This window comes from Rhodoferax sp. LS1P39 (genome assembly GCF_056521425.1).
This window is the reverse complement of record NZ_JBWMAV010000002.1, coordinates 56,200-167,947: the sequence shown is the minus strand read 5'-3', so window position 1 is coordinate 167,947 and position 111,748 is coordinate 56,200. Positions and strand designations below refer to the sequence as shown.

General features: G+C 64.8%; 107 protein-coding genes and 2 riboswitches (2 of these 109 running past the window's edge). Of the genes, 65 read left to right on the top strand and 42 right to left on the bottom strand.

The annotated features are described in order from the left end of the window. The 5 genes from AC097O_RS04120 to AC097O_RS04100 all read right to left on the bottom strand — a co-directional run. Window positions 1–51, bottom strand: partial view of a TMEM165/GDT1 family protein gene (locus tag AC097O_RS04120; protein ID WP_479591612.1) — the 5' end (the start) only. Its footprint begins 525 nt before the window's first position; only the first 51 of its 576 coding nucleotides appear in the window; the start codon lies at window positions 49–51; the stop codon falls past the left edge of the window. 11 nt (window positions 52–62) lie between these two features. Continuing rightward, window positions 63–233, bottom strand: a riboswitch (yybP-ykoY riboswitch). Window positions 234–262: 29 nt separating this feature from the next. Beyond that, on the bottom strand, window positions 263–1,045 hold the full coding sequence (locus tag AC097O_RS04115; RefSeq protein WP_479592087.1) for an MBL fold metallo-hydrolase: 783 nt from the start codon (window positions 1,043–1,045) through the stop codon (window positions 263–265). A gap of 5 nt (window positions 1,046–1,050) precedes the next feature. Further along, window positions 1,051–2,091 (bottom strand): outer membrane protein assembly factor BamC, encoded by a 1,041-nt coding sequence (gene bamC / locus AC097O_RS04110; RefSeq protein ID WP_479592086.1) that lies wholly within the window; start codon window positions 2,089–2,091, stop codon window positions 1,051–1,053. A gap of 79 nt (window positions 2,092–2,170) precedes the next feature. Beyond that, window positions 2,171–3,052, bottom strand: coding sequence for a 4-hydroxy-tetrahydrodipicolinate synthase (dapA, locus tag AC097O_RS04105; protein ID WP_479591611.1), 882 nt, complete (start codon window positions 3,050–3,052; stop codon window positions 2,171–2,173). A gap of 258 nt (window positions 3,053–3,310) precedes the next feature. Continuing rightward, window positions 3,311–4,534 (bottom strand): MFS transporter, encoded by a 1,224-nt coding sequence (locus tag AC097O_RS04100; protein ID WP_479591610.1) that lies wholly within the window; start codon window positions 4,532–4,534, stop codon window positions 3,311–3,313. A 76-nt stretch (window positions 4,535–4,610) separates the two neighbouring features. Here AC097O_RS04100 and AC097O_RS04095 point away from each other — a divergent pair, with 76 nt between their 5' ends. The 4 genes from AC097O_RS04095 to AC097O_RS04080 all read left to right on the top strand — a co-directional run bounded on the left by AC097O_RS04095 (window position 4,611) and on the right by AC097O_RS04080 (window position 11,765). Beyond that, complete coding sequence (locus tag AC097O_RS04095; RefSeq protein ID WP_479591609.1) at window positions 4,611–6,596, top strand: DNA topoisomerase IV subunit B; 1,986 nt, start codon at window positions 4,611–4,613, stop codon at window positions 6,594–6,596. Window positions 6,597–6,603: 7 nt separating this feature from the next. Next, window positions 6,604–7,398: a lytic transglycosylase domain-containing protein gene (locus AC097O_RS04090; RefSeq protein ID WP_479591608.1), complete on the top strand. Its 795-nt coding sequence runs from the start codon at window positions 6,604–6,606 to the stop codon at window positions 7,396–7,398. A 66-nt stretch (window positions 7,399–7,464) separates the two neighbouring features. Next, window positions 7,465–9,852 carry a DNA topoisomerase IV subunit A gene (gene parC / locus AC097O_RS04085; RefSeq protein ID WP_479591607.1) on the top strand — a complete coding sequence of 796 codons (2,388 nt, stop codon included), beginning with the start codon at window positions 7,465–7,467 and terminating at the stop codon, window positions 9,850–9,852. 89 nt (window positions 9,853–9,941) lie between these two features. Further along, window positions 9,942–11,765: a methyl-accepting chemotaxis protein gene (locus tag AC097O_RS04080; protein WP_479591606.1), complete on the top strand. Its 1,824-nt coding sequence runs from the start codon at window positions 9,942–9,944 to the stop codon at window positions 11,763–11,765. 28 nt (window positions 11,766–11,793) lie between these two features. Here the strand turns inward: AC097O_RS04080 and AC097O_RS04075 are convergent, their stop codons facing one another. Beyond that, complete coding sequence (locus AC097O_RS04075; protein ID WP_479591605.1) at window positions 11,794–12,861, bottom strand: ABC transporter ATP-binding protein; 1,068 nt, start codon at window positions 12,859–12,861, stop codon at window positions 11,794–11,796. Window positions 12,862–12,939: 78 nt separating this feature from the next. Here AC097O_RS04075 and AC097O_RS04070 point away from each other — a divergent pair, with 78 nt between their 5' ends. Continuing rightward, window positions 12,940–14,568 carry an ABC transporter permease gene (locus AC097O_RS04070; RefSeq protein WP_479591604.1) on the top strand — a complete coding sequence of 543 codons (1,629 nt, stop codon included), beginning with the start codon at window positions 12,940–12,942 and terminating at the stop codon, window positions 14,566–14,568. Window positions 14,569–14,680: 112 nt separating this feature from the next. Here AC097O_RS04070 and AC097O_RS04065 read toward each other — a convergent pair whose 3' ends face one another. The 5 genes from AC097O_RS04065 to AC097O_RS04045 all read right to left on the bottom strand — a co-directional run bounded on the left by AC097O_RS04065 (window position 14,681) and on the right by AC097O_RS04045 (window position 23,760). Beyond that, window positions 14,681–15,736 (bottom strand): extracellular solute-binding protein, encoded by a 1,056-nt coding sequence (locus AC097O_RS04065; RefSeq protein ID WP_479591603.1) that lies wholly within the window; start codon window positions 15,734–15,736, stop codon window positions 14,681–14,683. 128 nt (window positions 15,737–15,864) lie between these two features. Further along, window positions 15,865–16,323: a RidA family protein gene (locus AC097O_RS04060; RefSeq protein ID WP_315229674.1), complete on the bottom strand. Its 459-nt coding sequence runs from the start codon at window positions 16,321–16,323 to the stop codon at window positions 15,865–15,867. A gap of 83 nt (window positions 16,324–16,406) precedes the next feature. Continuing rightward, window positions 16,407–17,399, bottom strand: coding sequence for a transglutaminase family protein (locus AC097O_RS04055; protein ID WP_479591602.1), 993 nt, complete (start codon window positions 17,397–17,399; stop codon window positions 16,407–16,409). A gap of 12 nt (window positions 17,400–17,411) precedes the next feature. Next, window positions 17,412–19,997 carry a circularly permuted type 2 ATP-grasp protein gene (locus AC097O_RS04050; protein ID WP_479591601.1) on the bottom strand — a complete coding sequence of 862 codons (2,586 nt, stop codon included), beginning with the start codon at window positions 19,995–19,997 and terminating at the stop codon, window positions 17,412–17,414. A gap of 172 nt (window positions 19,998–20,169) precedes the next feature. After that, window positions 20,170–23,760, bottom strand: coding sequence for a transglutaminase family protein (locus tag AC097O_RS04045; protein WP_479591600.1), 3,591 nt, complete (start codon window positions 23,758–23,760; stop codon window positions 20,170–20,172). 120 nt (window positions 23,761–23,880) lie between these two features. Between AC097O_RS04045 and AC097O_RS04040 the strand changes: the two genes are divergently transcribed. The 4 genes from AC097O_RS04040 to AC097O_RS04025 all read left to right on the top strand — a co-directional run bounded on the left by AC097O_RS04040 (window position 23,881) and on the right by AC097O_RS04025 (window position 32,300). Then, window positions 23,881–26,352, top strand: coding sequence for a DNA internalization-related competence protein ComEC/Rec2 (locus AC097O_RS04040; protein WP_479591599.1), 2,472 nt, complete (start codon window positions 23,881–23,883; stop codon window positions 26,350–26,352). Window positions 26,353–26,509: 157 nt separating this feature from the next. Next, a complete protein-coding gene (locus tag AC097O_RS04035) occupies window positions 26,510–28,027 on the top strand; it encodes a circularly permuted type 2 ATP-grasp protein (RefSeq protein WP_315185276.1) in 1,518 nt (505 codons plus the stop codon). A 25-nt stretch (window positions 28,028–28,052) separates the two neighbouring features. Further along, the gene (locus AC097O_RS04030; protein ID WP_479591598.1) at window positions 28,053–29,012 is read left to right on the top strand and encodes an alpha-E domain-containing protein; all 960 of its coding nucleotides are present in this window, start codon (window positions 28,053–28,055) and stop codon (window positions 29,010–29,012) included. Between the two features lie 21 nt (window positions 29,013–29,033). Continuing rightward, entirely contained in the window at window positions 29,034–32,300 is a 3,267-nt protein-coding gene (locus tag AC097O_RS04025) for an EAL domain-containing protein (RefSeq protein WP_479591597.1), read from the top strand. On the opposite strand, the gene AC097O_RS04020 is transcribed toward AC097O_RS04025, so the two are convergent. Then, window positions 32,301–32,909, bottom strand: a complete 609-nt coding sequence (locus AC097O_RS04020) for a YqhA family protein (protein WP_479591596.1) — start codon at window positions 32,907–32,909, stop codon at window positions 32,301–32,303. A gap of 142 nt (window positions 32,910–33,051) precedes the next feature. Between AC097O_RS04020 and acs the strand changes: the two genes are divergently transcribed. Then, the gene (acs, locus tag AC097O_RS04015) at window positions 33,052–35,040 is read left to right on the top strand and encodes an acetate--CoA ligase (RefSeq protein ID WP_479591595.1); all 1,989 of its coding nucleotides are present in this window, start codon (window positions 33,052–33,054) and stop codon (window positions 35,038–35,040) included. Window positions 35,041–35,113: 73 nt separating this feature from the next. Here the strand turns inward: acs and AC097O_RS04010 are convergent, their stop codons facing one another. Genes AC097O_RS04010 through AC097O_RS04000 form a run of 3 tightly spaced genes read right to left on the bottom strand, consistent with a single transcriptional unit; the run spans window position 35,114 to window position 36,491 of the window. After that, a complete protein-coding gene (locus tag AC097O_RS04010) occupies window positions 35,114–35,608 on the bottom strand; it encodes a hypothetical protein (protein WP_479591594.1) in 495 nt (164 codons plus the stop codon). A gap of 5 nt (window positions 35,609–35,613) precedes the next feature. Next, window positions 35,614–36,180 carry a histidine phosphatase family protein gene (locus AC097O_RS04005; protein ID WP_479591593.1) on the bottom strand — a complete coding sequence of 189 codons (567 nt, stop codon included), beginning with the start codon at window positions 36,178–36,180 and terminating at the stop codon, window positions 35,614–35,616. A 5-nt stretch (window positions 36,181–36,185) separates the two neighbouring features. Next, a complete protein-coding gene (locus AC097O_RS04000; protein ID WP_479591592.1) occupies window positions 36,186–36,491 on the bottom strand; it encodes a c-type cytochrome in 306 nt (101 codons plus the stop codon). A 90-nt stretch (window positions 36,492–36,581) separates the two neighbouring features. On the opposite strand from AC097O_RS04000, the gene AC097O_RS03995 reads away from it, so the two are divergent. Next, window positions 36,582–36,824 (top strand): TIGR04438 family Trp-rich protein, encoded by a 243-nt coding sequence (locus tag AC097O_RS03995; RefSeq protein WP_479591591.1) that lies wholly within the window; start codon window positions 36,582–36,584, stop codon window positions 36,822–36,824. Between the two features lie 64 nt (window positions 36,825–36,888). Here the strand turns inward: AC097O_RS03995 and ilvD are convergent, their stop codons facing one another. Continuing rightward, a complete protein-coding gene (ilvD, locus tag AC097O_RS03990; RefSeq protein WP_479591590.1) occupies window positions 36,889–38,583 on the bottom strand; it encodes a dihydroxy-acid dehydratase in 1,695 nt (564 codons plus the stop codon). Window positions 38,584–38,691: 108 nt separating this feature from the next. Between ilvD and AC097O_RS03985 the strand changes: the two genes are divergently transcribed. Beyond that, window positions 38,692–39,603 carry a LysR substrate-binding domain-containing protein gene (locus AC097O_RS03985; protein ID WP_479591589.1) on the top strand — a complete coding sequence of 304 codons (912 nt, stop codon included), beginning with the start codon at window positions 38,692–38,694 and terminating at the stop codon, window positions 39,601–39,603. A 55-nt stretch (window positions 39,604–39,658) separates the two neighbouring features. Here the strand turns inward: AC097O_RS03985 and AC097O_RS03980 are convergent, their stop codons facing one another. Continuing rightward, window positions 39,659–40,474, bottom strand: coding sequence for a DUF3750 domain-containing protein (locus AC097O_RS03980; protein WP_479591588.1), 816 nt, complete (start codon window positions 40,472–40,474; stop codon window positions 39,659–39,661). 292 nt (window positions 40,475–40,766) lie between these two features. Between AC097O_RS03980 and AC097O_RS03975 the strand changes: the two genes are divergently transcribed. The 5 genes from AC097O_RS03975 (at window position 40,767) to AC097O_RS03955 (ending at window position 43,768) form a co-directional block, all read left to right on the top strand. Next, window positions 40,767–41,000, top strand: a complete 234-nt coding sequence (locus AC097O_RS03975; protein ID WP_479591587.1) for a hypothetical protein — start codon at window positions 40,767–40,769, stop codon at window positions 40,998–41,000. Window positions 41,001–41,025: 25 nt separating this feature from the next. After that, window positions 41,026–41,268, top strand: a complete 243-nt coding sequence (locus AC097O_RS03970; RefSeq protein WP_479591586.1) for a hypothetical protein — start codon at window positions 41,026–41,028, stop codon at window positions 41,266–41,268. A 94-nt stretch (window positions 41,269–41,362) separates the two neighbouring features. Next, on the top strand, window positions 41,363–42,013 hold the full coding sequence (locus tag AC097O_RS03965) for a dihydrofolate reductase family protein (protein WP_479591585.1): 651 nt from the start codon (window positions 41,363–41,365) through the stop codon (window positions 42,011–42,013). A 199-nt stretch (window positions 42,014–42,212) separates the two neighbouring features. Continuing rightward, the gene (locus tag AC097O_RS03960) at window positions 42,213–42,545 is read left to right on the top strand and encodes a helix-turn-helix domain-containing protein (RefSeq protein WP_479591584.1); all 333 of its coding nucleotides are present in this window, start codon (window positions 42,213–42,215) and stop codon (window positions 42,543–42,545) included. Beyond that, window positions 42,542–43,768 (top strand): type II toxin-antitoxin system HipA family toxin, encoded by a 1,227-nt coding sequence (locus AC097O_RS03955; protein ID WP_479591583.1) that lies wholly within the window; start codon window positions 42,542–42,544, stop codon window positions 43,766–43,768. Before AC097O_RS03960 ends, AC097O_RS03955 begins: the two co-directional genes overlap by 4 nt. Window positions 43,769–43,835: 67 nt before the next feature. Here the strand turns inward: AC097O_RS03955 and AC097O_RS03950 are convergent, their stop codons facing one another. Then, a complete protein-coding gene (locus tag AC097O_RS03950; RefSeq protein WP_479591582.1) occupies window positions 43,836–44,744 on the bottom strand; it encodes a LysR family transcriptional regulator in 909 nt (302 codons plus the stop codon). 115 nt (window positions 44,745–44,859) lie between these two features. Between AC097O_RS03950 and AC097O_RS03945 the strand changes: the two genes are divergently transcribed. Next, entirely contained in the window at window positions 44,860–45,633 is a 774-nt protein-coding gene (locus AC097O_RS03945) for an SDR family oxidoreductase (RefSeq protein WP_479591581.1), read from the top strand. 86 nt (window positions 45,634–45,719) lie between these two features. Here the strand turns inward: AC097O_RS03945 and AC097O_RS03940 are convergent, their stop codons facing one another. Together AC097O_RS03940 and AC097O_RS03935 are read right to left on the bottom strand one after the other, a co-directional pair. Beyond that, window positions 45,720–46,118: a hypothetical protein gene (locus tag AC097O_RS03940; RefSeq protein WP_479591580.1), complete on the bottom strand. Its 399-nt coding sequence runs from the start codon at window positions 46,116–46,118 to the stop codon at window positions 45,720–45,722. Continuing rightward, entirely contained in the window at window positions 46,115–48,484 is a 2,370-nt protein-coding gene (locus AC097O_RS03935; protein WP_479591579.1) for an AAA family ATPase, read from the bottom strand. The genes AC097O_RS03940 and AC097O_RS03935 overlap by 4 nt, the downstream gene beginning before the upstream one ends. Window positions 48,485–48,529: 45 nt before the next feature. Between AC097O_RS03935 and lgt the strand changes: the two genes are divergently transcribed. Then, window positions 48,530–49,336, top strand: coding sequence for a prolipoprotein diacylglyceryl transferase (gene lgt, locus AC097O_RS03930; protein WP_479591578.1), 807 nt, complete (start codon window positions 48,530–48,532; stop codon window positions 49,334–49,336). A 47-nt stretch (window positions 49,337–49,383) separates the two neighbouring features. On the opposite strand, the gene AC097O_RS03925 is transcribed toward lgt, so the two are convergent. From AC097O_RS03925 to AC097O_RS03890, 8 genes are read right to left on the bottom strand one after another with little or no spacing between them, the layout of a single operon-like run. Then, complete coding sequence (locus AC097O_RS03925; RefSeq protein ID WP_479591577.1) at window positions 49,384–50,289, bottom strand: ACP S-malonyltransferase; 906 nt, start codon at window positions 50,287–50,289, stop codon at window positions 49,384–49,386. Continuing rightward, window positions 50,286–51,137, bottom strand: coding sequence for a triphosphoribosyl-dephospho-CoA synthase MdcB (gene mdcB, locus AC097O_RS03920; RefSeq protein ID WP_479589374.1), 852 nt, complete (start codon window positions 51,135–51,137; stop codon window positions 50,286–50,288). The genes AC097O_RS03925 and mdcB overlap by 4 nt, the downstream gene beginning before the upstream one ends. Further along, window positions 51,125–51,784 carry a malonate decarboxylase holo-[acyl-carrier-protein] synthase gene (mdcG, locus tag AC097O_RS03915; RefSeq protein WP_479591576.1) on the bottom strand — a complete coding sequence of 220 codons (660 nt, stop codon included), beginning with the start codon at window positions 51,782–51,784 and terminating at the stop codon, window positions 51,125–51,127. Before mdcG ends, mdcB begins: the two co-directional genes overlap by 13 nt. Next, window positions 51,765–52,487: a biotin-independent malonate decarboxylase subunit gamma gene (gene mdcE / locus AC097O_RS03910; RefSeq protein ID WP_479591575.1), complete on the bottom strand. Its 723-nt coding sequence runs from the start codon at window positions 52,485–52,487 to the stop codon at window positions 51,765–51,767. Before mdcE ends, mdcG begins: the two co-directional genes overlap by 20 nt. Next, window positions 52,484–53,356 carry a biotin-independent malonate decarboxylase subunit beta gene (locus AC097O_RS03905; RefSeq protein WP_479591574.1) on the bottom strand — a complete coding sequence of 291 codons (873 nt, stop codon included), beginning with the start codon at window positions 53,354–53,356 and terminating at the stop codon, window positions 52,484–52,486. The genes mdcE and AC097O_RS03905 overlap by 4 nt, the downstream gene beginning before the upstream one ends. Further along, window positions 53,353–53,667: a malonate decarboxylase acyl carrier protein gene (mdcC, locus tag AC097O_RS03900; protein WP_479591573.1), complete on the bottom strand. Its 315-nt coding sequence runs from the start codon at window positions 53,665–53,667 to the stop codon at window positions 53,353–53,355. The genes AC097O_RS03905 and mdcC overlap by 4 nt, the downstream gene beginning before the upstream one ends. A gap of 7 nt (window positions 53,668–53,674) precedes the next feature. After that, window positions 53,675–55,345, bottom strand: coding sequence for a malonate decarboxylase subunit alpha (mdcA, locus tag AC097O_RS03895; RefSeq protein WP_479591572.1), 1,671 nt, complete (start codon window positions 55,343–55,345; stop codon window positions 53,675–53,677). A gap of 4 nt (window positions 55,346–55,349) precedes the next feature. Further along, on the bottom strand, window positions 55,350–56,345 hold the full coding sequence (locus tag AC097O_RS03890; RefSeq protein ID WP_479591571.1) for a Bug family tripartite tricarboxylate transporter substrate binding protein: 996 nt from the start codon (window positions 56,343–56,345) through the stop codon (window positions 55,350–55,352). A 140-nt stretch (window positions 56,346–56,485) separates the two neighbouring features. On the opposite strand from AC097O_RS03890, the gene AC097O_RS03885 reads away from it, so the two are divergent. The 4 genes from AC097O_RS03885 (at window position 56,486) to AC097O_RS03870 (ending at window position 62,667) form a co-directional block, all read left to right on the top strand. Then, on the top strand, window positions 56,486–57,133 hold the full coding sequence (locus tag AC097O_RS03885) for a GntR family transcriptional regulator (protein ID WP_479591570.1): 648 nt from the start codon (window positions 56,486–56,488) through the stop codon (window positions 57,131–57,133). A gap of 17 nt (window positions 57,134–57,150) precedes the next feature. Further along, window positions 57,151–58,683, top strand: a complete 1,533-nt coding sequence (locus AC097O_RS03880; RefSeq protein WP_479591569.1) for a malonate--CoA ligase — start codon at window positions 57,151–57,153, stop codon at window positions 58,681–58,683. Window positions 58,684–58,883: 200 nt separating this feature from the next. Beyond that, window positions 58,884–60,200, top strand: a complete 1,317-nt coding sequence (locus AC097O_RS03875; protein ID WP_479591568.1) for an HD-GYP domain-containing protein — start codon at window positions 58,884–58,886, stop codon at window positions 60,198–60,200. A gap of 1 nt (window position 60,201) precedes the next feature. Further along, window positions 60,202–62,667 carry a sensor domain-containing protein gene (locus AC097O_RS03870; RefSeq protein ID WP_479591567.1) on the top strand — a complete coding sequence of 822 codons (2,466 nt, stop codon included), beginning with the start codon at window positions 60,202–60,204 and terminating at the stop codon, window positions 62,665–62,667. A 188-nt stretch (window positions 62,668–62,855) separates the two neighbouring features. On the opposite strand, the gene AC097O_RS03865 is transcribed toward AC097O_RS03870, so the two are convergent. Both AC097O_RS03865 and AC097O_RS03860 read right to left on the bottom strand, forming a co-directional pair. Beyond that, window positions 62,856–63,176, bottom strand: a complete 321-nt coding sequence (locus AC097O_RS03865) for a cell division protein ZapA (protein ID WP_479591566.1) — start codon at window positions 63,174–63,176, stop codon at window positions 62,856–62,858. Then, window positions 63,173–63,418, bottom strand: a complete 246-nt coding sequence (locus AC097O_RS03860) for a DUF904 domain-containing protein (protein ID WP_479591565.1) — start codon at window positions 63,416–63,418, stop codon at window positions 63,173–63,175. The genes AC097O_RS03865 and AC097O_RS03860 overlap by 4 nt, the downstream gene beginning before the upstream one ends. 32 nt (window positions 63,419–63,450) lie before the next feature. Beyond that, window positions 63,451–63,676: riboswitch (cobalamin riboswitch) on the top strand. An 85-nt stretch (window positions 63,677–63,761) separates the two neighbouring features. On the opposite strand from AC097O_RS03860, the gene AC097O_RS03855 reads away from it, so the two are divergent. The 19 genes from AC097O_RS03855 to AC097O_RS03765 all read left to right on the top strand — a co-directional run bounded on the left by AC097O_RS03855 (window position 63,762) and on the right by AC097O_RS03765 (window position 80,744). Next, complete coding sequence (locus AC097O_RS03855) at window positions 63,762–65,705, top strand: TonB-dependent receptor (RefSeq protein ID WP_479591564.1); 1,944 nt, start codon at window positions 63,762–63,764, stop codon at window positions 65,703–65,705. 6 nt (window positions 65,706–65,711) lie between these two features. After that, entirely contained in the window at window positions 65,712–66,278 is a 567-nt protein-coding gene (gene cobU, locus AC097O_RS03850; protein ID WP_479591563.1) for a bifunctional adenosylcobinamide kinase/adenosylcobinamide-phosphate guanylyltransferase, read from the top strand. Beyond that, window positions 66,275–67,120, top strand: a complete 846-nt coding sequence (locus AC097O_RS03845; protein ID WP_479591562.1) for an ABC transporter substrate-binding protein — start codon at window positions 66,275–66,277, stop codon at window positions 67,118–67,120. The genes cobU and AC097O_RS03845 overlap by 4 nt, the downstream gene beginning before the upstream one ends. Beyond that, window positions 67,117–68,109 (top strand): FecCD family ABC transporter permease, encoded by a 993-nt coding sequence (locus AC097O_RS03840; protein WP_479591561.1) that lies wholly within the window; start codon window positions 67,117–67,119, stop codon window positions 68,107–68,109. The genes AC097O_RS03845 and AC097O_RS03840 overlap by 4 nt, the downstream gene beginning before the upstream one ends. Continuing rightward, entirely contained in the window at window positions 68,106–68,876 is a 771-nt protein-coding gene (locus AC097O_RS03835) for an ABC transporter ATP-binding protein (protein WP_479591560.1), read from the top strand. Before AC097O_RS03840 ends, AC097O_RS03835 begins: the two co-directional genes overlap by 4 nt. Window positions 68,877–68,951: 75 nt before the next feature. Beyond that, entirely contained in the window at window positions 68,952–69,203 is a 252-nt protein-coding gene (locus AC097O_RS03830; protein WP_479591559.1) for a type II toxin-antitoxin system Phd/YefM family antitoxin, read from the top strand. Continuing rightward, window positions 69,193–69,621, top strand: coding sequence for a putative toxin-antitoxin system toxin component, PIN family (locus AC097O_RS03825; RefSeq protein ID WP_479591558.1), 429 nt, complete (start codon window positions 69,193–69,195; stop codon window positions 69,619–69,621). The genes AC097O_RS03830 and AC097O_RS03825 overlap by 11 nt, the downstream gene beginning before the upstream one ends. Then, the gene (bluB, locus tag AC097O_RS03820; protein WP_479591557.1) at window positions 69,621–70,283 is read left to right on the top strand and encodes a 5,6-dimethylbenzimidazole synthase; all 663 of its coding nucleotides are present in this window, start codon (window positions 69,621–69,623) and stop codon (window positions 70,281–70,283) included. The genes AC097O_RS03825 and bluB overlap by 1 nt, the downstream gene beginning before the upstream one ends. A 13-nt stretch (window positions 70,284–70,296) precedes the next feature. After that, on the top strand, window positions 70,297–70,668 hold the full coding sequence (locus AC097O_RS03815) for a cupin domain-containing protein (protein ID WP_479591556.1): 372 nt from the start codon (window positions 70,297–70,299) through the stop codon (window positions 70,666–70,668). Between the two features lie 63 nt (window positions 70,669–70,731). Next, complete coding sequence (locus AC097O_RS03810) at window positions 70,732–71,004, top strand: type II toxin-antitoxin system TacA family antitoxin (RefSeq protein ID WP_479591555.1); 273 nt, start codon at window positions 70,732–70,734, stop codon at window positions 71,002–71,004. Beyond that, the gene (locus tag AC097O_RS03805) at window positions 71,005–71,502 is read left to right on the top strand and encodes a GNAT family N-acetyltransferase (protein WP_479591554.1); all 498 of its coding nucleotides are present in this window, start codon (window positions 71,005–71,007) and stop codon (window positions 71,500–71,502) included. Next, window positions 71,502–72,950: a DUF3375 domain-containing protein gene (locus tag AC097O_RS03800; RefSeq protein WP_479591553.1), complete on the top strand. Its 1,449-nt coding sequence runs from the start codon at window positions 71,502–71,504 to the stop codon at window positions 72,948–72,950. The genes AC097O_RS03805 and AC097O_RS03800 overlap by 1 nt, the downstream gene beginning before the upstream one ends. A gap of 3 nt (window positions 72,951–72,953) precedes the next feature. Next, window positions 72,954–73,583 carry a DUF4194 domain-containing protein gene (locus tag AC097O_RS03795; protein ID WP_479591552.1) on the top strand — a complete coding sequence of 210 codons (630 nt, stop codon included), beginning with the start codon at window positions 72,954–72,956 and terminating at the stop codon, window positions 73,581–73,583. Then, entirely contained in the window at window positions 73,576–76,974 is a 3,399-nt protein-coding gene (locus AC097O_RS03790) for an ATP-binding protein (RefSeq protein WP_479591551.1), read from the top strand. Before AC097O_RS03795 ends, AC097O_RS03790 begins: the two co-directional genes overlap by 8 nt. Then, on the top strand, window positions 76,961–78,130 hold the full coding sequence (locus AC097O_RS03785; protein ID WP_479591550.1) for a Wadjet anti-phage system protein JetD domain-containing protein: 1,170 nt from the start codon (window positions 76,961–76,963) through the stop codon (window positions 78,128–78,130). Before AC097O_RS03790 ends, AC097O_RS03785 begins: the two co-directional genes overlap by 14 nt. Window positions 78,131–78,155: 25 nt before the next feature. Further along, window positions 78,156–78,575: a putative toxin-antitoxin system toxin component, PIN family gene (locus tag AC097O_RS03780; protein WP_479591549.1), complete on the top strand. Its 420-nt coding sequence runs from the start codon at window positions 78,156–78,158 to the stop codon at window positions 78,573–78,575. Next, complete coding sequence (locus AC097O_RS03775) at window positions 78,572–78,826, top strand: toxin-antitoxin system HicB family antitoxin (protein WP_479591548.1); 255 nt, start codon at window positions 78,572–78,574, stop codon at window positions 78,824–78,826. The genes AC097O_RS03780 and AC097O_RS03775 overlap by 4 nt, the downstream gene beginning before the upstream one ends. Window positions 78,827–78,831: 5 nt before the next feature. Then, entirely contained in the window at window positions 78,832–79,791 is a 960-nt protein-coding gene (gene cbiB / locus AC097O_RS03770) for an adenosylcobinamide-phosphate synthase CbiB (RefSeq protein ID WP_479591547.1), read from the top strand. Continuing rightward, the gene (locus tag AC097O_RS03765) at window positions 79,788–80,744 is read left to right on the top strand and encodes an aminotransferase class I/II-fold pyridoxal phosphate-dependent enzyme (RefSeq protein ID WP_479591546.1); all 957 of its coding nucleotides are present in this window, start codon (window positions 79,788–79,790) and stop codon (window positions 80,742–80,744) included. The genes cbiB and AC097O_RS03765 overlap by 4 nt, the downstream gene beginning before the upstream one ends. 37 nt (window positions 80,745–80,781) lie before the next feature. Here the strand turns inward: AC097O_RS03765 and AC097O_RS03760 are convergent, their stop codons facing one another. Together AC097O_RS03760 and AC097O_RS03755 are read right to left on the bottom strand one after the other, a co-directional pair. Beyond that, on the bottom strand, window positions 80,782–81,114 hold the full coding sequence (locus AC097O_RS03760) for a hypothetical protein (protein ID WP_479591545.1): 333 nt from the start codon (window positions 81,112–81,114) through the stop codon (window positions 80,782–80,784). A 939-nt stretch (window positions 81,115–82,053) separates the two neighbouring features. Then, window positions 82,054–83,481, bottom strand: a complete 1,428-nt coding sequence (locus AC097O_RS03755; RefSeq protein ID WP_479591544.1) for a cytochrome P450 — start codon at window positions 83,479–83,481, stop codon at window positions 82,054–82,056. Between the two features lie 98 nt (window positions 83,482–83,579). On the opposite strand from AC097O_RS03755, the gene AC097O_RS03750 reads away from it, so the two are divergent. Continuing rightward, on the top strand, window positions 83,580–84,446 hold the full coding sequence (locus AC097O_RS03750; RefSeq protein ID WP_479591543.1) for a helix-turn-helix domain-containing protein: 867 nt from the start codon (window positions 83,580–83,582) through the stop codon (window positions 84,444–84,446). Between the two features lie 23 nt (window positions 84,447–84,469). On the opposite strand, the gene AC097O_RS03745 is transcribed toward AC097O_RS03750, so the two are convergent. The 6 genes from AC097O_RS03745 to AC097O_RS03720 form a co-directional block, all read right to left on the bottom strand. Beyond that, window positions 84,470–85,519 (bottom strand): DUF3616 domain-containing protein, encoded by a 1,050-nt coding sequence (locus tag AC097O_RS03745; RefSeq protein WP_479591542.1) that lies wholly within the window; start codon window positions 85,517–85,519, stop codon window positions 84,470–84,472. Window positions 85,520–85,597: 78 nt separating this feature from the next. Next, complete coding sequence (locus AC097O_RS03740) at window positions 85,598–86,356, bottom strand: hypothetical protein (protein ID WP_479591541.1); 759 nt, start codon at window positions 86,354–86,356, stop codon at window positions 85,598–85,600. Then, window positions 86,353–87,315 carry a homocysteine S-methyltransferase gene (mmuM, locus tag AC097O_RS03735; protein ID WP_479591540.1) on the bottom strand — a complete coding sequence of 321 codons (963 nt, stop codon included), beginning with the start codon at window positions 87,313–87,315 and terminating at the stop codon, window positions 86,353–86,355. The genes AC097O_RS03740 and mmuM overlap by 4 nt, the downstream gene beginning before the upstream one ends. Window positions 87,316–87,331: 16 nt before the next feature. Continuing rightward, a complete protein-coding gene (locus tag AC097O_RS03730) occupies window positions 87,332–88,084 on the bottom strand; it encodes an amino acid ABC transporter permease (protein ID WP_479591539.1) in 753 nt (250 codons plus the stop codon). Between the two features lie 15 nt (window positions 88,085–88,099). Then, window positions 88,100–88,915, bottom strand: a complete 816-nt coding sequence (locus tag AC097O_RS03725) for a basic amino acid ABC transporter substrate-binding protein (protein WP_479591538.1) — start codon at window positions 88,913–88,915, stop codon at window positions 88,100–88,102. Window positions 88,916–89,042: 127 nt separating this feature from the next. Next, window positions 89,043–89,945 carry a LysR substrate-binding domain-containing protein gene (locus tag AC097O_RS03720; RefSeq protein WP_479591537.1) on the bottom strand — a complete coding sequence of 301 codons (903 nt, stop codon included), beginning with the start codon at window positions 89,943–89,945 and terminating at the stop codon, window positions 89,043–89,045. A 114-nt stretch (window positions 89,946–90,059) separates the two neighbouring features. On the opposite strand from AC097O_RS03720, the gene AC097O_RS03715 reads away from it, so the two are divergent. From AC097O_RS03715 to AC097O_RS03675, 9 genes are all read left to right on the top strand, one after another. Beyond that, on the top strand, window positions 90,060–90,749 hold the full coding sequence (locus AC097O_RS03715; protein ID WP_479591536.1) for a substrate-binding domain-containing protein: 690 nt from the start codon (window positions 90,060–90,062) through the stop codon (window positions 90,747–90,749). Between the two features lie 55 nt (window positions 90,750–90,804). Then, window positions 90,805–91,833, top strand: a complete 1,029-nt coding sequence (locus tag AC097O_RS03710) for an amidohydrolase family protein (RefSeq protein ID WP_479592085.1) — start codon at window positions 90,805–90,807, stop codon at window positions 91,831–91,833. 24 nt (window positions 91,834–91,857) lie between these two features. Then, window positions 91,858–92,541, top strand: a complete 684-nt coding sequence (gene ligK / locus AC097O_RS03705) for a 4-carboxy-4-hydroxy-2-oxoadipate aldolase/oxaloacetate decarboxylase (RefSeq protein ID WP_315185336.1) — start codon at window positions 91,858–91,860, stop codon at window positions 92,539–92,541. Between the two features lie 92 nt (window positions 92,542–92,633). After that, window positions 92,634–93,623 (top strand): Bug family tripartite tricarboxylate transporter substrate binding protein, encoded by a 990-nt coding sequence (locus AC097O_RS03700; protein ID WP_479591535.1) that lies wholly within the window; start codon window positions 92,634–92,636, stop codon window positions 93,621–93,623. A 133-nt stretch (window positions 93,624–93,756) separates the two neighbouring features. Continuing rightward, window positions 93,757–94,761: a Bug family tripartite tricarboxylate transporter substrate binding protein gene (locus AC097O_RS03695; RefSeq protein WP_479591534.1), complete on the top strand. Its 1,005-nt coding sequence runs from the start codon at window positions 93,757–93,759 to the stop codon at window positions 94,759–94,761. A gap of 15 nt (window positions 94,762–94,776) precedes the next feature. After that, window positions 94,777–95,691, top strand: coding sequence for an amidohydrolase family protein (locus AC097O_RS03690; protein ID WP_479591533.1), 915 nt, complete (start codon window positions 94,777–94,779; stop codon window positions 95,689–95,691). Further along, entirely contained in the window at window positions 95,691–96,140 is a 450-nt protein-coding gene (ligA, locus tag AC097O_RS03685; protein ID WP_479591532.1) for a protocatechuate 4,5-dioxygenase subunit alpha, read from the top strand. Before AC097O_RS03690 ends, ligA begins: the two co-directional genes overlap by 1 nt. Before the next feature lies 1 nt (window position 96,141). Then, on the top strand, window positions 96,142–96,996 hold the full coding sequence (locus tag AC097O_RS03680) for a class III extradiol dioxygenase subunit beta (RefSeq protein ID WP_479591531.1): 855 nt from the start codon (window positions 96,142–96,144) through the stop codon (window positions 96,994–96,996). Between the two features lies 1 nt (window position 96,997). Next, entirely contained in the window at window positions 96,998–97,960 is a 963-nt protein-coding gene (locus AC097O_RS03675; protein ID WP_479591530.1) for a Gfo/Idh/MocA family oxidoreductase, read from the top strand. Here the strand turns inward: AC097O_RS03675 and AC097O_RS03670 are convergent, their stop codons facing one another. Then, window positions 97,961–98,641: a glutathione S-transferase gene (locus AC097O_RS03670; RefSeq protein WP_479589226.1), complete on the bottom strand. Its 681-nt coding sequence runs from the start codon at window positions 98,639–98,641 to the stop codon at window positions 97,961–97,963. It abuts the gene before it with no gap. Window positions 98,642–98,881: 240 nt separating this feature from the next. Here AC097O_RS03670 and AC097O_RS03665 point away from each other — a divergent pair, with 240 nt between their 5' ends. The 5 genes from AC097O_RS03665 to AC097O_RS03645 all read left to right on the top strand — a co-directional run bounded on the left by AC097O_RS03665 (window position 98,882) and on the right by AC097O_RS03645 (window position 105,410). After that, a complete protein-coding gene (locus AC097O_RS03665; protein ID WP_479591529.1) occupies window positions 98,882–99,346 on the top strand; it encodes a MarR family winged helix-turn-helix transcriptional regulator in 465 nt (154 codons plus the stop codon). Continuing rightward, on the top strand, window positions 99,343–100,542 hold the full coding sequence (locus AC097O_RS03660) for an efflux RND transporter periplasmic adaptor subunit (RefSeq protein WP_479591528.1): 1,200 nt from the start codon (window positions 99,343–99,345) through the stop codon (window positions 100,540–100,542). Before AC097O_RS03665 ends, AC097O_RS03660 begins: the two co-directional genes overlap by 4 nt. After that, a complete protein-coding gene (locus tag AC097O_RS03655; RefSeq protein WP_479591527.1) occupies window positions 100,539–103,622 on the top strand; it encodes an efflux RND transporter permease subunit in 3,084 nt (1,027 codons plus the stop codon). Before AC097O_RS03660 ends, AC097O_RS03655 begins: the two co-directional genes overlap by 4 nt. A 61-nt stretch (window positions 103,623–103,683) precedes the next feature. Further along, window positions 103,684–104,673 (top strand): aldo/keto reductase, encoded by a 990-nt coding sequence (locus AC097O_RS03650; protein WP_479591526.1) that lies wholly within the window; start codon window positions 103,684–103,686, stop codon window positions 104,671–104,673. 77 nt (window positions 104,674–104,750) lie between these two features. Beyond that, window positions 104,751–105,410: a type IV pili methyl-accepting chemotaxis transducer N-terminal domain-containing protein gene (locus AC097O_RS03645; RefSeq protein ID WP_479591525.1), complete on the top strand. Its 660-nt coding sequence runs from the start codon at window positions 104,751–104,753 to the stop codon at window positions 105,408–105,410. 26 nt (window positions 105,411–105,436) lie between these two features. On the opposite strand, the gene AC097O_RS03640 is transcribed toward AC097O_RS03645, so the two are convergent. Then, window positions 105,437–105,781 carry a winged helix-turn-helix transcriptional regulator gene (locus AC097O_RS03640; protein WP_479591524.1) on the bottom strand — a complete coding sequence of 115 codons (345 nt, stop codon included), beginning with the start codon at window positions 105,779–105,781 and terminating at the stop codon, window positions 105,437–105,439. A gap of 92 nt (window positions 105,782–105,873) precedes the next feature. Here AC097O_RS03640 and AC097O_RS03635 point away from each other — a divergent pair, with 92 nt between their 5' ends. After that, window positions 105,874–106,734, top strand: a complete 861-nt coding sequence (locus AC097O_RS03635; protein ID WP_479591523.1) for an SDR family oxidoreductase — start codon at window positions 105,874–105,876, stop codon at window positions 106,732–106,734. Between the two features lie 10 nt (window positions 106,735–106,744). Here AC097O_RS03635 and AC097O_RS03630 read toward each other — a convergent pair whose 3' ends face one another. After that, the gene (locus AC097O_RS03630; protein WP_479591522.1) at window positions 106,745–107,713 is read right to left on the bottom strand and encodes a GlxA family transcriptional regulator; all 969 of its coding nucleotides are present in this window, start codon (window positions 107,711–107,713) and stop codon (window positions 106,745–106,747) included. Window positions 107,714–107,835: 122 nt separating this feature from the next. Between AC097O_RS03630 and AC097O_RS03625 the strand changes: the two genes are divergently transcribed. From AC097O_RS03625 to AC097O_RS03595, 7 genes are all read left to right on the top strand, one after another. Further along, window positions 107,836–108,384, top strand: a complete 549-nt coding sequence (locus tag AC097O_RS03625) for a cysteine hydrolase family protein (RefSeq protein WP_479591521.1) — start codon at window positions 107,836–107,838, stop codon at window positions 108,382–108,384. 67 nt (window positions 108,385–108,451) lie between these two features. Next, a complete protein-coding gene (locus AC097O_RS03620; RefSeq protein WP_479591520.1) occupies window positions 108,452–109,486 on the top strand; it encodes a 3'-5' exonuclease in 1,035 nt (344 codons plus the stop codon). Between the two features lie 265 nt (window positions 109,487–109,751). Beyond that, window positions 109,752–109,985, top strand: a complete 234-nt coding sequence (locus AC097O_RS03615) for a hypothetical protein (protein WP_295954953.1) — start codon at window positions 109,752–109,754, stop codon at window positions 109,983–109,985. Window positions 109,986–110,084: 99 nt separating this feature from the next. Beyond that, window positions 110,085–110,249 carry a hypothetical protein gene (locus AC097O_RS03610; protein ID WP_315185147.1) on the top strand — a complete coding sequence of 55 codons (165 nt, stop codon included), beginning with the start codon at window positions 110,085–110,087 and terminating at the stop codon, window positions 110,247–110,249. An 88-nt stretch (window positions 110,250–110,337) separates the two neighbouring features. Beyond that, window positions 110,338–110,577 carry a hypothetical protein gene (locus AC097O_RS03605; RefSeq protein WP_479591519.1) on the top strand — a complete coding sequence of 80 codons (240 nt, stop codon included), beginning with the start codon at window positions 110,338–110,340 and terminating at the stop codon, window positions 110,575–110,577. Beyond that, entirely contained in the window at window positions 110,574–110,942 is a 369-nt protein-coding gene (locus AC097O_RS03600) for a DOPA 4,5-dioxygenase family protein (protein ID WP_479591518.1), read from the top strand. The genes AC097O_RS03605 and AC097O_RS03600 overlap by 4 nt, the downstream gene beginning before the upstream one ends. Further along, window positions 110,923–111,513, top strand: a complete 591-nt coding sequence (locus AC097O_RS03595) for a DUF2242 domain-containing protein (protein ID WP_479591517.1) — start codon at window positions 110,923–110,925, stop codon at window positions 111,511–111,513. Before AC097O_RS03600 ends, AC097O_RS03595 begins: the two co-directional genes overlap by 20 nt. Here the strand turns inward: AC097O_RS03595 and AC097O_RS03590 are convergent. Beyond that, window positions 111,502–111,748: the 3' portion of a thioredoxin domain-containing protein gene (locus tag AC097O_RS03590; RefSeq protein ID WP_479591516.1), read on the bottom strand. It continues 116 nt past the right edge of the window; only the last 247 of its 363 coding nucleotides appear in the window; its start codon lies beyond the right edge, outside the window — the gene reads right to left on this strand; the stop codon is at window positions 111,502–111,504. The two genes, AC097O_RS03595 and AC097O_RS03590, sit on opposite strands and share 12 nt — an antisense overlap.

Sequence of the window (111,748 nt, the reverse complement as noted above, 5' to 3'; positions counted from 1 at the left end):
GCCGATTTCGGCGAGGGCGACGATGCCTGTGGAAAGGAGAAATGCTTCCATGGGTTTCTTTCTAGGCCAGAGCTGAGACGAATGACCACGCCCCCTCCCGGCCAAACCGAGGTGGCATGGTCAAAGGTCTTGCCAAGAACGAACCGCTTGCACCATAGCCGAACGGCCAAGTATGTTGATGCAAGCCCCACCGCTATTGCAACGGTGGGAGGCTACTCCCCAATGAACCCTGCGATCTTACCCGACTAGCCCGGGTAAACACTTATACGGTGACCCAATCGCAGCCAAAAGCCGCGTGCGCCACGCCCAGTGTGACATTGGCGCAACCTTCGGCCCCGGCGAGGGCCGCTAAGGCGAGTTCGGGGCGGTTGTTTTGTTCGCTCAAATGCGCGGCTACGATGCGGCGCAGCCCGCCCACGGCCAGGGCCTGGGCGATCTCGGCGGCGGCGTGGTTGGCCAGATGGCCGTACAGGCCGCCCACACGCTGCTTCAGGAACGGCGGGTAGCGCGATGCGGCCAGCAGCTCGGGGTCGTGGTTGCATTCCAGCAGCAGGGCCTGGCAGCCCATCAGCTGCGCCAGCACATGCGGCGTGGCATGGCCCAGGTCGGTGAGGATGCCCAGGTGGGCATCGCCCTGGCTGCAGCGTAGTTGCAGGGGTTCGCGGGCATCGTGCGGCACGGTGAAGGGCGTGAGCTGCAGGTTGCCCAGGGCTATGGTTTCGGTGTCGCGGGCGATGCGCAGCAGGCCGTCCAGGTCGGGCAGGTCCGGATGGGCGATGGCCGCATGGGTGCCATGGCTCATCCACACCGGGATGCGGTGGCGCACAGCCCACTGCGGCGCGCAGCCTACGTGGTCGCCGTGCTCGTGGGTGATGAAGATCGCATCGATCTGCCCGGCCTGCAGGCCCGCCAGCGCCAGCCGCTGGTCGAGCTGCTTCTGGCCAAAGCCGCAGTCCACCAGCACGCGGGTAGTGTTGGCTCCGCTGCAGGCTTCGACGATGGTGCCGTTGCCTGCGCTGCCGCTGCCCAGGCTTTTGAAGCGCAGAGTGCTTATTTCAGGTCGTCCGCAATGATCTGGACGATCTTCTTGGCGTTGTCTGACGCTTCGGGTGCACCCGCTGCGTTCAGCACCGACACGGTGGTGGTCGAGCCTTCGGTGACCACGGCGACGCGGTATTGCACCGGCGGCGAGCTGCTGTCGCTGCTGAATAGCTTGGTGAAGAAGCCGGGCTGGACCTTGGTGGCATTCGGGGCCACGTAGCGCACGAAGTAGGTGCCTTTGCTGCGGTCGCGGTCTTCGACGGTGAAGCCGGTGCGGTCCAGCGTCAGGCCCACACGGCGCCAGGCGCGGTCAAAGCCGTCGTCCAGTTGCACCACCGGCTGGTTGTTGACCGTGGCAAGACGGGCGTTGGCCTTGGCGGCTTCGGGCTCCAGGGCGGTTTGCACCTGTGCGTCGTTGGCACCCAGTTTCAGCATCAGGCGGCGCAGAAATTCGACTTCCAGCTCGGGGTCGGTGGGGCGGGGCTGCCAGATGGTCTGGTCCTTGGTCTGGCTGGTGTAGACCTCGACCATGCCGCGGTGGCTGATGTAGATTTCGGTGCCGCCGGTGGCGGTGCGTTCCAGGCGAGTACGGTATTTGTCGCGCTCGCCGGTGGAGTACAGCGATTCAAACACCTTGCCAATGGTGCTGCGGATGATGTCCTGCGGCAGCTTGGCGCGGTTTTCGGCCCAGTCGGTTTCCATGATGCCCAGGCCGGCGTTGTCTTCGGTCAGCAAAAAGCCGTTTTGTTGCCAGAAGTCGCGCACCGGTCCCCACAGCTTGTCTGCAGGGCGGTTGATCACCAGCCAGCGCTGCGTGCCTGCGCGTTCGACGCGGATGTCACCCAGCGAAGTGGCCGCGGTAGGGGCGGCGGCGGCCACCTGGCCCACCTTGTAGTTGCTGGCGGTGACGGCCGCGCCGGGCACCACGTAGCGCGAGTCGCGGCTGAGCTGCGACAGGTCGGGCGGCACGTCCAGCGACGGGCCTACCGTGCCCGCGCTCTTGTAGTCGATCTTCTCGCTTTGCATGATCGAGCAGGCGCCCAGCGCCATGGTCAGTCCCAACACTCCAACTTTCAATCCGGCTTTGGCAATATGGTTCACGTAGCGTTCCTAAAAGGGTTCAGTTCAGTTAAAGCAGACCGCCGCTGCGCAGCGCGTCTTTCACGGTGGTGTGGAAAGAGGCCGACAAGGGTGTCATGGGCAGGCGCAGCGTGGGCCCGCACAGGCCCAGCTCGGCCATGGCCCACTTCACCGGGATGGGGTTGGCTTCGACAAACAGGTTTTTGTGCACCGGCATGAGCAGGCGCTGGATTTCCATGGCGCGGCGGGTGTCACCGGCCATGGCGGCCACGCACAGCTCGTGCATCAAACGCGGGGCCACGTTGGCCGTCACGCTGATGTTGCCCTGGCCGCCGCACAGCATCAGGGCCACGGCGGTCGGGTCGTCGCCCGAGTACACGGCAAAGCCCTTGGGCACGTCACGGATCAGCCACTGGGCGCGTTCGATGTTGCCGGTGGCTTCCTTGATGCCCACAATGCCGGGCACCTGGGCCAGGCGCAGCACGGTGTCGTGCAGCATATCGGCCACCGAGCGGCCGGGCACGTTGTACAGCACCATGGGCAGGTCCACTGCTTCGGCGATGGCCTTGAAGTGCTGGTATTGGCCTTCTTGGGTGGGCTTGTTGTAGTAGGGCACGACCTGCAGATGGCAGTCGGCTCCCACCTTCTTGGCAAAGCGGGTGAGCTCGATGGCCTCGGAGGTGGAATTGGCGCCGCACCCCGCCATGATGGGCACCCGGCCTTTGGCCTGCTCGACCGACACGCGGATGATCTCGCAGTGCTCTTCCACGGTGACGGTGGGCGATTCGCCGGTGGTGCCGACCACGCCAATGCAGTCCGTTCCCTCGGCAATATGCCAGTCGATCAAGGTGCGCAGGGTGGGGTAGTCCACGCTGCCGTCTTCAAGCATCGGGGTCACCAGGGCCACGATGCTGCCAGTAATGGGTGTCATATCCGCAGTCTCAAACGGGAAAATCGCCATTCTAACGAGGGCGTGTAAGGCGAATTTGCCGCCAGAAAAAACGCTTTGCTATTGATTTTGTAGCTGCTTGCGCTACAGCAATAAGCACGAGGTGCCTATTTCATTCAGAAACAGGCCCAGAGCTGGTCGGCCAGGGACACCAGGAACTCGGGCCGGGTGTACAGCGCAAACACCCCGGCCAGCGCCGCCAGGGCTAGGGTCCACCACAGCAGGGGTTTGGCCATGGCCTCAGGCCCCCTGCGGCAGGCTGCCCGCACGGCGGATGGGAGCTTCTTTGACCGGCAAATTCACCAGCCCGGCAAACACGCCCAGGGCGATGGCGATGTACCAGACCATGTCGTAGTTGCCGTTGCGGTCGTACAAGAAGCCGCCCAGCCACACGCCCATGAAGGAGCCGATCTGGTGGCTTAAAAACACAAAGCCGCTGAGCATCGACATGTGCTGGATGCCAAAAATCTGCGCCAGCGCCGCGTTGGTCGGCGGCACGGTCGACAGCCACAGCACGCCCATCACGGCAGCAAAAATGTAGACGCTGGTGGGCGACAGCGGGGCCAGCAAGAAGATGCTGATGGTTACCGCCCGCGCAAAGTAAATGAACGACAAAATGGTCTTCTTCTGCATGTGCTGCCCCAGCGTGCCCGCCGCGTAGGTGCCAAACACGTTGAACAGACCGATCAGCGCCAGCGCGTAGCTGGCCACCTGGGGCGACAAGCCCTTGTCGCGCAGATAGCTGGGCATGTGCACGCCAATGAACACCACCTGGAAGCCGCAGACGAAATAGCCCGCCATCAGCAGCTGGAAGCTGGGGTACTTGAAGGCCTCCTTGAGCGCCTCGCCAATCGTCTGGTCGCGTTTAACCGCCTGGGCACCGCCAAAACCCGGCTCACGCAGGCCCCAGGCCAGCGGCATGATCAGCAAGGCTGCGCCGCCCAGCACCACCAGCGCCTGTTGCCAGCCCAGGTGGCTGATCAGCAGTCCCTCGGTGGGCACCATCAGAAACTGCCCGAACGAGCCCGCTGCCGCGGCGATGCCCATGGCCCAGGAGCGCTTATCCGCCGCCACATTGCGCCCGATCACCCCGTACACCACGGCATAGGTGGTGCCCGCCTGCGCCATGCCCAGCAGCACGCCCGCGCTCAGCGTGAACAGCAGCGGCGTGGGCGCATGCGCCATACCCACCAGGCCCAGCGCGTACAGCAGCGACCCTGCCAGCATCACCTTGAAAGCGCCCAGCTTGTCGGCCAGCATGCCCGCAAACACGCCGCTGACACCCCAGGTCAGGTTCTGGATGGCTATGGCGAAGGCAAAGGTTTCGCGGGTCCAGCCCTGGGCCTGGGTGATGGGCTGCAACCATAGGCCGAAGCCGTGGCGTATGCCCATGGACAGGGTGACGATGGCACCGCCGCAGATCAGGAGTTGGGTAAGTGAAAGAGAGGGTTTCTGTGCGTTCATGGCTTGACTGTATCCAGTTTGGTGCAAACCTTGCGCGTAACTGTGGTTGCATCCAGTGCTCTACAATCCGAAAAATATGGCCACCCAAAATCCCGCATCCCCCGCTACCCCTGCCTATTCCGAAAGCTCGATCCGCGTCCTCAAGGGCCTGGAGCCCGTCAAGCAGCGCCCGGGCATGTACACCCGCACCGACAACCCCCTGCATGTGATCCAGGAAGTGCTGGACAACGCCGCCGACGAGGCGCTGGCAGGCCACGGCAAAAAGATCCGTGTGACGCTGTTTGCCGACGGCTCGATCGGCATCGAAGACGATGGCCGGGGCATTCCGTTCGGCATGCACCCGGAAGAAAACGCCCCGGTGATCGAGCTGGTGTTCACCCGCCTGCACGCGGGCGGCAAGTTCGACAAGGGCAAAGGCGGGGCTTATAGCTTCTCGGGCGGCCTGCACGGCGTGGGGGTCAGCGTGACCAATGCGCTGGCGCTGCGTCTGGAGGCCACCTCGTACCGCGAAGGTTCGGTAGCCAATCTGGTGTTTTCTGCGGGCGACGTGGTCCAGCCCCTGCAAATCCGCAAGGCCGAGGCGGGCGACCGCAAGGCGGGCACCAGCGTGCGCGTCTGGCCCGACCCCAAGTACTTCGAGTCCCCGGTCCTGCCCATGGCCGAGCTGACCCATTTGCTGCGCAGCAAAGCCGTGCTCATGCCCGGTGTCACGGTCACGCTGACCATCGAGAAAACCAAGGACGTGCAGACCTGGGCCTACAAAGGCGGCCTGCGCGACTATCTGACGCAAACCCTGAACGGCGAGCCGGTGATCCCGCTGTTTGAAGGCGAAGGCTTTGCCGACAGCGGCCACGAGACCTTTGCCGAAGGCGAGGGCGCGCAGTGGTGCGTGGCCTTTACCGAAGACGGCGCGCCCATGCGCGAAAGCTACGTCAACCTGATCCCTACCAGCGTAGGCGGCACCCACGAATCCGGCCTGCGCGACGGTCTGTTCACGGCGGTGAAAAGCTTCATCGAGCTGCATTCCCTGCTGCCCAAGGGCGTGAAGCTGCTGCCCGAAGACGTGTTTGCGCGCGCCAGCTTTGTGCTCAGCGCCAAGGTGCTGGACCCGCAGTTCCAGGGCCAGATCAAGGAGCGGCTGAACTCGCGCGACGCGGTGCGCCTGGTGTCCAGCTTTGTGCGGCCCACGCTGGAGCTGTGGCTGAACCAGCACGTGGACTACGGCAAAAAGCTGGCCGAGCTGGCCATCAAGGCCGCCCAGTACCGCCAGAAAGCCGGGCAAAAGGTCGAAAAGCGCAAAGGCTCGGGCGTGGCCGTGCTGCCCGGCAAGCTGACCGATTGCGAAAGCAAGGACTTGGCGCAAAACGAGGTGTTTCTGGTCGAGGGCGACTCCGCCGGTGGCAGCGCCAAGATGGGCCGCGACAAGGAAAGCCAGGCTATCCTGCCCCTGCGCGGCAAGGTGCTCAATACCTGGGAGGTGGAGCGCGACCGGTTGTTTGCCAACACCGAAATCCACGACATCTCGGTAGCCATCGGCGTAGACCCGCACGGCCCCAACGACTCGCCTGATTTAAGCGGCCTGCGCTACGGCAAGATTTGCATCCTCAGCGACGCGGATGTGGACGGCTCGCACATCCAGGTGCTGCTGCTGACCCTGTTCTTCCGCCACTTCCCCAAGCTGATCGAAACCGGCCACGTGTTTGTGGCCCGCCCGCCGCTGTACCGGGTGGATGCGCCTGCCCGTGGCAAAAAACCGGCCAGCAAAGCCTACGCGCTGGACGAAGGCGAGCTGGGGGCCATTTTGGACAAGCTGCGCAAGGAAAACGTGCGCGAAGGGGCCTGGAGCATCAGCCGTTTCAAGGGCCTGGGCGAGATGAATGCCGAGCAGTTATGGGACACCACCCTCAACCCCGACACCCGTCGCCTCTTGCCGGTACAGTTGGGCAGTGTTAACTTCGCCCAGACCGAGAACCTGATCACCAAGCTCATGGGCAAGGGCGAAGCCGCTTCCCGCCGTGAACTCATGGAACTGCACGGCGACACCGTCGAGCTGGACGTGTAACTAACTTATGAACAAAAAAGGCCTCTGCCGCTCACTCTGTATAGGTTTCCTGCTCTCAATAGTGCAGCATATCGCCCTGGCCGACGTATGGGGCTATATCGACCCGCAAGGCATGGCGCACTTTGCCACCGAGCGCACGGACGACCGCTACGAGCTGTTCTACAAGGGCGATGAAAGCTTCGACACCACCCTGGGGTTGAAGGCGGCCAGTACCGACCGGCCGGTGGATGTGCCGACCGCGCCGCCCAAGCTGCTGGCTTTTTTTGATATTTCGCCCAGCTATAAGCTCGTCAAACACCATCTGCGCGAGGCCTCCACCAAGCTCAGCGTCGATTACGAGCTGCTGCAGGCCTTGATCGTGGCCGAGTCGGGCTTCAACAGCACCGCGGTGTCGCCCAAGGGCGCTGTCGGCCTGATGCAGATCATGCCGGCAACGGCAGAGCGTTACGGGCTGGTGGGCGATACCAAGCTCAGCATAGAACAAAAGCTGTTTGACCCCAAAACCAATATCCGCATCGGTACGCGCTACCTCAGCGACCTGATCCGCATGTTTCCTGGCCAGTTGGAGCTGGCCGTGGCCTCGTACAACGCAGGCGAGGGTGCAGTGCAAAGGGCGGGCAACCGCATTCCCAATTACAAGGAAACCCAGGCCTACGTGAAAACCGTGCTCCAGCTCTACAACGGCCTCAAGCCGCCTGCCTCCTTGGCCGAGCAGCGTCGCCTGCCGTCGCGCATCCGCATGGAGTTGTCGGGCGGTGCCGCAGGCCGGGGCAATCTGCCACCGGTGGCCGTGCTGCCCTGAGGTTTTTCGTTTTAGCGGCTTTTTTGCGGCGATGTTTGCCGCTGTCTTTCTTTTTCTCTACCTCCCATGACCGACCAACCCGAACTGGACCTGCCAGAAGACCCGCCCGTGCCCGAACCCGTCATTGACGACGACGGCCTGAGCCTGGCCAGCTACGCGCAGCGTGCCTACCTGGAATACGCGCTGAGCGTGGTCAAGGGCCGCGCCATTCCCGACGTGACCGACGGCCAGAAGCCGGTGCAGCGGCGCATTTTGTATTCCATGTCGCGCATGGGCCTGGGCTTTGGCGGGGCCAATGGCGCCACCGGGGCCAAGCCGGTCAAGTGCGCCCGCGTGGTCGGCGACGTGCTGGGCCGCTTCCACCCGCACGGCGATCAGGCCGCCTATGACGCGCTGGTGCGCATGGCGCAGGACTTCAGCCAGCGCTACCCGCTGATTGACGGCCAGGGCAACTTCGGCAGCCGCGACGGCGACGGCGCTGCGGCCATGCGCTACACCGAGGCCCGCCTGGCCCGCATCACCAGCCTGCTGCTGGACGAGATCGACGAAGGCACGGTGGACTTTGTGCCCAACTACGACGGCTCCACCCAGGAGCCGCAGCAACTGCCCGCGCGCCTGCCGTTCAATTTGCTCAACGGTGCCAGCGGCATCGCCGTGGGCCTGGCCACCGAAATCCCCAGCCACAACCTGCGCGAGATTGCCGATGCCTGCGTGGCCCTGGTCAAGAACCCGCAGCTCAGCGAGGAAGAACTTTTCACCCTGGTGCCCGGCCCGGACTACCCCGGCGGCGGCCAGATCATCAGCAGCGCTGCCGACATTGCCGATGCCTACCGCACCGGACGCGGCTCGCTCAAGGTGCGCGCGCGCTGGAAGATCGAAGAGCTGGCACGTGGCCAGTGGCAACTGGTGGTGAACGAGCTGCCGCCGGGCGTGAGCACCCAGCGCGTGCTGGAAGAGATCGAAGAGCTCACCAACCCGCGCATCAAGGCCGGTAAAAAGGCCCTGAGCCTGGAGCAAACGCAGCTCAAAGCTTCGGTACTGTCGGTGCTGGACGTGGTGCGCGACGAATCCAACAAAGATGCCGCCGTGCGCCTGGTGTTCGAGCCCAAGACCAGCCGTATCGAACAGCAGGAGTTGATCACCGCGCTGCTGGCCCACACCAGCCTGGAAACCTCGTCGCCCATCAACCTGACCATGATCGGGCTGGACGGGCGGCCCATGCAGAAGTCGCTGCGCCAGATGCTGCAGGAGTGGATAGCCTTTCGCCAGACCACGCTGCAGCGCCGCAGCCAGTACCGGCTGGACAAGGTGCTGGAGCGCATCCACATCCTGGAGGGGCGGCAGATTGTGCTGCTCAATATCGACGAAGTGATCGCCATCATCCGCCAGGCCGACGAGCCCAAGGCGGCGCTGATTGCGCGCTTCAACTTGAGCGACCGCCAGGCCGAAGACATCCTGGAAATCCGCCTGCGCCAACTGGCCCGGCTGGAAGCCATCAAGATCGAGCAGGAGCTGAAAACCCTGCGCGAAGAGCAGGCCAAGCTGGAAGAGCTGCTGGCCAACCCCACCGTGCTGCGCCGTTTGATGGTCAAGGAGATCGAAGCCGACGCGAAGATTTTTGCCGACCCGCGCCGCACCCTGATCCAGGCCGAAAAGCGCGCCGTGGTCGAAGTCAAGGTGGTCGATGAGCCTGTGACCGTGGTGGTTTCGCAAAAAGGCTGGGTCCGGGCCCAAAAGGGCTGGGCTAAGGAAGGTGGGGCCGAGTACAGCTTCAAATCCGGCGACGCGCTGTACGGCACCTTTGAATGCCGCACGGTCGATACCCTGCTGGTGTTTGGCACGGCCAAGGACAAAAACGGCCGGGTCTACACCGTGCCCGTGGCCTCGTTGCCCGGCGCGCGCGGCGACGGCCAGCCGGTGACCACGCTGATCGAGCTGGAAAGTGGCACCCAGGTGGCGCACTACTTTGCCGGGCCGGGCAGCGCCACGCTGCTGCTGTCCAGCTCGGGCGGCTACGGCTTTTTGGCTACCGTGGACGACATGCAGGCGCGCAACAAGAGCGGCAAGGCCTTCATCACCCTGGGCGAGGGCGAAACGGTGAACCCGCCATCCCACGCCAGCGGCTCCAGTGGCAGCCAGCCGGTGGTGCCCGCCACCCACGTGGCCTGCGCGTCCACCGGCGGGCGGATTCTGACCTTCGAGATCACCGAGCTGAAGCTGCAGCCCAAGGGTGGGCGTGGCCTGATGCTGATTGCGCTGGAAGATGCCGACGCCCTGGCCGGTGCCGCCGCCTACACTCGCAGCATCCGCATCGACGGCATGGGGCGCGGTGCCAAGCCCCGCTCCGAGACGCTGGAAATCCGCAGCTTGAACAACGCGCGGGCGGTGCGCGGGCGCAAGGGCAAGCTGGCCGACCTGGGCTTCAAGCCCAGCAGCGTAGTGCGGGTTGAATAAGCGCTTCTAAGGGTGTTCAGGCTATTTCCTGGGGGGTGAATATGTCACAATTTGTGAGGCAGACAAATCTCGCATAACAAGGAAATACCATGAACTTCAGCAACCTGCGCGTAGCGGCAAAACTCTGGCTGGCCGTGGGAGCCATCGTGGTCGCAATGCTGGTGGTGGCCGGGGTGGCCGGCTACCGTTCCATGGCATTGCAGGCCCAGACCCAGGCCGCCCAGCGTGCCATGGACCAGCGTGTGATCCAGTCCACCCGCTGGGCGGGCCTGACCAGCCTGAACGCGGTGCGCGCAGAGGCCTCCTTGCTGAGCTCGGATCCCGCCGTGGCGGCGGCCTTCAAAGAGCCCACCACCGCCACCAGCGCCCAGATTACCGAGATCCAGAAGAGCATTTCCGCCATGGATTTGAGCCCCTCGGACAAGGCCCAGCTCGACACCATTGCCGCGGCGCGGACCAAGGTGCTCGACAGCCGTGCCCGCGCCCAGCAGCTGAAAAAAGACGGTAAAGCCGAGGAGGCGCTGGCGCTGCTGCAAGGCGAGGTCAGGGCTGCAGTCAACGCCTACCTGGGTGAACAACGCAAGTTTGTCGAAATGCAGGAGGCGGCGCTGCTGCAATCCGAGGCCGATTCGAATGCCGAGCGAGGGCTGCTGTATGAAATTATCGGCGGGTTCCTGGCTGTGCTGGTACTGGGCCTGCTGGCAGGGGCCTTCTGGCTGATCCGCAGCATCCAGCAACCTTTGGGTCTGGCCAACCAGGCAGCCGCCCGCATCGCCGAGGGCGACCTCAGCATGTCACTGGATTCGGCGCGCAAGGACGAGTTCGGCGATTTGCTGCGCTCGTTGAGCGCGATGAGCCTGTCGCTGGGCCGCATGGTCCACCAGGTGCGCCAAAGCACCGACAGCATTGCCACGGCCAGCTCCGAAATCGCCAGCGGCAACAACGACCTGGCGGCCCGCACCGAGCAAACCGCCAGCAACCTGCAGCAAACCGCGGCCTCCATGGACCACCTGACCCAGACCGTGCGCCAGAGCGCCGACAACGCCAACCAGGCCAGCTCGCTGGCGGCCAACGCGTCCAGCGTGGCGCAAAAAGGCGGCGAAGTGGTCAAGCAGGTGGTGGTCACGATGGAAGAGATCAACGCCAGCAGCAAGAAGATTTCCGACATCATTGGCGTGATCGACGGCATTGCCTTCCAGACCAACATCCTGGCGCTGAACGCCGCCGTGGAAGCGGCCCGTGCGGGTGAGCAAGGCCGGGGTTTTGCCGTGGTGGCCAGCGAAGTGCGCAGCCTGGCGCAGCGCAGCGCCCAGGCGGCCAAGGAGATCAAGGGCCTGATCGGCACCTCGGTAGAAAAGGTCGAGTCTGGCGCGCGGCTGGTGGCCGAAGCGGGCAGCACCATGAGCGACATCGTGCAGTCGGTGAAGCGCGTGACCGATATCGTCGGCGAGATCACCGCTGCGGCCACCGAGCAAAGCACCGGCATCAACGAGATCAACCGCGCGGTGGTGAACCTGGACCAGATGACCCAGCAGAACTCGGCCCTGGTCGAGGAAAGCGCCGCTGCTGCCACCAGCATGCGCGAGCAGGCCGACCAGCTGGCCACAGCGGTGGCGGTGTTCAAGGTGAACCAGTCGCTGCATGGCGGCGTGTCTCCCAGAGCGGCACCTGCTGCGGCCTACAAGGCAAGTCCGGCACCGGCGCGGCAGACCCCTGCGCCCAAGCTGGCGGCCCGGCCCACGGCCGCGAAACTTCCAACCCCGGCGGTGACCAAGCCCCGTGCCGTGGCCGCACCGGCACGCCCTGTCGCCCGTGCCGCCACGCCAACGCAGGCACCCCGCAGTCTGGCCGCGCCCAAGGCCAAGCCTGCCGCCCCCGCTGCCGGTGGCGAGGGTGATTGGGAAAGCTTCTAAACCAGCTTTATCGCTGCTGCCCGGAGGGCTATCGGAAGACCACCACGTGGTCTACCTCGGCGCGGATGCCAATCCATTCGCCCAGTGCGTGGTCGTGGTGGCTGGGCACGTGGGCCAGCACGGTTTCGCCACTGGCCAGTTGCAGGGTGTACAAAAAGGTATTGCCCCGAAACGCCTTGCGCAGCACCTGCGCCTGCACACTGGCTGCGTCGTCGTGCACGATGTCGTCGGCCCGCAGCAGCACCTCCACCGGGCCTAACGGCAGATCCGCCAGCAGGGAAGGGCGGATGTCGTGCAGCGGCCCCAGCGGCGTGTTGACCTGTTTGTGGCTGCCGGTGGCATCGGTGTACAGGCTGACCTGGGCTTGGGCAAACACGCCGTGGCCAATGAAGTCGGCCACAAAACGCGTGGCAGGCCGGTGGTACAGGGTGTAGGCATCGGCCCATTGGTGTAGCCGCCCGTCCTGGACCACGCCGATGTGGTCACCGATCGCAAAGGCTTCCAGCTGGTCGTGTGTGACCAGCAGGGCCGTAGCGCCTGCCGCCTTCAAAATGCCGCGCACCTCGTGTGCCAGGCGCTCGCGCAGGTCTACGTCCAGGTTGGAAAATGGCTCGTCCAACAGCAGCAACTGCGGCCGGGGGGCCAGCGCCCGCGCCAGGGCCACGCGCTGCTGCTGGCCACCCGACAGCGCATGCGGCATGTGGCGGCGCAAGCCCTCCAGCCCCACCAACTCCAGCACTTCGGCGACCCGCGCCCGCCGCTCGGGCGTGGGCCAGTGGTGGATGCCAAAGGCCACGTTGCGCCCCACGTCCAGGTGCGGAAACAGCGCGTAGTCCTGGAACACCATGCCCATGCGCCGCTGCTCGGGGGGTACGGCCTGGCCGGGTGCGCTGACGGTCTGCCCAGCCAGGGCAATGTGGCCCGCGCTGACGGGCTCCAGCCCGGCCACGGCCCGCAACAGCGTGGTTTTGCCGCAGCCCGATGGGCCGATCAAGACGCCAATGTCCCCAGCAGGCAGGCCGAAGGTGACGCCGTTGACGGCAGGCTGGGGGCGGCCCGGGTAGGTGACGCTGAGGTTTTGGAGGTCGAGGAACATGTTCGGATTCTAGATATTTACAATTCTCATTTGCACTGGCGTAGCGCCTCTCCTCAGGTGCCACTACAACCGATACCCATGCCTTTTTTTCAACGCCTTGTGCAATTCCCCTTACTGCTGCTGGCCGCTCTGGTGCTGCTGCCGGTTTTGGCCGTATGGGCGGCGCTGCTGCAATGGAATGCCGCCAGTGCCCAGATCCTGCAGGAGATGGTGGCCACGGTGCTGCCCGAATACGCCCTGACGTCGGTGCTGCTGTGCGTCTGCGTGGCGCTGGGCGTGGCGCTGGTGGGTTCAGTCACGGCCTGCGCGGTGAGTCTGTTTGATTTTCCGGGTCGGCGCACGCTGGAATGGGCGCTGCTGCTGCCCCTGGCCATGCCGGCCTATGTGGTGGCCTATGCCTATACCGACTTTTTGCAGTACAGCGGCCCGGCCCAGACGGCACTGCGGGCCATTACGGGCTGGCAGGGCCGCATGCTGCCCGAGGTGCGCAGCCTGGGCGGCGCGGTGTTGGTGTTTGTGGTCACGCTCTACCCGTATGTGTACCTGCTGGTGCGGGCGGCGCTGGCCGAGCGGGCTGCGCACTTGATGGAGGCCGCCCGCATGCTGGGTGCGCCGCTGGGCCGCCGCGTGCGCAGCGTGGCTTTGCCGCTGGCGCGTCCGGCAGTGGCGGCCGGGGTGGCGCTGGCGCTGATGGAGACGCTGGCCGACTTTGGCGTGTCCAGCTACTTCGGCATCCAGACCTTCACCGCGGGCATCTACAAGGCTTGGCTGTCCATGGACAACCCGGTGGCGGCGGCGCAACTGGCCTGCGCGCTGTTGACCGTGGTGGCCGTGCTGTTGGCGCTGGAGCGGCGGGCCCAGCAGCGCATGCGATTCAGTGCGGCCAAGGGCAGCCGCGCGGGCAGTGCCGAGGCACGGCGTGTGGTGTTGGTGGGCTGGCAGCGGGTGCAGGCGCAGGCGCTGTGCAGCCTGCCGGTGCTGCTGGGCTTTGTGCTGCCAGTGCTGTTCATGCTGCGCCCGCTCTACCAGGGCTGGCAGTCCGAGGACGCGCCGCTTCCCTGGGCGCGTTTTGGCCATTGGGCCTGGAACAGCCTGCAACTGGGCGGTATGGCCGCTGTGCTGGCCGTGGGGCTGGCGCTGCTGCTGGCGTTTGCGTCGCGCCCGGCCTCGGCCCGGATGGCACGCGGTGTGTTGCAGGTGGCCAGCCTGGGCTATGCGATTCCGGGGGCGGTGGTGGTGGTGGGGCTGCTGCTGCCGGTGGGCTGGCTGCAGGCGGCGCAGCCGGGCTGGGGCGTGGGTTATGTGCTGACGTCTACCGTACTGGGGGTGCTGTGGGCGTACTTGGTGCGGTTTTGCGCGGTGGCCCTGCAAAGCGTGCAAAGCGGCTACAGCCGGATTCCGCTCAGTTTTGACGAATCTGCGCGCATGCTGAATGTGACCGGCTGGGGTCTGCTGCGGCGGGTGCACTGGCCCTTGCTGCGCCGCTCCACCGGGGTGGCGGCCTTGCTGGTGTTTGTGGATGTGATGAAGGAGCTGCCCGCCACTCTGGTGCTGCGGCCATTCAACCATGACACGCTGGCGGTGATGGCCTACCAGTTGGCCCGCGACGAGCGCCTGGGGGAGGCGGCGTTGCCCTGCCTGGCCCTGGTCGCGGTGGGACTGCTGCCGGTGCTGCTGCTGAGCCGCTCCCTGAACCGTTCGGCATAAAAAAACCGCTGGGCTAGCAGCGGTTTTTAAGGGTTTAGGACTTACGCAAGTTCCCCCTGTAAGCCCGAAGGGCGATACAAGGGCGCTGCGTAAGTCCTAGGGTTATAGGTGCTTATTTGTAACCCACGCGGTCCAGCATCTGCTGCACCTTGACCTGGTTCATACCCACCACGCTGATCGGGATGGTTTCGCTCTTGAAGCTGCCGCCGGTCATGGTTTGCAGGGCCGGGTTGTTGACCTGTACACCTTTGGCGGTGGGCCATTCGTTGTTGCCGTTGGCAAAGTAGTTTTGCGCCTCGGCGCTGGCTAGATACTCTAAAAACTTCACGGCGTTGGCCGGGTTTTTGCTGTTTTTGGCCATGCCGCCACCGGCGATATTGACGTGTGTGCCCCAGCTGCTTTGGTTGGGGAACAACACGCCGACTTTGTCCATCACCGCCTTGTCTTCGGCTTTGTCGGAGCGCATCAGGCGGGCCACGTAGTAGCTATTGGTGATGGCTACGCCGCATTCGCCCGAGGCCACGGCCCTGATCTGGTCGGTGTCGCCGCCTTTGGCGGGGCGCGCCATATTGGCCACCATGCCCTTGAGCCAGGCTTCGGCCGCTACCGGGCCGACATGCTCGGTGACGGCACCAAACAGCGACAGGTTGTACGGGTGCGAGCCCGAACGGGTGCAGACCAGGCCCTTGTTCTTGGGCTCACCCAGCTCGGCGTAGGTGTCGACATCGGCCGGTTTCACGCGGGCCTTGTCATACACCACCACGCGGGCGCGGGTGCTGTAGCCAAACCAGGGCGTGCCTTCGGGGCTGGCCTTGCCACGGTACTGGACGGGAATGGCCGCATCGAGCAGCTTGGATTGCACCGGGGCAAACAGGCCATCCACCTCGGCTTTCCACAGGCGGGCGGCATCCACCAGCAAGACCACATCGGCCGGGGAGGCTGCGCCTTCGGCCTTCAGGCGTTGCAGGATGCCTGCGTCGTCGGCATCCACACGGTTGATCTTGATGCCGGTGGCCTTGGTGAAGCCGCTGTAGAGCTGGTCGTCGCCAGGGTAGTGGCGGGCCGAGTAGATGTTGAGGCTCTGCTCCTGGGCCAGGCTGCTGTGCACAGGTGCCAGCGCGGCACAGGCCAGGGTCAGGGTGGAGAGGGCTAAGCGGGGCAAGGTCATGGAGGGCGGTCCCAAGAATAAAAGCCCCAGGGTGGGGCGGGCAGAGTTAGAAAACTGCCGAATGATAGCTATTCTTATTCAACTTCCGCCCAATAACCTTGGCTTTGCGAGGCCCTTCAAGCCTGTTTTTAAGCGATTTCTGCGATCAGCTCGATCTCGACGCAGGCACCCATCGGGATCTGCGCCACACCAAATGCGCTGCGGGCGTGGGCCCCGACCACCGGGCCGAACACCGTGCCCAGCAACTCGCTGGCACCGTTGGTGACCAGGTGCTGCTCGGTGAAGTCGGGGGTGGAGTTGACCAGCGACATCACTTTGACGATGCGGGTGACCTTGTTCAAGTCACCCACCGCCGCATGCAGCGTGCCCAGCAGGTCGATGGCGATGGCGCGCGCGGCATCCTTGCCCTCGGCGGTGGCGATGTTCTTGCCCAGCTGGCCGACCCAGACTGCGCCGTCCTTCTTGGCGATGTGGCCGCTGAGGAACACCAGCTTGCCGGTTTGCACAAACGGCACGTAGGCAGCGGCTGGAATGGCCACGGGGGGCAGGGTAATGTTGAGTTCTTGCAACTTGGCGTAAATGTCCATGGATCTTCCTTTTAAGTATGAAATAGGCCTCTAGCGCTTATTCGATAAGCACGAGCAGCTATGAATGATGTAGCGTGGCCGGTTTACTGCCACTGCTGGGTGTTCGGCTGCCAGATGCTGCTTTGGCTCTGCGACTGGGATTGTGACGCGCCATCGCCGCTTTGCCGCGCGGGAGGCGGTGGCGGCGGGCTCACCGGCTCCAGCGGCATCACCGTGACCGCCACGCTGAGGATGTGGCTGGCACCGCCGTGGATCACGCCGCGCATGGGCGATACGTCGGAGTAGTCGCGGCCCGTAGCCAGGGTGACGTAGTCGTCGCCGGGGGCGCGGTTGTTGGTCGGGTCGAAGTCGCTCCAGCCCAGGTCGCCCGACTGGTCGGGCACGTAGACCGAGGCCCAGGCGTGCGAGGCATCGCTGCCGATCAGCCGGGGCTGGCCGGGGGCCGGGTGGGTCAGCAGGTAGCCGCTGACGTAGCGTGCTGGCAGGCCCATGGCGCGGCAGCAGGCCACCATGATGTGGGCGAAGTCCTGGCACACGCCTTTGCGCAGCGCCAGGGCTTCGACGGCAGGGGTGTTGACCTCGGTGCTCTCCGACGAGTAGGTGAAGTCGTCATAGATGCGCTCCATCAGGTTCTGCGCGGCGGCCAGCAGGGGCACGCCGGGGGCGAAGCTGGGTTTGGCGTAGGCCAGAAAATCCGGATGCCTGGGCACGTAAGGCGAGGCAAAAACAAATTCCGATGCCGCATTGAACTGGGCCCCGGCCCGGTAGCGAAAGCGCTCGCGCACCTGCTCCCAGGTCAGGGCGCTGACGGGCCACACCGGCAGGCTGGTGCGCACCAGGCTGCGGGCCACCACGTTGAGTTCGTCGTGCACCGCCTGCAGCGCAAAGAACGAGCACAGGTTGCCGTACACGTCGGGCGACTGGGTGAGCTGGCTGGGCGTGGGGGTGATGGTCAGGGTGTGGCTCAGCAATTGCTGGTGGGGCGTGCTGGGCGGACGCAAATGCGCCACGTGCTGCGCGGTTTCCACCGCGGGCTGGTAGGCATAGTGGGTTTCGTGGGTGATCTCAAGTTGCATGGCCGTATTCCCTCAAGCTCCCAAACTGGTTTTTGCGTCCCGCGAATGGGTGAAGTAGGTGGCGCTGATCTCGTCCGACACGTCAAAGGCGCACTGGCTGCACTGGGCCAGCAGATCGCTGAGCACGGTGTACTTGCCCTGTGCATCCACACTGCAGAGTTCGGCCAGGTCCCAGGCATCGGGCGACAGCACCTTGTTCGACATGGGGCTGAGCACACCCGCCGGGCTGCCCGCCAGCTTGGCCAGGCGGCCCCGCAGCGTGTGCGCCACCCAGGCCAGTGAGCGCGGGTTGTCGCGGTCCAGCACCAGCAGATCGACCAGTGCGGCCACATCGCGGCTTTGCTGGTACTGCGAATGGAAGGTGATGGTGCTGTCAAACAGCGCCACCATGGCCTCGAAGCCGCCGGTGTTGGCCAGCGAACCGGCTTTGAAACCGCGCGCGAGGGCGGTCGACAAAAAGCCTAGGCGTTCGATGTGGCGGCCAATGCTGAGCAGGCGCCAGCCGTCGTCGCGGGTCATGCGGTCGGTTTGCGCACCGGTCATGGCGGCCAGGTGGGTACTGGTGGCTTCCAGCACGCGCAGGGCTTCCATGGGCGAGAAATCGCCATCCCGGGCGTTTTTGGCGCAACGGCTGAAGAACTTGTCTTCGGCGCGCACGATCACGTTCCAGTGCTCTTGCGACAGGCGTTCGCGCAGCTTGGAGGCCACCTGCTTGATGGCGCGCAGGTTGTAGCCCACGCTGGGCACGGCACCGGGGTCGGCCAGCCCGGCAATCAGCGAGCGCTCAAACACCCGGCGGGCCTGCAGCGGCGACGGCACCGCCGCCAGCACCAGGCCGTGGCGGGTGGCCATGTCGTGCAGCCAGACCAGCAGCGGGGTGGCGGTCTGGTCGTCGCCGCCCAGGCCGTCCAGCGTGACGCGGGCCAGGCGCAGGCTGTTTTCGGTGCGCTCGGCGTAGCGGCCCAGCCAGAACAGGTTCTCCGCGGCGCGGCTGGTCACGCGGTGGCTGCGCCGGGCCACCATGTCCACCGACAGGCTGGCCTGCAGCAGGGTGGTGCGGTCCACTTCGCCGGTGGTCTTGACCCACACGTCGGCACTGCTGCCGCCGCGCTGCATCGAAGCCACGCTGTCGCGCGAATTGACCATGCGGGCCAGGCCACCGGGCAATACACGCCAGGACTGCGGCCCGTCGGACACGGCAAACACGCGTAGCATCATGGAGCGCGGGTCGATACGTGCCGGGTGGTTGGGGTGGGCGTTCCAGGTCGGCATTTGCGACAGCGGCAGGTAGGCTTGCACCGTGTATTCGTCACCCTGTCGGGCGATGCGACCGGCCCATTCGTCGAGCTCGCGGCGCGACAGGGTGCGGCCCAGTACCGCGTCAAAGGCCCGGCGGCTGGCCGCACCCTGGTAGGTGGGCTTGATGACGCTGTTGGCCAGCTCGGGCAGGGCGGCATCGGACGCCGCCCGTTCGCCACACCACCAGGTGGGCAGGGCGGGCAGCAGCAGTTCCTGGCCCAGCAAGTGGCGTGACAGGGCGGGCAAAAAGCCCAGCAGCGCGGGCGACTCCAGAAAGGCCGAACCCGGTGGGTTGGCCATCACCAGGTTACCGGCACGCACCACCTGCATCAGGCCGGGCACGCCCAGGCGCGAATCGGGGCGCAGCTCCAGCGGGTCCAGGAACTGGTCGTCCAGGCGCTTGACCAGGCCATGCACCGGCTCCAGGCCCTTGAGGGTCTTGAGGTAGAGGCGCTGGTCGCGCACCGTCAGGTCGCTGCCTTCCACCAGGGTCAGGCCGAGGTAGCGGGCCAGGTAAGCGTGCTCGAAATAGGTTTCGTTGTACGGGCCGGGGGTCAGCAGGGCGATGTGCGCGTCCTTGCCCGCCGGGCTCATGCGTTTGAGGCCATCGACCAGGCTGCGATAGGTGGCGGCCAGCCGCTGGATGTGCATGGACTCAAACGCCTGCGGGAACAGCCGCGAGATCGACAGGCGGTTTTCCAGCAGATAGCCCAGTCCGCTGGGGGCCTGGGTACGTTGCGACACCACCCACCAGTTGCCGTCGGGGCCACGTGCCAGGTCGAACGCGGTGATGTGCAGGTGCGTGCCCCCCAGGGGTTGCACGCCGTGCATGGGCCGCAGATAGCCCGGGTGGCCCTGCACCAATGCGGGGGGCAGCAGGCCGCGCGCCAGCAGTTGCTGCGGGCCGTAGATGTCGGCCAGCACGCGGTCGAGCACGCGCACGCGCTGCAGTACCCCGGTCTCGATCCGTTTCCAGCTCTCGGGCGAGACGATCATCGGGAACAGATCGAGCGACCAGGGCCGCTGCGGATTGTCGGGATCGGCGTAGACGTTGTAGGTCACGCCGTTGTCGTGGATCTGGTGCCGCAGCTGCTCGGTGCGGTGGTTCAGGTCGGCGAAGCCGCTGGAGCCGAGCTGCTCAAAAAAAGCGCTCCATTCCGTGGTCAATGGTGCGGGTTCTTCGGGGGTCTTGGGGGCCTGTGTGTCGGTGGGACGCGACCTGCCGCGCAGTTCGTCGAAGTGCCCGGACATGGCTGGACGTGCCAGCGCCAACGCCAGTACGCGGGGATCGTCTGACATCGGTATTTGAAAATGGGGGGGGGTCTTGTTTTCCACGTGTCACCCGATTGTCACACCAGAAATGGGACTTACGGGGCGCTGAAGGAAGTCAAAAATGGGGGGAAGTATGTGATAAAGACATAAGCACAGAAGCCGCCCCGTGCGGGGCCGCTTCTGTGCTGCGAGGCCGTGCTTACCGGCGCAAATCGAGTGTGAACGGGAACTCTTTGCTGGCCGGTACGTTGATGGTCGCGGGCGGGACATGCATCACGCCCGGCGTGTGGCCCATGCGGCTGAAACGCGACAGGCGGCGGCTTTCGGCGGTGTAGGCATTCACCGGGAAGGTGTCGTAGCTCAGGCCACCGGGGTGGTTCACGAAGTACTGGCAGCCGCCGATGGAGTGCTTCATCCAGGTGTCCACGATGTCGAAGGTTAACGGGGCGTGGATGCCGATGGTGGGGTGCAGGGCCGACGGCGGGTTCCAGGCGCGGTAGCGCACACCGGCCACAAATTCACCGTTGGTGCCGGTGGACTGCATGGGCATGGCGCGGCCATTGCAGGTGATGACGTAGCGGCTCTGGTTCATGCCGGTCACCTTCACCTCGATGCGCTCCAGCGAGGAATCGACATACCGGGCGGTGCCGGTGGAGCCGTTTTCTTCGCCCAGCACGTGCCAGGGTTCCAGCGCGTTGCGTACCGTCATCTCGATGCCGTGGCTCTTCACGTCACCGACCAGCGGGAAGCGGAACTCCAGGTGCGGCGCGAACCAGCTGCGGTCGAAGGCAAAGCCTGCGGCCACCATTTCGTCGATCACATCGTGGAAGTCCATCTGGATGAAGGTCGGCAGCATGAAGCGGTCGTGCAGCTCGGTACCCCAACGGGTGGCCGGTGCCTTGTACGGGTTGTCCCAGAAACGGGCCACCAGGGCGCGCAGCAGCAACTGTTGCGAGATGCTCATGCGGGCGTGCGGCGGCATTTCAAAGGCACGCAGTTCCAGCAGGCCCAGGCGGCCGGTGGCGCTGTCGGGCGAGTACATCTTGTCGATGGAGAACTCGCTGCGGTGGGTGTTGCCGGTGGCATCGATCAGGATGTTGCGCAGCGTGCGGTCCACAATCCACGGTGGCATGTCGTGGCCGTATTTTTCGCGGTTCATGGCCACCTGTTCGATGGCGATTTCCAGCTCGTAGAGCTGGTCGTTGCGGGCTTCGTCCACGCGGGGCGACTGGCTGGTGGGGCCCACAAACATGCCGCTGAACAAATAGCTCAGTGAGGGATGGTTGTGCCAGTACAGCAGCATGCTGGTCAGCAGCTCGGGTTTGCGCAGGAACGGGCTGTCGGACGGCGTGGCACCGCCCATCACGAAGTGGTTGCCACCGCCGGTGCCGATATGGCGGCCATCGGTCATGAACTTCTCGGCGCTCAGGCGCGATTCGAACGCGGCCTCGTACAGGAACTCGGTGTTGGCCACCAGCTCGCCCCAGGTGGCGACGGGGTGCACGTTGACCTCGATCACGCCCGGGTCGGGGGTGACGGCCAGCAGCTTCAGGCGTGGATCGCGCGGGGGCGGGTAGCCTTCGATGACCAGTTTTACGCCCAGTTGCTCGGCCGTGTTTTCAATCGCGGCCAGCAGCTCCAGGTAGTCTTCCAGCATCTCCAGCGGTGGCATGAAGATGTACAGCACGCCGGACTTTTCGCCCACGGCTTCGGCCTTGGGGCCGCTGGCGCGGCGCGGGTCGCGCACTTCCACGCACAGCGCGGTACGGGTCAGCCAGTGGGCCGATTCGTTCTTGTTGGGCACGCGGGTGCTGAAGCTGCTGGGTTCGGTTTGCAGCGGGCTGTGGGCGCTGGCCAGGGGCGGCACGGCGGTGTAGGCGCTGGCCACCTGGTCTTGGCGCTGGCGGGTGGCTTCCGGCACGGGGTTGACACCGGCCTGGAAGGGCAGGGTGGCGCGTTCGGTCAGCGTGGGGATGCTCGTTGGGGCCACGCCGGGACGGGCGGGTCCGCCCACGGCGGTCATATTGGTAGTGAACACGCCGGGCTTGGTCGCTGCGCGCTGTGCATAGCGGGCGTACATGCTGCTGGATTCGGGCAGCGGCTCGCGCGGGATGGACGGGTCTTGCTCCACCATGTAGGGAAACTCGGCTTCGCTGACCCAGGGCAGCGAGTCCAATGGCAGGCGCAGGCCCATGGGCGAATCGCCGGGCATCAGGTACATGCGTTCGTCGCGCACAAACCAGGGGCCGGTAGTCCAGACCGGACCGGCGACACGGCTGGTATCGGCGGGCTTGACGGGCAGCACGTAGCCAATGACGGCATCCAGCTTTTGCTCGAACACGCGGCGCAGGCGGGCACGTTCCATCTCGTCGCCGAGCTTGGAGTTGAACGGGTCTACGTTCACCGGCAGGCGGCGTTCGCGCCACAGGTAGTACCAGGTGTCTTCATGGGCGGGCACGATGAATTTGGGTGTGATGCCTAAGTTGACGGCTAGCTTTTCAGTGAAGCGGCGGGCATCTTCGCTGGTGTAGCTGGAGGGCACGCGCTCGTCGGCAAACAGGTCGGGGTTGCGCCACACGGGCTGGCCGTCGGTGCGCCAGAAGATGTTGAGTGCCCAGCGCGGCAGTTGCTCGCCGGGGTACCACTTGCCCTGGCCAAAGTGCAGGAAGCCGCCCTGGCCATATTGGTCGCGCAGCTTGTGGGTCAGGCCGGTGGCGAAGGCGCGCTTTGTCGGGCCCAGGGCATCGGTGTTCCATTCGGCGGCGTCGCGGTCGCTCACGGCCACAAAGGTCGGCTCGCCGCCCATGGTCAGGCGCACGTCACCGGCGGCCAGTTTTTCATCGACCTTTTCGCCCAGGGCCAGGATGTCGGCCCATTGTTCGTCGGTGTAGGGCTTGGTGACGCGGGGGGATTCGTACAGGCGGGTGATCACCATGTGGTGGGCGAATTCGACCTCGGCTTCGTCCACGCCGCCTTCGATAGGCGCAGCGCTGGAAGGCTGGGGCGTGCAGGCCAGCGGGATGTGGCCTTCGCCTGCGAACAGGCCCGAGGTGGCATCCAGGCCGACCCAGCCTGCGCCGGGCAGAAACACTTCGCACCAGGCGTGCAGGTCGGTGAAATCCACCGTGGTGCCGCTGGGGCCGTCCAGGGCTTTCACGTCGGGGGTGAGCTGGATCAGGTAGCCCGACACAAAGCGTGCCGCCAGGCCGCAGTGGCGCAGCAGTTGCACCAGCAGCCAGCCGGAGTCGCGGCAGGAACCGCTGGCCTTCTCTAGCGTTTCTTCCGGCGTTTGCACGCCGGGTTCCATGCGGATCAGGTACTTGATGTCGCTCTGGATTTGCTGGTTGATGGCCACCAGAAAATCATTGGTGGGCTGCTTTTTCAGGTCCAGCTTGTCCAGGTAGGCCTGCACCAGCGGGGTGGCGGGCTCGGTGACCAGGTAGGGCGAGAGCTCGTCTTGCAGCGTGGGGCTGTACTTGAACGGGAAGTTCTGCGCCTCAGGCTCCAGAAAATAGTCGAAGGGGTTGTACACCGCCATTTCGACGACCAGGTCGACCGTGACCTTGAACTCTGTGGTTTTGGCGGGGAATACCAGGCGGGCCTGGTAGTTGGCAAACGGGTCCTGCTGCCAATTGATGAAGTGCTCTGCGGGTTCTATCTTGAGCGAGTAAGAGATGACGTTGCTGCGGCAGTGGGGTGCCGGACGCAGCCGAATCACTTGGGGGCCGAGGTTGACCGGGCGGTCGTACTTGTAGTGCGTAACGTGGTTCAGTGCGGCATGGATGGACATGTATGCGTCTCTTGGAGGCTTCAAAATTAGATGGTTTTGGCAACGCCAGAACCTACCCCCATACTAGCAAGTCCTGAGCCATGGATTGGCTTCGGCGCGTTGCGATTGGGGTATGACCTTATGCAAAACCAGTGGCCTTCGGAGATCAAACGCGTGCCGTTGGTGGCCCCGGGTTTGCTCGGCTGGGCGCTGGGCACCGCCCTGCAATTGGGCCAGTCGGCGCTGTGGCCGGGCTGGGCTTATGGGCTGTTTTTGCTGCTGGCGCTTATTCTGATTGCGCTGACAGCTATTAATAAAATAGCATTGCGACTGGCCGGTGGCGCGGGCGTGCTGCGTTGGCTGGTGGCCTTGGTGGGCGGGCTGTTGCTGGCGTTTGGGTTGTGCGGCGCGCGGGCGGTGGCATTTTCTTACACCTCTCTGGACGCGCAATTAGAAGGGCGCGATGTCCAGGTGGTCGGAATTGTGGCGGCCATGCCACAGCGCAGCGAAATGGGTCTACGGTTTCGCCTGCAAGTCGAGTCGGCACGGCTAGATGCGGCTCCCGTGGCGGTGCCGCCGGTGGTCGATCTGGCCTGGTACAGCGGCGTGTTGGCGTTTGGCTCGGGCGGCAGTGCCACCCAGCTGGAGCTGCAACGCCAGCCGGATGACGTGCGCGCCGGGGAGCGCTGGCAGATGACGGTGCGCCTCAAGGCCCCGCACGGTGGGCGCAATCCGCACGGTTTTGACTACGAGCTGTGGCTGTGGGAGCAGGGCGTGCAGGCCACCGGCAGCGTGCGCGCCGGGCCCAAAGACGTGGCCCCGCAGCGCCTGGCCGACACCTGGCGGCACCCGGTAGAGCGCGCCCGGCAAGCGGTGCGTGACAGCATCTATCTGCACGTGGCCGACCGGCATCTGGCCGGGGTCATCGCCGCGCTGGTGGTGGGCGACCAGAACGCCATCGAGCGCGCCGACTGGGACCTGTTCCGGGCCACGGGCGTGGCGCATTTGATGAGCATCTCCGGCCTGCACGTGACCATGTTCGCCTGGCTGGCCGCCGCTGCCGTGGGCTGGCTGTGGCGGCGCAGCGATGTGCTGGGCGGGCGCGCGGGCGAAGCCTGGCCGGTGCCGCAGGTGGCGCTGGTGGGCGGCGTGCTGCTGGCCACGGCTTACGCGGTGTTCAGTGGCTGGGGTGTGCCCTCGCAACGCACCATCTGGATGCTGGCCGCCATGGGCCTGCTGCGGGTGAGCGGGCGGCAATGGCCTTGGCCCTCGGTGTGCCTGCTGGCCTGCGCGGTGGTGCTGGCCATCGACCCCTATGCCTTGCTGCAGGCCGGATTCTGGTTGAGCTTTGTGGCGGTGGCGGTGCTGTTTGCTATAGATTCAGGAGCTTATCGCGCTGATTCCATAAGCGCTAGAGGCCAATTTGGCTTGATGTTGCGACAGCAGTGGAGCATCACCCTGGCCTTGGCCCCGCTGACGCTGCTGCTGTTCCAGCAGGTGTCGGTGGTGGGGCTGCTGGCCAATTTGCTGGCGATCCCGTGGGTCACGCTGGTGGTCACGCCACTGTGCATGCTGGGCGTGCTGCTGCCGCCGCTGTGGCAGGCGGCGGCACTGGCCATTGACGCGCTGGGCTGGCTGCTGCAAATGCTGGTAGATTGGCCATTTGCTACTATTTCCGTAGCTGCTCCTGCCCTATGGATGGGCGCTGGCGGCATATTAGGTGCTGTATTGCTGGTGCTGCGCCTGCCCTGGGCCTGGCGGGCGCTGGGCGTGCCGCTGCTGTTGCCGGTGCTGCTGTGGCAAGCGCCACGCCCACCCTTGGGGCATTTTGGGCTGCTGGCTGCCGACATCGGGCAGGGCAACGCCGTGCTGGTGCGCACTGCCACGCATACCCTGGTGTTTGATACCGGCCCGCGCTTCGGTTTGGACAGCGACGCAGGCCAGCGGGTGCTGGTGCCGCTGCTGCGGGCACTGGGCGAACGGGTGGACACGGTGGTGGTCAGCCACCGCGACAGCGACCACAGCGGTGGCGCGGCCAGCCTGTTGGCGACCCAGCCACAGGCCCGGCTGCTCAGCTCTATGGAACAAGGGCACCCGCTGCAGGCGGTGCGGCCCGCGCAACGCTGTGTGGCGGGCCAAAGCTGGGCCTGGGACGGCGTGCAGTTCGAGGTGCTGCATCCACAGGCCACCGACTACGACAGCGTGCAAAAACCCAACGCTTTGAGCTGCGTGTTGCGCATCTCAAACGGTATTTACACGGCGTTACTTGTGGCCGATATCGAGCAGCCGCAAGAGGCTGCGCTGCTCGCCCGCCACGCCCACCAGACCCGCCTACGGGCCGACGTGTTGCTGGTGCCGCACCACGGCAGCAAGACCTCCAGCAGCCCGGCTTTTCTGGACGCGGTGCAGCCCCGTTTCGCGCTGGTGCAGGCCGGATACCGCAACCGCTTTGGCCACCCCGCGCCGCCGGTGCTGGAGCGCTACCAGCAGCGCGGGATCCCGGTGGTGGAGAGCAGTCGCTGCGGTGCCGCCATCTGGCAATCCACCGCACCCACCCAGATGCATTGCGAGCGCCAGGTCGATCCGCGCTACTGGCAACACCATCCTCCGTAAGACAAGCCCGTAAACAGCGCTACGATGGGTGCCGTGGAGGTGACAAAGAGGCCAGCACAGATGCCAGGACAGGCCCGCACACCCCACCGACCGCTTGTTTTTGCACCAACCTGGCGCGCTACTTGCTATGCTTTGTTATCAGGAGATGGACTTATTTATGCAAAAATTTGACGAGATGTACACAGGGCTGCCCTACGAGTTTTTCTCAGAGGGTAAGCAGATCCGGGACCATTACAAAATCTACGATGCCTGGCTCGCCAAGCAGCCTGGCGACATGATGGCCAAGCGCCGCGAAGAAGCAGAAATGATCTTCCGCCGCGTGGGTATCACCTTCGCGGTGTACGGCGCCAAAGACGAAGACGGCTCGGGCACCGAGCGCCTGATTCCTTTCGACCTGATCCCCCGCATCATCCCTGCCCACGAATGGGGCAGCATGGAAAAAGGCCTAGTGCAACGCGTCACCGCGCTGAACCGTTTCATCCACGACGTGTACCACGACCAGGAGATCCTGAAGGCCGGCATCATCCCGCGCGACCAGGTCATCAACAACGCCCAGTTCCGCCCCGAAATGATGGGCGTGGACGTGCCCAACAACATTTATTCGCACATCTCCGGCGTGGACATCGTGCGCGCCCCCGATGCCCAGGGCAACGGCGAGTACTACGTGCTGGAAGACAACCTGCGCGTGCCCAGCGGCGTGAGCTACATGCTGGAAGACCGCAAGATGATGATGCGGCTCTTCCCCGACCTGTTCAACAGCCACCGCGTGGCCCCCGTGGCCCACTACCCCGATCTGCTGCTGGAAACCCTGCGCGCTTCGGCCCCCGCCGCTACCTCCGACCCGACCGTGGTGGTGCTGACCCCCGGCATGTACAACAGCGCCTACTTTGAACACGCTTTCCTGGCCCAGCAAATGGGTGTGGAACTGGTCGAAGGGCAAGACCTGTTTGTGAAAGACAAGTTCTGCTACATGCGCACCACCCGTGGCCCGAAACGCGTAGACGTTATCTACCGCCGCGTGGACGACGACTTCCTCGACCCGCAGGTGTTCCGCCCCACCTCCACCCTGGGCTGCGACGGCCTGATGGCTGCGTACACCGCAGGTAACGTGACCATCTGCAACGGCGTGGGTACCGGCGTGGCCGACGACAAGTCGATCTACCCCTACGTGCCCAAGATGATCGAGTTCTACCTGGGCGAAAAACCCATCCTGAACAACGTGCCCACCTTCATGTGCCGCAACCCGGACGACCTGAAGTACACCCTGGCCAATCTCAAAGACCTGGTGGTCAAGGAAGTGCACGGCGCAGGCGGCTACGGCATGCTGGTTGGCCCGGCCTCCACCAAGGCCGAGATCGAGGAGTTCCGCGCGGCCCTGCTGGCCAACCCCAGCGGCTACATCGCCCAGCCCACGCTCAGCCTGTCCAGCTGCCCGACCTTTGTGGAGAGCGGCATTGCGCCGCGCCACATCGACCTGCGGCCCTACGTGCTGTCGGCCAAGACCGTGCAAACCGTGCCCGGCGGCCTGACCCGCGTGGCGCTGAAAGAAGGCTCGCTGGTGGTCAACAGTAGCCAAGGCGGCGGCACCAAGGACACCTGGATTCTGGAAGACGATGCCGTGCCCGCCACGGTGCCCGTGATTCCGCCAGAGACCCAAATCCAGTCCCAATCGTAGACAACAGACCACAGGAACAACAAACATGCTGTCACGCACCGCCGACCATCTCTTCTGGATGTCCCGTTACACCGAGCGCGCCGAAAACACCGCCCGGATGTTGGACATCAACTACCAAACCGCGCTCCTGCCCCAGTCGGCCGCCGTCGCCCAGGTGGGCTTGCAGGGCCTGCTGTCCATCAGCGAACTGCTGCAGCCCTACATGGCCAAGCATGGCGAAATCACCTCCAAGGCGGTGATGGAGTTCATGGTGAAGGACGAAGAAAATCCGTCTTCCATCATCTCCTGCCTGCGGGCCGCGCGTGAAAACGCCCGTGCCGTGCGCGGCACCCTGACCACCGAAGTCTGGGAAACCCTCAACACCACCTGGCTGGAAGTCAACCGCATGCTCAAGGCGGGCGATTTCGAGGCCGACCCGGCGCAGTTCTTCGAGTGGGTCAAGTTCCGCTCGCACCTGTCGCGCGGCGTGACGCTGGGCACCATGCTGCAAGACGAGGCCTTCCACTTCACCCGTTTGGGCACCTTTTTGGAGCGGGCTGACAACACGGCGCGGCTGGTAGACGTGAAGTTCCACGCGGTGCAAAGCGACTTTTTTGGTGCCGCCAGCGAGAAGGACCAAGAGTACGACTTCTACCACTGGAGCGCGATTTTGCGCAGCGTCTCGGGCTTCGAGGTGTACCGCAAGGTGTACCGCGACGTGATCAAACCCGAGCGCGTGGCCGAGTTGCTGATTTTGCGGGCCGACATGCCGCGCTCCCTGCACGGCAGCTTGAACGAGGTGCTGAGCAACCTGTCGCTGGTGTCCAACAACCCGAACAGCGAAACCCTGCGCCGCGCTGGCAAGCTGCGCGCCGACCTGCAGTTTGCCCGCATCGACGAAATCCTGGCCACCGGCCTGCACGCCTTCCTGACGCAGTTCCTGGACCGCGTGAACGAGCTGGGCGCCCACATCAGCCGCGAGTTTTTGGTGCCGGTAACCCACTGAGATGCGATGTTGTTGTGAAGCATGTACCGCGCAGCCCCTGGGGCTTGCGCGGTGCCGTTGAGTTTGAAGCCGACCCAGGCCTTCACCCGCTGGCTGGGCCGCCTCAGCGTGGGGCGCAAACTCACGCTGATTTATCTGCTCGACCTGACCGCCGTGATCTATGTGTCGAGCATCCTGATCCACGAGAAATTCCAGTCCATCGATTTCACCCGCAAAGAGATCGTCGGCACGGCCTATAGCGCGGCGGTGCGTGATGTGCTGATGCATCCTTTTCTTCCGCCCCAAAGTGGTGCGCCACCGGCATCCGTAGCCCTGCTGCGGCTGGACCTCTTGCGTGTGAGCCACGACGATACTTTGCAGACCGCCCAGGCCAGCAAAGCCTTTGTGGACAGCTGGCAGCAGCTCAGCGCCGACACCGGTCCGGCCGAGTACCCACGTGCCTTGAAACCCATGCTGCGCCAGGCCCGCGAACTGCTGACCACCGTGGGCAACCAGTCCAACCTGATCCTCGACCCCGATCTGGACAGCTACTACGCCATGTCGCTGGTGGTGTTGCGCTTTCCCGAGCTGCTGGAGGTGCTGAACGACACCGTCCGCATCCTGCCCAAGGCCCCGTCGGCGGTGGCGATTCCGTCGGGCGTGCAAGACCGGCGCACCGAGCTGCTGATCCTGGCCGGGCGGCTGGATGCCGTGGCCTTGGGCATCCGCTCCGACTACACCCAGGCCTTTGCCGCAGGCAGCCCGACCCAGCGCGCCGCGCTGCAGCCCAGCCGCACCGTGCTGGAGGCCCGGCTGGGCGAGTTTTTGGCAGCGGTGCAGCTGCTGGCCGATGGCGATGCCAACCCGCACAACCTGGAACTGCTGCAACAGCATTACGGCGAATCGCTGCTGGCACTCTCCGATGCCTGGGCCCGCACCGCCACCGACCTGGACCGGCTGTTGCATGAGCGGGTGGATGCGCTGTTTAACCGCATGTGGCTGCACCTGGGCACGGCGTTTTTGCTGCTCAGCTGCATTCTGAGCCTGGTCTACGCCGTGGCCCGCCAGATCGCCCGGCCCCTGACGAATCTGGCCGCGGTGGCCGACGCGGTGCGCCAGACCGGCGACCACACGCGCCGGGCCGTGTGGCACAGCCGCGACGAAATTGGCCAGCTGGTCACCGCCTTCAACGGCATGCTGGCCCAGCTGGACCAGCAGCGCCTGGCCGGGCAGGAGGCCGCCGCCCGCAGCCGCGCCGCCCAGGCCCAGCAGGCGCTGGTGGAGGCGATTCCGATTGCACTGCTCGTCACTTCGGTGCCCGACCACGAGGTACTGCACGCCAACGCCCCGGCCCTGCCGTGGCTGGCTGGGCAGACCCGCGACCCCTGGCGTGCCGGGCTGGAGCCGGGCGTGCGTGCGCGGTTTTTCCAGCAGCTGTCGGACCAGGGCAAGGTGGACGAGTTCGAGGTGCGCTGGCTGGGCGGAGCCGAGCCCTCGTGGGCGGTGCTGTCGGCGCGCAGGCTGCAGTTCCAGGGGCGGGACGCGGTGCTCACGGCCTTTACCCCGATCAATGTGCTCAAGGTGATGGAGCGCCGCCTGGAGCTGTGGGCCAAGGTGTTTGAGGCCTCCAGCGAGAGCATCATCATCATGGACGGGCAGCAGAAGATTCTGAGCGTGAACCGGGCGTTTTGCCGCAGCACCTCGTACGACTTCTACGAGGTGATTGGCGAGCCGCTGAGCGTGCTGCTGGACGGCACCCAGGCGGCCACCGTGGAGCAAAGCCTCAACAGCCTGTCGCAAGACCGCGATGCCTGGCAGGGCGAGGTGCATTTCCGCAAGCGCTCGGGCGAAACCTACCCGGCCTGGTTGATGATTTCGGCAGTGCGCGACGGCTCGCGCTTTGGTGCGGTGTCGCAGTACATCGGCATCTCGGTGGACATCACCGACCGCAAGCGCACCGAGGCCCGGGTGCAGTTTCTGGCCCAGCACGATGTGCTGACCGAGCTGCCCAACCGGGCCCTGTGCGTGATCCGGCTGGAGGCTGCGATCGAGGCCGCGCAGCGCAGCGGCGAGCGGGTGGCCGTGCTGTTCATCGACCTGGACCGCTTCAAGAACATCAACGACACCCTGGGCCACCATATCGGCGACGGCGTGCTGCGCTCGGTGGCCAGCCGCCTGAGCCAGGCGGTGCGCAGCATCGACACGGTGAGCCGCCTGGGCGGCGACGAATACGTGGTGATTCTGCGCGGCGTGGCCGGGCCTGAAGAAGTGCAGCAAACGGTGGAGCGCCGCCTGATCCCGCTTATCCGCCAGACCCACCATGTCGACGGCCACGACCTGCAGGTTTCGTGCAGCGTGGGCGTGGCGCTGTACCCCGACGACGGCCTGGACCTGCCCCTGCTGATGCGCCGCGCCGATGCCGCCATGTACGCCGCCAAAAACGCCGGGCGCGACATGGCGCGGTTTTACCAGCCCGAAATCGAGCAACTGGCCCAGCAGCGCCAGGCGCTGGAGCAGCAACTGCGCCAGGCCCTGGAGCGCGGTGAATTCAGTTTGCAGTTCCAGCCCAAGGTCAACGCCGAGACGCTGGAGGTGGTGGGCGTGGAGGCTTTGCTGCGCTGGGACAACCCGGTGCTGGGCTCGGTGTCACCTGGGCGCTTCATCCCGGTGGCCGAAGAAACCGGCCTGATCCGCCCCATCGGTGCCTGGGTGCTGCAGCAGGCCTGCGGGCAACTGGCGCAGTGGCATGCGCAGGGTTTTGCTGCGTTGACGGTGTCGGTGAACCTGTCGGCCCTGCAGTTGGTGGATGCCGATCTGGTGCCGCAGATCCAGCAGTGCCTGCAAGACCACGGCATTGCGCCTGCCGCGCTGGAGCTGGAGATTACCGAATCAGTGCTGATGGACAACACCAGCCTGGCGGTGGAACAACTGGCGGCACTCAAAGCCCTGGGCGTGCTGCTGTCGATCGACGACTTTGGCACCGGCTATTCCAGCCTGGCCTACCTCAAGCGCTTTGCCATCGACAAGCTGAAAATCGACCAGTCTTTTGTGCGCGACATGCTGACCGACCCTACCGACCTGGCCATCATCCGCGCCATCATCGCCCTGGGCCATACGCTGGGCCTGAAGGTGGTGGCCGAAGGGGTGGAGCTGGCCGAGGTGGCGGGCCAGCTCAAGGCCCTGGCCTGCGACGAGCTGCAAGGCTATTACTTTGCCCGCCCCATGCCAGCCGTTGCTTTTGCGCCTTGGCTGCAAGACCGCAAGCAGCGGCCTGAGCGGCGGCGCATCCCGGTGGTGGCTGGCGTGTGATCAGTGCTGCCGACCCGAGTTGTAGGTTGCGGTCAGCAGCTTGTCGGTATAGGCAATGGCCAGGGCGCTGAGCAAGAACACCACATGGATGCCGGTTTGCGCCAGCAGCACCTTGGCATCGTAGTTGGCCGCGTTGATGAAGGTTTTCAGCAGGTGGATGGACGAAATGCCGATGATGGCCATGGCCAGCTTCACCTTCAGGACCGAGGCGTTCACATGGCTCAGCCATTCGGGCTGGTCGGGGTGGCCGTCCAGGTCCATGCGGCTCACAAAGGTCTCGTAGCCGCCCACAATCACCATGATCAGCAGGTTGGAGATCATCACCACATCGATCAGCGCCAGCACCACCAGCATGATGATGGTTTCATTCAGGGCGCTGGGGGCACCCGCATCTTTGTAGCCAATGCTGCTGACCAGGGCCTGCAACGCGGTCTGGTTGCCAAAGGCGGCCTCGACCAGGTGCGTCAGCTCCACCAGAAAATGCATGACATACACCGCCTGCGCCGCGATCAGACCCAGGTACAGCGGCAACTGCAGCCAGCGGCTGGCAAAAATAAAGCGGGGCAGGGGGCGCAGGGGCTGGGTTTTTGGGGGGGTAGATTCGGACATTTTTGGGGTTTGGGGGCGTTAACTGCAAAGTTGGATTGTAGGATCAGGGTTTGTACCGTTTTTCCAAGTCAGCAATACGTAAGAGCCAAGCCCGACATTAACGCCAGCCACAATTAATTCCATCCATCGAGGAGACAAACCCATGAGTTCTGCCATTGAGTCCGTGTTGATTGAAAACCGCGTGTTTCCCCCCAGCGAGGCGATGCAAAAATCGGCCCGTATCAGTGGCATGGATGGCTACAACGCCCTGTGTGCCGAGGCGGCAAGCGACTTCGAAGGCTTCTGGGCCCGTCTGGCCCGCGAAAACGTGCTGTGGAACAAGCCCTTTACCCAGACCCTGGACGAGTCCAACGCACCGTTCTACCAGTGGTTTGCCGACGGCGAGCTCAACGCCTCGGCCAACTGCCTCGACAAGCACATGGGCACGCCCACCGAGAACAAGACGGCGGTGATCTTCGAAGCCGACGACGGCACGGTCAAAAAAACCAGCTACAGAGAGCTGCTCACCCAGGTCAGCCAGTTTGCCAACGCGCTCAAGGCCGCAGGCATCCAGAAGGGCGACCGCGTGCTGGTCTACATGCCCATGACGTTGGAAGGCGTGATCGCCATGCAGGCCTGCGCCCGTATCGGTGCCACCCACAGCGTGGTGTTTGGCGGCTTCTCGTCCAAGGCGTTGAACGAACGCATCATCGATGCCGGTGCCGTGGCCGTCATCACCGCCAACTTCCAGATGCGCGGCGGCAAAGAGCTGCCCCTGAAAGCCATCGTCGACGAAGGCATCGCCCTGGGCGGCTGCGAGTCGATCAAGAACGTATTCGTGTACGAGCGCACCGCCACCGCCTGCGCCATGGTGGCCGGGCGCGACCAGACCTTTGCCCAGGCCGTGGCCGGCCAGAGCAGCGACTGCCCGCCCGTGGCCGTGGGTGCCGAGCATCCGCTGTTCATCCTCTATACCTCCGGCTCCACCGGCAAACCCAAGGGCGTGCAGCACAGCACCGGCGGCTACCTGCTGTGGGCCAAGCTGACGATGGACTGGACTTTTGATTTGAAGCCCGACGATGTGTTCTGGTGCACCGCCGATATCGGCTGGATCACCGGCCACACCTATGTGGCCTACGGCCCGCTGGCGGCAGGTGCCACGCAAATCATTTTTGAAGGCATCCCCACCTACCCGAACGCAGGGCGCTTCTGGCAGATGATCGAGCGCCACAAGTGCACGATTTTCTACACCGCACCCACCGCCATCCGCTCGCTCATCAAGGCCGCCGAGGCGGATGAAAAAGTCCACCCCGACCGCTCCAACCTGGACAGCCTGCGCATCCTGGGCTCGGTGGGCGAGCCCATCAACCCCGAAGCCTGGATGTGGTACTACAAGAACGTGGGCCACGAGCGCTGCCCCATAGTCGACACCTTCTGGCAGACCGAAACCGGTGGCCACATGATGTCGCCCATGCCCGGCGCCACGCCCCTGGTGCCCGGTAGCTGCACGTTGCCGCTGCCCGGCATCATGGCCGCCATCGTCGACGAAGTCGGCAACGACCTGCCCAACGGCACCGGCGGCCTGCTGGTGGTCAAGCGCCCCTGGCCCAGCATGATCCGCACCATCTGGAACGACCCGGACCGCTTCAAGAAGAGCTACTTCCCCGAAGAAATGGGCGGCACTATCTACCTGGCCGGTGACGGCGCGGTGCGCAGTGCCGACCGCGGCTACTTCCGCATCACCGGCCGTATCGACGACGTGCTGAACGTGTCGGGCCACCGCATGGGCACCATGGAAATCGAATCCGCCCTGGTCTCGCACACCGCCCTGGTGGCCGAAGCCGCCGTGGTGGGCCGCCCGGACGACCTGACCGGCGAGGCCATCTGCGCCTTTGTGGTCTTGAAGCGCGGCTGCCCTACCGGCGACGAAGCCAAGCAAATCGCCAACGAGCTGCGCGCCTGGGTGGCCAAGGAAATCGGCCCCATCGCCAAGCCCAAGGACATCCGCTTCGGCGAGAACCTGCCCAAGACCCGCAGCGGCAAGATCATGCGCCGCCTGCTGCGCAACCTGGCCAAGGGCGAGGCGGTGACGCAAGACACCTCCACGCTGGAGAACCCGGCCATCCTGGGCCAGTTGGGCCAGGCCTACTGATTTTTATCAGTCTTTCGGGCTGCTCACGCTTATCGAATAAGCGTGAGTAGCTACTGAAATAATAGCAATCTGTTCAGCGGCTGCCATCCAGCGAAACCACTTGCCGCCAGGGCAGCTGGGGATGGGCCTCGTAATCGGCCACCACCCAGGTGCGGGTGGCGTGGTCGGCCATGGCTTGCAAATGCCCGTTGACCACCCGGATCGAAGCCCCGTCCAGCGCCGCAAAGGGCTGGTCCAGGCAGGTTACCAACGCCCCGCAGGCCAGCAAGCCTGCCAGCGCCGTTTTGCGTCGGCTGCCTGCTGACAACATGTAAAGCTTTTTTTCCTGGTGGGGCTGTAGCAGCAAAGCCTCTACCAACTGCTGGTGCAGCCCGGCATCCCATTGCGGGCTGCGCTGTTGCAGCGCCGCCCAAATCTCTTGCGGCGTCTGGTCGTCCTGGCCGGGCAAAGCCAAATCCAGCCACAGCGCACCGTTTGCTCCAAGATGGCGCAGGTAATGGGTTTTGCCGGAGCCTTCATCGCCCGTCACGGCTATGAGGCCCGGGGGAAGGCTGGGGAGTTCGGTCATGGTGTTCAGGGCTGCACGCGCCCCACCACCTGCAAGCTTGGCCCCACCCTGCGCAGCACCACGCCTTCGCCCGAGCTGGGCACGATGCGGGTGAGGGCGGTGATGTTGACCTGGTGGGTAAACACCACCAGCGCGCCGGGCCCTTGCCATGCCAGCAGTTGCGCCTGGGCGGCAGCAGTTTGCGGGGCGGCGCCGGCCGTGTCGTCGAAGAACGAGTTGAACACCGGTTGGTCCTGCGCCCGACCGGGAAACGCCAGCATGGCCGTGTCGCGGGCCCGGCACCATTCGGAATTCAGCACGCTGCCCACGGCAATCTGGCGCTTTTGAAACTGCTGGCCGATCTGGCGCGCCTGCGCCTGGCCAGTGGCATCCAGGTTACGCTGGGTGCTGCAATCGCCCAGCCTGAAGCCCGGTGGGTCGCCCACGCCAGGTGCATTGGCGTGGCGAAACAGCACGATGCTGCCGTCGCGCAGCGCCTGCCAGGCGGTGGCTTCCGCGTCTTGCGCAGTAACCCCCGTGGTCAGGAGCAGCCCTAACCAGCCGAAGAAAAGTGGGAGTGCGCGGCGTTGCATAGTGTTTATTTCAGCGAAAGCACCCAGGCCGCCAGCTTCTGGGCGTCGGCCTCGTTCACCTGGGCGTTGGCGGGCATGGCCATCGGCCCCCACACGCCCGAGCCGCCCTGGCGGATTTTCAGGGCCAGTTGCGCACTGGCATCCTTGCTGCTGCGGTATTTGGTGGCAATGTCTTTGAACGCCGGGCCCACCACCTTCTTGTCCATGGTGTGGCAGCCCATGCAGTTCTTGGCCTTGGCGAGTTCCGGGCTGGCCAGGGCCGAAGTGGTGCATGCGGCGACCAAGGCCAAAGTAAACAAAGCGCGTCTCATCGATTCCTTGTAGGGTGCAGTACAGTCTGAATTTTATCGGGCGGTGGTTTCCCAGCAGGGTTGCGGGGCATCCGTCCAGAGGAGGCCAACATGCTGTTTTTAGGAATCGGGCTGCTGCTCTTGGTGCTGAAGTACCTGGCCATTGCCCCCGTGGCGGGCTGGAGCTGGACCCTGGTGATGTCACCCTTCATGGTGGCCGTGCTGTGGTGGTGGTGGGCCGACACCAGCGGCTACACCAAGCGCAAAGTGATGCAGCGCGAGGAAGCACGCAAGCGGGCCCGTATCGACAAAAACAAGGAAGCCCTGGGCACCAAGCGCAAGACACCGCGCTGAGCGCAAACACCTACAAAAAAAGCCCAGGGCATCGCTGCCCTGGGCTTTTTTTCTTAGCGACCGATCAATACGCGTCGAGCACCGCGCCCTTGCTGGCGGTGGAGGCGTTGAACGCAAACTTGGCCTGCACACCGCGGGTGTAGCGGGGCGCGGGGGCCTTCCAGGCGGCGCGGCGCTGGGCGATCACTTCGTCGCTCACGTTGAGTTGCAACAGCAGCTGGTGCGCGTCGATGGTGATGGAGTCGCCCTCTTCGATGAAGGCGATGGTGCCACCCACGGCGGCCTCGGGGGCCACGTGGCCCACCACCATGCCCCAGGTGCCGCCGGAGAAGCGACCGTCGGTGATCAGGCCGACCGACTCGCCCAGGCCCTGGCCGACCAGCGCGCCGGTGGGGGCCAGCATTTCGGGCATGCCGGGGCCGCCCTTGGGGCCCAGGTAGCGCAGCACCATCACGTCGCCCGCCACGATCTTGTTGTCCAGAATGGCTTTCAGGGCCGATTGCTCGTCGTCAAACACGCGGGCCGGGCCGGTCATCACGGGCTTTTTCAGGCCGGTGATCTTGGCCACTGCGCCTTCGGGCGACAGGTTGCCCTTGAGGATGGCCAGGTGGCCTTGGGCGTACATGGGGTTGGTGATGGGGCGGATCACGTCCTGGTCGGCACGCGGCACGTCGGGGATGTCGGCCAGCACCTCGGCCACGGTCTGGCCGGTGATGGTGATGCAGTCGCCGTGCAGCAGGCCCGCGGCCAGCAGCGTCTTCATCACCTGGGGAATGCCGCCTGCGCGGTGCAGGTCCACGGCCAGGTACTGGCCGCTGGGCTTCAGGTCGCACAGCACCGGGGTTTTGACGCGCACGCGCTCGAAGTCGTCAATCGTCCATTCCACTTCGGCCGCGTGGGCGATGGCCAAAAAGTGCAGCACGGCGTTGGTCGAGCCGCCGGTGGCCATGATCACGGCCACGGCGTTTTCGATGGACTTGCGGGTCACGATGTCGCGGGGTTTCAGGTCCTTTTTGATGGCTTCGACCAGCACGCGGGCCGACTCTTGCGCCGAGTTCAGCTTCTCGTCGTGCGGGTTCGCCATCGTTGACGAGTAGATCAGGCTGATGCCCAAAGCCTCGAACGCGCTGGACATGGTGTTGGCCGTGTACATGCCGCCGCAGGAGCCCGTGCCGGGGATGGCGCGGCGCTCGATTTGCAGCAGGTCTTCGTCGCTCATGCGGCCAGCGGCGTTTTCGCCCACGGCCTCGAACACGCTGACGATGTTCAGGTCTTTGCCCTTGTAGTGGCCCGGCAGGATGGTGCCACCGTACACATAGATGGCGGGCACGTTGGCGCGCAGCATGCCCATCAGGCCGCCGGGCATGTTCTTGTCGCAGCCACCCACCACCAGCACGCCGTCCATCCACTGGCCTTGCACGCAGGTCTCGATGCAGTCGCTGATGACTTCGCGGCTGACCAGGCTGTACTTCATGCCTTCGGTGCCCATGGCCATGCCGTCGGAAATGGTGGGCGTGCCGAACACCTGGGCGTTGGCACCCGCCGCTTCAATCGCTGCGATGGCCGCGTCGGTGAGCTTTTGCAGGCCGCTGTTGCAGGGCGTGATGGTGCTATGGCCATTGGCCACGCCGACCATGGGCTTCTTGAAATCCGCCTCTTCGTAGCCCATGGCGTAGTACATCGAGCGGTTGGGCGCGCGCGACTTGCCTTCGGTGATGTTCTTGGAGCGGGGGTTCAAAACGATGGGTTTGGTTTCCATGGGGGTCTCTTTGTGTCGTGGGGAGGTGTTTTTTGGCAGCGCTGAGTATGCTACGGGCGAAAACTCGGGTCCAATCTATTTTTAAGTGCTTATTAATATGTGCTGCATATGAATGACATAGAACTTCGCCTGTGGAACCAGTTTGCCGTGTTGGCCGACGAGCTGCACTTTGGCCGCGCCGCCCAGCGCCTGCACATGACCCAGCCGCCGCTGACGCAGGCTATTGCACTATTGGAAAAGCGCCTGGCCGTGCGCCTGTTTGACCGCACCAAGCGCAGCGTGCAGCTCACCGCCACTGGGCGGGCGCTACTGCCCGAGGTGCTGGACCTGCTGGCCCGCGCCCAGGCCCTGCCCGAACACGCCCGGGCCGCAGAGGCGGGCGAGCTGGGCCGCCTGCGCTTGGCCTTTGTGTCCACCGTGGGCTTTGCATTGCTGCCGCAGTGGGTGCGCGGCTTTCGCGCCTTGTACCCGCAGGTGCAGATGGAACTGGTGGAGGCCACGGGCGATGTGCAGTTGCAGGCCTTTGCCCAGGGCACGCTGGACGCGGGCTTCATGCTGCACGCCCCGGGTTTCGCCCCGGTGGGGCTGGAGCGCCACACCGTGCACCAGGAGCCGCTGGTGCTGGCCGTGCCCGAACAGCACGCGCTGGCGGCACTCCCCCGGCTCACGCTGGCCGCCGTGCTGGACGCGCCGCTGGTGATCTTTCCGCGCCGCATCGTGCCTTCGCTGTACGACGCAATTTTTGCCGCCTACCACGCCGCCGGGCACCTGCCCACCGTGGTGCAAGAGGCCATCCAGATGCAGACCATCGTCAACCTGGTGTCCGCCGGGCTGGGCTGCGCCTGGGTGCCGCACAGCGTGACGCAGTTCCAGCGGCCGGGGGTGGTGTACCGCAGTGTGGAGCCGGGCAAAAAGGGCAAAGTGGGGGTGGCGCTGCCGGGGTGCGAAACCAGCCTGGTCTGGTCTGCCGCCCACACCAGCCCGGCCCTGGAGCGCTTTATTGCCTTTGTGGCGCAATAGCTCTGCTTTTAATAGCTGCTTGCGCTGATGGAATAAGCGCTAGGCCCTGATTTGTCTATTGTGAAATGGATGGCACTTTGCCAAAGCCCGGTAGCCGCAGCTGCAGGTCGTTCACATCGATGCCGAAGCCCAGCCCCAGCAGGTTCAGCTCCAGGCCTTCTTCCCGCGCCACCGTCACCCCCGCCAGGCCGAGCAGCGACACTTGCCAACCCGTGCCGCTGGGAGCGTGGCCCACAAAGGTGTTGGGGCCCAGATAGTCCTTGCCGATAGCGGTGGGCGGCAGGTCCAGGTGCAGCGCAGGCACGCGGCGCGCGACCCAGGCGACGAAGGTGTTGCTGTTCGGGCCGGGCCAGAGCCGGTACTCATGCCCCCAGGGGTAGGCCGCCACCGCAGCCTCGATGGCGTCGATCATGGTGTCTGCATCCGCACCGCGGTGGTCCGCCAGCAGCTGCGGATAGGCCCCGTACCAGCGGGCATCGGGATGGCTGCTGCTGCCGGTGACCAGTGCCTCCTCGCCGTTCTGGGCGCGCCAACCCACCACCTGGTAGGTGGTGTAGTGGTTCGCGCCCGCGCGCTTGACTGCGATCCACGGGTGGGTGGCAAACGCGCCGCGCCAGCGCACGGTGCGCGCGCCATAGACCTGCACCACCGCACGCTGCTCCACAGCAGGGTCGGGTGCCTGGCCGCTGCTGTCATTGCGGGCCTGGTTCCACGGGGTCTGCATATCCAGCGTGCCCGACGCCAGCACGCCCATGGGGCCTAGGAGTAATAGAAATACTAGGCCTAACAGGCGCAGGGGCCAGCGCAGCCAGCGGCGGCGGGTGCGGGTGGGGTGGGGGGAAGAAGTGTTGGTGGGTGAACCGGAGGGCATGACGGGAGTATGCCTTTGCGGAGATTCCCCGAAGGTATTGCGGGGATGTTTGTCTCTGTGCTCCTCGGCGCAGATCGAGGGGCCGGTGTGCTTTTGCTGGGCAGTATTCGGGTATCGTTGCGCCTAGTATTTTTCTGGAGTCGTTATGGTTCTTGCTAATGCAGTGTCCACTGGGAGAGCCCAAATTTGGATGTGATTCAGCAGGTATTCTGGGGCAGCAAGTGGGATGTTACGGAGACGCTTCGCTGTCTCTGCAAATTGAATTAAAAATCACTGAACTTAGGGCGTTGATATGGAAACAAAAATTACGTTGAACGATGGTGAAACAATAAAAAAAATAAATCACCGTAGCAAAGGCCCCCTCGAGGAAACCGAAATTTACTCTTATCAAATTGTCAATGCGGTTGGATCGGTAGTGGGCTCAGTTGAATATACCGATCACACCTCTATCAATGGGCTAAAAAGGTCTCAGCATGTAGTGCAAAAGGACAACTCTGGAAATGTCATTGTTGACACGCGTTGGTAAATATTGTTATGCATAAGAGTTAATCATGGCTAAAAAGCGTGTTACGTATGCAGCTAAATATTTTGCAAAGGTCGCAGCTTTAAATAAGCTAATAGACGAAGGGGGCAACGAAGCAAAGGATGCAATGGCCGCCAAAGTGCACTTAGCCAATTCATCTGTTGTCAAGAAAAAAACGGCACAAAAAAATAAGAACAAGGTAAAAAAATCTGACTTGTTAGATTCTCGGGTAATGGTGTCCGGAAGCTTTGAGTCAGGAAAACGTCGGTGATGGAGGGATTTCTAACATTTCAATTTGCCGCTTGTGATAAGTGGTATCAAACGCCACAACCTATATTTTGTAGTCACCTCACACCGAGAGATCCATGTCCAAACTCCGCGTAGAAAGTTTCACCATCGCCCTAGACGGCTTCGGCGCAGGCCCGGACCAGGACCTGAACAACCCCCTCGGCGTGGGCGGCACATCGCTGCATGGCTGGGCCATGTCCACGCGCACCTTCCAGAAACACGTGTTCGGTGGCGAGGGCGGAGCGACGGAGGGCCTGGACGAGGAGTTTGCCGCGCGGGGCTTTCAGAACTTCGGGGCCTGGATTCTGGGCCGCAACATGTTCGGGCCGGTGCGCGGGCCGTGGCCGGATGAGAGCTGGCGCGGTTGGTGGGGCGATAACCCGGTCTACCACGTGCCGGTGTTCGTGCTGACCCACCACGCCCGCGCACCGCTGGTCATGGAAGGCGGCACCACCTTCCACTTCGTGACCGAAGGCATAGCGGTGGCGCTGGAGCGGGCCCGCGCTGCCGCCGGGGGCAAGGATGTGCGTGTGGGTGGCGGCGTGAACACCATCCAGCAGTACCTGCTCCAGCGCCTGATTGACGAAATGCACGTCGCCATTTCCCCAGTGCTGCTCGGCTCTGGCGAGCGGCTCTTTGAAGGCGTGGACCTTCGCGCCCTGGGCTATGCCTGCACCCGGTGCGAGAGTTCGGCGCTGGCAACGCACATGGTGTTGACCCGGCAGTGAGTACACCCAATTTGCTATACAAAAAGTAGCTGCTAGCGCCTATTCCATGGGCGGTAGAGGCCTAAAAAGCCTTCAATGCGCGCGGTAGCCCGCAGCCACAGCCACCTGCCGGACATCCTGGGTTTTGCATCTGCACTTTGTGCTTGAATAGTTCCATTTTAGTGCGCATAATCGTGTGCATTAAACTGGATAAATTGAGATGAAGCACACAATGCTGGACTTTAACCTGGCATCCCCTGCCGAGATATGCGCAGCACTTGGCGAACGGCTGAAGGCGGCTCGGCACGCCAAAGGCCTGCAGCAAGCAGAACTCGCATTGCGTGCGGGCATCTCGCGTAATACCTTGCTGGCGCTGGAATCTCACGGCCAGGGCTCGATGGCGACACTGGTGCGGGTGGCTTCGGCGCTGGGTATCGTGGACCAGTTGCAGTCGCTTTTTGTAATGCAGATCCAGAGCATTGCGCAGCTACAAGCCCGGGTGGCACCCCCGTCGCAGCGTATCCGCAAGCCTGGCAACAAGGCCAAACCATGAAGCGCGTTGACGTGTACTACGAAGGTTGGGGCGAGCGTTGGCTGCTTGGAACCCTGGCGCACGGACGCGGGGAACTCCTGTTTGAGTACAGCCCGCAGGCTTTGGCGCAAAAACTGGAGCTTTCCCCCATCAAGCTGCCTCTGCAGGTGGCGGCTTTTTCCAGGTTTCCCCAGGCGCAGTGGGGCTTGCCTGGCCTAGTTGCAGACAGTCTTCCCGACGGGTGGGGGATGCTGTTGATGGACCGCTACTTCCGCAAGAACGGTGTCGAGGTCTCCACAGTGTCGGCGCTCGACCGCTTGGCGTTCCTGGGGCATCGCACGATGGGGGCTCTGACGTTTGAGCCGGCACAGCCACTGGCCGCCCTCACGGGCGCGGTAGACCTGCTGGCGCTTGCGCAACAGGCCCAGCAGGTCATGGCGGGCAAAGACAGCGCGCTGCTGGCCCAGCTGGTCTTGATGGGTGGCTCGCCGCACGGTGCGCGGCCCAAGGTGCTGGTGGACTACTGTGTGGCCACGGGCGAGATGGGGACGCAAGGTGTCGCCAACGGGCAGCCTTGGCTGGTCAAGTTCCCGTCGCCAGGAGAGCACAAGGAAGTCTGCGCCATTGAAAACTGCTATGCCGCCCTGGCGCGAGACTGCGGATTGGATATGCCTGCGACGCAGTACTTTGATATCGCGCCCAAGCTCGGGGGGTTCGGCATCGCGCGCTTTGACGTGGACCACGGCATGCGGGTGCCGGTCCACACCTTGGCGGGTGCGATGAATGCAGACTTCCGCCTGCCAGGGGTGCTGGACTACCTGAGCTTCTTGCGCGTCACCCGCAACCTCACGCGGGATGCGCGCGAAGTGGAAAAGGCTTTCGCGCGCGCCGTGTTCAATGTGGTGTTCAACAACCGTGATGACCATCCCAAGAACTTTTCTTTCAGGCTCGACAGGGAGCGCCACTGGAAGCTGTCGCCTGCGTACGACCTGACCTATTCTCCGGGCCCGGGCGGGTACCACCAGATGGACGTGATGGGCGAAGCGCAGGCTATTACCCGCAAGAACATGCTGGAACTGGCCAGCAGGGCGGACATCCCCACGGCGAAGGCCTTGGCGCATCTGGACCGGCACTTGGCAGTGGCTGGCGACTTTGCCAAAACACTCCAGGCCGCGAAGGTGCGGCCAGCCACCATCAAACACCTGGGTGCGCAGGTGGCGGCTAACGTCCAGCGGTTGAAATAACTGGCCCGGTCGCTATACAAAATGCAGCTGCTCACGCCCATTCCATAAGCGCAGGCACCGGTTTTCTTCAAGATCCCACCGCGTAATGCGGTGCCAGCAGCGCCTGCAGCCAGTGGGCAAATACCTGCACGCGTGGCGACAGGTGGCGGCGGTGCGGGTAGAGCAGGTGCACCGGCATGGCGGGGGCGCAGGCCTGGGGCAGCACTTGTAACAATTCGCCGCTGTCCAGGTGCTGGCGCACGTCGTAAGCGGGGATTTGCACCAGCCCCAGCCCGGCCAGGGCGCAGGCGATGTAAGTTTCTGCGTTGTTCACCGTGACCTGGTTGTGCAGGTCTAGCTGGCGCAGCGTGTCGCCCTCCATCCATTCCCAGGGGGCCACGCGGCCGGTGGTGGGCAGGGCGTAATTCACCACCTGGTGGCTGGCCAGGTCGGCAGGGCGGGTGGGGGTGCCGTGGCGCGCCAGGTAGGCGGGGCTGGCGCAATTGACCATGGCAAAGGCCCCCAGCGGGCGGGCCACCAGGCTGCTGCTGGGCAGGGGGCCTACGCGCAGGGCGCAGTCCAGGTTTTCTTGCACCAGGTCCACGCTGCGGTCGCTGGCGCCCAGCTCCAGCGCGATGGCGGGGTACTGCGCAAAAAACGTGGGCAGGGCCGGGGCGATCAGGCAGCGGGCCACGCGGCTGGGCACGTCCACCCGCAGCCGCCCGGCCACGGTGGCGCGCACCGGGTGGTACTGCTGCTCCAGCTCTTCCAGGTCGCTGACCAGGCCGCGGGCGCGCTCCAGCAGGGCTTCGCCGTCGGGGGTCAAGGACACGCGCCGGGTGGTACGGTGCAGCAGGCGCACGCCCAGGCGGGCTTCCAGCTGCTGCACGGCCAGCGACACATTGGCCCGCGGCAGGCCGAGCTGCTGGGCGCTGAGGGTGAAGTTGCCGGTTTCGGCCACGCGCACAAAGATGGCGAGCTGTTCGATGCGGTCCATAAGGTCCCGGGTGATTGGGCGGATTTGTTGGCTAGTCTAGCCAGTAAATGGCGATATATCGCGCAATCCCGCGCTAATAGACTGGCTGCTTCTTCCACCCACCTTGAGGATTTCCATGACAGCACCCACACTCGCAGGCCGCGTGGCCGTGATCGCCGGCGGCGGCAAAAACCTGGGCGCGCTGATCGCCCACCAGCTGGTAGACGGCGGTGCCAAAGGCATCATGGTCCACTACAACAGCGATGCCGCCAAAGCCGAAGCCGATGCCACTGTGGCCGCGCTCAAGGCCAAGGGGGCCGATGCCATCAGCTTCCAGGGCGACCTGTCGGTGGTGGACAACTGCGTGCAGTTGTTTGATGCCACCGTGGCCCATTTCGGGCGCGCCGACATCGCCATCAACACCGCGGGCGTGGTCATCAAAAAGCCCATCCTGGAACTCACCGAGGCCGACTACGAAAAGAGCTTTGCCGCCAACTCCAAGGCCGCGTTCTTCTTTATCCAGCAGGCCGGGCGCACCCTGAACGAGCGCGGCAGCATCGTGACCATCGTCAGCTCGCTGCTGGCCGCCTACACCCCTTACTACGGCATTTACCCCAGCAGCAAGGCCCCGGTGGAGCACTTCACCCGCGCCGCGTCCAAGGAGTTTGGCGAGCGCGGCATTTCGGTCAACGCCGTCGGCCCCGGCCCGATGAACACGCCGTTTTTCTACGGCCAGGAAAACGCCGATTCGGTGGCCTACAACAAGGCGGGCGCGGCGCTGGGCAAGTACTCGAAAACAGGCCTCACCGATATCGAAGACATCGCCCCGCTGGTGAAGTTCTTGGTGACCGAAGGCTGGTGGATCACCGGGCAGACGATTTTTGCCAACGGCGGCTACACCACGCGTTGAGCGTTTGAAGGTGTTTTGGGCTGCCTGTGCTTATTCTATAAGCGCAAGCAGCTATCAATTGCATAGTAAAACTGCGGTGCAGCCTATCAACCCACCGAGTTGCCCGAGCCTGCAATCTGCACCGTCTTGTTGTGGTCGCCGGTGACCGTGGCGGTTTGCTGGACTCCTAAAGCAGTGGCCTGCTGGCGGCCCTCTTCCAGCCACTGCTGCAAAAAGTCGGCCAGCGCGGGCTCGGCTTCCACGGCTTTTTTCAGTTGCACGCGCAGTGCCGCCTGGCTGTCGGCATCGGCTGGCTGCTGGGCCACGTCGTCCAGCGCGTCTTGGGCGCGGGTGCCGCTGAGCCGGGATTTCAGGCGCTCCACCAACAGGCCCGCCGTGCCTTTGGCGGCTTCTTCGGCTCCTTTTTCAAAGGCTTTGCCGACCAGGGGGGCGAGCAGGGCCACGGTGGCGCTGGCCAGGGAGGCGAGGGTGGCGGGGTCGATCATGGGGTGTCCTGGGTTGGTATATAGGGAAGCAGGGGGGCGATCAAGGCGGCATCGGGTTCTATGCTGTTGGCTTGGCATAAGACAGCGTAGTCTTGCTGCATTGTTTGCATGAGCTGTTCATGGACTTGAGGCCGATGGAGGTATACATGGCTAATAGTTTCCAAGGCTTCCCGCGCCGGGCCAAGTGCAGCAGCATTGCCTAGACCATGTAGGCGGCACTTCGCCAGCACGGCGAGTGCCTTGGCAAGGGGTTGCATAAACACACTTGGCCGCTGGTCTGCGAGGCGACGGTAAATGTCCACCGCTTTTTGCGCTGAATCCATGGACGGCTCTTGCTGGCCCAGGCCCCGTTGCTTGTTGGCCAGATTGTTCAGCGTAGCGGCTAGAAATTGCAGGTGAATATCGGGTTGCTGCGCTGCCAATCGTCGGTATATCTCTACTACCTCGGTAGCGGTGTCCAGGCCGAGCTGCAACTGAAAGTCGTCGCTGTAAGCGTTGGCCAAGTTGCTGAGTGACATTGCCAGGTCGGGGGTGAATGTGTCGGGATACTGCTCCGCAAGGGCGCGGAACAGTTGAGCCGATTCCAGTGTGGCTTGCAAGGCTGGCTCCACTTGGCCCAGTGCGCTGTATACGATGCCAAGGGTGTTGAGCGACGCAGCCAACGCGGGCTCTAACGCTGCAGGCTGCCCAACCCGCAGAGCGCGGCATATGTCTACCGCATCGCGGGCCGACTGCACTGCGAGCGCATGTTTTTCCAGGGCAATTTGCGTCAGCGCTAGGTTGTGCAGCGCTTGGGCCAAGTCCAGGCTGTAAATCTGCGCGGGTGGCGCGATGTGTTCTCGCAGATAGTTCACTACCTCCTGTGCTGTTTGCAGTGCTGCCTCATACAGCCCCATCTGGCCTTGCGCTGCAATCAATTGGGTTGCGACGCGTGCGGCGGGTGCCGGACTATCCGCCTCTTGGTTGGAATACAGCGCAGAAATTTGCTGGGCCACACGCAGGTTGATGGCACCCAGCGCCAAGCTGTCTAGGGGGAGGCTGGACGCCAGGGCCTCCAGCGCGGGGACGTGGTGCTGGGCATGGTCAACGATGGCATCGAGCCAATCGCTTATGCCCGCCACCCCCGCAAAGTCCTGCACGCAGCGGATCACCGTTTCCGCCACCCGGTGGCCCAGGGCGGCGTAGCAGCGCAGCACGGCTTCCCTACCTTCGTCGCCCGGCAGTAGCCGCACCAGCAGCGCCTCGCCCACCATGTCGGGAATCACCGGGGCGATGCCCTGGGGGCCGGGCAGGGCTTGTTGCAGCAGCTTGAACAGGGCGGCGGGTGCGTCAGGCTGGGTCCAGCCGGTGGCTTGCTGCTCGGTGGCCGCCAGGGGCAGGAAGGTGGCGCGGGTCAGGCCTTGGGCCAGGGTGGCGCAGGCGGCTAGGTGCAGCACCAGGTCGGGGGGCAGGCCGTGGGCCTGGGCTAGTTTGGCGAGGCGGTCGATTTCGCCCTGGGCGACGAGGTCGGCCAGATCGGTGCGGCCCAGCGTCAGCGCGCTGTGGCCCTGGCTGGCCATGGCCATGGCGGCCAGCATCAAAAACAGCGGGTCGCCGCCCCAGCTGGGCTGCATCAGTTGCTGCTGAAAGGCCGGGTCGTCCAGCGGCAGGGCCATGGGCGCATCCGGGTTGGCCAGGGCCAGCATGTCTTGCAGCAAGACCAGTCGGTGGGCGGGCGTGGCGAGTGGGCGGATGGGCACGGGCACCGCCGGGTCCAGCAGGGCCTGTTTGGCCAGGGCTTGCCAGCCGCCGCCAAACACGCTGGCCCACCAGCCGGTGGCCGGGTCGGCACTGCGCTCCAGCAACAGGATGCGCAGCGGGTGAACGGTTGGCGCGGTGCGGTCGGCCAGCTCGTCCAGCCAGCGGCCCAGGGCCTGGGCTTTGGCGGCGGCATCGTCCACCACCACCAGGGTGGGCTTTTGCCAACCCCAGGCGCTGAGGTTCTGGCCTGCAAAAAAACGCTCGGCTTCGGTGCTTGTCACAAAGCCTGCGTCCCAGCCCGCGGCCTGCATCTGGTCGCACAGCGCCAGCGCCAGCCGGGTCTTGCCGCTGCCGCCACCCCCCACCACCAAGCGCACGCTGATGGGTTGGGGGCTGGAGAGAAAGGCGCGCAGGCTGGCCAGTTCGTCGTCGCGGCCCAGCAGCTGGGTGGAACGGGCATAAGGTGACAGGGCGCTCAGCGGATGGCTACTGTGGCGCTGGGCCTCAAACCGCGTGAGCGTGAGAAACGCGCGGCCCAGCACCACCGTGTTGTGGTCGCCTGCGATCTGCACCACGGTGTTGTGGTCGCCAGTAATGTTGGCAGTGTGGTTTGCAGTGTGTGCCATGGGGTTATCCATTATGTGACCCGGCCAGCGGGCACAATACCGCCCATGCTGATCCACCCCCAAATCGACCCCATCGCCCTGCAAATCGGCCCTCTGGCCATCCACTGGTACGGCCTGACCTATCTGGCCGCGTTTGCGCTGTTCATGTTTCTGGGCATGCGCCGCCTGCGGCACCCGCCGTTTGCACGCTTGACCGGCAGCCAGGCCTGGGCCGCCAAGGATGTGGAAGACATCTTGTTCCTGGGCGTGATGGGTGTGGTGCTGGGCGGGCGCATTGGCTACTGCCTGTTCTACAAGCCCGGCTACTACCTCAGCCACCCGCTGGAGGTGTTCTATGTGTGGCAAGGCGGCATGTCGTTCCACGGCGGGCTGCTGGGCGTGATTGCATCCATGTTCTGGTTTGCCTATTCGCGCAAAAAGCCGTTCTGGCAGGTGGCCGACTTTGTGGCCCCTTGCGTGCCCACCGGGCTGGCGGCGGGCCGCGTGGGTAACTTCATCAACGGCGAACTCTGGGGCCGCCTGAGTGCGCCTGACCTGCCCTGGGGCATGGTGTTCCGCGACGGCGGGCCGCTGCCGCGCCACCCGTCGCAGGTCTACCAGTTTCTGATGGAGGGCCTGCTGCTGTTTGTGCTGCTGTGGCTGTATGCGCGCAAAGAGCGTGCGCCGGGCCAGGTGGCGGCGGCGTTCCTGTTTGGCTACGGCGTATTCCGCTTCATTGCCGAGTTTTTCCGCGAGCCGGATGCGTTTTTGGGCCTGCTGTCGATGGGTATGAGCATGGGCCAGTGGCTGTGCGTGCCGATGATTCTGGGTGGAGCCGGGCTGTGGACCTGGTTGGGTTCTCGGCAGAAATAAGTGCTAAATCGGCTTCCAGCGCTTATTCAATAAGCGTGAAAAGCTACTTAATTCATAGCATTGCGGCGTACCCAGGCCACCACGGCCTCGGGGCTGCGGAAGTCTTCCAGCGAACGCACGGCAATGCCGGGGTGGTTTTGCGCCCACAGCTTGGCCAGGGCACGGCCACTACCCAGTTCCAGCACGCAGCGCACGCCGCGCTCTGCCACGGCCTCCATGCAGGCGGCCCATTCCACCGTGTGCGAGATTTGCTGGGCCAGGCTGTGGCGCAGCACGTCCACGCGCCGGGTGGCGCTGCCGTCGAAGTTGGTGGCCACCGGGCACAGCGGCGCGGCCAGGGGCAGGGTGTGCAGCAGGGCGGCCATGTCTACCGTAGCCGAGGCCATCCACGCCGAATGGGATGCCACGCGCACGTCCAGCAGGGTGCACTGCGCACCAGCGGCGGTGAGCAGCGGCTCGGCAGCTTCCAGATCGGCACGCAGGGCGGCAAAGATGTGGTGCGTGGGACCCAGGCGGATGGCGCAGGCCAGCGGTGGTGCGACTTGGTCGATGGCCAGGCCGGATACCGACAGTAAGCCTGTCACTGCGCCCGCACCGGCACGGTCCATCGCCGCCGCCCGCTGGGTTGCCAGCTGCAGGGCGGTGGCGGTGTCGAACACCCCGGCGCAGGCCCACGCGGCCAGCTCGCCCACGCTATAGCCTGCCACGGCGGCGGGTGGGGGCAGGTGAGGCTGTAGAACGGCCCAGGCGGCCAGGGCGGCACCTGTCACCAGCGGTTGGGCCACGGCGTTGGCGTGCAAGAAGTCAGGGTCGTGCAGGCGCGCGCGCCAGTCTGCGCCTATCGATTCCGCCATGGCGGCCAAGGCAGATTGTGCGGCGGGGTGGGTATCCAGCCAGGGCAGCATGTCGGGGTGCTGGCTGCCCTGGCCGGGCACGAGCAGGGCGTAGCTCATGCGGGGCAGGGCTGTGCCTGCGGGGTGAGGACGCAGACGCTGTGCACCCAGCAGGCGCAGGCCAGCAGGTCGGCCGAGCCGCCGGGCGACAGCCGCCGCGCTACAAACTGTGCGTGCAGGGCGCGGGCGTGGTCCAGCCAGTCAGGCCGCGCCGCGCCGCCTGCGGCCAGAAACTGGCGTGCGGCCTGCTGGCCAAAACGCAGGCCTTCCATGCCGCCGCGGTGCACCATGTTGGTATCGTCCAGGCAGGCCAGGGTGGCAAAAAACGCCTGGATGCGCGCCGCCCTGTCCCCCAGGCCTTGGTGGTAGGCGGCTTGCAGGGCGGGCAGGGTGACCCCGAACAGGGTGGGGAAAGCATTAGCGGCCTCGTCGCCCGCGCTGCGCAGCTGGTAACGCTGGGCGGCCCGTTGGCCGTGGGTGGTGGCGGGGCGCTGGCGGGCGCGCTCGGCGCGGCTGCGCAAGGCGGGCCCCCAGTGGGTGGCGAGGGCACTGCGCAGGTCGTTCGCTGTAGCTTCTTTGGACAGGCTCCCGGCGCTGGCGCACAACAGGCCCAGCGCAAAAATGGCCCCCCGGTGGGTGTTGATGCCGCCGGTGGCGTGCAGCATGCGGGCCTCGGCTTGCAGGCCCAAGGCTTCGAGATTGGCAAACGGCTGCTGGGCCGCACCGGCTTGGGCCATATGTGCGAAGTAGTGGCGCAGGGCGAACAGGCTGCGCACAAAGGTCTGCGCCGTCATGTCGTGGTGGCTGCCGTTGTCGCGCATGGATACGAGACCGGGCTTGGGCTCCAGCGCCAGCTCCAGGTACAGGGCGCGCACGGCAAGCGGGCCCAGGGTTTTTAGATGCTGCATACGGCTTCGGTCAGCGCCTGCAGCGTGGGCAGGTCGGCCAGTTGCAGGCTGTGGCGGGTTTTGACCAGCACGCTGCGGGTCTGGCCTTGCAGCAGGCGGGCCCATTCTCGCCAAGCCACGGCGTGGCCACCGGCAAATACCAGCTCGCCGTCGATGCGCATGGGTAAGCGTGCGGCTTCCAGCTGCGCCACCACGGCCTGGGCGGCTTCCATGTGGGGCACCGGCAGGTGCAGGTCTATGTCGGAGGCGGCGTGCACATAGTCCAGGCCCGTCAGGTGCTGCCAGCCGTAGGAGCCGTAGACGTGGGCACGTGTGCCCAGCAGCTCTGTTAAGGCCTGGGCTGCGGGCTGCCACGGGGTGCCGTGGGCTACCTGCTGCAGGCGGGGGAATTCGCCTTGGGTGCGGATGTCTTCAGGTGCCAGGTCCAGCGCCAGTTTGTTGCTTGCCCAACTACGGGGCGCGGCCAAACCCACCGATATGCGAAGGGTGGGCAGGCAGGCGGCTTGGCGGCACACCACCAGCGGCAGGCGGTGTTGTTGCCAGTGTGAGAGGGTGGTCTGTGCCGACGCGTCCCAGGGTCGCTCGGCCAGCGCCTCCCAGGCGTGGTCGTGCAGCCAGACCAGCTGGTTACGCTGCAGCGCCTGCATGGCGTACCTGCGCGCTGACCTGCGCGGAGAGTTTGCGGCCCCCACGGGCGGCACCGTCGGCGGCACGGCGGTCGTGCTGCGCGTCGGGTGTGCGGGCATCTTGCAGCGCCTGGCGCAGATGGGCTTGCAGGTCGCCAGTCCACAGGCTGCGCACGGCCCCCATGGCCACATAGTTGGCCACGCCGGGGGCAAACACCGGGTTGGACTCGGAGAGTTCGGTGAGCCGGGCCTCGTCGATCTTGGTGATGCGGGCCATGGCGGGCAGGCGCATGACGCGGATTTCCGCCTCGGGCAGGGCGTAGCAGGCATCGGCCATGAGCCCGGAGGTGATGAAACCGCCCGACAGCGCCTGGTCGTAAATCAGCCCGATCACCGCGTGGCCCTGGCGGCGCGCCAGCGCAATGCAGCAGCCCAGGTGCGCCATGTAGCGGTTGATGCCGAGCAGCTCGTCGCGGTGGCGCAGGCGCTGGCCCTGGGTGTCGATCAGCAGCAGGATGGGGCGGCCCGGGTGGTGGCGTACCACGTCGAGCACTTCGCGGGCCTGGGCCAGGGCCAGCTCCACGCCGATGGGGGCGTGCTCTGTTGTGCCGATGGCGCGCAGGGTGTGGCCGTCCAGCGTGGCGTCCCCGGCCAGAAAGTCGCCGTGGCGCTGCACCTGGTGCTGGCTGCCAAACAGGGCGGTGAGCAGGGTGTCGATGGTCATACGGCTTCTTTCCAGGCGCGGAGCTCAGCGGCTTCCATATCGGCTACTGTGTCGGGCTGGGGCACGCCCAGGCGCGCCCAGATGGGCAGGGCATCGGCACTGTGGCCGTCCAGCCGCAGGCGTTCGGACAGAAACTGGTGCTCTTCTTCCAGGCTGTCCAATGTCAGCGGGCGGGCGCTATTTAAACTGTCAATGGCGGCCTGGCGGAAGGCGGCCATGCTGTCGTCGGCCAAGGCATCGCAGTCGCCGGTGATGTAGCGGTGCTTGCCGCCGGTGGTGCGCCACACCAGGGCGCGGTCACGGGAGTCGAATTCTTCGGCCCCCTGCGAGGCTTCGATGACCTCGGGGCCGGACATGGCCAGCCGGGCTACGTCGCTCATCACGATGTGATCGGCACAGCGGGCTACCAGCCCCATGCCGCCAAAGCAGCCGTTGGCACCGCCAATCAGCACCACCACCGGGATGCCCGCAGCCCGCACGTCCAGCAGGGCGCGCATCACTTCCGACACGGCGATCAGCCCGGCGTTGGCCTCGTGCAAGCGCACGCCGCCGGATTCGGCCAGCAGCAGCACGGCGGCAGGGCGTATGTCTACCGCGCGCTGGAACAGGCCCACCAGCTTGGCCCCGTGCACCTCGCCCACGCCGCCGCCCATGAAGGCACCTTCTTGTGCAGCAATCAGTACCGGCTGGTCGGCCAACTTGCCACTGCCCACCACCACGCCATCGTCAAACGCGGCGGGCACGTCCAGCAAGGCCAGGTGCGGGCTGGTCACGCGCTGGGCCGGGCCCAGAATTTCGGCAAACGTGCCCGCGTCCAGCAGGCCCAGCACGCGCTTGCGGGCGGTGGATTCGGAAAAACTGGGGTTCATGTGCTGGCTCCTGGCAGTTCGGCCACGGCCTGGTCCAGACGCAGGCTGACCACCGCCGGGGTGGCCCCCATGTCGTTGACCGAGATGCGCACGTCGGCCAGCTGGTGGCGCTGGTGGAAGTCTTGGGCCACGGCCTGCCAGATGGTGCCAAAGCCGCGAGCCGAGGTGTCGATGTGCAGGGCGCACTGGCCGCTGCCGGGGGCAGCCTCGACCAGTACTTCCAGGTTGCCCGAGCCGACCACGCCGACCAGCACAGGTTGGAGGATGGCAGTGCGGTGCTGGCCCGCAAAGCTGTAGTGGAGTTGTTCCATGCTTGGTCTACCAGTTTCTGAAGCGTTCGGGTGGGTTGTACAGGCCGCCGGATGCGCGTACCAGATCGCGCATGCTGCGGGCGGCCAGCAGGTCGCGGGTGGCGTGGCGCTTGTCGATCCCTAAATCTTCGGGGCGCTGGATGATGCCGCGGTCGCGCAGGTTTTCCACCATGCGGCGGTCGCGGCCCAGGCCCACGGGGGTGTAGCCCGCCACGCCCCGGATGGCCTGGGCGCGTTCTTCGTCGGTACGGCACAGCAGCAGGTTGGCAATGCCTTCTTCGGTGAGGATGTGGGTCAAGTCATCGCCGTAAATCATCACCGGCGGAATCTCCATCTTCGCCTGCTCGGCCAGTTGCCAAGCATCCAGGGTTTCCACAAAGGCCGGTTGCATGTGTTCGCGGAAAGTCTCCACGATCTGTACCACCAGCTTTTGCCCGCGCGGCATGGCCGCCACCCCGCCGCGCCCGGACCGGGCCTGGGCCCCGGCTTTGAGCCAGGCCGGGGTGGCGTGGCGGCGGCCCCGGGCATCGGCCCCCATGTTGGGCGCGCCGCCAAACCCGGCAATGCGGCCCTGGGTGGCGGTGGAGCTGTGGCCGTTCAGGTCGATCTGCAGGGTGGAGCCGATGAACATGTCGCAGGCGTAGTGGCCCGCCGCCTGGCTGAAGGCGCGGTTGCTGCGCAGTGCGCCATCGGCCCCGGTAAAGAACACGTCGGGCCGGGCGGCCACGTAGTTTTCCATGCCCAGCTCGGAGCCGAAAGAATGGATGGACTGCACCCAGCCCGCCTCGATGGCCGGGATCAGCGCCGGGTGCGGGTTCAGCGCCCAGTGCTGGCAAATTTTGCCCTTCAGGCCCAGCGATTCGGCATAGGTGGGCAGCAGCAGCTCGATGGCGGCGGTGTCAAAACCGATGCCGTGGTTCAGCCGCTGCACGCCGTATTCGGCATAGATGCCCTTGATCGCCACCATGGCCATCAGCACCTGGATTTCGCTGATCTGCGCCGGGTCGCGGGTGAACAGCGGCTCGATTACATTGGGCGTGGGCGCCAGCACCACAAAGTCCACCCAGTCGCCGGGAATATCGACGCGCGGCACGCGGTCTACCAGCTCGTTTACCTGGGCAATCACGATGCCGCTCTTGAAGGCGGTGGCCTCGACGATGGCCGGGGTGTCTTCTGTGTTGGGGCCGGTGTACAGATTGCCCTGGGCATCGGCCGAGTGCGCGGCGACCAGGGCGATGCGTGGGGTCAGGTCCACAAAGTAGCGGCTGAACAGCTCCAGGTAGGTGTGGATGGCACCGATCTGGATTTGCCCTGCCGCCACCAGCCGCGCCAGCCGGGCGGCCTGCGGGCCGGAGAACGAGAAGTCGAGCTTGCTGGCAATGCCCAGTTCAAACAAGTCCAGGTGCTCGGGCAGGGCCAGCACCGACTGCACCATGTGCAGGTCGTGGATTTGCGCGGGATTGAGCTGGGTCAGGGTTTTGGCCAGAAAGTCGGCCTGCTTCTGGTTGTTGCCCTCCAGGCAGACGCGGTCGCCGCTGGCGATGGTGGCGCTGAGCAGGCGCACGGCATCCGCTGCCTGCACCACCTTGCCCGCCAGGTTGCCGCCCAGCGTTTGCCGGGCCTGTTGCAGGCGCTGGGCACGTTGGGTGGCCTGGGTGTTCCAGTTGCTTGTGGCCATCGGCTTAGTCCAACTTCGCGCCGGATGTCTTCACCACGCTGGACCAGCGCTTGATTTCCGAACTGATGAAAGCCTGGAACTTGTCGGGCGGCATGGTGCCGAACTCGGCTCCGTTGCCGGCCCAGATGGTTTTGATCTCTTCGGACGCGCCGACCTGGCGGATCTGTTCCAACATCTGTTTTTGCACTTCGGGTGGCGTGGCTTTGGGCGCCCACAGGCCGTACCAGGTGTGCATGGTGTAGTCGGGCAGGCCGAGCTCGGCGGCGCAGGGCACGTCGGGAAAAGCCGCATTGCGCTTGTTGCCCGCCACCATCAGCGCCTTGATGCGGCCGCCCTTGATATGCGATGCGCTGGAACCCAAGCCGTCAAACACCATGTCTACATCCCCGGCAATCAGGCCTTGCAGTGCCGGACCCGCACCCCGGTAAGGGATGTGGGTGATGAAGGTTTTGGTCTGGATCTTGAACAGCTCGCCCGCCAGGTGGTGGGCCGAACCCGAACCTGCCGAGCCAAAGTTGAGCTTACCGGGGTTTTTGCGCAGCTGCTCCATGAAGGCCTTGAAGTCGCCGGGGATTTTTTGCGGGTTCACTACCAGCACCTGCGGCACGTTGGCCAGCAAGGCGAGGGCGACGAAGTCTTTCTCCAGGTCGTAGTCCAGCTTGGGGTACATCGACGGGGCGATCACATGGTGCGTGCCTCCCATGAAGTAGGTGTAGCCGTCGGGCGTGGCCTTGGCGGCAATGCTGGCCCCCAGCGTGCCCCCGGCACCGCCCCGGTTGTCGATGATCAGCGGCTTGCCCGACAGCTTGGCAAACTGCGCCGACAGCGGGCGGGCAAAGGTGTCGGTGCCGCCCCCGGCGGGGAAGGGCACGATCAGTGTCACCGGTTTGGCGGGCCAGGCGGACTGGGCGTGGCCAGGCCAGGGCAACAGCCCGGCGGTGGCAGCGGTCAGGGCAGCCAGGGCGGTTCGGCGGGTGGGCTGGAGGGGGGATGAAGTCATGGGGTTGTCTCCTGGGGTGTACCGTGGGCAGGCTTTAATAAATATTTTGGTTTATTTAATGTATTTATTAAATCACTGTGCGTGTATTTAAAACAGTCCGTGCTTACCCTAGGCTGGGCGATCGGTGTAAAAATTCGCCCATGAAAATTTCTGAACAGCTGCGCGAAAAGATCGAAGAGCAAATCGCCACCGGTGAGCTTCCCCCTGGCAGCGCGCTGGACGAAGCCATGCTGGTAGAGCGTTACGGTGTCTCGCGCACACCCATCCGCGAGGCGCTGCTGCTGCTGTCGGCCGAGGGCTTGATCGACATCCGCCCCCGGCGCGGTGCGGTGGTGAAAAGCGCCAGCCCGATCCGCCTGGTCGAGATGTTCGAGGTGATGGGCGAGGTGGAGGCCATGTGTGGCCGCCTGGCCGCACGGCGCATGGACAAGGCCGAGCGGGAGGCGCTGGTGCAGGCCCATGCAGCCTGCGAGGAGGCCCGCGCGGCGGGCGACAGCGATGCCTACTTTTACGGCAACGAGAACTTCCACCGTGCCATCTACAACGGCAGCCACAACGGCTTTTTGCAGGAAGAGGCGATGTCGCTGCACCGGCGTCTGCGCCCTTACCGGCGGCTGCAATTGCGCGTGCGGGGCCGCCTGGATACCTCGTTTTCAGAGCATGCCGCTGTGGTGCAGGCGATTTTGGCGGGCGATGGCGATGCCGCTGCTGCCGCCCTGCGCGAGCATGTGGTGGTGCAGGGCGAGCGCTTTGCCGATCTGGTGGCTTCACTGGAAGCCTTGAAGTAATTTCCTCTCAACAAAACATGACGCAACACAATTTGTTTGCCGCTCTGCGCGCGGCTTTTCCCGATGATTTGGACGCAGTGGCGGTGGAGACCGACAACGGCCTGCGCTACTCCTGGCGCGACCTGGACCGCAGCACCGCCATGCTGGCCAATCTGCTGGCCTCGCTGGGTTTGCCCGCCGGGGCGCGCATCGCCGTGCAGGTGGACAAATCGGTAGAGGCCATGCTGCTGTACCTGGCCACGCTGCGCGCGGGCTATGTGTTTTTGCCGCTCAATACCGCCTACCAGGCCGAGGAAATTCGCTACTTCATTGGCAATGCCGAGCCCGCCGTGGTGGTGTGCAGCGCACCGAACTTTGGCTGGGTCAGCAAGATCGCCTTCATGGCGGGCACCCAATATGTGTTTACCTTGAACAGCGACCGCACCGGCTCTTTGCTGGACCGCGCCGCCCACCACAGCGACCAGCACACGGTGGCCCCCAAAAGCGCCGACGACCTGGCCGCCATTCTGTACACCAGCGGCACCACCGGGCGCAGCAAGGGCGCGATGCTCTCGCACGGCAACCTGCTGAGCAACGCCGCCACGCTGAAAGACTATTGGGGCTGGCAGCCCAGCGACGTGCTCATCCATGCCTTGCCCATCTTCCACGTGCACGGCCTGTTCGTGGCCATCCACGGTGCGTTGCTCAGCGGTTGCAAGATGCTGTGGTGTGCCAAGTTTGACGCGCGCCAGGTCGTGGAATGGCTGCCCCGTGCCACCGTGTTCATGGGTGTGCCCACGCTGTACGTGCGGCTGCTGCAGGAACCGGGGCTTACGCCCGAGGCTGCGCGCCAAATGCGCCTGTTCATCGCTGGGTCGGCCCCGCTGCTGATTGACACTTTCAAGGAGTGGCAAGTCCGCACCGGCCACACCATTCTGGAACGCTATGGCATGAGCGAAACCGCCATGCTCACCTCCAATCCCTACCGCGCAGAGGACGGTGCGCGCCTGGGCGGCACGGTGGGCTTTCCGCTGCCCGGCGTACAGCTGCGCGTGGTGGATGGTGCCAACCAGTCGCTGCCCACGGGCGAGATCGGCGGCATCCAGGTGCGCGGGCCGAATGTGTTCCAGGGCTACTGGCGCATGCCGGAAAAAACAGCCGAAGAGTTCACGCCTGATGGCTTCTTCCAAACCGGCGATGTGGGCCAGATCGACGCGCAGGGCTATGTGCACATCGTGGGCCGCAGCAAAGACCTGATCATCAGCGGCGGCTACAACGTCTACCCCGCCGAGATCGAAGCCGCCATCAACGAACTGCCTGGCGTGGCCGAGAGCGCCGTGGTGGGTGTGCCGCATGCCGACTTTGGCGAGGTGGGTGTGGCGCTGCTGATCGCACAGGCCGGGGCGGTGCTGGACCCGGTGCACATCTTGGTCACCTTGAAGGCCCGAATGGCCAACTTCAAAGTCCCCAAGCACTGCTTTGTGTTGCCTGAGTTGCCGCGCAACGCCATGGGCAAAGTGCAAAAAAATATCCTGCGCGCACAATACACAAAATGTGACGACTTGATTTAAGTTTCCGGTCTTTTGGACGATAACCAAATTACACGAAGTTACAGGTGCTGGTACTTTCCGCCGCCCAACGTGCTGTTTTGTTATTTTTGTGGCCCCAAAGTAAAAGCTTTTAGTGTGAACTATTTCACGTTTAGTAACAAAATGTCACCTGCTGGCGGCATAATCAAAAAATGAAATCCATAGCTGCGCACGCCTGAACCATGGGAGAAACTTCCTCTCGGTGGATAGATGTTGCCCAATTGCGGCGTGGACTTTTCATCCAACTGGACCTGGGCTGGATGGACCACCCTTTTCCCAAAGGCAGCTTCAAGATCACGTCGGCCGACCAGATCAAGACCATCATGTCTTTGGGCGTGAGCCAGGTGCGTTACTTTCCGGACCAGAGTGATCCCCCCGCCGACAGCGAGCCCGCGCCGCTGACCGCGCCAGAAGACCCCGTAAATCGGCCCGTCGCCGCCCATCCGTCGCCCCTCGAAAGCCCGGCCTCTGTGGTCTATAGCGAGGCCGAGATGTTGCGTTTGCAGCGTGCCCAGCGCCTGGCCGCCCAGCGCCGCAGCCTGGCCGTGTGCGAGCGCCGGTTTGGTGAGGCCACCCAGCAGTACCGCCGCGTGGTCGAGCAGGCCAGCAGCCGGGCGGTGCAGATGCGCGAGGAAAGCACGGCCCTGGTGGCGGGCTGTGTGGACGACATCCTGGCCGAGGGCGAGTCGGCCATCCGCCTGCTGTCCGAGGCCATGGGCGAGCGCAGCGCGGTGCATCCGGTGAACGTGATGGTGGTGTCGCTGTTGCTCGGCAAGGCGCTGGGCCTGCCGGCCGCCGCACTGACCGACCTGGGGGTGGCAGCCTTGTTGCACGACCTGGGCAAGGTCCAGATGGCCGAGCGCATGCGCTACCAGGACCCTAATTTTTCGGCCTCCGAACAATTGGTCTACCAGGAACATGTGGAGCACAGCCTGGTGATGGGGCGGCGCATGGGCCTGTCGGAAGACGTGTTGCGCTCCATCGCCCAGCACCACGAGCTGGCCGATGGCAGCGGTTTCCCTTCGGGCCTGATGGGGTCCAACCTGTCGGCCAGCGGCAAGATCCTGGCGCTGGTGAACCGCTACGACAACCTGTGCAATCCGCCCCGGCTGGTCAACGCCATGACCCCGCACGAGGCCTTGTCGGTGATCTTTGCGCAGATGAAGACGCGCTTTGATACCGCCACGCTGGGCGCTTTCATCCGCATGATGGGCGTGTACCCGCCGGGCTCTGTCGTGCAACTGCTGAACGACGGCTATGCCATGGTGGTGTCGGTCAACTCCACCCGGCCTTTGAAGCCCTACGTGGTGGTGTTCGATGCCGGTGTGCCGCGTGACGAGGCGCTGATGGTGGACCTGGAACATGCCCCCGAGCTGGGCATCCGGCGCAGCCTCAAGCCCTCGCAGTTGCCGCGTGCGGTACAGGACTACCTGTCGCCCCGACAGCGGGTGTCGTACTTTTTTGAGCGGGTGGTCGCCTCCGACCGGCCAGGGGCTTAGGGTGGATGCAGGTGTGTTGGGGGCGTTGATCGACAGCCTGCCCGATGCGGTATGGATCGTGGCACCCGGCGATTGCCGTATTGTGATGGCCAATGCCGCCGCCGCCCAACTGTTGGGTCTGTCGCGCGAGGCGATGCAGGGCCAGTCGGTCACCGATCTCTGCCTGGCCCCGGAAGACCTGTATTTCTGGGCCGATGTGGCGGCAGGCCAGGAGCCGCAAGACCCGCGCATCCATTCCGAAACCCTGGTGCTGCATGCCGATGGCCGCAGCCTGCAGGTGGAGCGCCGCGCCACCCCCTTGCGCCTGGGGGACAGTGCGCTGGTGTATGTGGTGGCCCTGCGCGATCTGGGTCCGTTGCGCCGGGCGGAAGACCGCCTGGAGCTGGTATTGGCCGAAATGCAGGCCACGCTGGAGTCCACGGTGGACGGTATTTTGGTGTGCAGCCTGGACGGCGTGGTGACAGTACGCAACCGCCAGTTCGCCGAGCTCTGGGACCTGCCCGAAGCCCTGATGGACCCGCACGTTGACGCCGCCCTGTACACCCACATGGCCCGGATGGTAGTGAATATTGCGGCCTACCAGCGGCGCATGGAGTTCATCGTCAACACGCCGCTGTACCAGGGCACCGACATGCTGCTGCTGCGCAGCGGGCGGATTCTGGAGCGCGTGACGCGGCCCCAGATCAGCCAGGGGCGCTCGATTGGCCGGGTGTATTCGTTTCGCGATATCACCGAGCGCGTCGAGTCCGAGGCGCAGTTGCAGCTGGCGGGCAAGGTGTTCGAGTCCAGCCTGGACGCGGTGTTCATTGCCGACGCGCAGCACCAGATCGTGGCGGTCAACCCCAGTTGCGAGCGCCTGAGCCGTTTCAGCCAGGCGCAGTGCATGGGGCTGATGGCACCCACCCTGTTCCAGGACACCGGCGGCGGTGAGCTGTTCAACCGCGTGCAGCGCGGCTGGCACCGCGAAGGCCACTGGGATGGCGAAGCCCTGCACCAGCGCGGGGATGGCAGCACCTGCGTCGTGCATTTGTCGTGGGTGGCCTTGCGCGATGCCCAGGGCCTGGTGACGCAAAGTATTGGCTTTTTCAAGGACCTGACCGAGAAGAAGGCCAGCTACGAGCGCATCGAGCAACTGGCCTATTCCGATGTGCTGACCGGCCTGCCCAACCGCTTGATGCTGTCGCAGCGGGTGGACTTTGCCCTGCGCCTGGCCGAGCGGGACGCGGGCGAATTCGCCATCCTGTTTCTGGACCTGGACCGCTTCAAGAACATCAACGACTCGCTGGGCCACCTGTTTGGCGACCGGGTTCTGGTCGAGGTGGGCCAGCGCATGCTGAACTGCCTGCGCCATGTGGACACGCTGTGCCGCCTCGGTGGCGATGAATTTGTGATGTACCTGCACCAGGCCGATGCCGAAGGTGCCAAGATGGTGGCGCAGCGGGTGCTGGAGAGCCTGGCCCGGCCCTTCCACATGGACGGCATGGACTTTTCGGTGGGCTGCAGCATCGGCGTGGCCATGTTCCCGGCAGACGGGCAAACGCTGGACGACATGATCAAGTCAGCCGACACGGCGATGAACCGCGTCAAGGAACGGGGCCGGGGCAGCTTTCGCTTCTACCAGCCGCAGATGAACGTGGCCTTGCTGTCGCGCATGAAGATGGAGCACAGCCTGCGCCAGGCCATGGAGGCCGGGCATTTTCGGCTGCACTACCAGCCGCAGGTCAGCCTGTCCACCGGTGCGGTGCTGGGCGTGGAAGCGCTGATCCGCTGGCAGGACCCCGAGCGGGGCTGGGTGTCGCCGGGCCAGTTCATTCCGGTGGCCGAAGAGTCGGGTTTCATTGTGACCATTGGTACCTGGGTGCTGAATGAAGCCGTACGGCAGGCGGCGCAGTGGCAGCGCCAGGGCCATGCCCGTGCCGTGTCGGTCAATGTGTCGGCGTTGCAGTTCCAGCAAAGCGATTTTGTCGACCGCGTGGCCCACGCCTTGGCGGATTCCGGCCTCGACCCGGCGCTGCTCGATCTGGAGCTGACCGAATCCATCCTGGTGCAGGATGCCGACGAGGCGCTGGCCCGGCTGCGGGCGCTGGCAGGGTTGGGGGTGTTTTTGTCGATCGACGACTTTGGCACTGGCTACTCCAGCCTGGCGTATTTGAAGAAGTTTCCCATCCACAAGCTGAAGATCGACCGCTCCTTCATCAGCGGCCTGCCGGATGACGAGAGCGACCAGGCCATCGTCAGCGCCATCATCCAGATGGGCCGCGCGCTCAAGCTCACGGTGATTGCCGAAGGGGTGGAAACTCTGGCCCAGCGCGACCTGCTGCAGCGTTTGCTGTGCGACCAGTACCAGGGGTTTTTATGTGCGCCCGGCGTGCCCAGTGACGACCTGGACCGGGTCATCGCGGAGGCCAGGGACCGACTGGCCGTGGAGCACGAGGAGCGCTTGGAGCCAGTGAGGGTGGGGGAATAAGGTGTCTGCGGAAGCCACCGGACCGGCATCCTGAACCGGGGTTCAGGTGGGCTAGGTCACCCTGAAGTTGGGTTCATCTAACGCGAGATGATCACGCTCCCCAGGGGATATTCCAGGCCCGGGCTCATGGAGCATTGGTTCAAGGAAATATAAAGCCCGGCATGCACCGCAGACGGGCCAATTCTAGGCTAAATAAGGTGCCCGTCGTCGCCTAAAGCCAGATCGAGTTGCTCAATCAAGGTGGTCAGCACCGGGTCGTCGTCGTTGGCGGCCTCGGACTGCACGGGTGCAGGGCGCACCGGCGCGCGGCCCCGGTCGGTCAGGTCGAAGGCCAGGTTCAGCGCGGCCAGCACGGCGATGCGGTCGCGGGCCTTGATCTTGCCGCCGTCGCGGATGGCGCACATGGCGGTGTCCACCATCTTCACGGCCTCCAGCAGGCGCGCTTCACCGCCCTCCGGGCAGCCCAGCAAATAGCTTTGGCCGAGGATTTGCACGTCGAGCTGCTTCATTCTGCGTCCTTGCGGGGGGCGGGGCGTATGGCGGGCGGGTTGCCGATCTGGGGCAGGCGTTCCAGCAGCGCGTCGATGCGGGCGCGGGCAGCGCCCAGGCGGGACTTGAGCGAATCGCGCTCGTGGGCCAGCGTGGCGACCTGTTCGGTCAGCAACTGGTTGGCGCGCTGCAACTCGCGGTAACGTACCAGCAGGCGCTCGGTACGTTCTGCAACTTGTTCAATTTGGGTGGGGGTGACCATAAGCTTGCACATTCTAGTGGTAGCTATGCAGGGCTTAAAATGCCCGTGTTGGTGCTCGCGGCATGGTTCACATGCCGCAGTTCAACGGGAAGCAGGAAGCGGTGCACACCACCACTCAGCCTGCGCTGCCCCCGCAACGGTAAAGCGGATGAATCATCCGATTCCACTCTCACCACACAGTCACTGGGTACTTGCTGCCTGGGAAGACGGTGCGAGCCTTCCGCCAGCCCGGATACCGGCCAACAAGGTGGTGGTGCGTCTGCTGTTGTCAGTAGCGCGCCGCCTTGACGCTGAAGCCCTGGCGGGGACGCCGGGGCAAGCCTATTGCTGATGAATGTCTTTCATGAAAACTGTATTCACTCCTGCGCGCCTGGCCGTGCTGCCCCTGGCCCTGGCCGCTGCATTGCCTTCCACCGCACAGACGCTGCTCAAAGAGGTGGTGGTCACGGCCACCCGGTTCGCTGAGCCTGCCGCCCCGCTGCCGTTTGGCGTGAGCGTCATCACGGCAGAAGAAATCCAGGCCTCGGGTGCCGGTACGGTGAATGAAGCGGTCATGAGGCTGCTGGGCGTGGTGGGCCGCCTGGACATCTCGGGCGGCAACAACTACAGCCTGGACCTGCGCGGTTTTGGTGTTACGGCCGACAGCAACCAGGTGGTGATCGTGGACGGCCTGCGCCTGAACGAGGCTGACATGGCTACCGCCGGGCTGGCCTCCATCCCAATTGAATCGGTCGCCCGCATTGAAATTCTGCGCGGTACCGGTGCGGTGCTGTACGGCGAAGGTGCCACTGGTGGCGTGATCGTGGTGACCACCAAGGCGGCCATGGGTGTGCAGCGGGTGAGCTCGGCAGAGGTGTACGCCGCCGTCGGTAGCCACCAATTGAAAGACCTGCGGGCCAATGCCGTGATCGCCTCCGGCGGGTTCTCGTTGGACGTGTCGGCCGAAGACCGCCGCAGCGACGGCCACCGCGACAATTTCGTCTCCAGCACGCAAGCCCTGGCGGTAACGGGGCAGTGGCGCAACGAATGGCTGCGCCTGGGTGCGCGCGCGGGCCGCAACGACCAGGACAGCGGTTTGCCAGGCGCATTGACAGCAGCGCAGTACGCTGCCAACCCCCGCCAGGCCCAATCCTTAACCGACTTCGGCTCTTTCAAGAAAGACAATGCCGGTGTGTTTGCCGAAGCCACGGTGGGCGACTGGCAACTGGCTGCCGATGCCAACCAGCGGACCAAAAAATACACCAGCGTGGCCTACGGCAGCCCCTACGGTTACGACGTGTATGCGTCCAATGTCAGCCTGCGCGCCCGCAATGCCCGCAAGGTCGGTGCGTCGGACAACGTGTTCTTCATCGGTGCGGACAAGGGCGAGTGGGAGCGCACCACCACCCAGTCCAGCTTCACCCCCGTGGGCACGGTGGCCACCGCCCGCAGCACAGCGCTGTATGCCAAAAATGACTTCACGCTGGCGGCCACGGGCACCCGCTTGGGCATCGGCTGGCGCACGGAAGAAATGAAAAAGGCCGAGGCTGCGTCGGCATCGAACCTGAAAGAACGTCAAAACGCCTGGGACCTGGGGCTGAGCCAGCCGGTGGGGGCCGATGTGACCGTCTACGCCCGCGTGGGCCGCAGCTTCCGCCTGGCGAATGTGGACGAGTTCTCGTTCACCAACCCCAACGTGTCGCTGCAGGCCCAAACCTCGCGCGACATGGAGCTGGGTGCGCGCTGGATGCTGGAGCAAAGCCAGGTGGATGTGCGGGTGTACCGCAGCAAGCTCCAGCACGAAATTGGTTACGACCCGGCGGGCAACGGCCCTTACGGCCCCTTCGGTGCCAACGTCAACCTGGACCCGACCCAACGCCAGGGGCTGGAGCTGGAGTCGCGCCACGCCCTCAGTGCTGCCTGGGATCTGCGCCTGAACGCCGCCCTGCGCAAAGCCACGTTCACTGAAGGTGCCTTTGTCGGCAAGAACCTGGCCCTGGTGCCCCGAAAAACCCTGGGCGTTCGCGCCGACTGGCGGCCCGCGCCCGGCCACTCGCTGGGTGCGGGGGTGAACTGGGTGGCCTCGCAAAATCCCGATTTCGCCAATGCCTGCACCATGCCCAGCACCACCACGGTAGACCTGCGCTATGCCTACCGCTTCGGTGCCGCCGAGCTGGCCCTGGGCGTGGCCAATGCCGCCAACCACAAGTACTACACCCAGGCCTATGCCTGTAGCGCGGGCGTGACCCAGTCCATCTACCCCGAAGCAGGCCGCGCCGTGGCGGCATCGCTGCGCTACAAGTTCTAGGCCGGTATGACCTGCAGCGAGTTCATTCTCGGTGGCCAAAAAAGCGGCAAGTCCCGCCGCGCCGAGCAGTTGGCTGCGGCGTGGCTGGCCGATCCAGGCCACCGCGCGGTGTTCATCGCCACCGCCCAGCCCTGGGACGCGGAGATGGTGGAGCGCATCGCCCGCCACCAGCGCGACCGTGCCGAGCGCGTGCCGGGCATGCTGACGGTGGAAGAGCCGCTGCGGCTGGCCGAGGCGATTGCCCAGCACAGCCGCCCCGACACCCTGGTGGTGGTGGACTGTTTGACGCTTTGGCTCACCAATCTGCTGATGCCTGCAGAATTTAAAGAAAATCAGCCTCCAGCGCCCATCCAACCAGCGCAAGTAGCTACATTTTTGGAAGCAATCAGTGCCGCGCCCGGCCCGCTGGTGCTGGTGGGCAACGAGATCGGCCTGGGCGTGATCCCCATGGGCCGCGAGGTGCGGGCCTTTGTGGACGCGCTGGGCAGCCTGAACCAGCAGGTGGCCCAGCGCTGTGAGCGGGTCACGCTGATGGCCGCCGGTTTGCCGCTGACCTTGAAGGGTGCGGCATGAAGTTTTGGGCGCTGCTGCTGTGCCTGGCTTCTTCGGCCCACGCCCTGCAGGTCACGGACGATCGGGGCAGCACCGTACAGTTCGCCCAGACCCCGCAGCGCATCGTCAGCCTGCTGCCCTCGCTGACCGAGAGCGTCTGTGCGCTGGAGCAGTGCGCGCGCCTGGTGGGGGTGGACCGCTATTCCAACTTTCCCGCCAGCGTGCGCGCCTTGCCCCAGGTGGGCGGTGGGCTGGACCCGAACATCGAGGCCATCGTCGCCCTGCGCCCCGACGTGGTGCTGCTGGCCACCGCCTCCCGCGCCAGCGCCCGGCTGGAGGCGCTGGGCCTGAAAGTGGTGGCACTGGAGCCCAAAACCTATGCCGACGTGCAGCGCGTGCTAGGCACGCTGGGGCAGCTGCTGGCGGTCAATGATGCCGCCCGCATCTGGCGCGGCATCGACGCCGGTGTGGCGGCGGCGGCCCAGTCGCTGCCCGCGCGGGTCAAAACGACGCGGGTGTACTTCGAGGTGAACGTTGCGCCGTACGCCGCAGGCACCACGTCCTTTATCGGCGAGACTTTGACCCGCCTGGGCGTGCAGAACGTGGTTCCCGCCGCGCTGGGTCCGTTTCCCAAGCTGAACCCCGAGTTCGTGGTGCGCGCCAACCCGGATGTGATCATGGTCGGCGACCGCAACAGCATAGGCCTGGCGCAGCGCCCCGGCTGGGCTGGCATCCGCGCCATCCGCGAGCAGCGGGTGTGCAGCTTCAAGCCTGAACAAAGCGACGTGCTGGTGCGCCCCGGCCCGCGCATGGCCGAGGCGGCGCGGGCCATGGCGGCGTGTCTGCTGGAGAAGGCTCCGTGAAGTCCCACCCCGGTGCGCTCGCCATCGTTTTATTGCTGCTGGCGTTCGCCTTGCTGCTGGTCGGCACCAGCATCGGCAGCACCGGCTTCGACAGCGTGCTGGCCGCGCGCCACGACTCTATCGCCCTGCAAATCGTCTGGGACATCCGCCTGCCGCGCACCCTGGGCGCCTGGGTGGCCGGAGCCTTGCTGGGCTTGGCGGGCGCAGTTGCGCAAGGCCTTTTCCGCAACCCACTGGCCGACCCGTACCTGTTGGGCAGCGCTTCGGGCGCGTCGCTGGCGATGGCTTTGGCGCTGGCGGTGCTAGGCGTGTCGCCGTTTGCCACCGCCTGGTTGGTGCGCGTGGGGCTGACCGGTGCAGCCTTTGCCGGGGCCGTGGGCGGCGTGCTGCTGACGCTGGCGCTGGCCCAGGGCGTGCAGCACACCCTGCGGCTGCTGCTGGCGGGCGTGATCGTGGGCGTGGTGCTGGGCGCGGGCAAGGACCTGGTCACGCTGGCCATACCCGACATCCTCAGTGCCATGCAGGGTTTCAACCTGGGCAGTACCGGCTTTGTGGGCTGGACCGCCTGCCTGTTGATGCTGGCGGTGTGGGCCGTGTGCACCACCGTGGCCTGGCTGCTCGGCCCGGTGCTGGACGGCCTGACCCTGGGCGAGGTCACCGCCGCCAGCCTGGGCCTGCCCCTGCCGCGCATGCGCGCCGCGCTGATCCTGGTACTGGCGCTGGCCACCGGCACCGCCGTGGCGCAGACCGGCATGATCGCCTTCGTCGGCCTGGCCGCGCCGCACCTGGCCCGCTCGCTGGTCAAAACCACCCACAGCCGCCTGATGCTGCTGGCCAGCCTGACCGGCGGCGTGTTGCTGCTGGCCGCCGACATCCTGGCCCGCTGGCTCACCGCCCCGCAGGAGCTGCCGGTGGGCGTGCTCACGGCGGTACTGGGGGGCAGCTACCTGCTGTGGCGCATGCACAAGCGCACGGGCGGTGTGCTATGAAGAGTGTAGCTATCCACGCCCATTCCATAAGCGCTAGCCTGTCAAAAGTACCTGTATTGCACAACATCAGTCTGGCGTTGCAGCAAGGTCGCTGGACCAGCATCGTCGGCCCCAATGGCGCGGGCAAATCCACGCTGCTCAAGGTGCTGGCGGGCCTGCTGCCGCACACCGGCACGGTTACGTTGTTGGGCAAGGACATGGCCAGCATGCCCGCCCGCCAGCGCGCCCAAACCTTGGCCTGGCTAGGGCAGGGCGAGGCCAGTGCCGACGATCTCAGCGTCTGGGACGTGGCGCTCTTGGGCCGCATCCCGCACCGCCCCTGGCTGGCCGCGCCCAGCGCCGCCGACCTGGCCGCCGTGGAGCAGGCCCTGCGCGCCACCCAGGCCTGGGACTGGCGTGCCCGCAGCTTGGGCCAGCTCTCGGGCGGCGAACGCCAGCGCGTGCTGCTGGCCCGCGCCCTGGCGGTGCAGGCCCCGGTGCTGCTGATGGACGAGCCCCTGGCCAACCTGGACCCGCCCCACCAGGCCGACTGGCTGCTGCTGGTGCGCGACCTCGTGGCGCGCGGCCACACCGTGGTCAGCGTGCTGCACGAGCTGTCGATCGCACTGCAGGCCGATGACCTGCTGGTGCTGGCCCAGGGCCGCGTCACCCACGCAGGCCCGTGCGCCGACCCGGCCACGCACCGCGCGGTAGAACAGGTTTTTGATGACCGAATCACTATCCACCGCTTATCCCATCAGTGGGTGGCGCTACCAAAATTAGAGTAGTAGGATCCAAGCAGGTTTCCGCACAAATCGAACGATTTGGTTAAAATGAACGAACCGCAACCCCAGGAAATCCCCATGCAAGCCTTCACCGCCAACCAGGCCAAAACCCGTTTTGGCGAGTTTCTGGACTTGGTCCAGCGCGAGCCGGTGCAGGTGATGCGGCACGACCGGGTGGTGGGCGTGATGGTCAGTGCCCAGGACTTTGAGGCCATGCGCAATTTCTACGCCGACCGCTTGCAGCAAACGTTGGTCCAATCTGCCGATGCCGCCGCGCAGGCTGGGTTGACCGCTGAGGCGCTGGACGCTTTGCTGGCCGATGAAAGCTGAACTGCGCGTGGTGGTAGACACCAACGTCTGGATCAGCGCCGCCCTCTCCACATCCGGCAGCCCGGCCCAGGTGGTGCGCCATGTGTTGGCAAACGGTGTTCCCGTGTTCACCCGCAGCACCTTCGACGAGCTGCAAACCCGGCTGTGGAAGCCCAAGTTCGACCGCTACCTGGGCATGGAGCTGCGCAAAAGCATCCTGCACGACCTGAACGCCGCCGCGCTGTGGGCCGAAGTGCCCGCTACGATCGCCGCCGTGTCGTACAGCCGTGACAAGGATGACGACAAATTTATCCACGCCGCGCTGGCCGCCTCTGCCCCCTGGCTGGTCACGGGCGACCAGGACTTGCTGTGTGTGGAGCCGCTGCTTGGCTTGCGCATTCTGTCCCCGGCGGATGCCTTGACCACCTGGAAGCTGTGATGCCCCACGCCTTCAGCGCCCCCGAGCGCGCCGCCGTCTACCGTGCCATCTTCGAGCGCCGCGACATGCGGCATTTCAGCGGCGGCAGCGTGGCCCCCGAGCTGCTGCAACGCCTGTTGCTGGCGGCCCACCATGGCCCCAGCGTGGGCTTCATGCAGCCCTGGCGCTTTATCCGCATCACCCAGCCGGCCCTGCGCCAGCAACTGCACGCCCTGGTGGAGGCCGAGCGCCTGCTGACCGCCCAGGCCCTGGGCGAGCGCGCAGACGACTTCATGCAACTCAAGGTGCAAGGCCTGCTGGATGCCGCCGAGGTGCTGGCCGTGGTGCTGCCGACTGGGCGTGAAAAACACGTTTTTGGCCGCCGCACCCTGCCGCAGATGGACCTGGCCTCCAGCGCCTGCGCCATCCAGAACCTGTGGCTGGCCGCCCGCGCCGAAGGGCTGGGCATGGGCTGGGTGTCGCTGTTCGACCCGTTGGCGCTGGCCGCTACCCTGGGCCTGCCCGAGGGGGCCGAACCCATCGCCTTGCTGTGCCTGGGGCCGGTTGAGAAGTTCTACGACCAGCCCATGCTGCAGCAGCAAAACTGGGCCCGCCGCGAGGCCCTGGCCGGGCTGGTGTTCGACGATGCCTGGGGCCAATCGTCTACCCTTTTTGACCATTGACCCAAGGAACCCCATGTCCCCCATTTCTTCGCCTGCACACATTGCCGCATCGCTGACCGAACACTGGTCGCCCCGCGTGATCGCCGAGCTGGACGACTCGTACATCAAGGTGGCCAAGGTACTGGGCTCCCTGGCCTGGCACAGCCATGACCATGAGGACGAGATGTTCCTGGTGCTCAAAGGCCATTTGCGCATCGAGATGGACACCGGCGTGGCCGAGCTGTCCGAGGGCGAAATGTTCGTCGTGCCCAAAGGCATACGCCACAACCCGGTGGCCGAGGAGGAGTGCCACATCCTGCTGATCGAGCGCAAATCCACTCTGCACACCGGCGACGTGGCTACCGACAAGACGCGTTCGCTGGCGGACCAGCTGCGGCCGGTGTAAGCGGCTTGGCGGCACTCTGTGCGTCAAATTGACGTACAATTTTCCTCTCCAAGGAGAGCTGCCATGACCGTTATCGCCACGCCTTCTACCGAATCTGCACGCATCAACCTGCGCACCAGCCCTGAGGCCAAGGCCTTGATCGAGCGGGCCGCTGCCATCATGGGCTCCACCGTGTCCAGCTTCATGCTGCAAAACGCCTACGAGGCGGCGCGGCGCATCGTGGCGGACAACGACACCATCACGCTGTCACAAGCGGACTTCGAGCGTTTTGTGGCGACCTGCGAAAACCCACCTGAACCTACAGAGGCTTTGCGCAAGCTCATGGCGATACGCTAAATGGTGGTGCGGATTGAGCGCCTGGCGGCGCGCCACCAGCGGGCCGGTTTTGACTGCGGTGAACCCGCTTTAAACGAATTTTTACAGCGCCAGGCCGGGCAATTGGAGCGGCGTGGCTTCGGCAAAACCTATGTGGCACTAGCCGCAGATGGCATCCAGGTCGTGGGCTTTGTCACCCTGAGTGCCGGGCAGGTGGAGAGCCAAAAATTACCCGCCCACTTGAAGCTGCTACGTTATCCAGCGCCCACTTTGCGCATCGGTCGGCTGGCGGTAGACCGGCTGCAGCAAGGGCAGGGCACCGGCCAGCATCTGATGTCGTTTGCATTGCAGTTGGCGCTGGAGTTCTCGCAGCAAGTGGGTTTGTACGCTGTGGTGGTGGATGCCAAGAATGCCAAGGCCAAAGCGTTTTACGAGGCGTTGGGCTTCATCGCGACCGTGGACGATTCACTGTGCCTGTATTTGCCCATGGCAACCTTGGCCAAGCTGACTTCCAGTTGATGGCTGTGCTCGACTACACCACTCTCGAACAACTGCGCCGCCAACACCCCGCTTGGCGCTTGCTGGGTGCAGAACACGCGCCCTTGGTAGCGAGTTTTCTGCACCGCGTGTTCATCACCCCTAATATGCGGGTGATGGCCCAGGCCGATCTGGTGGAGGCGCTGAACGATACGCTGTATGGCCTGCGTGAACGGCTGGGCGACAAGGCGTATCCCAAGCCCGCGCTGGAGTATCTGAACGACTGGGCTGCCAACGACAAGGGCTGGCTGCGCAAGTTCTATCCACCAGGCTCGGACGAGCCGCATTTCGACCTCACCCCCGCTACCGAGCGCGCCCTGGCCTGGCTGGTTAGTTTGTCTGACCGGGCCTTTGTGGGCACCGAGTCGCGCCTGCTGACGCTGTTTGACCTGCTCAAGCAAATGAGCGAGGGCAGCGACACCAACCCCGAGACGCGCATTGCCGAGCTGCACAAGCGCCGTGACGAGATCGATGCAGAAATCGCCCGGGTGGTCAGCGGCAACATGCCCTTGCTGGACGACACCGCGCTCAAAGACCGCTTTCAGCAGTTCACCGGCCTGGCGCGCGACCTGCTGACCGACTTTCGCGAGGTGGAGCACAACTTTCGCACGCTGGACCGCCGGGTGCGCGAGCGCATTGCGCTGTGGAGTGGCTCCAAAGGCGAGCTGCTGCAAGACATTCTGGGTGAACGCGATGCGATCAGCGACTCGGACCAGGGCAAGAGTTTTAGGGCGTTTTGGGATTTTTTGATGTCGCAAAAACGCCAGGAAGAGCTGACCGCGCTGCTGGACCGCGTGCTGTCCCTGCCGCCGGTGGCCGCCTTGTCGCCCGATGCCCGCCTGCGCCGGGTGCACTACGACTGGCTGGAGGCGGGCGAGCACGCACAGCGCACCGTCGCCCAGCTCTCGCAGCAGTTGCGCCGCTTTCTGGACGACCAGGCCTGGCTGGAAAACCGCCGCATCATGGACGTGCTGCACAGCATCGAAGCCCGCGCCCTGGCGCTGCGCGATGCGCCACCCAGCGGCAGCGTGCAATCCATGCCCGCGCTGACCCCCAGCGTGGACCTGCCCCTGGAGCGCCCGCTGTACAGCCCCGCCACCAAGACCGTGCTGCGCACCGCGGCGCTGGAGGCGGGCGACGGGGACCTGGATGCCGGGGTGCTGTTCTCGCAGGTGCGGGTAGACAAGGCCGCCCTGGCCAGCCACATCCGCCAGTCGCTGCAAACCCAAAACCAGATCAGCCTGGGTGAGCTCTTGCAAGCCCGGCCCCTGCAGCAGGGCCTGGGTGAGCTGGTGGCGTATTTGCAATTGGCCAGTGTGGCCGCGCAGTCGGTGGTTGACGAAGACACGCTGGAGACGGTGACCTGGACCACGCTGGAGGGCAGTACCCGCAGCGCCCAATTGCCCCGCGTCATTTTTGTCAGGAACTGAGCCATGGATGCCATTGAGAGCGCCGCCCCACAGTACGACCTCACGGCCATCGTCGTGCCCCTGCTCAAAAGCGTGCTCTACCGCGACGACGACACGGCCCTGTGGTCCGCCTTGCTCAAGCTGCGCCCGCGGGTGAGCGACTACGTGGCGGTGCTGGCGTTGGACCTGGTGCTGGACGAAGCCGAGGGCTATGCGTTTTTGCGCTCCCGCGCCACCGATGACGAGGACAGCCCCAAACTGCCGCGCCTGGTGCGCCGCCAGCCGCTGGGCTTCCAGGTCAGCCTGCTGCTGGCCTTGCTGCGCAAAAAGCTGGCCGAATTCGATGCCAGCGGCGGGGATACGCGGTTGATCCTGTCACGTGAGCAAGTCGTGGAGCTGATCCGGGTGTTCTTGCCTGCAGGCTCCAACGAGTCGCGCCTGATCGACCAGGTGGAGACGCATTTGAACAAGGTCATCGAATTGGGCTTCGTGCGCCGCCTGAAGCCTGCGGGCGTGGGCCAGGAGCCGATGTTCGAGGTCCGCCGCATCCTGAAAGCCTTTGTCGATGCCCAATGGCTGGCCGACTTCGACCAGCGGCTGGCGGCCTACCAGGTGCAACTGGCCGCCCCCGAGACGGATGCTGAAGATGAGTGACCTGTTTGACCCCGAATCACCACTCCTCTTTTCCGTAGCGGACGAGGGTCTTTCGGGCTTCCGCCTCCAGCGCCTGGAAGTCCTCAACTGGGGTACTTTCGACAAACGCGTCTGGACCCTGGCCCTCGATGGCCGCAATGGCCTGCTGACCGGCGACATTGGCTCGGGCAAATCCACGCTGGTCGATGCCATCACCACGCTGTTGGTGCCCGCCCAGCGCATCGCCTACAACAAGGCGGCAGGGGCCGATGCCAAGGAGCGCTCGCTGCGCTCCTATGTGCTGGGCCACTACAAATCGGAGCGTAACGAGGCCAGCGGTAGCGCCAAACCGGTGGCCTTGCGCGACAGCGGCAGCTACTCGGTCATCCTGGGCGTGTTCCACAACGCCGGGTTTGGCCAAACCGTGACGCTGGCGCAGGTGTTCTGGCTGAAAGACACGTTTGGCCAGCCCGAGCGCTTTTATGTTGCCAGCGAAAAGCCGCTGTCCATTACCCAAGACTTTGCCGATTTCGGCCCGGCGGTTACTGCGCTGCGCACGCGGCTGCGCAAGGGTGGGGCCACGCTGTTTGACAGCTTTCCGCCCTACGGCGCGCACTTTCGCCGCCGCTTCGGCATTGAGGGCGAGCAGGCGCTGGAGCTGTTCCACCAAACCGTGTCGATGAAGTCGGTGGGCAACCTGACCGACTTTGTGCGCCACCACATGCTGGAGCCCTTTGACGTGGCACCCCGCATCCAGGGCCTGATTGCCCACTTTGACGACCTCAGCCGGGCCCACGCCGCCGTGCTCAAAGCCAAGGAGCAGGTAGCGTTGTTGACTCCGTTGGTGGCCGATTGCGATAGGCACTCGGAATCGCTGGCCAGCAGTGACAGCCTGCGCGCCTGCCGCGATGCGCTGCGACCGCACTTTGCCGCCGCCAAGTTGGGCCTGCTCGACACGCGTTTGCAAACCCTGGCGGAAACATTTGCCAGCGAAAACGCCAAGGTCGAAAAGCTGGAGACTTCCAGGGCCGAGCAGCAGATCCAGGAACGCGCGTTGCGCCAGGCCATTGCCGAAAGCGGCGGCAACCGCATTGCGCAGATGGGCGACGATATCGCCCGCAAGCAGCTGGAAATCAAGCGCCGCCAAGCCAATGCCGCCCGCTTTGACGCGTTGCGCAAACAACTCGGCCTGCTGCAGGTCGCCAGTGCCGAAGACCTGCTGGCCCAGCAACAAAGCTGTGTGCAACTGCAAGAGGCGGAAAAAGACCGCAGCACCGGTTTGCAAAACGAGTGGATCGAGCACAGTGCCACGTTCAGCCTGGGCAAGCAGGAGCACCAAGCCCTCAGCGCCGACATCTTCAGCTTGAAGAGCCGCCGCAGCAATATCGACACCCAGCAAATCGCTATCCGCGCCGCGCTGTGCCAGGCCCTGGGCTATGCCGAAGAGAGCATGCCTTTCGCTGGCGAACTGATCGAGGTGCGCGACAGCGAGCGCGACTGGGAGGGTGCCATCGAGCGGCTGATGCACAACTTTGGCCTGTCGCTGCTGGTGCCCGAGGCGCAGTACGCCCGCGTCGCCGAATGGGTGGACCAGACCCACCTGCAAGGCCGGCTGGTTTACTTTAGCGTGCGGCCTGCCAAACCCGCCGATCCGCCTGCACTGCACGCCGATGCCCTGCCGCGCAAGATCACCATCAAGCCCGATTCGCCGTTGTATGCCTGGGTCGAACAAGCGGTGTGGCAGCGCTTCAACGTCGTCTGCTGCACCAGCCAGGAGCAGTTTCGCCGCGAGCCCAAGGCCATCACCCGGGCCGGCCAGACCAAGGGCGGCGAGCGGCACGAGAAGGACGACCGCCACCGTATCGACGACCGCAGCCGCTACGTGCTGGGCTGGAGCAACACTGCCAAGCTGGCTGCGTTGCAAAGCAAGGCCCGCGTCTTGGAGGGCACGCTGGGCCGCATCGGCGCGCAAATAGCCGAGCTGCAGCAGGCGCAAAAGGCGTTGCAGGAGCGCTTCAGCGTGCTAGACAAGCTGGTGGAGTTTCGCGACTTCAGCGAGCTGGACTGGCCTAGCCTGGCGCTGGAGGTGGCGCGGCTGCAAGACGAGTTGAAGCGCCTGCAGTCTTCTTCTGACCTGCTGCAAAGCCTGGCCCAGCGCCTGGCGGAGCTGGAAGGTCAGTTGGCCGATACCGAAGAAAAATGGGCTGCGCAACGCGACAAGCGCGCCAAGACCGAGGACCGCAGCAGCACCGCCCAAGAATTGCGCCGCCAGACCGAAGCTTTGGTGGGCGATATCGAACCCACCATTTCGGCCCAGCTAGTGGCCTTGCAAGCCGAGCATATGGCCGCTCAGCCGCTGACGATCGAAACCTGCGATGCCCGTGAACGCGAACTGCGTGATGCGCTGCAAAAGTCTATCGATGCCGAAGCCGCGCGAGCCAGCCGCCTGTTGGAAAAAATCATTGCCGTGATGCGGGCCTTCAATTCCAAATACGAGCTGGAGACGCAAGAGATTGACGTGTCCGTGGCCTCGGCGGGCGAGTACCGTGCGCTGCTCCAGCAACTGGCCGCCGACGACCTGCCGCGCTTCGAGGGCAAGTTCAAGGCCCTGCTGAACGAGAACACCATCAACGAGGTGGCCAATTTCAACTCGCAGCTCAACCGCGAAGAAGCCACCATCCGCGAGCGCATCACCCGCATCAACCAGTCGCTGACCCAGATCGACTACAACCCCGAGCGTTTCATCGTGCTGGAGGCCCAAGCCACCACCGACGCCGAAGTGCGCGACTTCAAATCGGACCTGACCGCCTGTTTGGACCACACCCTGTCGGGCGACGATGCGCAGTACTCGGAAGCCCGGTTCCTCAAAATCAAAGCCCTCATCGAGCGCCTGCGGGGCCGCGAAGGCCAAACCGAGCATGACCGCCGCTGGACCGCCAAGGTCACCGATGTGCGCAACCGCTGCGTGTTTGCTGCCAGCGAGCGCTGGCGGCTGGACGGGCGTGAGCACGAGCATTATTCCGACTCGGGCGGCAAGTCCGGCGGGCAAAAAGAAAAGCTGGCCTACACCATCCTGGCCGCCAGCCTGGCCTACCAGTTTGGCTTGGCCATGGGTGAAACCCGTTCGCGCAGCTTCAGGTTTGTGGTGATCGACGAGGCCTTTGGCCGGGGCTCGGACGAGTCGGCCCAGTACGGGCTGGAGCTGTTCCAAAAGCTGAACCTGCAGTTGCTCATCGTCACCCCGCTGCAAAAAATCCACATCATCGAACCCTTCGTGTCCAGCGTCGGCTTTGTGCAAAACGACGAAGGCCGCGACTCCAAGCTGCGCAACCTCAGCATCCAGGAATACCAGGCTGAAAAAGACCGCTTGGCGATCCTGACCAGCCAGGTACACGTCGATGCCCTGGACTAGCCCCGCCGACCTGCGCGCCCAGGTGCACAAGCTGTGGGACAAGGGCAGCCTGCTGGCGCAGACAGTGCAGCCGCAAGAAGGCTATTTCCCCCTGCGCCTTGCACTCACCGCCCCCAGCTCTACCGACTTGGCCACCCGTTTCCCCGAAGTCCGCCTCTGGGCCGCCGACCTGCGCCAACACGCCGGGCACTACCGGCTCACCGAGCGCACCGTGCGCCACCGCGAAGTCGGCACCCAAAGCGTGCCCGACGCCGCGTGGCTGGACTTGCTGGAGGCCGCCATCGCCTTCATCGGCAAAACCAAAGAGGTACAACGTTTTCAGGCTCTGCTGCGCACCACCAGCGATGTTCAGCCCGTGCTGCTCCCGTGGCTGGCCAAGCGCGCCCTGACCGCCCTGGCCCTGGCCGCAGAGTGGCCACGTCTGCTGGCCGTGGTGGCCTGGCTGCAAGCCCGCCCGCGCCCCGGCATTTACCTGCGCCAGGTGGACATTGCCGGGGTGGACAGTAAATTCATCGAAGCCCACCGCAGCGTACTGGCCGAGCTGCTGGACATGGCCTTGCCGCCCGAGGCCATAGACCCCAGCGCCACCGGTGCCAGCCAGTTCGCCCGCCGCTACGGCTTCCAGGACAAACCCCTGCGCATCCGTTTTCGGTTGCTGGACGGCTCGGCCTTTGGCCAGGACATCAGCATCACCCAGGCCGCGTTCGCACAACTTGCGCCCGCCGTTCGCCACGTCTTCATTACCGAAAACGAGGTCAATTTTTTGGCCTTCCCGCCGCTGCCCGGCAGCATGGTGGTGTTCGGTGCGGGCTACGGCTTCGAGGCGTTGGCGGGGGCGCACTGGCTGCAGCGCTGCGCAGTGCACTACTGGGGCGACATCGACACCCACGGCTTCGCCATCCTCGACCAGCTGCGCGCTACGCTGCCGCACACCCAGTCGTTGCTGATGGACCGCGCCACCCTGCTGGCCCACGCCGACCACTGGGGCGAAGAGCCGCAACCCGTGCTGCGCAATTTGCCCCGGCTGACGGCCGAGGAGGGCGCGCTGTTTGATGATCTGCGCGACAACCGCTTGCAACCGCGTTTGCGGCTGGAGCAGGAGCGGGTGGGGTTTGGCTGGGTGGAGCGGGTGCTAAAGGACATTTTTTCTATTTAGTGGTTACACTGGCGTAACTATGAGAGTGGTTTTAGATACCTCGGTTTTGGTCGCTGCTGCGCGGTCGCGCAACGGTGCAAGTTTTGCACTGCTGGCCTCAATGCCGCATCCGCGCTTTCAGATATGCCTGTCTGTCGCCTTATATACCGAGTGGCAGGCTGTGCTCAGTCGGCCTGAGCACCGGCCTGCGGGTGCGAACGCCCATACTGCGTTGGGTTTTGTGCGGTATCTGGCGAGCCTCGCGCATCTGCAAGACATCCACTATCTGTGGAGGCCATTTTTGCGCGACCCGGACGACGACATGGTATTGGAGTGCGCGGTGGCCGCCGGTTGTCTCTACATCGTGACGCACAACATCAAAGATTTTCGCCGCACCGAACAACTTGGCGTGCGGGCGATCACTCCCGGTCAGTTTTTGCACCTATTGAAGGAGAACCCACCATGACTGCGCTCACCATCCGATTGCCTAATTCGGTCCACGAAAGCATCAAAGCCTTGGCGTTGAAAGACGGCATTTCTGTCAACCAGTTTATTGCCAGCGCCGCCGCTGAAAAAATGGCCTCTTTTCAAACGCTGGACTATTTACGCCGGGAAGCCGCCTTAGGCCAACGGGAAGACTTTGAACAGTTCTTGCGCCTGGTACCGGATGTGCCTGCACAAGCGGGCGATGCTTTGCCCGGCGAGGTCTCCCGCTGACCGTTTTGCTGATCGCCGTGCTGCTGCTGGCGCTGGCCGTGGACATCCGGCTGGGTGAGCCGCCGGTGCGCTGGCACCCGGTGGTGTGGATGGGCAATTACCTGGGCTGGGCCGGGCGGCGTGTGGCACCCACTACGCCCACCGCCAAGCCAGATTACAAGTCTTTTAGCCTTGCAGCGCTTATGTGGTGGGCGGGAGCAGCTACGGTTTGTGTAGCGGCGTGGTTTTTGCAGAAAAGCATCTTGCAGCTACCCGCAGCCCTGGGCGCGTGGCCTGGTGGGCTGCTGGCGGTGCTGCTGCTGGGCCTGCTACTCAAACCCCTGCTGGCCTGGGCGATGTTGCGCAGCGAAGTGCTGGCGGTGGAGGCGGCCCTGGGTGAATCGCTGGAAGCAGGCCGCCAGCGCCTGGCCTGGCTGGTCAGCCGCGACGTGGCCGCACTCTCCGAGGGCCAGGTGCGCGAAAGCGCCATCGAATCGCTGGCCGAAAACCTGAACGACTCTGTGGTCGCGCCCATCTTCTGGTTCGTGCTGCTGGGCCTGCCGGGCGCGGCGCTGTACCGGTTCGCCAACACCGCCGACGCCATGTGGGGTTACCGGGGCATGCGCAACGGGCGCGACTGGGAATGGGCAGGCAAGTGGGCCGCCTGGGCGGACGACGTGCTGAGCTGGCTGCCCGCGCGCATCACCGCCGTGCTGCTGATGGTGCTGGCCGACCGCACCGAGTGGCGCGCGCTGGGGCAGCAGGCGCGCCTCACTCCTTCGCCCAATAGCGGCTGGCCGATGGCGGCCATGGCGCTGTGCCTGGGCGTGCGCCTGGGCAAGCCGGGCGTGTACACCCTGAACGCCGAGGGCCGCGAGCCCGCTTCCTGGGACACGCCCACGGCCATTTTTCATGCACGTAATGCGGTTCTAGCGCTTATTCTGCTGGCGGTGACAGCTATGATTTTGATAGAGAGGTGGCTATGACGGCGGTCCACGGTGGGCCGGACGCGCTGGGCGTGCCGCTGTTTGACTTCTCCACTAACAGCAACGCCTGCGGCCCCTGCCCCCACGCCCTGGCCGCCGTGCAGCAGGCCGATGCCACCCGCTACCCCGACCCGCAGTACACGGCGCTGCGGGCGCAATTGGCCGCGTTCCACGGCGTGGATGCGGCCCGGGTGCTGTTGGCGGCCAGCGCCAGCGAGTTCATCCACCGCACCAGCGCGCTGCACCGGGGCCAGGGCGTGTGCCTGCCGCAGCACCACTACGGCGACTACGCGCAGGCGGCGCGGGCCTGGGGCTTGGTGTCGGCCGATGTCGCCCGAGCGCAGTTGCTGTGGGCCTGTGAGCCGTCCAGCCCGCTGGGGCAGGCGCATCCCGGTCTGGCCGCGCTGGTGGACGGTTTGCAGCCAGGCCAGAGCCTGGTCCTGGACTGCGCCTACGTCCCGCTGCGCCTGGAAGGCACGCCCAGCCTGGATGCCGGGCAGATGGACCGGGTGTGGCAAATGTGGACCCCCAACAAAGCCCTGGGCCTCACCGGCATTCGCGCCGCCTACGCGATTGCCCCGCTGGGTGCCGACCCCGCGCCGCTCCAGGCCCTGTGCCCGTCCTGGCCCGTGGGTGCGCACGGCGTGGCGATGCTGCAGGCCTGGTGTGAGCCTGCCACCCAGGCGTGGTTGGCGCAGAGTCTGGTGACGTTGCGGGCGTGGAAGGAGCGGCAGATCATTCTGTGCCGCACGCTCGGGTGGGAGTGCGTGCCCAGCGTGGCGAACTTCTTTTGCGCCCGGCCGCCGGGGGGGGATTTGGCGCTGCGGTTGCAGCGGCTGCGGGCGCGGGGGGTGAAGTTGCGGGACGCGGAGTCGTTTGGGTTGGCGGGTTATGTGCGGTTGGGGGTGTTGGGGCCGGGGGGGCAGGATGCGTTGGGGCGGGGGGACGTCTGACGTCAACGGTGCCGCCAGCATCCGCTGGAAGGAACTGTTAGTCGTCATTTTCCGGCTCCTTCTGCTCCAACTCCCAAGTCGCGCCGTAGTGCTCACGCCATGCTGACCAACCGCGGGGCATTCGGGCAAGCTCTCCGATTGAACGATCTCGCTGGAACGCGCAACCCAGACAAACTACGAGTGCATCCGCCACATCTGTGGTGGTTCCACACAGCACTTGCCAGTCGCCGTCATAGTCGTGACTGACACGGAGCACTTCGTAGCCTTCTCGAATGATCTGCCGAGTTGAAATAGCGACCGCGTTGACCGGGTCCGAGAACGGCCTATCCTCGTCTGTGAAATCGTGCAAATGCGCTTTAACGGTGCCCATGACGACTAACGTAATGCCTACCGCAAACCCTGAGGATTAAATCGGCTGCTGAGGTTTAAGTTGCTCATCGAAATCTCCTGCCGGTGGCTTGTAGACTGGTTGTTAAGAGGGTCGGTTGGTTTTTATACAGGTATAAAAATTCTGACAAACCCCGCACCCAACAATGGGCAACTATATCTCGGTCACGTCTTACGACTTTTCCCGTATCGGTAGCTTTTCCTCAAAATGTTGAGACCCGAAACGCTCTTCTTTTAGTAGCTTCTCACGCCCTTGGAATAAGCGCTGGAGGCACTTTCCATTAAGATATTTTTGTCTGGGTTTGGGTGACCTGTGGAGTGCTGGATGCCACAGCCGCCGCTGGCTGGGAGTTGCGCCCGGCGGCGCAGTCACTTGTTCTTTTGCGCAAAAGAAAAGTAACCCAAAGAAAGGCGCCCCAACTGTCTGCGCCCTCCGCTGGCGCTGCGGGAACCTGCGGTGCTCGCTTTGGGCGGGGTCTGGCTAAACTCGCTGCGCTCAAACAGACGCCAGCCCTGATCCGCCCAAAGCTGTGCTCCTCGGCGCATACAGATGGGGACCCCGGACGCGGGATCGGGGGCGCGCAGCGCCCCATCGCGCCTAGGGCGCGAGCCCGGCTGCGCTGGGTGTTCGACTTTGGATGTTGGTTGTTTGCTGTCCGATCCCACGCCGTGTGGCGTCGGCGAGTAGCGCAGGGCTGGGCGGATCAGGGCCCGCGATTGTTTGAGGCCGCAGGCCGAGTTTGAGCGGGACCCCGCCCGGACCGAGCAACGCAGCGTACCCGCAGCGCAGCGCAGGGGCGACGACTTCGGCTCGCCTTTCTTTTGGGTACTTTTCTTTGGCGAAGCAAAGAAGAAGTGCCTCGCCTGCCGGGGCGAAACCCGGCCAGCGGCGCCTGTGCCCCGCAGCCCGGCCTGTGAGCGTTCAGCACACAGTGCCGACGGCATATAAATTCTCCTGGCGGAACTTTTTGCGGCTGCGCAGGTGCAAAGGCATGCCTCCGACGGGACGCAAGATCACGTTCAGCCGGGGTTGTACCGGGGCCACGGTGGCTGGGGACAGGCTGAAGCGCTGTAGCACCATGGCGGCCACCAGCACCATCTCGGTCATGGCAAACAGGCTGCCGATGCAGACCCGGGGGCCGGTGCCAAACGGCAGGTAGCTGCCGCGCACCTGGGTCGCCTGGCCCGCCTCGGAAAACCGCTCCGGGTCGAAGCGCTCGGGGTTGGGGAACCAGCGGGCATCGCGGTGCAGCACCCAGGGCGTGACGCGCACCAGGGCCCCTTGGGGCAGCTGCCAGGGACCGATCTGTACCGGCTCCAGTGCGCGGCGGGCAATCAGCGCAGCGGCGGGCGGGTACAGGCGCATGGTTTCCTTCAGCGTTTGCGCCAGGTAGGGCAGGGCGGGCAGGTCCCCGTATTGGGGCGGGCGCTGGCCCAGTACGTGGTCCACTTCGCGTTGCGCGCGCCGGGCGCAGTCGGGGTGTTGGGCCATGGCGTGGCCCCACCAGGTCAGCGCGGCGGAGGTGGTTTCGTGCCCGGCCAGAAAGATGGTCATGCACTGGTCGCGTATTTCGGTATCGCTTAACGCGCCCTGGTCGCCCTGCTCGTCGCGGGCGGCCAGCAGCATGCCCAGCAGGTCCTCCTGCGCGGGGTGGCCTGCCGAAGCCCGGTGGATTGCCTGGCGGCGCTGGTCAACGTGCCTGCGCACCAGCGCATCCAGCCTTTGCTTGGCCTGGCGCACCGGCCATTTGTGCGGCAGCCAGTCGGGCAGGCTGGCGGGCCAGAACATGGCCTGCATGCCGTCGCGGCTGATGGTTTGCACGTCGCGTGCGGCGGCCAGGGCCTCGGCCTGCCCATCGGGCCCCACCGCGTGGCCGTACAGCGTGCGCAGCACCACGTCCATGGTCAGTTGCGTCATCAGTGGCTCGAAATCCAGGCTTTGCGCGGGCACCTTGGGCAGGGCATCCAGCGCCTCGCCAGCGGCGGCCACCATCCACCGGGCATAGGCGGCCATGCGCCGGGGGCCAAAGCCGGGCTGCAGCATGCGGCGCTGGCGCTGCCAGACAGCGCCCTCGGTGACCAGCACGCTGTGGCCGTGCACTTCGGCAAATACGTCCGTGGCGCGTTCCCAACGGATGAAGCTGCGGGCTTTGTCCACCAGTACCTCGCGCACCCACTCGGGGTGGAAGAATTCGAAGCTGTGCCTGGAGACGATGTGCGCATACACGGCATCGCCATGGGCGGCATGCAGGCGCTCTACTGCACCAAGGTAATCTTGCCCCATCTGGCGCAGCAGGCGCAGGCCTGCGAAGCGCCCGACCGGGCCGGGAGGGAGTGGTGAGGCCGTCATAGGGCCTGGCAAAACAGTGTGCATGCAGTCCAGTGTGTGTGTGCAAAACCATGCGGTATTGAACGTTTGCGACACTTTGAAATAGCTACACTGGATGCATGCAAACCCGGTCTGCCCTCCGTTCCACTGCCAGCCTGGTTGCGCCCAGCTGGGGCGTGGCACCGTGCATCCGCGCCTACCTGTTTCGCAGCACCCTGGGGGTGGATTTGTTGCCGAACGAGCGGCTGAACCACTTTCCTTCGTATCCGTTTTGCTGCGTGTGCTGGATGCTGCAGGGCGAGGTCGACATGCTGGCCCGGGGCGATGAAGTGTTTGACCGGCCGCAGCCCATGCACCGGGTGACTTTTCTGGGCCCGCAAACGGCCCCCACGGTGACCCGCCATCCCGGCCCGGCGTTCGCTCTGATGCTGATGCTGTTGCCCGATGCCCTGCACGCCATGACCGGCATCGACATCGCCGCCCATGTGAACCGCCACAGCCCGCTGCACAAGGTGATGGATGCCGATTGGTGCCGCATGGCCCAGGCTGTGCTGGACGCGCCCGACGATCCGGCCCGGCTGCGGGTGATCGAAGCTTTCATGCTGCCGCGCTGGCAGGCGGCGCGGCGCGAGGGCGTGGTGCCCGCGCGCGGTGTCAACGAGTGGGTGCAGGCCCTGGCGGTGCGGGCCCTGGCCTCGGGCGTAGGGCAGAGCCTGCGCCAGGCCGAGCGCCGCATCCGCGCCTGGACCGGCCAGTCGTTGCGCGGCCTGCGCGGCCGGGCGCGGGCCGAGTCGGCTTTCATGCAGGCGCGCGAGGCGATGGACCTGGGCACGCCCAACTGGGCCGCGATCGCCGCCGAATCGGGTTACGCCGACCAGTCCCACCTGTGCCGCGTATCCCGCCAGATCACCGGACTGAGCCCGGATGCGCTGCGCCGCCGCATGCACGAAGACGACAGCTTCTGGGTCTACCGCATCTGGGCTTAGATCGTGAACACGTTCTTAGGAACTTACTTGGGCACCGTGAACGCCAGCGGCCCGCCTTCGCACATGCCGTCGGACAGCACCAGTACCTCGTAGCTGCCGGGCGTTTCTTTCAGCACGGTGAGGGCTTCGGGCTTGATTTCCTTGTCGCAGTCGCCCAGCTTGACCTGGCCCAGGTCCAGCGATGCCAGCACCTTGGGTGTCACCGGGGCAGCGCTGGCCTGGCCGTCCCACCACGCTACCGTCCAGCCCACGCCCTGGTGGGCTTCGGCATCGTTGGGGCCGGCCAGCAGCAAAAAGCCCTGGCCCACCGCTTCCATGTCGCGGATGCCACGGCCGGTGCCCAGCACCAGCGGGGTGACGGTGGCCTTGACGGCCCCTGCGGGCGTGAACAGGGCTTCGGCATCCACTGCGATCACGGCCCCCATGCTGCGCAGGCCAAAGTACAAACGGCCGTCGCGCACGGCCACGCCTTCGATGTTGACACCGGCCTCCTCGCCCAGGGCGGCGTTCTCTTTGGCAAAGGCTTTCAGGGCGGGCTGGGCTTGCATCACCGTCCATAAGCGGCCGGTGTCGGCATAGCCCGCCAGGGACCCGTCGGCGCTGCGCAGTGCACGGCCCGTGGCGGGGTCGCGCTGGAAGCGGATGACGTGGCGGCTGTGCGGATTGCTCTCGCCGCTCTTGCGCTTGGCCGAGTGCGAGCCGGTGACATAGAAGTAGCGGCCATCGGTGGCCGCGCCCTCGGCATCGAGCTCGCCGGTGTCGTCGCGCAGCACCAGCGGGGCGGGTTCGGCCACCATGGCCGCGTCTTTCAGCGTGGCCCAGCGGGCGTGCACGCCTTCGTCAAACGCCAGCAGGCACACCCGCTGCTGCTGCGCGTTGAGGCTGCAGGCGATGCCGCTGACCGACTGGCGGGTTTTTAGCGCCTTCTTCTTGGCCAGGTCGAATGCAAACCCGGCCTGCACCGGCCACACGCCGCCGTGCGGTGGGATGCTGGGGGCTGCCTGGGCCTGGGCGCTGGCGGCGGCCAGCAGCAGGCCAGCGGCGGCGTGGGAGAGCGGTGTGGAAGGCAGCATGGTGGGGGTTTCCAAATAGGTTTGCTACAAAAAAAGAAGCTGCTTGCGCTCATGGAATAAGCGCTGGAGGCCTATTTCTTATAAATCTTTCAGGGCATTGCGGGTGAGTTGTTCCAGCAGGTCCTTGCGGTATTTGCGCCAGCCATCATCCGACAGAAAGCGCGGCGGCGGGGTGGTAGATGGCGGCTCGGCATCGCGGCGCGGGCACAGCCAGCCCATGGCGGGGCGCTCGCCCAGCATTTCTTCCATGGTGATGGCCTCCAGGATGGCGGCGGATTTTTCGGCCAGCGGCATGCGGGCGGCCTTCTGGGCCAGCGGCTGCAGCCCGGGCAAGGCAGCGTACCAGTTTTGCAGGTGCTCGGCCTTGGTGCGGTCGGTGCAGCGCATGCCGTCCAGGGTCAGCGCCAGCTTGGCGTGGAAGTAGAAGATGGTGGCTTCGTCGTCGTAGTTGTCGCTATTGTTGGTACCGCTGCGCATGCGGGCCAGGTCCATGGCGTAGGCAAACGAGTAGCGCGCGTCGGCGTTTTCCGACAGCACGCGCCAGCGCAGCCAGCTGGCGTTGAGCAGCAGGTCGGTGGGGTTGAGCGTGCCGGTGCTCTGGTCGAGCGGGGCCTTGCCCACCTGCGGGTCGGTTTGCGCGTCCAGCGCTTTCCAGGCTGCTGCTGCGGCGGCGGTGGGCGGGGCGGCCCGCAGGTCCCGGGCACGCTGGGTGGCTTCGCGCCAGCGGGGAATGCCCTCGGTGGCCTTGATGCGCTGGATATCTTCAAAGCTGGTGGCCTGGGCGGCACCCAGGCAGGCCCACAAGAGCACGGCGGTGAACCACGGCAGGGGCTTCATGGATGGCTGGGCAGCGAAGCGCTGGCCCACTGGTGCACGGCGGCAATGTCGTCGGGCGAAGTGCGGCAGCAGCCGCCAATCAGCCGGGCCCCGCGCGCGTGCCAGCCACGGGCCTGGTCGGCAAAGTGCGAGGCGCTGGGGTTGCCGTGCCATTGCTTGTGGGTCGCGTCATAGTGCTCGCCCGAGTTGGGGTAGACCAGCAGCGGCTTGCTGGTGCGGGCGTGCATCTGGTCCACCAGCGAGGCAATGTATTCGGGCGCGGTGCAGTTCACGCCCACAGCCACCACCTGTTCAAACCCGTTCAGCGCGGCCACGCAGTCGCCCAGCAGCTCGCCTTCGCTGGTGTGCAGGCCGTCCTTGCACGAGAAGCTGATCCACGCCGCTGCGCCGGGAAACTCGGGCAGCAGGCGGGCGATGGCGCGGGCCTCGGCCAGGCAGGGAATGGTCTCGCAGGCCAGCAGGTCGGCTCCCGAATCCACCAGCACGGCCAGGCGTGGGCGGTGGAAGTCCATCAGCTCTTCTTCGCTCAGGCCGTAGTGGCCGCGGTATTCCGAGCCATTGGCCAGCATCGCGCCATACGGACCTACCGACGCGGCCACCAGCGGCTGGATGCGGCCCACGCGGTGTGCGGGCTCGGCCCAGAAGGTGTCGCGCGCTTCCACCGCCAAGCGCACGGCGTTGCGCATCAGTTGGGCGGCGGTGGTGGCATCGAAGCCGCGCTTGGCAAAGCCCTCGAAGGTGGCCTGGTAGCTGGCGGTGGTGGCCACGTCGGCCCCGGCCTGGAAGTAGTCCAGGTGCACCTGGTAGATCAGCGCGGGCTGCTCGATCAACAGCTTGGCCGACCACAGCGGGTCGTTCAGGTCGGCACCCCGGCGCTCTAGCTCGGTGGCCAGTGCGCCGTCCAGGATCACCAGCGGGCGCTGGGCGAAGAAAGCGGTGAGGGGGGAAGAGAGAGGCATGTTGGAAAGGTAAAAGTTAGCGCCCGCGTGCGTGTTCCGGCACTTCGAGCTTTTTGGCCAGTTGCGACAGGGTCCAGGTCAGCACCAGGTACATGGCCGAGATGGCCAGGTAAGGCTCCCAGTAGCGCGAATAAGCCCCGGCCACGGTGCGGGCGGCCATGGCCAGCTCCAGCAGGCCGATGGCCGAGACCAGCGAGGTGTCTTTGACCAGGGCCACCATTTCATTCACCAGCGCAGGCACCATGCGCCGAAAGGCCTGGGGCAGCACGATGTAGCGCATGCTCAGCCAGGGGCTCATCCCCAGGCTTTGGGCGGCGGCGTTCTGGCCGGAGTGGATGCTTTGGATGCCCGCGCGGAAGATCTCCGAGATGTAAGCCCCGGCGTTGAGCGTGAGCGCCACCGCGCCGGAGAAAAAGGCCCCGTGTTCCTGGCGGAAGCTGCGGGCCAGATCGCCCTGCAGCAGCCAGCCGCCGTCGGGGTGGATCAGCAGCGGCATCAGCGCAAAGTGGACCAGCAAGATCTGCACGAACAGCGGCGTGCCGCGGAAAAACGTGACGTAGGCAGTGGCCAGCGCGCGCAGCAGTTTGAGGCCCCAGGCTACCGGCCAGGGCGGGGAGGGCGGTGCCAGGCTGCGGGTGTTGACCAGCCCCACCGCTGCGCCCAGCAGCATGCCCGCCCCGGTGGCAATCACCGTGAGCTGCACCGTCATCCACAGACCCTGCGCAAACAGGGGGCCGTACCCGGCCAGAATGTCCCAACGCCAGACCATTGCGTGCTCCGAGGCTTACTTCGTGGGCTTGAAGTACTTGTCGGTGATGGCCTGGTAGCTGCCATCGGCCTTGATGTCGGCCAGGCCTTTGTTGATCTGGGCCAGCAGCTCGGTGTTGCCCTTTTTCAAGGCCACGCCGTAGAACTCGGGGGCAAAGCCTGCGTCGCTGATGGATTTGAAGCCCGCGCCGGGGTTGTTGGCCAGGTAGTGGGTGACCACGCCGTTGTCGGCCACCACGGCATCCACGCCGCCTGCGGCCAGCTCGGCCAGGGCCAGCGGGGTGGATTCAAAACGTTTGATGTTGGTGCTGGTTTTACCTTGCAGCTTGACCACCACCTCTTCGCCGGTGGTGCCGGTTTGCACGCCGATTTTTTTGCTCTTCAGGTCGTCGAGCTTGGCAACGGTGGATTTTGCGGGCACGGCGATCAGCTGGCTGGCCTCGAAGTACGGGTCCGAGAAGTCCATGGTCTGCTTGCGCTCATCGGTGATGGTGATGGCCGACACCAGCACGTCGCGGTCGCCCTGGGCCAGCGCGGTGAAAGCACCTTCCCACGGGGTGCTGACAAACTTCACTTCCAGCCCGGCTTTCTGGGCCGCAGCGCTCAGCACGTCCATGTCGAAGCCGACGATCTCGCCTTTTTCGTTCTGGAATTCAAACGGTGCGTAGGTCGGGTCGGTGCCCACGGTGATGACCTTGGCCGCCGGTGCCGCAGGGGCCGATGCAGCGGGTTCGGCGGCCACCGGGGTCGGCGTGGTTTTGCCGCAAGCGCTGAGGAACAGGCCCACGGACAGGGCGGCGACGGACTGGAGGAACTGGCGTTTGAAAGTCATGGAAAGCGCCGCCTGGGGCGGCTGGTGGGTTTTGGACAGGGGAGGATTATGCGGGGCGGAGCGGGGCATTTTGGGTCTATGCATATGCCCCATTCGGGCTAACGGCAGCGGTATGTGCCGGGCTGCCTCACCCCGCCCACGGTGCCACCGTGCTGCGGATCAGCGCCAGCGTGGCCTGTAGCGTCAGCGTGCTGGGGCGCAGCGAACTGGTGGCCAGGGCGACCTTGGTGCGCAGGGCCGGCTGGATGGAGCGGGTGGTGAAGGCCGAGGGGCGGATCGAGCTGGCCACGGCGTGCGGCGACAGCAGGGCGCAGCCCGCACCGTCGGCCACCAGGTCCAGGATGGCGGCCACGCCGTCGATCTCCAGTGCCACCATCGGGCGGCAGCCGATCTTGGCCATTTCGGCTTCGACATGCATGCGGATGGCGTTGGGCCGGCTGGGTATGACCAGCGGCAACTGGGCGATGGCCTTGAGCGTGATGGGCGCGGGCGGCGGCTCTTCCAGCAGGCCGGGCGGGCGGGCCTGTACCAGCAGCAGCTCTTCTTCCATCAGCGGGCTGATATCGGTTTCGGCGGTGCTTTGGCCGTTGTACAGCACGGCAATGTCGAGGCGGCCGCTGATGAGCGACTGCTGCAGGTCTACCGACAGGCCTTCGCGGATGGACAGGGACGCGTCCGGCATTTGCTGGCGAAAGGCGCGCGTCAGCGGCACGGTGAGCAGCCGCGCCAGGCTGCTGGGCAGGCCAATGGCCACCCGGCCCGCCAGCCCGCCACGCACCCGGCCCAGCTCTTCGCGGGCACGGGCCACCTGGTGCAGGATGCCCCGGCCATGCTCCAGCAGCAGCTTGCCCGCCTCGGTGGGCGTGGCCCCGCGGCCATTGCGCACCAGCAGGTTTTGCCGCAGCTCCACCTCCAGCAGGCGCACCTGGCGGCTCAGGGCGGGCTGGGCCATGTCCAGCGCCACGGCGGCCCGGGTAAAGCTGCCCAGCTCGGCTACCCGCACGAAGTATTCGATTTGCTTGAGGTCCATCTCAGTAGTTACCCTAGTTTTGATATACCGTTGGCTCTATTATGCCGAATTGCTATAGCTGATAGTCAGGGTGGGGCCTTGGTTTTGGGGTCTGCGGTGCCCACAATCACGGCCATGACAAGCCCAATCACCGGTATTTCTTCGATGGCCACCCGCCTGCTGCTGGCAGAGCTGCTGGCCGACTTCACCCAGCGCACCGGCCAGCCTGTGGACATGGAGTCCGTAGGCGGCGTGGACGCTGCCAAGCGGGTGCAGGCAGGCGAGGCATTTGACGTAGTGGTGCTGGCATCCGACGCCATCGCCAAGCTGGAAGCTGCAGGCCACTTGCTGGCGGGCTCCAGGGTGGACCTGGTGCGCTCGGGCGTGGCCGTGGCGGTGCGCGCCGGTGCCCAGCAGCCCGATATTTCCAGCGAAGAGGCGGTGCGCGCTGCCGTGCTGGCGGCCCGCAGCATCAGCTACTCGACCGGCCCCAGCGGCGTGGCGTTGGCCAAGCTGTTCGAGCGCTGGGGCATTGCCGACCAGATCCAGAGCCGCATTGTCCAGGCCCCCCCCGGCGTGCCCGTGGGTGCGCTGGTGGCGCGCGGCGAGGTGGAGCTGGGTTTCCAGCAGCTCAGCGAATTGCTGAACCTGGAGGGCATCACCGTGCTGGGCCCGCTGCCACCGGCTATCCAGGTGACCACGATTTTCTCTGCCGGGATCACTACCGCCAGTACCCAGGCTGACGCCGTGCGCGCCTTGCTGGAATACATGAATTCCCCGATGGCGCTAGAGGCCAAACGCCATCAGGGTATGGACCCTGTGTAAGAAGCTGTACGCAGACTAAATTCAATCCAAGGAGACAAACACCATGACCCAACCCCTGATCATCGACTGCCACGGCCACTACACCACCGCCCCCAAATCGCTGGAGAACTGGCGCAACCAGCAGATCGCCGGTATCAAAGACCCGGCCATGATGCCCAAAGTGTCCGACCTGAAGATCAGCGACGACGAGCTGATCGAAACCATCGAATCCAACCAGCTGCGCCTGATGAAAGAGCGCGGCAGCGACCTCACCATCTTCAGCCCGCGCGCCAGCTTCATGGCCCACCACATTGGCGACTTCAATGTGTCCAGCACCTGGGCGGCCATCTGCAACGAGCTCTGCTACCGCGTGGCGCAACTGTTCCCGCAGCATTTCATCGGCGCGGCCATGCTGCCGCAAAGCCCAGGCGTGGACCCCGCCACCTGCATCCCCGAGCTGGAAAAGTGCGTCAAGGAATACGGCAACGTCGGCATCAACCTGAACCCGGACCCGAGCGGTGGCCACTGGAATTCGCCCCCCCTGAGCGACAAGGCCTGGTACCCGATTTACGAAAAAATGGTGGAGTACGACATCCCCGCCATGATCCACGTGAGCACCAGCTGCAACGCCTGCTTCCACACCACCGGCGCGCACTACCTGAACGCCGACACCACCGCCTTCATGCAGTGCCTGACCAGCGATTTGTTCAAGGAATTTCCCACGCTGCGCTTCTTGATTCCGCACGGCGGTGGCGCAGTGCCTTACCACTGGGGGCGTTTCCGGGGCCTGGCGCAAGAGCTAAAGAAGCCGCTGCTGTCCGAGCATCTGATGAACAACATCTATTTCGACACCTGCGTCTACCACCAGCCCGGCATCGACCTGCTCAACACCGTGATCCCGGTGAAGAACGTGCTGTTTGCCAGCGAAATGATCGGCGCGGTGCGCGGCATAGACCCCGAAACCGGCCACTACTACGACGACACCAAGCGCTACATCGAAGCCAGCAAAATTTTGAGCGATGCCGACCGCGCCCAGATCTACGAGGGCAACGCCCGCCGCGTCTTCCCGCGTTTGGACGCAGCCCTCAAGGCCCAAGGCCGCTAAACCATTCAGGAGACAAATATGAGCATGAACAACCTCGGCATCGTCAAACGCAACATCACCCGTGCCGACCCGGCCGCCGTAGAGCGCCTGTCCAAACTGGGCGTGGCCACCATCCACGAGGCGATGGGCCGCGTGGGCCTGATGAAGCCCTACATGCGCCCGGTCTACCAGGGCGCGCGCATCTGCGGCACCGCGGTCACCGTGCTGCTGCAGCCGGGAGACAACTGGATGATGCACGTGGCCGCAGAGCAGTTGCAGCCCGGCGACGTGGCCGTGGCCGCCTGCACCACCGAGAACGAGGACGGCTTCTTCGGCGACCTGCTGGCCACCAGCTTCCAGGCCCGCGGTGCCAAGGGCCTGATCATCGACGGCGGCGTGCGCGACGTGGACGAGCTGCAAAAAATGGGCTTCCCGGTGTTTAGCAAAGCCATCCACGCCAAGGGCACGATCAAGGCCACGCTGGGTTCGGTCAACGTGCAGGTGATTTGCGCCGGTGCCATCGTCAACCCCGGTGACGTGGTGATTGCCGACGTGGACGGCATCGTGGTGGTGCCCGCCGCCATCGCCATGCAGGTAGCAGAGACGGCAGAGCACCGCGAAAGCTTCGAAGGCGAAAAGCGCGCCAAGCTGGCCGCCGGTGTGCTGGGCCTCGATATGTACAAGATGCGCGAACCGCTGGAGAAGGCGGGCCTGAAATACATCGACTGAATTTAAGAGAGATCGGCATCCAGCGCTTATGCCGTCGGCGTAAGTAGCTATATTTTTGATAGTAGTTAAAAAACCCTGTAGGAGACAACACCATGAAGATCACTTTGCGCCGCTTCGGCCTCACCCTTGGAATGGCCGCCCTGGCCGCTGCCGTGCCCCACCTTGCCATGGCCGAAGAATGGCCCACCAAGACCGTGCGCATCCTCAACCCCTACCCGGTGGGCGGCGCACCCGACGCGATTGCCCGAGTGCTGTCCGAAAAGCTGTCCAAAAAATGGGGCCAGCCGGTGGTGATCGAGAACAAGCCCGGCGGCAACGGCTTTATCGCCATCGACGCCTTCAAGCGCGGTGCCAAGGACGGCCACGACCTGCTGCAACTCGACAGCGTGCATTTGGCTGCCTACCCGTTCATGTTCAAGAAGCTGCCCTACGACGTGAATGTCGACTTCGAGCCCATCGCGCCGATGTTCCAGTCTTTCTTGTTCTACGTGGTGCCCACCAACAGCAAGTACAAAAAGATGACGGACATCATTGCCGATGCCAAGGCCAACCCCGGCAAGATCAACTACGGTTCGTGGTCCATCGGCAACCCGGTGCACCTGGGCGTGGAAGAGCTGGAGCAACTGACCGGCACCAAGTTTGAGCACGTGCTGTACAAGGAAACCACCCAGCTCTACACCTCGGTGGCCACCGCCGAACTGGGCTTCTCGATTGGTTCTGCCGGTACCGCAGGCGGCATGTACCGTGCGGGCAAGCTGCGCTTCCTGGCCGTGGCAGGCCCCAAGCGCATGGAAGCCTACCCCGACGTGCCCACGGTGGCCGAGTCTGGCGGCCCCGCTGCGCCCTACGAGGTGAGCGGCTGGAACACCATCGTCGGCCCCAAGGGCTTGTCACCCGCCATCCAGGACAAGATCCGCAAAGACATTGCCGAAGTGATGGCCACCCCCGAAGTGAAAGAAAAGTTCCTGACCTTTGGCTATGTGCCCCTGAATCTGGACAAGCAGCAGTTTGCCGCCTTCATCCAGTCGGAGACCAAGCGCCACGCCAACATCATCAAGAAAGCCAAGATCGAACTGGAATAAGGCCCGCGTTTTTAAATTAGAGGCATTTTTTAGGCATGAAATACGCTGCTACCGCTTAATCACTAGGCGGTAGCAGCTATCAAATTGTTATTTTAATTTGATAGCACTATAACAACCCATCGGAGACATTTCCATGCAGTCCATTTCTCGCCGCAGCAGCCTCGTTGGCACCTTGTCTTTGGCCATTGCCGCTGGCCTGGCCGCGTTGCCCAGCCTGTCGCAGGCCCAGGCCGTGAACTTCCCCACCAAGCCGGTGCGCATCATCACTCCGTTCCCGGTGGGCGGCGGCCCGGACGGCGTGGCCCGCCTGGTGGCCGACAAACTGTCCCGCGCCTGGGGCCAGCCGGTGGTGGTGGAAAACCGGCCCGGCGGCAATGGTTTCATCGCCATCGACGCGTTCAAGCGCGGTGCCAAAGACGGGCACGACCTGATCCAGCTCGACTTTGTGCACGTCACCGCCTACCAAAGCCTGTTCAAAAAGCTGCCCTACGACGCTGAAAAGGACTTCGAGCCGCTGTCGTCGCTGTTCAAAGCCTATTTCTTCATGGCCGTGGGCACCGACAGCCCGTACAAAAAAGTGGGCGACCTGGTGGCCGATGCCAAGGCCCGGCCCGGCAAGCTGAACTACGGATCCTGGGCCATCGGCACGCCGGTGCACCTGGGCAGCGAACTGTTCGACACCATGGCCGGCACGCAGATGCAAAACGTCATCTACAAGGAAACCACCCAGCTCTACACCGCCGTGGCCACCAACGAGCTGTCGTATGCCCTGGGCACCAGCGCCACCGCAGGGCCCCTGCTGCGCGCGGGCAAGCTGCGCTTTCTGGCCGTGGCCGCGCCCAAGCGCCAGCCCGGTTTTCCCGATGTCCCCACGGTGGCCGAAGCCGGTGGCCCGGCCAACTTCGAGGTCAGTGGCTGGAACCTGATTGCCGCCCCCAAAGGCCTGCCGCCTGCCGTGGCCGAGAAGATCAAGCACGACATCGACAAAGCCCTGGCCGAGCCCGACGTGCGCGAGAAATACCAGTCGTTTGGCTACGAACCCTTTGTGCAGACCCGCGAACAACTGGCCGGCTACATCCAGTCCGAGACCAAGCGCTATGCCGAGATCGTCAAAAAAGCCAATATTTCCCTAGATTAACGAGAGGAGCACCGCATGGAATTTACTAAAACCCCGGGCTGGATGGACTGGTACACCGGCCCGGCCAAGCCCCGCTTCCAGCTCCCCGCAGGCGCGGTGGACGCGCACTGCCACGTGTTCGGCCCCGGCGCGGAGTTTCCGTTTGCCCCCGAGCGCAAGTACACCCCCTGCGATGCCTCCAAGGCGCAACTGTTCGCCCTGCGCGACCACCTCGGCTTTGCCAAGAACGTGGTGGTGCAGGCCACCTGCCACGGCTCGGACAACAGCGCCATGGTCGATGCGCTGAAGGCCTCCAACGGCAAGGCGCGCGGCGTGGCCACTGTGAAGCGCAGCGTCAGCGATGCGGAAATCCAGGCCATGCACGATGCCGGTGTGCGCGGCGTGCGCTTCAACTTCGTCAAGCGGCTGGTGGACTTCACCCCCAAGGACGAGCTGCTGGAAATCGCCACCCGCATCCATAAATGGGGCTGGCATGTGGTGATCTACTTTGAAGCGGTCGATCTGCCCGAGCTGTGGGACTTCTTTACCGCGCTGCCCACCACCGTGGTGGTGGACCACATGGGCCGCCCCGACGTGGCGCTGCCGGTCGATGGCCCGCAGTTCGCGCTGTTCGAGAAGTTCATGCGCGAGCACAGCAATGTGTGGAGCAAGGTGACCTGCCCCGAGCGCCTGAGCGTGAGCGGCCCCAAGGCCTTGAACGGCGAGCAAAACGCCTACCTGGACGTGATCCCGTTTGCCAAGCGCATCGTCGAGCAGTTCCCCGATCGTGTGCTCTGGGGCACCGACTGGCCGCACCCCAACCTCAAAGACCACATGCCCGACGACGGCCTGCTGGTGGACTTCATCCCCCACATCGCGCCCACGGTAGAGCTGCAAAAGAAGCTCTTGGTCGATAACCCCAACCGCCTCTACTGGCCCGAGGAGCAGTAATGTCATTAGAAAAACCCTACCTGGACGTGCCCGGCACCACCATCTTCGATGCCGAGCAAAGCCGCATGGGCTACCACCTGAACCAGTTCTGCATGTCGCTGATGAAGGCCGAGAACCGCGAAGCCTTCAAGGCCGACCAGCGCGCCTACCTGGACACCTGGCCCATGACCGAAGGCCAGAAGCAGGCCGTGCTCGACATGGACCTGAACCGTTGCATCGCCCAGGGCGGCAACATCTACTTTTTGGCCAAGATCGGTGCCACCCACGGCATGAGCTTCCAGCAAATGGCGGGCAGCATGACTGGCATGAGCGAAGAGGAATACCGCAACATGATGGTCTCCGGTGGCCGTTCGGTCGAAGGAAACCGGGTGCTGGGCGAGGGCGGCGATGCCCAGCCCCACCGACAGCCGCAAGGCTCAGCAGGAAATCAAGGAAAAGGAGCCCACTAGCATGGCCAAAATTACCGCCAGCGTTTACACCTCGCACGTCCCCGCCATCGGCGCGGCCATCGACCTGGGCAAGACCACCGAACCGTATTGGCAGCCCCTGTTTGCGGGCTACGACTACTCCAAGCAGTGGCTCAAGGACAACAAGCCCGACGTGATCTTCCTGGTCTTCAACGACCACGCGACCGCATTCAGCCTGGACATGATCCCCACCTTCGCCATCGGCACCGCGGCCGAATACCAGCCTGCCGACGAAGGCTGGGGCCCGCGCCCGGTGCCCAAGGTTTTCGGCCACCCCGAGCTGGCCGCGCACATCGCCCAGTCGGTGATCCAGCAGGACTTTGACCTGACCATCGTCAACAAGATGGATGTAGACCACGGCCTGACCGTGCCCCTCTCGCTGATGTGCGGCCAACCCGATGCCTGGCCCTGCCCGGTGATTCCGTTTGCCGTCAACGTGGTGCAGTACCCCGTGCCCTCGGGCCGCCGCTGCTTCGAGCTGGGCAAGGCCATCCGCAAAGCGGTGGAGTCGTTCGACCAGCCGCTGAACGTGCAAATCTGGGGCACCGGCGGCATGAGCCACCAGCTGCAGGGCGCGCGCGCCGGGCTGATCAACAAGGAATGGGACGACGCCTTCCTGGACCGCCTGATCGCCGACCCCGACGGCCTGGCCAGCGTGCCCCACATTGACTACGTGCGCGAAGCTGGTTCCGAAGGCATCGAGCTGGTGATGTGGCTGATCGCCCGGGGTGCCATGGCCGATGTGGCCGGTGGCGCTGCGCCCACGCTCAAGCACCGCTTCTTCCACGTACCCGCGTCGAATACCGCCGTGGGCCACTTAATCATGGAAAACAACTGATATGACCAAAACCATCAAAGTCGCCCTGGCGGGCGCAGGCGCTTTCGGCACCAAACACCTGGACGCGATTGCGCTGATCGACGGCGTGGAAGCCGTGTCGGTGATTGGCCGCGACATGGAAAAAACCCGCGAAGTGGCGGCCAAATACGGCATCCCGCACGTCACCGACGACCTGGCCCACAGCCTGGCCCTGCCCGAGGTGGATGCGGTCATCCTGTGCACGCCCACCCAGATGCATGCTTCGCAAACCCTGCAATGCCTGCAGGCCGGCAAGCACGTGCAGGTCGAGATTCCGCTGGCCGACACCCTGGCCGGGGCCGAGCAGGTCGCCGCGCTGGCGGCCACGTCCGGCCTGGTGGCCATGGTCGGCCATACCCGCCGGTTCAACCCCAGCCACCAGTACGTGCACCAGCAAATTGAAGCGGGCCAGTTCAACATCCAGCAAATGGATGTGCAAACCTACTTCTTCCGCCGCACCAACATCAACGCCCTGGGCGAAGCCCGTAGCTGGACCGACCACCTGCTGTGGCACCACGCAGCCCACACGGTCGATCTGTTCGCCTACCAGTGCGGCAGCCCCATCGTGCAGGCCCACGCCGTGCAAGGCCCGATCCACCCGGCCCTGGGCATTGCCATGGACATGAGCATCCAGCTCAAGGCCGCCAATGGCGCGATTTGCACCCTGAGCTTGAGCTTCAACAACGACGGCCCGCTGGGCACCTTTTTCCGCTACATCGGCGACAGCGCCACCTACCTGGCCCGCTACGACGACCTGTACACCGGCAAGGACGAAAAGATCGACGTGAGCAAGGTGGCGGTATCTATGAACGGCATCGAACTGCAAGACCGCGAGTTCTTCGCCGCCATCCGCGAAGGCCGCGAACCCAACAGCAGCGTCGCCAAAGTGCTGCCCTGCTACCGCGTGCTGCACCAGTTGGAGCAGCAGCTGAACGCGGCGGGCTGATCATCCCAGGGTAAACGGCCCACCCTTGGCCAGCGCCCGCTGGTACGCAGGCCGGGCGTGGATGCGCGCCAGGTAGGCCATCAGCCGGGGGCGGCTGGCATCCAGGCCGCCTCGGGCGGCGGCGGCTTCCAGGGGGAAACTCATCTGGATGTCGGCACCGCTGAATTCCTCACCGGCAAACCACAGGTTTTTGCCCAGCTCGGCCTCCATGAAGTCCAGGTGGGTGGTGATTTGCGGCTGGATAAAACTGCTCTTGACCTTGCTGCTGATGGCTTTGGCGATGGGTTTCACAAAAAAGGGCATGGGCGTGGATTCGACCTTGTCGAACACCAGCTTGAGCAGCAGCGGTGGCATGGCCGAGCCTTCGGCGTAGTGCAGCCAGTAGCGGTAGCGCAGGCGCTCGGGTGTGCCCAGGGCGGGTGCGAGGGCAGGACGTGTGGGGCCCTGGCCGTAGTGTTCGATGACGGTTTCGATGATGGCACCCGATTCGGCCAGCACCAGGTCGCCGTCCGTCACCACCGGCGATTTGCCCAGGGGGTGCACTGCGCGCAGGCTGGGCGGGGCCAGCATGGTTTTGGCATCGCGCTGGTACTTCTGTAGCTGGTAGGGCAGCTCCAGCTCTTCCAGCAGCCACAGCACGCGCTGCGAGCGGGAATTGTTCAGGTGGTGGACAGTGAGCATGGTGAAGGGGTGTAGAGGGGTATTTGCTATTAAAAAAAGAGCTGCTCATGCAGGCGATATAAGCACGGGGTGCCTAAAAGATGCTGAAAATGAAAACGTGACTTTACGTGGGCATTGCAATTCGCTTGCCAGCCATCACAGAACCGTCTTCAGCAGGTTTTATCATTTAACTTAGCTGGGCTAAGCATTTACGTTTATAAACCCGGTGCCCACCCTGTCTATTAACGTTTGCTTACCGCCTTGAACACCTCCCCGACAGCCCAGGATTCCGCCGCCATGGTGATGGACGTTGTGCCTGCCGTGATGGATGCGATCCGCACCTCGATGCGCCACGGTGCCGATGGCAGCTTGTCGGTGCCGCAGTTCCGTTGCCTGAATTTCATCTCGGGCAAACCGGGCTGCGCGATTGGCGACATCGCCGCGTTTCTGGGCGTGACCATGCCCACCGCCTCGGCCATGGCCGACCGCCTGGTGCAGGCCGCTCTGGTACAGCCGCAAACCGCCAGCGGCGACCGCCGCCGCTCCCGGTTGGAAGTGACGCCTGCCGGGCGGGCGCAACTGGCGCAGATACAAGACCGGGCGCACGGTGAACTTAAAGCCGTTCTGGCGGTCTGCACCCCGTTGGAGCAACAGACATTGCAAGCCGGACTGGCCGTACTCCGGCGAATTTTTCGACCTTCCATAGAAACCCCCCTCGCACCATGAAGACTGCCTCCCTCGTTTTGAATACCGTCTGCGGCCTGCTGGCCCTGGGCTTGTGGGGTTGCTCCGGCAAGTCCGACGTGGCGGCTCCCGCTGCGGGTGCCTCGGCGGCTTCAGCGCCCGCCGCTGCTGCATCGGGCGCGGGCGCGCCGGTGAACGTGACCACTACCAAAGCCCAGCAGCGCGACCTGCCCGTGGTGCTCAAGGCCACCGGCACCGTGACCGCGCTGACCAGCGTGGATGTGAAGGCCCAGGTCACCAGCGTGGTGGCCAAGGTGCACATCACCGAGGGCCAGTTCGTCAAAGCCGGGCAGCTGATGTTCACCCTGGACGCGCGCACCGACGAGGCCAACCTGGCCAAGGCCCGTGCCCAGTTGGCCAAGGACACGGCCGCACTGGCCGATGCCAAGCGCCAACTGGCCCGCAGCAAGGACCTGCTGGCGCAGAGCTTTATTTCGCAAGGGGCACTGGACACCGCACAGGCCGGAGTCGACGGCCTGAATGCCACGCTGGCCGCCGACCAGGCCGCCATCGATGCGGCCAAGGTCGCGGTGTCGTTCAACCGCATCAACGCCCCCAACTCCGGGCGCGCGGGGCTGGTGCCGGTGTCGGCGGGCAGCCTGGTGCAGGCCAATGTGACCACGCTGGTGACCATCACCCAGCTTGACCCTATGGGCGTGGCCTTCAACCTGCCGCAGCGCAACCTGGGTGACGCGCTGGCCGCCCTCCAGGGCGGTGGTGCGCCGGTCACGGCCACGCTGGCCGACAACGGTGGCGTGTTCAAGGGGCGGCTGCAGTTTGTGGACAACCTGGTGGATGCCAGCTCGGGCACGCTCAAGGCCAAGGCGGTGTTTGACAACCCGGACGGCAAGCTCTGGCCGGGTGCATTTGTGGAAGTGGCGCAGACCGTCAGCACGCTCAAAGACGTGGTGGTGGTGCCGCAGACGGCGCTGATCCAGGCTGCGCGTGGCACGATGGTCTATACCGTGGAAGACGGCAAGGCCGTGTCCAAGCCGGTGCAGCAGCTTTACGCCCAGGGCCTGGACGCAGCGGTGACCGGTATCCAGGCGGGTGACGTGGTGGTGCTGGACGGCAAGCAAAACCTGCGTCCTGGTTCCCGCGTGGTGGAGCGGGCTGCGGGCGCGCAGAAATCGGCCAGCGCCCCTGGCAGCGCCACCTCGAAGTCGGCTGCACCATGAACTTGTCTGAACTCTTTATCCGCCGTCCGGTGATGACGGTGCTGCTGAACCTGGCCATTGTGCTGGCCGGGGTGCTGGCGTACCGCGAGATTCCGGTGGCAGCGCTGCCCAGCTACGACACGCCGGTGATCAACGTCTCGGCCAGCCTGGCCGGGGCCAGCCCCGAAACCATGGCCACCTCGGTGGCGCTGCCGCTGGAGAAGCAGTTCCAGACCGTGCCGGGTCTCAAAACCATCAGCTCCACCAGCACCCTGGGCAGCACCTCACTGACCCTTGAATTTGACGAGGGCCGCAACATCGACGCGGCCGCGGTGGACGTGCAGGCCGCGCTGCTGCGGGCCCAGCGCGCGCTGCCCGACGACATGAGCAACCCGCCGTCGTACCGCAAGGTGAACCCTGCCGACGCGCCGATTCTGCTGGTGGCCATGACCTCGCCCTCGCTGGCCCCGGCAGACCTGCAAGACTTTGCCGAGCACCTGATCTCGCCCACCTTCTCTACCATTGCCGGTGTGGCCCAGGTCAATGTGTTCGGGGCCAAGCGCTACGCCGTGCGGGTGCGTGTCAATCCGCAGGCCCTGGCGGTGCGCAATATCGGGCTGGACGAACTCAGCGCTGTCCTCAAATCGGCCAACGTCAACACCCCTGTGGGCACGCTGGACGGCCCCAACCAAACCCTGGTGCTGCAAGCCAACCGCCAGCTCAAGGACGCGGCCGACTTTGCCAACCTGATCGTCAGCACCAAGGGAGGCAACCCGGTGCGCCTGCGCGATGTGGCCAGCGTGGAAGACAGCCTGGAAACCCTGAAAAGCTGGGCCACCCTGAACGGCGAACCCTCCATCACCCTGGCCGTGCAGCGCCAGCCCGGTGCCAACACGGTGCAGGTGGTAGATAGGGTGCTGGCCGCCTTGCCCGGCCTGCAGGCGCAGATGCCGCAGTCCATCAAAATGACTCCCGTGAACGACCGCTCCAAGTCGGTGCGCGAGGCGCTGCACGATGTGTCGCTCACTTTGGCGGGCACCGTGGTGCTGGTGGTGTTGGTGATCTTTTTGTTTCTGCGCCGCTTTGTGGCCACGGTGATTCCGGCGCTGTCGCTGCCGGTGTCGCTGGTGGGCGCGGTGGCCCTGCTGTGGGGCATGAACTACAGCCTGGACAACATCTCCCTGCTGGGCCTCACCTTGGCCGTGGGCCTGGTGGTGGACGACGCGATTGTGGTGCTGGAGGAAATCATCCGCCGCATCGAAAACGGCGAGGAACCGTTCCAGGCCGCGCTGCGCGGCTCGCGCTCGGTGGGCTTCACCATCATCTCCATGTCGACCTCGCTGATCGCGGTGTTTATCCCGATCTTTTTCATGCCCGGCGTGATCGGCCTGCTGTTCCATGAGTTTGCGGTGGTGGTGGGCTTGTCCATCGTGGTGTCGGCCTTTGTGTCACTGACCCTGGTGCCCATGCTGGCCAGCCGCTTCCTGAGCGACGAAGGCCACAAAAAGCCGCCAGGCCGCATCGTCCACTCCTTCGAGGTGGGGTTTGACAAGTTTCTGGCCGGCTATACCCGCTGGCTGGATGCCGCGCTGCGCCACCGCAAGCTGGTGCTGTTGCTGGCGCTGGCCACGTTTGTGGCCACTATCTGGCTGGCCATGGCGATCCCCAAGGGCTTTTTCCCCGAAGAAGACATCGGCCAGATCCAGGTCACTACCGAAGCCTCGGAAGACACCTCTTTCCCCGCCATGGTGGCGCTGCAGGAGCGCGCCGCCGCCATCGTGCGGGCCGACCCCGCCGTGCTCACCGTCAGCTCGTTCAACGGCGGCAACAACGCCCAGAACAGCGGCCGCATGTTCATCAACCTGAAACCGCAAAGCGAGCGGCCGAAGATGAAAGAGGTGGTCGAAGGCCTGCGCAAGAAGCTGCGCAGCGTGGCCGGCATCAACGTGTTCATGCGCCCGGTGCAAAACCTGCAGCTCGGTGGCCGCCAGAGCAAGGCGCAGTACCAGTTCATTCTGCAAAGCATCAAGGCCGACGAACTCAATGTGTGGGCCAACCAGTTGCAGGCGCAGTTGCGCGACGACCCACTTTTTCGCGATGTCACCAGCGACGCGCAGCTGCGCGGCCTGATCGCGCAACTGAAGATCGACCGCGATGCCGCCAACACCCTGGGCGTGTCCATCGACACCATCCGCACCGCGCTGTACAGCGCGTTTGGCGAGCGCCAGGTGTCCACCATCTACCTGCCCACCGACAGCTACTCGGTGATCATGGAGGTGGCCCCCGAGGCCAAGCAGGACGAGCAGGCGCTGGGCGGCATTTACGTGCGCTCCAGCAACGGTTCGCTGGTGCCGCTGAGCAGCTTCACCACCGTCACCCGCACGGTCGGGCCTACGGCGATCAACCACGTGGGTCAGTTGCAGGCGGTCACGGTGTCGTTCAACCTGGCCCCCGGCGCGGCGCTGGGCGATGCCACCGCCCGCATCGCCCAGGCCAGCCAGGCCATCAACCTGCCCGGCAGCATCATCACCAGCTACGGCGGCGACGCGGCGGTGTTCCAGAGCTCGCAGGGCAGCCAGATGGTGCTGGTGCTGGCGGCCTTGCTGGTCATTTATGTGCTGCTGGGGGTGCTGTACGAGAGCTACATCCACCCGCTGACCATCCTGGCCGGGCTACCGTCGGCGGCGGTGGGGGCGCTGGCCACCTTGATGCTGTTTGGGCAAGATTTGACGCTGATCGCCACTATCGGCATCGTGCTGCTGATCGGTATCGTCAAAAAGAACGCCATCATGATGATCGACTTTGCGCTGGACGCGCAGCGCCACCAGGGCATGTCTCCCTTGGATGCCATCCGCACCGCCTGCATACTGCGCTTTCGGCCCATCATGATGACCACCCTGGCGGCGCTGATGGGCGCACTGCCCATCGCTTTGGGCATTGGTGCGGGTGCCGAACTGCGCCAGCCGCTGGGCCTGGCGGTGGTGGGCGGCATGGTGTTCTCGCAGGCCATCACGCTGTTCATCACCCCGGTGATCTACCTGACGCTGGAGCGTTACAGCGGCACCGGCCCGGTGCTCACGCCTGAAGAAGCTGTAGCCTGATTTACTACTAAAAATAGAGCTGCTTATGCCCATGGAATAAGCGCTGGAAGGACTTTTGACTATGAAAACACGTGCCCTCGGCCCCTTTAACGTCTCGGCCATCGGCCTGGGCTGCATGAACCTCAGCCACGCCTACGGTGCGCCGGTCACGGCAGAGCAGGGCGAGGCGGTGCTGATGCACGCCCTGGACCGGGGTGTGACCCTGTTCGACACCGCGGCCCTGTACGGCTTTGGTGCCAACGAAGACCTGGTCGGCAAAGTGCTGTCCAAGCACCGCCGCCACTTCACCCTGGCCAGCAAATGCGGCATGGCGGGTGTGGATGGCAAGCGCGTCATCGATGGCCGCCCGGCCACGATCAAACGTACCTGCGAAGAGGCATTGAAACGCCTGCGTACTGACGTGATCGACCTGTACTACCTGCACCGTTGGGACAAAACCGTGCCCATCGAAGACAGCGTGGGCGCGCTGTCGGACCTGGTGCGCCAAGGCAAGATCCAGACCATCGGCCTGTCCGAGGTGTCGGCCAGCACCTTGCGCAAGGCGCACGCCGTGCACCCCATCACCGCGCTGCAAACCGAGTATTCGTTGTGGACGCGCAACCCCGAAATCGCGGTGCTGCAGGCCTGCAAGGAGCTGGGCACGGCCTTTGTGGCCTTCAGCCCGGTGGGGCGCGGCTTTTTGACTGGCACCCTGACCGACGTGGCCACGCTGGATGCCAAAGACATCCGCCGGAGCATGCCCCGTTTTGCGCCTGAGAACTACGCCGCCAACCTGCGCTTGCTGCAAGGCCTGAAGGCCATCGCCACGGATGCCGGTTGCACCCTAGCCCAGTTGGCCATTGCCTGGCTGCTGCAGCAAGGCGAGCACATCATCCCCATCCCCGGTACCACCCGCATCGCCCACCTGGACGAAGACCTGGCCGCCGCCGATGTGCAGCTCTCGCCCCAGGTGCTGGCCCAGTTGGACGCGCTCATGGCCCCCCGCGCCATCACCGCAGGCCGCTACAACGCGCAGTCGCAGTCCGAGGTGGATACCGAAGAGTTCGCGTAAGTTGATGTAACGGTGGCATGGGCTTTGCGTGACAGGTGCGACGGGAATCCTCCTGCCGCTCTTTGCGAAAGTCCTTTATGCACCCCAGCACCCGGTCCTTGGCCACCACCATGCCCGACAACGCGGGTCTGTCTACCGTCAACCTGGCGGCCCGCCAGCGCATGCTGTCGCAGCGCATGGTGCTGCAAACCGTGTTGGCCGCCCAGGGCGACAAAGCCCAGCTGCAGGCGGCCGAGCGCACGCTGAGCCTGTTTTCCGACAGCCAGGCCACGCTGCTGAAAATGCCCAAAAAGCTCGACGAGGCCAGCGCCCGCAAGGTGGAGGCTGTGTACCACGACGTACAGGGCGTGGGCGGCAGCATCCAGACCTTCACCAAACTGGTGCGCACGGCCCTGGACCACATCGCCCAGCGCGACCCGCGCCAGCCCGCTTCGGTGGCCCAGGTGGTGGCGCACACCGACGCGGTGCTGGAGGCCCTGAACAAGGCCACCACCGTGTTCGACGAGATCAGCAAAACCCAGTCCGACCACATGAAGCGCGAGCTCAGCGGCATCGTCAACGACATCCAGAGCGTCGCCCGCGAAGCCAAGGTGGTGAGTTTCAACGCCCTGGTCATCGCCGCCCGCGCCGGCAACTTTGGCCGTGAGTTTGCGGTAGTAGCCAACGTGCTGACCGGCATCACCGGCAAGATCGACGGCCTGTCGCGCGAAGCCATCGTCTTGGCGGGGCGCAGCTAAGGCGACGCAGCTTTCGGGGCAAGCCGCTAGTTAGGGGCGGTTTCTCCCGCGATCGCTTCGTCTGGTACCGCTTCTCCCCACTTTCCCATTGCCTCTAGAACATCCCGCAGCCCCTCGCCAAGAGGGGTTAGTGTGTAAACGACCCGTGGCGGTGTCTCGGCGTACGCGGTACGCGTGACCAGTCCATGGCGCTCGAAGCCTTTCAGCCGGTGTGTCAATGTGTGGGCGCTGATGCCGGGTAGTGCGTCCTTCAGTTGCGTAAACCTTAGGGGTCCGTGCAGCAACTCGCGCACGATCAGTGTGGCCCACGGACCGTCCAGCAGCGTCAGGAACCGCGCGACTCCGCAGCAAGGTATCTTTTTTTGCTCCATGTCTGCAATTTCTCAATTAGTGCATTTGACGTAACCAGTGCAAATATTAGACTATTAACACTCTATCCACTACACCATAGAGAGAAACTCCCATGACTTTTGTGATTCACGGCGCAACAGGCGCACAAGGTGCACCGCTTTTGGCGCGTTTGGTTCGGTCGGGCAAGCATGCGGTGGCCGCAGTCCGCCATCCGTCTGCCGTCAAGGACGTGCCTGCCGTCGCGGTGGACAATGACTCGGTGGATTCATTGGTTGCGGCTTACCAGGGTGCGGAGGGTGTCTTCATCCATTTACCGGTGGTGGCTGAGGAGAATCGCCTCCGGTACGCCCGCAACATCGCCCAGGCCATTGCCCGCGCAAAGCCCCAGCGGGTGGTGATCTCCACCAGCGGATGGGTGGTGGACGAACCGACTTCACCGCTACAGAACCCCCCAGAAAGCGCCATCTCCACGCTGATTCGCGAGGTCCAGCACACCGGCGTTTCATTGGCGGTTGTGGCACCACGCTTGTTTTTTGAGAATTTGCTCCTCCCGGTCGTACTTGTACCGGTGCAGTCCGAGGGAATTTTGCGGTATCCCCTGGGGGCAAACTACCCGGTGTCTTGGTGCTCCCATCTGGACGTGGCCGAGGCTGCCGAGCGCCTGCTGGTGGACGCTTCCGTGAACGGCGTTGTCGGTGTCGGACAGTCGCCCGCAGTGACTGGGATGGATCTTGCTGAGGGCTTCGCGCGTTACTGGGGCCGCCCGGTATCGTTCAGCAGCCTGGAGCCCGGAGCATTTGGCGAGATGATTGCCCCCTTGTTCGGTGCCGCTGCTGCGGCTGGGGTCGTCGCTGGCTACCAGGCGCAAGCACAAGCATCCGCAAATGCGATAGCCGCGGACTCGAGTGCACAGCGCCTGCTCGGGCTGACACCCCGCACGCTGCAACAGTGGTTGGCTGAAATAAAGGCTTGACTGGACGCACTCAGCCCGAAGTGCCACCGGCGCGGAAGGCCCGCCGGTAGGCGGACGGTGAGGTGCGCACCTGGAGCGCAAAGTGCTGTCGCAGTGACAGCGCCGTGCCAAAGCCCACCTCTGCTGCAAGCCGCTCGATCGGCATGTCCGTGGTCTCCAGCAATTGCTGCGCCCGACCGACGCGTTCGGTCGTCAGCCACTTGTTGACGGTGGTGCCCGTGGCCTCACGAAAGCGGCGGGTGAAGGTTCTCCGGCTCATCCGGGCTACATCGGCCAGCGCATCCAGCGTCAGCGGCTCTGAGAGGTGCGCGCGTGCCCACTCCAACACACCGGGCAAACGCTTCTCGCTGGGCAGGGCCGGAACGGGTTGCTCGATGTACTGGGCCTGCCCGCCCTGGCGGTGCGGCGGTGTCACGAGCAGCCGCGCCACGCGATTGGCCACATCGGCTCCGTGGCGCAGGCGCACGATGTGCAGGCAGCAGTCGATGGCGGCCACGGTGCCGGCCGAAGTGATCACGTTGCCATCATCAACATACAGCACGTCCGGATGGAAATCTGTCTTGGGAAAGCGCTGGGCAAAAAGCGCGCGGCAGGCCCAGTGGGTGGTTGCACGCCGCCCGTCCAGCAGACCCGCATCCCCCAACACGAATGCACCCAGGCAGAGGCCGATCACGTAGGCACCGCGCGCATGGGCCTGGCGCAGCGCGTCTGTCAGCGCCACAGGAGCGGCGATTTCAGGGCGGTTCCAGGCTGGTATCACGATGATGTCGGCTGCCTCCATCGCGTCCAGGCCGCCCGGCACCTCGATCTCCACACCCTGGTCACAGCGCACGCGGCCGGGTCTTGGTGCGCAGTACCGCACTTCATAGGGCGGCAGGCCACTGGGCACCGGCTCGATGCCAAACACGATGCCCGGCACCGAAAGATGGAACAGGCTCACGCCATTGAAGGCCAGAACGGCGACACGGACAGGCGGCATGGGGTCTTCGGGTTGCAGCATTTTGGCCCGATTTTATCTAAGATAGTTATTCAGGCCAATGGCGCACTGTTCGGTATGTCTTGAAAATTCAAGCTGTCTACCTTAAAGAAAGAAACCTTCCCATGAGCAAGCGCGCCACCCTCGTCGTTGACCTCCAAAACGAATACCTTCCCACCGGCAAGCTGCCGCTGGTCGGCATCGAGGCCGCCTTGGCCAACGCCGCCCGCACCATCGCGGCGGCACGCGCCAAAGGCGAATTAGTGATCCATGTTCGGCACGAGATGGCGCAGGCTGGTGCACCGGTCTTCGTACCCGGTAGCGATGGCGTGCAAATCATCCCCGCCGTGGCACCTGCCGAAGGCGAGCCGGTGGTCCTCAAGAACTACCCCAACTCGTTCCGCGACACCCACCTCAAGCAGATGCTGGACGAACAAGGCATCCAGGAGCTGGTGGTCATCGGGGCGATGAGCCACATGTGCATTGAGGCGACCAGCCGCGCCGCGGTCGATTTTGGCTATCCCGTGACCGTGGTGCACGATGCCTGTGCGACCATGGACCTGGAGTTTGGTGGAACCCAGGTGCCTGCCGCCCAGGTACATGCCGCCGCAATGGCTGCGCTGGCTTTTGGCTATGCGGCGATTACCACCACCGACGCGCATCTGGCGGGCTAAGTTGCTGGGGCAGGGCAGGGCAGGGTGGAGGCGTACACTCGCGCCCTTTCTGTAAGCCCTGCACCTGATGTCTTCTCCTACCAAGAGCCGCCGCGTACCCAGCGCTGCGGTGTCGGCACAAATGGATTTCGTGTTCACCGAAGCCGTGGCTGAGCCATGTGTGCCACCACCAAAGGTGGTGCTGGTCGCCGCAGCACCCGATGCCGAAGCCTTAGCTCTGCAACTCGAACAACACCCCGACTACCGCGTGCTGCGCCGCCTGGTGCCGCAATTGGAATTTGCCGCCGCGCCTGCCCAGGGCGTGAAGCGCTTGCTGGTGCTGGACACCGAAACCACCGGCCTGGAGCACAGCCGCGACAAGATCATCGAGCTGGCCCTGCTGCGCGTGGATGTGGACACCGCCACCGGTCTGCCCTGCGGCAGCGTGCAGGTGTACGACGGCCTGGAAGACCCCGGCCAACCCATTCCCGACATTGCCCGCAAGATCACCGGCATAGCCGACAGCATGGTGGCGGGCCTGGCCCTGGACGAGGCCCGCATCGCCGAGCTGCTGGACGGCGTAGACCTGGTGGTGGCGCACAACGCAGCGTTTGACCGCCCGTTTGTCGAAGCCCGTCTGCCCGCGTTCGCCGCCAAGGCCTGGGCCTGCTCGTTTGCCGATATCGACTGGAAGCAGGAGGGCCGCGACTCCGCCAAGCTCACCGCCCTGGCGCTGGACCTGGGCCGGTTTTATGACGCGCACCGTGCAGAAATGGACTGCCACGCCTTGCTGGCGGTGCTGCAAGCGCCGTTGCCGGTCGCAGGCCGCACCGGCCTGGCCCATCTGCTGGCCGCCGCCGAGGGCACCCGTTACCGTCTGCAGGCCAATGGCGCACCCTTTGATGCCAAAGACCTGCTCAAGGAACGCGGCTACCGCTGGGATGCCGCCAACAAGGTCTGGCACACCCGGCTGATGGATGAAGCCGCCCTGCAACAGGAATGCGACTGGCTGGCTGCCGAGGTCTACCGGGGTCGGGCAGCCAAGGTGCAGGTCGAGGCGCTGGATGCCCAGGTGCGTTACGCCAACCGCGCTGGACTATTGACCTGGCGCAATATTGGATGAAATAGGCTTCCCGCGCTTATTGGTAGAGCACGAGCAGCTATAAAAATAGTAGCTTTGAAAAAATGTGTTTCTTGGGCTGTCAACGGTAAGGGCAAAAAAACATCCTCCATATTGAGGATAAAACAACCCCGGTGATTGCACGGTATACACCCCTGCGCTCAGGACGCCCACCAATCAAGAGGATAATGCAGCCTCTTATCCGGCTATGCGCCGAACTATTTCCTTGCAAAATTGCTGCAATTAGCAGCCAACTAAGGCTCTATCCATGGCGAAAGCTGATTCCAAAACTGCCATGCTGGCCGACGGCCTGCGTTACAAATCCAAAGCCTCCGGTTCCCCCTTCGCCGCTGCGGCATCGTTTGGCGGTGCCACCATGTCCTGCTTTTTGTGCGGCAAGCACCGCACCCGTTCGCTGATGGGCACCCGCAAGGTGCTGGGCAAGTCGCAAGCCGTGTGCGCACCTTCGTGCCAGGCCATGGACGAAGCCGCCGCAGGCTAATTTCCGCTTAAAACCCCCGTTTAACCGGCTGTGCGGGCAAATCGCCCGCGCGGTTGTGGCCTAATCGTGGGTTGTCACATTTTCTATGGAGTAAACACAATGGCAAAAGAACCCCGCACCGAAGCCGAGCGTAAGGCTACACCCCGTCCCACCCCACTGCCTGGCTACACCAGCCCCGTCAGCCGCGGCCAAAAGCGCAGCCTGGAGCGTGGTGTTGCTACGCGCAGCAAGAAGAACCCTGGCAAGCGCGCCCACCAAGGCTAAGCTTTTTTCGGTATTGCACGCGCCGCGTAGGCGGGCCCTCGGGCTGCCTGCGCGGCGTTGCTGTTTCTGCAAGTGCCAAAATAGACCTATGTCCAAACACAAATCCGGGCCCAGCGAGTGGGTCACCAAGATGCTGGCGGTGATCCGCACCGGCAACGCCCAGGCCGCCATTGCCCAGATCAAGGCCGCCCCTAGCGCCAAAGACGTGGCCCAGCTGCGGGCCTTGCTGCAGTTGCCCAACGCCCCGGCGCGGCACCCGAACGTGGATACCGCCATCGCTGAGCAGGTGGTGGCCCTGGCAAGCCCGCGCCTGCACCGCGCACCATGAGTGATGCCCGTATCAGGGGTTTCCACGCCCACGTGTACTTTGATGCGGCCACGCAGGAGCAGGGCCGCGCCCTGTGCCTGGAGGCTGCCAGCCGATTCAAGCTGGCCATGGGCCGGGTCCACCCCGGCCCGGTGGGCCCGCACCCGGACGGCAGCTGCCAGCTGGCCTTTGCACCTGCGGTGTTTGCCGAGCTGGTGCCCTGGCTGGCCCTGCACCGGCGCGGCCTGGTGGTGTTCATCCACCCCATCACCGGTAACGATTTGATCGACCACCGCGACTTTGCGATGTGGATGGGCGCGGTGCGGCCACTGAACTTGTCGGTGCTGTCGGGGTCGGACACGGTGTATGACCTTCCCGAAGATTAGCGTTGCGCTGGCGTGCCTGGGCTCCCTGGTGTTGGCCGGCTGTGCCACCCATCTCAAGCCCATCACCCAGCAAGAAGAGTTCGACTCGACGGGCAAGTACTCGCGCATGTTCGATGCCAGCCCGGCCGACACTTGCGAGGCCGCCCGGCGCGCCTTGCTCAGCCAGGGCTACGTGATTTCCAACGCGGCCAAAGAGCTGGTGCAAGGGCAGAAGAACTTCCAGCCCGAGAACGAAATCCACGTGCAGATGGACATCCGCGTGGTCTGCGCGTCGGAGAGCCGCGACGGCAAGCTCAGCCTGGGCTTTGTGACCGCACTGCAGGACCGCTATGCCCTGAAGAAAAGCAACACCTCGGCCAGCCTGGGCGTGGGCGTGCTGGGTTCGGTGTCGGTGCCGGTCAGCTCCAGCAACGATGCCATGGTCAAGGTGGCCAGCGAAACCGTCACCAGCGAACGGTTTTACGACCGCTTCTTTGCGTTGGTGCAGCACTACCTGGCGCAGAACATGGACGACGCGGACGGCGATACGCTAGCCCCGCCCGCACCCGACAAGCCAAAACTAACGCCGTAAGCGCTGTGCCAAGGCCGTTACCTCTGGGGCAGCCACTGCCGCCGGAGCATCCAGCTGTGCCTGCACTAGCCGCTGCAGTGTCTCGGTTTGTGGCGTGATGCTGCCAAAGAAGCGCACCGCACCGTCCACCACCACCAACAGCGTGGGGAAGTTGTCCACCTCGATCGGGTCCACCCGATCGGCCTGGTCCTCGATGTCCACCCAGACAAACTCCGCACCGGCAAACCCGCGCCCG

Bases quoted from the DNA above. Each gene is read 5' to 3' on its own strand.
- bamC (WP_479592086.1), bottom strand. From the start codon at position 2,091: ATGGCGCTGGGCGCCTGCTCGATCATGCAAAGCGAGAAGATCGACTAC.
- dapA (WP_479591611.1), bottom strand. From the start codon at position 3,052: ATGACACCCATTACTGGCAGCATCGTGGCCCTGGTGACCCCGATGCTT.
- AC097O_RS04100 (WP_479591610.1), bottom strand. From the start codon at position 4,534: ATGAACGCACAGAAACCCTCTCTTTCACTTACCCAACTCCTGATCTGC.
- AC097O_RS04095 (WP_479591609.1), top strand. From the start codon at position 4,611: ATGGCCACCCAAAATCCCGCATCCCCCGCTACCCCTGCCTATTCCGAA.
- AC097O_RS04090 (WP_479591608.1), top strand. From the start codon at position 6,604: ATGAACAAAAAAGGCCTCTGCCGCTCACTCTGTATAGGTTTCCTGCTC.
- parC (WP_479591607.1), top strand. From the start codon at position 7,465: ATGACCGACCAACCCGAACTGGACCTGCCAGAAGACCCGCCCGTGCCC.
- AC097O_RS04080 (WP_479591606.1), top strand. From the start codon at position 9,942: ATGAACTTCAGCAACCTGCGCGTAGCGGCAAAACTCTGGCTGGCCGTG.
- AC097O_RS04075 (WP_479591605.1), bottom strand. From the start codon at position 12,861: ATGTTCCTCGACCTCCAAAACCTCAGCGTCACCTACCCGGGCCGCCCC.
- AC097O_RS04070 (WP_479591604.1), top strand. From the start codon at position 12,940: ATGCCTTTTTTTCAACGCCTTGTGCAATTCCCCTTACTGCTGCTGGCC.
- AC097O_RS04065 (WP_479591603.1), bottom strand. From the start codon at position 15,736: ATGACCTTGCCCCGCTTAGCCCTCTCCACCCTGACCCTGGCCTGTGCC.
- AC097O_RS04060 (WP_315229674.1), bottom strand. From the start codon at position 16,323: ATGGACATTTACGCCAAGTTGCAAGAACTCAACATTACCCTGCCCCCC.
- AC097O_RS04055 (WP_479591602.1), bottom strand. From the start codon at position 17,399: ATGCAACTTGAGATCACCCACGAAACCCACTATGCCTACCAGCCCGCG.
- AC097O_RS04050 (WP_479591601.1), bottom strand. From the start codon at position 19,997: ATGTCAGACGATCCCCGCGTACTGGCGTTGGCGCTGGCACGTCCAGCC.
- AC097O_RS04045 (WP_479591600.1), bottom strand. From the start codon at position 23,760: ATGTCCATCCATGCCGCACTGAACCACGTTACGCACTACAAGTACGAC.
- AC097O_RS04040 (WP_479591599.1), top strand. From the start codon at position 23,881: ATGCAAAACCAGTGGCCTTCGGAGATCAAACGCGTGCCGTTGGTGGCC.
- AC097O_RS04035 (WP_315185276.1), top strand. From the start codon at position 26,510: ATGCAAAAATTTGACGAGATGTACACAGGGCTGCCCTACGAGTTTTTC.
- AC097O_RS04030 (WP_479591598.1), top strand. From the start codon at position 28,053: ATGCTGTCACGCACCGCCGACCATCTCTTCTGGATGTCCCGTTACACC.
- AC097O_RS04025 (WP_479591597.1), top strand. From the start codon at position 29,034: ATGTACCGCGCAGCCCCTGGGGCTTGCGCGGTGCCGTTGAGTTTGAAG.
- AC097O_RS04020 (WP_479591596.1), bottom strand. From the start codon at position 32,909: ATGTCCGAATCTACCCCCCCAAAAACCCAGCCCCTGCGCCCCCTGCCC.
- acs (WP_479591595.1), top strand. From the start codon at position 33,052: ATGAGTTCTGCCATTGAGTCCGTGTTGATTGAAAACCGCGTGTTTCCC.
- AC097O_RS04010 (WP_479591594.1), bottom strand. From the start codon at position 35,608: ATGACCGAACTCCCCAGCCTTCCCCCGGGCCTCATAGCCGTGACGGGC.
- AC097O_RS04005 (WP_479591593.1), bottom strand. From the start codon at position 36,180: ATGCAACGCCGCGCACTCCCACTTTTCTTCGGCTGGTTAGGGCTGCTC.
- AC097O_RS04000 (WP_479591592.1), bottom strand. From the start codon at position 36,491: ATGAGACGCGCTTTGTTTACTTTGGCCTTGGTCGCCGCATGCACCACT.
- AC097O_RS03995 (WP_479591591.1), top strand. From the start codon at position 36,582: ATGCTGTTTTTAGGAATCGGGCTGCTGCTCTTGGTGCTGAAGTACCTG.
- ilvD (WP_479591590.1), bottom strand. From the start codon at position 38,583: ATGGAAACCAAACCCATCGTTTTGAACCCCCGCTCCAAGAACATCACC.
- AC097O_RS03985 (WP_479591589.1), top strand. From the start codon at position 38,692: ATGAATGACATAGAACTTCGCCTGTGGAACCAGTTTGCCGTGTTGGCC.
- AC097O_RS03980 (WP_479591588.1), bottom strand. From the start codon at position 40,474: ATGCCCTCCGGTTCACCCACCAACACTTCTTCCCCCCACCCCACCCGC.
- AC097O_RS03975 (WP_479591587.1), top strand. From the start codon at position 40,767: ATGGAAACAAAAATTACGTTGAACGATGGTGAAACAATAAAAAAAATA.
- AC097O_RS03970 (WP_479591586.1), top strand. From the start codon at position 41,026: ATGGCTAAAAAGCGTGTTACGTATGCAGCTAAATATTTTGCAAAGGTC.
- AC097O_RS03965 (WP_479591585.1), top strand. From the start codon at position 41,363: ATGTCCAAACTCCGCGTAGAAAGTTTCACCATCGCCCTAGACGGCTTC.
- AC097O_RS03960 (WP_479591584.1), top strand. From the start codon at position 42,213: ATGAAGCACACAATGCTGGACTTTAACCTGGCATCCCCTGCCGAGATA.
- AC097O_RS03955 (WP_479591583.1), top strand. From the start codon at position 42,542: ATGAAGCGCGTTGACGTGTACTACGAAGGTTGGGGCGAGCGTTGGCTG.
- AC097O_RS03950 (WP_479591582.1), bottom strand. From the start codon at position 44,744: ATGGACCGCATCGAACAGCTCGCCATCTTTGTGCGCGTGGCCGAAACC.
- AC097O_RS03945 (WP_479591581.1), top strand. From the start codon at position 44,860: ATGACAGCACCCACACTCGCAGGCCGCGTGGCCGTGATCGCCGGCGGC.
- AC097O_RS03940 (WP_479591580.1), bottom strand. From the start codon at position 46,118: ATGATCGACCCCGCCACCCTCGCCTCCCTGGCCAGCGCCACCGTGGCC.
- AC097O_RS03935 (WP_479591579.1), bottom strand. From the start codon at position 48,484: ATGGCACACACTGCAAACCACACTGCCAACATTACTGGCGACCACAAC.
- lgt (WP_479591578.1), top strand. From the start codon at position 48,530: ATGCTGATCCACCCCCAAATCGACCCCATCGCCCTGCAAATCGGCCCT.
- AC097O_RS03925 (WP_479591577.1), bottom strand. From the start codon at position 50,289: ATGAGCTACGCCCTGCTCGTGCCCGGCCAGGGCAGCCAGCACCCCGAC.
- mdcB (WP_479589374.1), bottom strand. From the start codon at position 51,137: ATGCAGCATCTAAAAACCCTGGGCCCGCTTGCCGTGCGCGCCCTGTAC.
- mdcG (WP_479591576.1), bottom strand. From the start codon at position 51,784: ATGCAGGCGCTGCAGCGTAACCAGCTGGTCTGGCTGCACGACCACGCC.
- mdcE (WP_479591575.1), bottom strand. From the start codon at position 52,487: ATGACCATCGACACCCTGCTCACCGCCCTGTTTGGCAGCCAGCACCAG.
- AC097O_RS03905 (WP_479591574.1), bottom strand. From the start codon at position 53,356: ATGAACCCCAGTTTTTCCGAATCCACCGCCCGCAAGCGCGTGCTGGGC.
- mdcC (WP_479591573.1), bottom strand. From the start codon at position 53,667: ATGGAACAACTCCACTACAGCTTTGCGGGCCAGCACCGCACTGCCATC.
- mdcA (WP_479591572.1), bottom strand. From the start codon at position 55,345: ATGGCCACAAGCAACTGGAACACCCAGGCCACCCAACGTGCCCAGCGC.
- AC097O_RS03890 (WP_479591571.1), bottom strand. From the start codon at position 56,345: ATGACTTCATCCCCCCTCCAGCCCACCCGCCGAACCGCCCTGGCTGCC.
- AC097O_RS03885 (WP_479591570.1), top strand. From the start codon at position 56,486: ATGAAAATTTCTGAACAGCTGCGCGAAAAGATCGAAGAGCAAATCGCC.
- AC097O_RS03880 (WP_479591569.1), top strand. From the start codon at position 57,151: ATGACGCAACACAATTTGTTTGCCGCTCTGCGCGCGGCTTTTCCCGAT.
- AC097O_RS03875 (WP_479591568.1), top strand. From the start codon at position 58,884: ATGGGAGAAACTTCCTCTCGGTGGATAGATGTTGCCCAATTGCGGCGT.
- AC097O_RS03865 (WP_479591566.1), bottom strand. From the start codon at position 63,176: ATGAAGCAGCTCGACGTGCAAATCCTCGGCCAAAGCTATTTGCTGGGC.
- AC097O_RS03860 (WP_479591565.1), bottom strand. From the start codon at position 63,418: ATGGTCACCCCCACCCAAATTGAACAAGTTGCAGAACGTACCGAGCGC.
- AC097O_RS03855 (WP_479591564.1), top strand. From the start codon at position 63,762: ATGAAAACTGTATTCACTCCTGCGCGCCTGGCCGTGCTGCCCCTGGCC.
- cobU (WP_479591563.1), top strand. From the start codon at position 65,712: ATGACCTGCAGCGAGTTCATTCTCGGTGGCCAAAAAAGCGGCAAGTCC.
- AC097O_RS03845 (WP_479591562.1), top strand. From the start codon at position 66,275: ATGAAGTTTTGGGCGCTGCTGCTGTGCCTGGCTTCTTCGGCCCACGCC.
- AC097O_RS03835 (WP_479591560.1), top strand. From the start codon at position 68,106: ATGAAGAGTGTAGCTATCCACGCCCATTCCATAAGCGCTAGCCTGTCA.
- AC097O_RS03830 (WP_479591559.1), top strand. From the start codon at position 68,952: ATGCAAGCCTTCACCGCCAACCAGGCCAAAACCCGTTTTGGCGAGTTT.
- AC097O_RS03825 (WP_479591558.1), top strand. From the start codon at position 69,193: ATGAAAGCTGAACTGCGCGTGGTGGTAGACACCAACGTCTGGATCAGC.
- bluB (WP_479591557.1), top strand. From the start codon at position 69,621: ATGCCCCACGCCTTCAGCGCCCCCGAGCGCGCCGCCGTCTACCGTGCC.
- AC097O_RS03815 (WP_479591556.1), top strand. From the start codon at position 70,297: ATGTCCCCCATTTCTTCGCCTGCACACATTGCCGCATCGCTGACCGAA.
- AC097O_RS03810 (WP_479591555.1), top strand. From the start codon at position 70,732: ATGACCGTTATCGCCACGCCTTCTACCGAATCTGCACGCATCAACCTG.
- AC097O_RS03805 (WP_479591554.1), top strand. From the start codon at position 71,005: ATGGTGGTGCGGATTGAGCGCCTGGCGGCGCGCCACCAGCGGGCCGGT.
- AC097O_RS03800 (WP_479591553.1), top strand. From the start codon at position 71,502: ATGGCTGTGCTCGACTACACCACTCTCGAACAACTGCGCCGCCAACAC.
- AC097O_RS03795 (WP_479591552.1), top strand. From the start codon at position 72,954: ATGGATGCCATTGAGAGCGCCGCCCCACAGTACGACCTCACGGCCATC.
- AC097O_RS03790 (WP_479591551.1), top strand. From the start codon at position 73,576: ATGAGTGACCTGTTTGACCCCGAATCACCACTCCTCTTTTCCGTAGCG.
- AC097O_RS03785 (WP_479591550.1), top strand. From the start codon at position 76,961: ATGCCCTGGACTAGCCCCGCCGACCTGCGCGCCCAGGTGCACAAGCTG.
- AC097O_RS03775 (WP_479591548.1), top strand. From the start codon at position 78,572: ATGACTGCGCTCACCATCCGATTGCCTAATTCGGTCCACGAAAGCATC.
- AC097O_RS03765 (WP_479591546.1), top strand. From the start codon at position 79,788: ATGACGGCGGTCCACGGTGGGCCGGACGCGCTGGGCGTGCCGCTGTTT.
- AC097O_RS03760 (WP_479591545.1), bottom strand. From the start codon at position 81,114: ATGGGCACCGTTAAAGCGCATTTGCACGATTTCACAGACGAGGATAGG.
- AC097O_RS03755 (WP_479591544.1), bottom strand. From the start codon at position 83,481: ATGACGGCCTCACCACTCCCTCCCGGCCCGGTCGGGCGCTTCGCAGGC.
- AC097O_RS03750 (WP_479591543.1), top strand. From the start codon at position 83,580: ATGCAAACCCGGTCTGCCCTCCGTTCCACTGCCAGCCTGGTTGCGCCC.
- AC097O_RS03745 (WP_479591542.1), bottom strand. From the start codon at position 85,519: ATGCTGCCTTCCACACCGCTCTCCCACGCCGCCGCTGGCCTGCTGCTG.
- AC097O_RS03740 (WP_479591541.1), bottom strand. From the start codon at position 86,356: ATGAAGCCCCTGCCGTGGTTCACCGCCGTGCTCTTGTGGGCCTGCCTG.
- mmuM (WP_479591540.1), bottom strand. From the start codon at position 87,315: ATGCCTCTCTCTTCCCCCCTCACCGCTTTCTTCGCCCAGCGCCCGCTG.
- AC097O_RS03730 (WP_479591539.1), bottom strand. From the start codon at position 88,084: ATGGTCTGGCGTTGGGACATTCTGGCCGGGTACGGCCCCCTGTTTGCG.
- AC097O_RS03725 (WP_479591538.1), bottom strand. From the start codon at position 88,915: ATGACTTTCAAACGCCAGTTCCTCCAGTCCGTCGCCGCCCTGTCCGTG.
- AC097O_RS03720 (WP_479591537.1), bottom strand. From the start codon at position 89,945: ATGGACCTCAAGCAAATCGAATACTTCGTGCGGGTAGCCGAGCTGGGC.
- AC097O_RS03715 (WP_479591536.1), top strand. From the start codon at position 90,060: ATGACAAGCCCAATCACCGGTATTTCTTCGATGGCCACCCGCCTGCTG.
- ligK (WP_315185336.1), top strand. From the start codon at position 91,858: ATGAACAACCTCGGCATCGTCAAACGCAACATCACCCGTGCCGACCCG.
- AC097O_RS03700 (WP_479591535.1), top strand. From the start codon at position 92,634: ATGAAGATCACTTTGCGCCGCTTCGGCCTCACCCTTGGAATGGCCGCC.
- AC097O_RS03695 (WP_479591534.1), top strand. From the start codon at position 93,757: ATGCAGTCCATTTCTCGCCGCAGCAGCCTCGTTGGCACCTTGTCTTTG.
- AC097O_RS03690 (WP_479591533.1), top strand. From the start codon at position 94,777: ATGGAATTTACTAAAACCCCGGGCTGGATGGACTGGTACACCGGCCCG.
- ligA (WP_479591532.1), top strand. From the start codon at position 95,691: ATGTCATTAGAAAAACCCTACCTGGACGTGCCCGGCACCACCATCTTC.
- AC097O_RS03680 (WP_479591531.1), top strand. From the start codon at position 96,142: ATGGCCAAAATTACCGCCAGCGTTTACACCTCGCACGTCCCCGCCATC.
- AC097O_RS03675 (WP_479591530.1), top strand. From the start codon at position 96,998: ATGACCAAAACCATCAAAGTCGCCCTGGCGGGCGCAGGCGCTTTCGGC.
- AC097O_RS03670 (WP_479589226.1), bottom strand. From the start codon at position 98,641: ATGCTCACTGTCCACCACCTGAACAATTCCCGCTCGCAGCGCGTGCTG.
- AC097O_RS03660 (WP_479591528.1), top strand. From the start codon at position 99,343: ATGAAGACTGCCTCCCTCGTTTTGAATACCGTCTGCGGCCTGCTGGCC.
- AC097O_RS03655 (WP_479591527.1), top strand. From the start codon at position 100,539: ATGAACTTGTCTGAACTCTTTATCCGCCGTCCGGTGATGACGGTGCTG.
- AC097O_RS03650 (WP_479591526.1), top strand. From the start codon at position 103,684: ATGAAAACACGTGCCCTCGGCCCCTTTAACGTCTCGGCCATCGGCCTG.
- AC097O_RS03645 (WP_479591525.1), top strand. From the start codon at position 104,751: ATGCACCCCAGCACCCGGTCCTTGGCCACCACCATGCCCGACAACGCG.
- AC097O_RS03640 (WP_479591524.1), bottom strand. From the start codon at position 105,781: ATGGAGCAAAAAAAGATACCTTGCTGCGGAGTCGCGCGGTTCCTGACG.
- AC097O_RS03635 (WP_479591523.1), top strand. From the start codon at position 105,874: ATGACTTTTGTGATTCACGGCGCAACAGGCGCACAAGGTGCACCGCTT.
- AC097O_RS03630 (WP_479591522.1), bottom strand. From the start codon at position 107,713: ATGCCGCCTGTCCGTGTCGCCGTTCTGGCCTTCAATGGCGTGAGCCTG.
- AC097O_RS03625 (WP_479591521.1), top strand. From the start codon at position 107,836: ATGAGCAAGCGCGCCACCCTCGTCGTTGACCTCCAAAACGAATACCTT.
- AC097O_RS03620 (WP_479591520.1), top strand. From the start codon at position 108,452: ATGTCTTCTCCTACCAAGAGCCGCCGCGTACCCAGCGCTGCGGTGTCG.
- AC097O_RS03615 (WP_295954953.1), top strand. From the start codon at position 109,752: ATGGCGAAAGCTGATTCCAAAACTGCCATGCTGGCCGACGGCCTGCGT.
- AC097O_RS03610 (WP_315185147.1), top strand. From the start codon at position 110,085: ATGGCAAAAGAACCCCGCACCGAAGCCGAGCGTAAGGCTACACCCCGT.
- AC097O_RS03605 (WP_479591519.1), top strand. From the start codon at position 110,338: ATGTCCAAACACAAATCCGGGCCCAGCGAGTGGGTCACCAAGATGCTG.
- AC097O_RS03600 (WP_479591518.1), top strand. From the start codon at position 110,574: ATGAGTGATGCCCGTATCAGGGGTTTCCACGCCCACGTGTACTTTGAT.
- AC097O_RS03595 (WP_479591517.1), top strand. From the start codon at position 110,923: ATGACCTTCCCGAAGATTAGCGTTGCGCTGGCGTGCCTGGGCTCCCTG.